The 115343-nt window shown below is 38.7% G+C and carries 104 protein-coding genes, 2 tRNA genes, 3 rRNA genes and 1 riboswitch (1 of these 110 only partly in view); of the genes, 74 read left to right on the top strand and 35 right to left on the bottom strand.

Annotation, left to right across the window (positions count from 1 at the left end):
* Positions 1-183: 183 nt before the first annotated feature.
* The 3 genes from CQZ96_RS16475 to CQZ96_RS16485 all read right to left on the bottom strand — a co-directional run bounded on the left by CQZ96_RS16475 (position 184) and on the right by CQZ96_RS16485 (position 3587).
* Positions 184-906, bottom strand: coding sequence for a glycerophosphodiester phosphodiesterase (locus CQZ96_RS16475; protein ID WP_056512347.1), 723 nt, complete (start codon positions 904-906; stop codon positions 184-186).
* A gap of 113 nt (positions 907-1019) precedes the next feature.
* On the bottom strand, positions 1020-1598 hold the full coding sequence (locus tag CQZ96_RS16480; protein WP_056512348.1) for a cob(I)yrinic acid a,c-diamide adenosyltransferase: 579 nt from the start codon (positions 1596-1598) through the stop codon (positions 1020-1022).
* Positions 1599-1706: 108 nt separating this feature from the next.
* Positions 1707-3587 (bottom strand): TonB-dependent receptor plug domain-containing protein, encoded by a 1881-nt coding sequence (locus CQZ96_RS16485; RefSeq protein WP_056512349.1) that lies wholly within the window; start codon positions 3585-3587, stop codon positions 1707-1709.
* Positions 3588-3622: 35 nt separating this feature from the next.
* A riboswitch (cobalamin riboswitch) is annotated at positions 3623-3831 on the bottom strand.
* A 142-nt stretch (positions 3832-3973) separates the two neighbouring features.
* On the opposite strand from CQZ96_RS16485, the gene CQZ96_RS16490 reads away from it, so the two are divergent.
* The 8 genes from CQZ96_RS16490 (at position 3974) to ygiD (ending at position 11298) form a co-directional block, all read left to right on the top strand.
* Positions 3974-4624 carry a phosphoribosylanthranilate isomerase gene (locus tag CQZ96_RS16490; RefSeq protein ID WP_004725962.1) on the top strand — a complete coding sequence of 217 codons (651 nt, stop codon included), beginning with the start codon at positions 3974-3976 and terminating at the stop codon, positions 4622-4624.
* Entirely contained in the window at positions 4608-5849 is a 1242-nt protein-coding gene (gene trpB / locus CQZ96_RS16495; RefSeq protein WP_004725964.1) for a tryptophan synthase subunit beta, read from the top strand. Before CQZ96_RS16490 ends, trpB begins: the two co-directional genes overlap by 17 nt.
* Positions 5850-6001: 152 nt before the next feature.
* Positions 6002-6721: a CPBP family intramembrane glutamic endopeptidase gene (locus CQZ96_RS16500; protein ID WP_105714382.1), complete on the top strand. Its 720-nt coding sequence runs from the start codon at positions 6002-6004 to the stop codon at positions 6719-6721.
* 18 nt (positions 6722-6739) lie between these two features.
* Complete coding sequence (locus CQZ96_RS16505; RefSeq protein ID WP_105714381.1) at positions 6740-7273, top strand: DUF1543 domain-containing protein; 534 nt, start codon at positions 6740-6742, stop codon at positions 7271-7273.
* 200 nt (positions 7274-7473) lie between these two features.
* Positions 7474-7662 (top strand): hypothetical protein, encoded by a 189-nt coding sequence (locus CQZ96_RS16510; protein ID WP_004725970.1) that lies wholly within the window; start codon positions 7474-7476, stop codon positions 7660-7662.
* Positions 7663-8004: 342 nt separating this feature from the next.
* Positions 8005-9648 (top strand): nitrite/sulfite reductase, encoded by a 1644-nt coding sequence (locus tag CQZ96_RS16515; RefSeq protein ID WP_105714380.1) that lies wholly within the window; start codon positions 8005-8007, stop codon positions 9646-9648.
* On the top strand, positions 9641-10126 hold the full coding sequence (locus CQZ96_RS16520) for a DUF934 domain-containing protein (protein WP_105714379.1): 486 nt from the start codon (positions 9641-9643) through the stop codon (positions 10124-10126). The genes CQZ96_RS16515 and CQZ96_RS16520 overlap by 8 nt, the downstream gene beginning before the upstream one ends.
* 305 nt (positions 10127-10431) lie before the next feature.
* Positions 10432-11298, top strand: a complete 867-nt coding sequence (gene ygiD, locus CQZ96_RS16525) for a 4,5-DOPA dioxygenase extradiol (protein ID WP_105714378.1) — start codon at positions 10432-10434, stop codon at positions 11296-11298.
* Positions 11299-11481: 183 nt separating this feature from the next.
* Here the strand turns inward: ygiD and CQZ96_RS16530 are convergent, their stop codons facing one another.
* The 4 genes from CQZ96_RS16530 to CQZ96_RS16545 all read right to left on the bottom strand — a co-directional run bounded on the left by CQZ96_RS16530 (position 11482) and on the right by CQZ96_RS16545 (position 14541).
* Complete coding sequence (locus CQZ96_RS16530) at positions 11482-12102, bottom strand: rhomboid family intramembrane serine protease (RefSeq protein ID WP_004725978.1); 621 nt, start codon at positions 12100-12102, stop codon at positions 11482-11484.
* Between the two features lie 83 nt (positions 12103-12185).
* Positions 12186-12626 (bottom strand): VOC family protein, encoded by a 441-nt coding sequence (locus CQZ96_RS16535; RefSeq protein WP_056512360.1) that lies wholly within the window; start codon positions 12624-12626, stop codon positions 12186-12188.
* Between the two features lie 143 nt (positions 12627-12769).
* On the bottom strand, positions 12770-13705 hold the full coding sequence (locus CQZ96_RS16540) for a mechanosensitive ion channel family protein (RefSeq protein ID WP_004725982.1): 936 nt from the start codon (positions 13703-13705) through the stop codon (positions 12770-12772).
* 14 nt (positions 13706-13719) lie between these two features.
* On the bottom strand, positions 13720-14541 hold the full coding sequence (locus CQZ96_RS16545; protein ID WP_004725984.1) for a hypothetical protein: 822 nt from the start codon (positions 14539-14541) through the stop codon (positions 13720-13722).
* A gap of 111 nt (positions 14542-14652) precedes the next feature.
* Between CQZ96_RS16545 and gspE the strand changes: the two genes are divergently transcribed.
* Positions 14653-16140 (top strand): type II secretion system ATPase GspE, encoded by a 1488-nt coding sequence (gene gspE / locus CQZ96_RS16550; RefSeq protein ID WP_004725986.1) that lies wholly within the window; start codon positions 14653-14655, stop codon positions 16138-16140.
* Positions 16141-16303: 163 nt separating this feature from the next.
* Here gspE and CQZ96_RS16555 read toward each other — a convergent pair whose 3' ends face one another.
* The 7 genes from CQZ96_RS16555 to CQZ96_RS16585 all read right to left on the bottom strand — a co-directional run bounded on the left by CQZ96_RS16555 (position 16304) and on the right by CQZ96_RS16585 (position 21887).
* Positions 16304-17152 carry a hypothetical protein gene (locus CQZ96_RS16555; protein WP_105714377.1) on the bottom strand — a complete coding sequence of 283 codons (849 nt, stop codon included), beginning with the start codon at positions 17150-17152 and terminating at the stop codon, positions 16304-16306.
* Positions 17153-17306: 154 nt separating this feature from the next.
* The gene (locus tag CQZ96_RS16560; protein WP_004725989.1) at positions 17307-17732 is read right to left on the bottom strand and encodes an organic hydroperoxide resistance protein; all 426 of its coding nucleotides are present in this window, start codon (positions 17730-17732) and stop codon (positions 17307-17309) included.
* A gap of 89 nt (positions 17733-17821) precedes the next feature.
* A complete protein-coding gene (locus CQZ96_RS16565; RefSeq protein WP_105714376.1) occupies positions 17822-18259 on the bottom strand; it encodes a MarR family winged helix-turn-helix transcriptional regulator in 438 nt (145 codons plus the stop codon).
* 87 nt (positions 18260-18346) lie between these two features.
* On the bottom strand, positions 18347-19171 hold the full coding sequence (locus tag CQZ96_RS16570) for a carbon-nitrogen hydrolase family protein (protein ID WP_105714375.1): 825 nt from the start codon (positions 19169-19171) through the stop codon (positions 18347-18349).
* Positions 19172-19203: 32 nt separating this feature from the next.
* Positions 19204-19728, bottom strand: coding sequence for an anti-anti-sigma factor GigB (gigB, locus tag CQZ96_RS16575; RefSeq protein WP_016539397.1), 525 nt, complete (start codon positions 19726-19728; stop codon positions 19204-19206).
* Between the two features lie 113 nt (positions 19729-19841).
* Positions 19842-20810, bottom strand: coding sequence for an RsbU family protein phosphatase GigA (gigA, locus tag CQZ96_RS16580; protein ID WP_004725998.1), 969 nt, complete (start codon positions 20808-20810; stop codon positions 19842-19844).
* 123 nt (positions 20811-20933) lie between these two features.
* Positions 20934-21887 (bottom strand): VacJ family lipoprotein, encoded by a 954-nt coding sequence (locus tag CQZ96_RS16585; RefSeq protein ID WP_004726001.1) that lies wholly within the window; start codon positions 21885-21887, stop codon positions 20934-20936.
* A gap of 576 nt (positions 21888-22463) precedes the next feature.
* Here CQZ96_RS16585 and CQZ96_RS16590 point away from each other — a divergent pair.
* The 6 genes from CQZ96_RS16590 to CQZ96_RS16615 all read left to right on the top strand — a co-directional run bounded on the left by CQZ96_RS16590 (position 22464) and on the right by CQZ96_RS16615 (position 28447).
* Positions 22464-24002 (top strand): 16S ribosomal RNA (locus CQZ96_RS16590).
* A 59-nt stretch (positions 24003-24061) separates the two neighbouring features.
* Positions 24062-24138 (top strand) — tRNA-Ile (locus CQZ96_RS16595).
* A 44-nt stretch (positions 24139-24182) separates the two neighbouring features.
* Positions 24183-24258: transfer RNA gene (locus CQZ96_RS16600), tRNA-Ala, on the top strand.
* A gap of 337 nt (positions 24259-24595) precedes the next feature.
* Positions 24596-27486: ribosomal RNA gene (locus CQZ96_RS16605) — 23S ribosomal RNA — on the top strand.
* A 167-nt stretch (positions 27487-27653) separates the two neighbouring features.
* A 5S ribosomal RNA gene (gene rrf, locus CQZ96_RS16610) occupies positions 27654-27768 on the top strand.
* Together the 16S, 23S and 5S rRNA genes with 2 tRNA genes alongside form the textbook arrangement of a ribosomal RNA operon.
* Positions 27769-27943: 175 nt before the next feature.
* Complete coding sequence (locus CQZ96_RS16615) at positions 27944-28447, top strand: DUF2004 domain-containing protein (RefSeq protein ID WP_105714476.1); 504 nt, start codon at positions 27944-27946, stop codon at positions 28445-28447.
* Positions 28448-28601: 154 nt separating this feature from the next.
* On the opposite strand, the gene CQZ96_RS16620 is transcribed toward CQZ96_RS16615, so the two are convergent.
* The gene (locus tag CQZ96_RS16620) at positions 28602-31958 is read right to left on the bottom strand and encodes a DEAD/DEAH box helicase (protein ID WP_105714475.1); all 3357 of its coding nucleotides are present in this window, start codon (positions 31956-31958) and stop codon (positions 28602-28604) included.
* Between the two features lie 194 nt (positions 31959-32152).
* Between CQZ96_RS16620 and CQZ96_RS16625 the strand changes: the two genes are divergently transcribed.
* The 4 genes from CQZ96_RS16625 to vapC all read left to right on the top strand — a co-directional run bounded on the left by CQZ96_RS16625 (position 32153) and on the right by vapC (position 35284).
* The gene (locus CQZ96_RS16625) at positions 32153-33316 is read left to right on the top strand and encodes an acyl-CoA dehydrogenase family protein (protein ID WP_056515669.1); all 1164 of its coding nucleotides are present in this window, start codon (positions 32153-32155) and stop codon (positions 33314-33316) included.
* A gap of 72 nt (positions 33317-33388) precedes the next feature.
* Entirely contained in the window at positions 33389-34558 is a 1170-nt protein-coding gene (locus CQZ96_RS16630) for an acyl-CoA dehydrogenase family protein (protein ID WP_004817883.1), read from the top strand.
* 103 nt (positions 34559-34661) lie between these two features.
* Complete coding sequence (locus CQZ96_RS16635) at positions 34662-34892, top strand: antitoxin (RefSeq protein WP_105714474.1); 231 nt, start codon at positions 34662-34664, stop codon at positions 34890-34892.
* On the top strand, positions 34889-35284 hold the full coding sequence (vapC, locus tag CQZ96_RS16640; RefSeq protein WP_105714473.1) for a type II toxin-antitoxin system tRNA(fMet)-specific endonuclease VapC: 396 nt from the start codon (positions 34889-34891) through the stop codon (positions 35282-35284). Before CQZ96_RS16635 ends, vapC begins: the two co-directional genes overlap by 4 nt.
* 81 nt (positions 35285-35365) lie before the next feature.
* On the opposite strand, the gene CQZ96_RS16645 is transcribed toward vapC, so the two are convergent.
* On the bottom strand, positions 35366-35968 hold the full coding sequence (locus CQZ96_RS16645; protein WP_105714472.1) for a TetR/AcrR family transcriptional regulator: 603 nt from the start codon (positions 35966-35968) through the stop codon (positions 35366-35368).
* A 166-nt stretch (positions 35969-36134) separates the two neighbouring features.
* Between CQZ96_RS16645 and CQZ96_RS16650 the strand changes: the two genes are divergently transcribed.
* The 7 genes from CQZ96_RS16650 (at position 36135) to CQZ96_RS16680 (ending at position 45512) form a co-directional block, all read left to right on the top strand.
* Positions 36135-37925 (top strand): acyclic terpene utilization AtuA family protein, encoded by a 1791-nt coding sequence (locus CQZ96_RS16650; RefSeq protein WP_105714471.1) that lies wholly within the window; start codon positions 36135-36137, stop codon positions 37923-37925.
* 96 nt (positions 37926-38021) lie between these two features.
* Positions 38022-38933 (top strand): SDR family oxidoreductase, encoded by a 912-nt coding sequence (locus CQZ96_RS16655; RefSeq protein WP_004817877.1) that lies wholly within the window; start codon positions 38022-38024, stop codon positions 38931-38933.
* Entirely contained in the window at positions 38930-40543 is a 1614-nt protein-coding gene (locus CQZ96_RS16660) for an acyl-CoA carboxylase subunit beta (RefSeq protein ID WP_096735136.1), read from the top strand. Before CQZ96_RS16655 ends, CQZ96_RS16660 begins: the two co-directional genes overlap by 4 nt.
* Positions 40544-40648: 105 nt before the next feature.
* Positions 40649-41806, top strand: a complete 1158-nt coding sequence (locus tag CQZ96_RS16665; protein ID WP_004724108.1) for an acyl-CoA dehydrogenase family protein — start codon at positions 40649-40651, stop codon at positions 41804-41806.
* Positions 41807-41820: 14 nt separating this feature from the next.
* Positions 41821-42654, top strand: a complete 834-nt coding sequence (locus CQZ96_RS16670) for an enoyl-CoA hydratase/isomerase family protein (protein WP_004724107.1) — start codon at positions 41821-41823, stop codon at positions 42652-42654.
* Between the two features lie 94 nt (positions 42655-42748).
* Positions 42749-44689 (top strand): acetyl/propionyl/methylcrotonyl-CoA carboxylase subunit alpha, encoded by a 1941-nt coding sequence (locus tag CQZ96_RS16675; RefSeq protein ID WP_105714470.1) that lies wholly within the window; start codon positions 42749-42751, stop codon positions 44687-44689.
* A gap of 157 nt (positions 44690-44846) precedes the next feature.
* A complete protein-coding gene (locus tag CQZ96_RS16680) occupies positions 44847-45512 on the top strand; it encodes an RluA family pseudouridine synthase (RefSeq protein ID WP_004724105.1) in 666 nt (221 codons plus the stop codon).
* Positions 45513-45570: 58 nt separating this feature from the next.
* Here CQZ96_RS16680 and CQZ96_RS16685 read toward each other — a convergent pair whose 3' ends face one another.
* Complete coding sequence (locus CQZ96_RS16685) at positions 45571-46881, bottom strand: MFS transporter (protein ID WP_004724104.1); 1311 nt, start codon at positions 46879-46881, stop codon at positions 45571-45573.
* A 137-nt stretch (positions 46882-47018) separates the two neighbouring features.
* Entirely contained in the window at positions 47019-47663 is a 645-nt protein-coding gene (gene trhA, locus CQZ96_RS16690) for a PAQR family membrane homeostasis protein TrhA (protein WP_004724103.1), read from the bottom strand.
* A 101-nt stretch (positions 47664-47764) separates the two neighbouring features.
* Here trhA and CQZ96_RS16695 point away from each other — a divergent pair, with 101 nt between their 5' ends.
* Positions 47765-49015, top strand: a complete 1251-nt coding sequence (locus tag CQZ96_RS16695) for a class I SAM-dependent methyltransferase (RefSeq protein WP_105714469.1) — start codon at positions 47765-47767, stop codon at positions 49013-49015.
* Between the two features lie 65 nt (positions 49016-49080).
* On the opposite strand, the gene CQZ96_RS16700 is transcribed toward CQZ96_RS16695, so the two are convergent.
* Positions 49081-49767, bottom strand: coding sequence for a hypothetical protein (locus CQZ96_RS16700; protein WP_105714468.1), 687 nt, complete (start codon positions 49765-49767; stop codon positions 49081-49083).
* Between the two features lie 114 nt (positions 49768-49881).
* On the opposite strand from CQZ96_RS16700, the gene CQZ96_RS16705 reads away from it, so the two are divergent.
* From CQZ96_RS16705 to CQZ96_RS16725, 5 genes are all read left to right on the top strand, one after another.
* Positions 49882-50313 carry a GNAT family N-acetyltransferase gene (locus CQZ96_RS16705; RefSeq protein ID WP_105714467.1) on the top strand — a complete coding sequence of 144 codons (432 nt, stop codon included), beginning with the start codon at positions 49882-49884 and terminating at the stop codon, positions 50311-50313.
* A gap of 79 nt (positions 50314-50392) precedes the next feature.
* Positions 50393-51301 carry a pyridoxal-phosphate dependent enzyme gene (locus CQZ96_RS16710; RefSeq protein ID WP_105714466.1) on the top strand — a complete coding sequence of 303 codons (909 nt, stop codon included), beginning with the start codon at positions 50393-50395 and terminating at the stop codon, positions 51299-51301.
* A 76-nt stretch (positions 51302-51377) separates the two neighbouring features.
* Positions 51378-52037: an HAD family hydrolase gene (locus tag CQZ96_RS16715; protein WP_105714465.1), complete on the top strand. Its 660-nt coding sequence runs from the start codon at positions 51378-51380 to the stop codon at positions 52035-52037.
* On the top strand, positions 52034-52717 hold the full coding sequence (locus tag CQZ96_RS16720; protein ID WP_105714464.1) for a hypothetical protein: 684 nt from the start codon (positions 52034-52036) through the stop codon (positions 52715-52717). The genes CQZ96_RS16715 and CQZ96_RS16720 overlap by 4 nt, the downstream gene beginning before the upstream one ends.
* Positions 52718-53095 (top strand): hypothetical protein, encoded by a 378-nt coding sequence (locus CQZ96_RS16725; protein ID WP_105714463.1) that lies wholly within the window; start codon positions 52718-52720, stop codon positions 53093-53095.
* 19 nt (positions 53096-53114) lie between these two features.
* Here the strand turns inward: CQZ96_RS16725 and CQZ96_RS16730 are convergent, their stop codons facing one another.
* Both CQZ96_RS16730 and CQZ96_RS16735 read right to left on the bottom strand, forming a co-directional pair.
* Complete coding sequence (locus CQZ96_RS16730; protein WP_105714478.1) at positions 53115-53978, bottom strand: patatin-like phospholipase family protein; 864 nt, start codon at positions 53976-53978, stop codon at positions 53115-53117.
* Positions 53979-53985: 7 nt separating this feature from the next.
* The gene (locus CQZ96_RS16735; protein WP_004724087.1) at positions 53986-54252 is read right to left on the bottom strand and encodes a hypothetical protein; all 267 of its coding nucleotides are present in this window, start codon (positions 54250-54252) and stop codon (positions 53986-53988) included.
* A 425-nt stretch (positions 54253-54677) separates the two neighbouring features.
* Here CQZ96_RS16735 and CQZ96_RS16740 point away from each other — a divergent pair, with 425 nt between their 5' ends.
* The 10 genes from CQZ96_RS16740 (at position 54678) to CQZ96_RS16785 (ending at position 64016) form a co-directional block, all read left to right on the top strand.
* The gene (locus CQZ96_RS16740) at positions 54678-57314 is read left to right on the top strand and encodes a type VI secretion system Vgr family protein (RefSeq protein WP_105714462.1); all 2637 of its coding nucleotides are present in this window, start codon (positions 54678-54680) and stop codon (positions 57312-57314) included.
* A 1-nt stretch (position 57315) separates the two neighbouring features.
* The gene (locus CQZ96_RS16745) at positions 57316-57864 is read left to right on the top strand and encodes a DUF4123 domain-containing protein (protein ID WP_171287951.1); all 549 of its coding nucleotides are present in this window, start codon (positions 57316-57318) and stop codon (positions 57862-57864) included.
* Positions 57864-58469: a hypothetical protein gene (locus tag CQZ96_RS16750; RefSeq protein ID WP_105714460.1), complete on the top strand. Its 606-nt coding sequence runs from the start codon at positions 57864-57866 to the stop codon at positions 58467-58469. Before CQZ96_RS16745 ends, CQZ96_RS16750 begins: the two co-directional genes overlap by 1 nt.
* A 1-nt stretch (position 58470) precedes the next feature.
* Entirely contained in the window at positions 58471-59817 is a 1347-nt protein-coding gene (locus tag CQZ96_RS16755) for a M66 family metalloprotease (RefSeq protein ID WP_105714459.1), read from the top strand.
* Positions 59814-60422, top strand: a complete 609-nt coding sequence (locus CQZ96_RS16760; RefSeq protein WP_105714458.1) for a transporter — start codon at positions 59814-59816, stop codon at positions 60420-60422. Before CQZ96_RS16755 ends, CQZ96_RS16760 begins: the two co-directional genes overlap by 4 nt.
* A 31-nt stretch (positions 60423-60453) precedes the next feature.
* Positions 60454-61176, top strand: coding sequence for a hypothetical protein (locus tag CQZ96_RS16765; RefSeq protein ID WP_105714457.1), 723 nt, complete (start codon positions 60454-60456; stop codon positions 61174-61176).
* A gap of 60 nt (positions 61177-61236) precedes the next feature.
* Complete coding sequence (locus CQZ96_RS16770) at positions 61237-61914, top strand: hypothetical protein (RefSeq protein ID WP_105714456.1); 678 nt, start codon at positions 61237-61239, stop codon at positions 61912-61914.
* A gap of 66 nt (positions 61915-61980) precedes the next feature.
* Complete coding sequence (locus tag CQZ96_RS16775) at positions 61981-62688, top strand: hypothetical protein (RefSeq protein WP_105714455.1); 708 nt, start codon at positions 61981-61983, stop codon at positions 62686-62688.
* On the top strand, positions 62666-63373 hold the full coding sequence (locus CQZ96_RS16780) for a hypothetical protein (protein ID WP_105714454.1): 708 nt from the start codon (positions 62666-62668) through the stop codon (positions 63371-63373). Before CQZ96_RS16775 ends, CQZ96_RS16780 begins: the two co-directional genes overlap by 23 nt.
* Positions 63374-63656: 283 nt before the next feature.
* Entirely contained in the window at positions 63657-64016 is a 360-nt protein-coding gene (locus tag CQZ96_RS16785) for an SseB family protein (protein WP_105714453.1), read from the top strand.
* Here CQZ96_RS16785 and CQZ96_RS16790 read toward each other — a convergent pair.
* The 3 genes from CQZ96_RS16790 to CQZ96_RS16800 form a co-directional block, all read right to left on the bottom strand.
* A complete protein-coding gene (locus CQZ96_RS16790; RefSeq protein WP_178283385.1) occupies positions 64013-64948 on the bottom strand; it encodes a tRNA dihydrouridine synthase in 936 nt (311 codons plus the stop codon). The genes CQZ96_RS16785 and CQZ96_RS16790 overlap by 4 nt on opposite strands.
* Before the next feature lie 74 nt (positions 64949-65022).
* The gene (locus CQZ96_RS16795; RefSeq protein WP_105714452.1) at positions 65023-65541 is read right to left on the bottom strand and encodes a hypothetical protein; all 519 of its coding nucleotides are present in this window, start codon (positions 65539-65541) and stop codon (positions 65023-65025) included.
* A 21-nt stretch (positions 65542-65562) separates the two neighbouring features.
* Entirely contained in the window at positions 65563-66372 is an 810-nt protein-coding gene (locus CQZ96_RS16800; protein ID WP_004724062.1) for a cytochrome C assembly family protein, read from the bottom strand.
* Positions 66373-66516: 144 nt separating this feature from the next.
* Here CQZ96_RS16800 and ffh point away from each other — a divergent pair, with 144 nt between their 5' ends.
* Positions 66517-67923, top strand: a complete 1407-nt coding sequence (gene ffh / locus CQZ96_RS16805) for a signal recognition particle protein (protein ID WP_004817818.1) — start codon at positions 66517-66519, stop codon at positions 67921-67923.
* 136 nt (positions 67924-68059) lie between these two features.
* Complete coding sequence (locus tag CQZ96_RS16810; protein WP_105714451.1) at positions 68060-68665, top strand: RBBP9/YdeN family alpha/beta hydrolase; 606 nt, start codon at positions 68060-68062, stop codon at positions 68663-68665.
* Positions 68666-68672: 7 nt separating this feature from the next.
* Here CQZ96_RS16810 and CQZ96_RS16815 read toward each other — a convergent pair whose 3' ends face one another.
* The 3 genes from CQZ96_RS16815 to CQZ96_RS16825 all read right to left on the bottom strand — a co-directional run bounded on the left by CQZ96_RS16815 (position 68673) and on the right by CQZ96_RS16825 (position 71220).
* The gene (locus tag CQZ96_RS16815) at positions 68673-69344 is read right to left on the bottom strand and encodes a toxin-antitoxin system YwqK family antitoxin (RefSeq protein WP_105714450.1); all 672 of its coding nucleotides are present in this window, start codon (positions 69342-69344) and stop codon (positions 68673-68675) included.
* A gap of 86 nt (positions 69345-69430) precedes the next feature.
* The gene (locus CQZ96_RS16820; protein WP_004724053.1) at positions 69431-70162 is read right to left on the bottom strand and encodes a type III pantothenate kinase; all 732 of its coding nucleotides are present in this window, start codon (positions 70160-70162) and stop codon (positions 69431-69433) included.
* A gap of 302 nt (positions 70163-70464) precedes the next feature.
* Positions 70465-71220: a biotin--[acetyl-CoA-carboxylase] ligase gene (locus tag CQZ96_RS16825; RefSeq protein WP_004724052.1), complete on the bottom strand. Its 756-nt coding sequence runs from the start codon at positions 71218-71220 to the stop codon at positions 70465-70467.
* A gap of 30 nt (positions 71221-71250) precedes the next feature.
* Here CQZ96_RS16825 and CQZ96_RS16830 point away from each other — a divergent pair, with 30 nt between their 5' ends.
* The 6 genes from CQZ96_RS16830 to CQZ96_RS16855 all read left to right on the top strand — a co-directional run bounded on the left by CQZ96_RS16830 (position 71251) and on the right by CQZ96_RS16855 (position 82012).
* Positions 71251-72054, top strand: coding sequence for a sulfite exporter TauE/SafE family protein (locus CQZ96_RS16830; protein WP_004724050.1), 804 nt, complete (start codon positions 71251-71253; stop codon positions 72052-72054).
* A gap of 160 nt (positions 72055-72214) precedes the next feature.
* Positions 72215-72910, top strand: a complete 696-nt coding sequence (locus tag CQZ96_RS16835) for a GntR family transcriptional regulator (protein ID WP_105714449.1) — start codon at positions 72215-72217, stop codon at positions 72908-72910.
* A gap of 13 nt (positions 72911-72923) precedes the next feature.
* The gene (gene smc, locus CQZ96_RS16840) at positions 72924-76376 is read left to right on the top strand and encodes a chromosome segregation protein SMC (protein ID WP_105714448.1); all 3453 of its coding nucleotides are present in this window, start codon (positions 72924-72926) and stop codon (positions 76374-76376) included.
* Position 76377: 1 nt separating this feature from the next.
* Positions 76378-77388, top strand: a complete 1011-nt coding sequence (locus tag CQZ96_RS16845) for a cell division protein ZipA C-terminal FtsZ-binding domain-containing protein (protein ID WP_105714447.1) — start codon at positions 76378-76380, stop codon at positions 77386-77388.
* Between the two features lie 78 nt (positions 77389-77466).
* Entirely contained in the window at positions 77467-79497 is a 2031-nt protein-coding gene (ligA, locus tag CQZ96_RS16850; protein ID WP_105714446.1) for an NAD-dependent DNA ligase LigA, read from the top strand.
* A gap of 322 nt (positions 79498-79819) precedes the next feature.
* The gene (locus tag CQZ96_RS16855) at positions 79820-82012 is read left to right on the top strand and encodes a TonB-dependent receptor (RefSeq protein WP_105714445.1); all 2193 of its coding nucleotides are present in this window, start codon (positions 79820-79822) and stop codon (positions 82010-82012) included.
* Between the two features lie 89 nt (positions 82013-82101).
* On the opposite strand, the gene CQZ96_RS16860 is transcribed toward CQZ96_RS16855, so the two are convergent.
* A complete protein-coding gene (locus CQZ96_RS16860) occupies positions 82102-83166 on the bottom strand; it encodes an SDR family oxidoreductase (RefSeq protein WP_004724038.1) in 1065 nt (354 codons plus the stop codon).
* A 387-nt stretch (positions 83167-83553) separates the two neighbouring features.
* Between CQZ96_RS16860 and ftn the strand changes: the two genes are divergently transcribed.
* Positions 83554-84018: a heteropolymeric bacterioferritin subunit Ftn gene (ftn, locus tag CQZ96_RS16865; RefSeq protein WP_004724037.1), complete on the top strand. Its 465-nt coding sequence runs from the start codon at positions 83554-83556 to the stop codon at positions 84016-84018.
* A 92-nt stretch (positions 84019-84110) separates the two neighbouring features.
* Here ftn and CQZ96_RS16870 read toward each other — a convergent pair whose 3' ends face one another.
* Positions 84111-84683, bottom strand: a complete 573-nt coding sequence (locus tag CQZ96_RS16870; RefSeq protein ID WP_105714444.1) for a peroxiredoxin — start codon at positions 84681-84683, stop codon at positions 84111-84113.
* Between the two features lie 134 nt (positions 84684-84817).
* Between CQZ96_RS16870 and CQZ96_RS16875 the strand changes: the two genes are divergently transcribed.
* The 11 genes from CQZ96_RS16875 (at position 84818) to CQZ96_RS16925 (ending at position 94104) form a co-directional block, all read left to right on the top strand.
* Positions 84818-85141 carry a DUF6176 family protein gene (locus CQZ96_RS16875; protein ID WP_105714443.1) on the top strand — a complete coding sequence of 108 codons (324 nt, stop codon included), beginning with the start codon at positions 84818-84820 and terminating at the stop codon, positions 85139-85141.
* Between the two features lie 73 nt (positions 85142-85214).
* Positions 85215-85934 carry a YqiA/YcfP family alpha/beta fold hydrolase gene (locus CQZ96_RS16880; protein ID WP_105714442.1) on the top strand — a complete coding sequence of 240 codons (720 nt, stop codon included), beginning with the start codon at positions 85215-85217 and terminating at the stop codon, positions 85932-85934.
* A gap of 104 nt (positions 85935-86038) precedes the next feature.
* Positions 86039-87373 (top strand): adenosylmethionine--8-amino-7-oxononanoate transaminase, encoded by a 1335-nt coding sequence (bioA, locus tag CQZ96_RS16885; protein ID WP_105714441.1) that lies wholly within the window; start codon positions 86039-86041, stop codon positions 87371-87373.
* Positions 87370-88539, top strand: a complete 1170-nt coding sequence (locus CQZ96_RS16890; protein ID WP_105714440.1) for an 8-amino-7-oxononanoate synthase — start codon at positions 87370-87372, stop codon at positions 88537-88539. The genes bioA and CQZ96_RS16890 overlap by 4 nt, the downstream gene beginning before the upstream one ends.
* Positions 88540-88546: 7 nt before the next feature.
* Positions 88547-89323 carry a malonyl-ACP O-methyltransferase BioC gene (bioC, locus tag CQZ96_RS16895; RefSeq protein WP_105714439.1) on the top strand — a complete coding sequence of 259 codons (777 nt, stop codon included), beginning with the start codon at positions 88547-88549 and terminating at the stop codon, positions 89321-89323.
* Positions 89320-89964: a dethiobiotin synthase gene (bioD, locus tag CQZ96_RS16900; protein WP_004724021.1), complete on the top strand. Its 645-nt coding sequence runs from the start codon at positions 89320-89322 to the stop codon at positions 89962-89964. The genes bioC and bioD overlap by 4 nt, the downstream gene beginning before the upstream one ends.
* 121 nt (positions 89965-90085) lie before the next feature.
* The gene (locus CQZ96_RS16905) at positions 90086-90544 is read left to right on the top strand and encodes a hypothetical protein (protein ID WP_105714438.1); all 459 of its coding nucleotides are present in this window, start codon (positions 90086-90088) and stop codon (positions 90542-90544) included.
* Positions 90545-90800: 256 nt separating this feature from the next.
* On the top strand, positions 90801-91142 hold the full coding sequence (locus tag CQZ96_RS16910) for a YegP family protein (protein ID WP_004724017.1): 342 nt from the start codon (positions 90801-90803) through the stop codon (positions 91140-91142).
* 723 nt (positions 91143-91865) lie between these two features.
* A complete protein-coding gene (locus tag CQZ96_RS16915) occupies positions 91866-92330 on the top strand; it encodes a YybH family protein (RefSeq protein WP_004724016.1) in 465 nt (154 codons plus the stop codon).
* 177 nt (positions 92331-92507) lie between these two features.
* Complete coding sequence (locus tag CQZ96_RS16920; protein ID WP_004724015.1) at positions 92508-93677, top strand: low temperature requirement protein A; 1170 nt, start codon at positions 92508-92510, stop codon at positions 93675-93677.
* A gap of 22 nt (positions 93678-93699) precedes the next feature.
* On the top strand, positions 93700-94104 hold the full coding sequence (locus tag CQZ96_RS16925; RefSeq protein WP_004724014.1) for an NUDIX hydrolase: 405 nt from the start codon (positions 93700-93702) through the stop codon (positions 94102-94104).
* Between the two features lie 162 nt (positions 94105-94266).
* On the opposite strand, the gene CQZ96_RS16930 is transcribed toward CQZ96_RS16925, so the two are convergent.
* The 3 genes from CQZ96_RS16930 to CQZ96_RS16940 all read right to left on the bottom strand — a co-directional run bounded on the left by CQZ96_RS16930 (position 94267) and on the right by CQZ96_RS16940 (position 99557).
* A complete protein-coding gene (locus CQZ96_RS16930; RefSeq protein WP_105714437.1) occupies positions 94267-96654 on the bottom strand; it encodes a glucose/quinate/shikimate family membrane-bound PQQ-dependent dehydrogenase in 2388 nt (795 codons plus the stop codon).
* A gap of 152 nt (positions 96655-96806) precedes the next feature.
* Complete coding sequence (locus CQZ96_RS16935; RefSeq protein ID WP_004724012.1) at positions 96807-98060, bottom strand: carbohydrate porin; 1254 nt, start codon at positions 98058-98060, stop codon at positions 96807-96809.
* 378 nt (positions 98061-98438) lie between these two features.
* Positions 98439-99557, bottom strand: coding sequence for a CaiB/BaiF CoA transferase family protein (locus CQZ96_RS16940; protein WP_105714477.1), 1119 nt, complete (start codon positions 99555-99557; stop codon positions 98439-98441).
* Between the two features lie 211 nt (positions 99558-99768).
* Between CQZ96_RS16940 and CQZ96_RS16945 the strand changes: the two genes are divergently transcribed.
* From CQZ96_RS16945 to CQZ96_RS16980, 8 genes are all read left to right on the top strand, one after another.
* Positions 99769-100779, top strand: a complete 1011-nt coding sequence (locus tag CQZ96_RS16945; protein ID WP_004724010.1) for an AraC family transcriptional regulator — start codon at positions 99769-99771, stop codon at positions 100777-100779.
* A 148-nt stretch (positions 100780-100927) separates the two neighbouring features.
* Positions 100928-101389: a GNAT family N-acetyltransferase gene (locus tag CQZ96_RS16950; RefSeq protein ID WP_004817773.1), complete on the top strand. Its 462-nt coding sequence runs from the start codon at positions 100928-100930 to the stop codon at positions 101387-101389.
* A 123-nt stretch (positions 101390-101512) separates the two neighbouring features.
* Positions 101513-102031 carry a GNAT family N-acetyltransferase gene (locus CQZ96_RS16955; protein WP_105714436.1) on the top strand — a complete coding sequence of 173 codons (519 nt, stop codon included), beginning with the start codon at positions 101513-101515 and terminating at the stop codon, positions 102029-102031.
* 94 nt (positions 102032-102125) lie between these two features.
* Entirely contained in the window at positions 102126-102629 is a 504-nt protein-coding gene (locus CQZ96_RS16960; RefSeq protein WP_105714435.1) for a hypothetical protein, read from the top strand.
* A gap of 196 nt (positions 102630-102825) precedes the next feature.
* Positions 102826-104031, top strand: coding sequence for an acetyl-CoA C-acetyltransferase (locus CQZ96_RS16965; protein ID WP_056513993.1), 1206 nt, complete (start codon positions 102826-102828; stop codon positions 104029-104031).
* Positions 104032-104042: 11 nt separating this feature from the next.
* Positions 104043-106175: a 3-hydroxyacyl-CoA dehydrogenase NAD-binding domain-containing protein gene (locus tag CQZ96_RS16970; RefSeq protein WP_105714434.1), complete on the top strand. Its 2133-nt coding sequence runs from the start codon at positions 104043-104045 to the stop codon at positions 106173-106175.
* Positions 106176-106394: 219 nt separating this feature from the next.
* Positions 106395-106772, top strand: a complete 378-nt coding sequence (locus CQZ96_RS16975) for a DUF805 domain-containing protein (RefSeq protein ID WP_105714433.1) — start codon at positions 106395-106397, stop codon at positions 106770-106772.
* Positions 106773-106985: 213 nt separating this feature from the next.
* On the top strand, positions 106986-107981 hold the full coding sequence (locus CQZ96_RS16980) for a DUF2804 domain-containing protein (RefSeq protein ID WP_105714432.1): 996 nt from the start codon (positions 106986-106988) through the stop codon (positions 107979-107981).
* Positions 107982-108010: 29 nt separating this feature from the next.
* On the opposite strand, the gene CQZ96_RS16985 is transcribed toward CQZ96_RS16980, so the two are convergent.
* Entirely contained in the window at positions 108011-108886 is an 876-nt protein-coding gene (locus CQZ96_RS16985; RefSeq protein WP_056514002.1) for a metal-dependent hydrolase, read from the bottom strand.
* A gap of 71 nt (positions 108887-108957) precedes the next feature.
* On the bottom strand, positions 108958-109833 hold the full coding sequence (locus CQZ96_RS16990; RefSeq protein ID WP_056514003.1) for a metal-dependent hydrolase: 876 nt from the start codon (positions 109831-109833) through the stop codon (positions 108958-108960).
* A 154-nt stretch (positions 109834-109987) separates the two neighbouring features.
* Between CQZ96_RS16990 and CQZ96_RS16995 the strand changes: the two genes are divergently transcribed.
* Positions 109988-111022, top strand: a complete 1035-nt coding sequence (locus CQZ96_RS16995) for an AraC family transcriptional regulator (RefSeq protein ID WP_105714431.1) — start codon at positions 109988-109990, stop codon at positions 111020-111022.
* A gap of 158 nt (positions 111023-111180) precedes the next feature.
* Here CQZ96_RS16995 and CQZ96_RS17000 read toward each other — a convergent pair whose 3' ends face one another.
* Complete coding sequence (locus tag CQZ96_RS17000) at positions 111181-112512, bottom strand: Na+/H+ antiporter NhaC family protein (RefSeq protein ID WP_105714430.1); 1332 nt, start codon at positions 112510-112512, stop codon at positions 111181-111183.
* 421 nt (positions 112513-112933) lie between these two features.
* On the opposite strand from CQZ96_RS17000, the gene trpA reads away from it, so the two are divergent.
* The 3 genes in view from trpA to folC are tightly spaced (each overlapping or abutting the next) and all read left to right on the top strand, a layout consistent with a single transcriptional unit that may run on beyond the window.
* On the top strand, positions 112934-113737 hold the full coding sequence (gene trpA, locus CQZ96_RS17005) for a tryptophan synthase subunit alpha (RefSeq protein WP_004723986.1): 804 nt from the start codon (positions 112934-112936) through the stop codon (positions 113735-113737).
* Entirely contained in the window at positions 113734-114630 is an 897-nt protein-coding gene (gene accD / locus CQZ96_RS17010) for an acetyl-CoA carboxylase, carboxyltransferase subunit beta (RefSeq protein ID WP_004723984.1), read from the top strand. The genes trpA and accD overlap by 4 nt, the downstream gene beginning before the upstream one ends.
* Positions 114627-115343 carry the 5' portion of a bifunctional tetrahydrofolate synthase/dihydrofolate synthase gene (folC, locus tag CQZ96_RS17015; protein WP_105714429.1) on the top strand. It continues 573 nt past the right edge of the window, so 717 of the gene's 1290 nt are visible here — the first part of the coding sequence; it begins with the start codon at positions 114627-114629; its stop codon lies beyond the right edge, outside the window. Before accD ends, folC begins: the two co-directional genes overlap by 4 nt.

Here is a 115343-nt window from a genome sequence, read left to right on the forward strand (position 1 = left end):
TCGAAAAAAATGAATGGTTAAAACGTCGTATTTAAATGTCACAATAGTGTAAGAATTTTTCTGTCTTATCCAATTTGATTTTTAGGGGGTTAGATAATTGATTCTCAAGTTAAATTTTAATTTTGGAACCCTCAAAAGTTCAAAATAAAATTCTACTTTATTGTGTTATTAAATGGATTTGAGTTATTGAATTTGCGCTAAGGCAAGCTGCATCATTTTTGGGAAATCAGTAATTAATCCATTGATCCCCAAATCTCTTAAATGCTTAGCGCGCTCAATATCATTGACGGTCCAAACACTGATGCCCAAACCTGCACGCTGAGTTGCTTGAATGAGCTCATCTGTTGCCAATTGATTCATCCATCCAATCTGGCAGCATCCCAGTTGTAATGCTTGTTCGATCGCACGTTGTTGGATGTCATCTTCAATCAGTAGACCACGTTTAAAACTTGAGTTTTGCTGTTGTAAGGCTTGATGTATTTTTAAATCAAAACTGGTAATCACTGCGACATTTTCAAAACCTCGCAGTTGTTTTTGTAATTCGATGATGAGTTGTTCAGCGTGTTGCAATGTTTCTACAGCTTTCACTTCAACTTCAATATGCTCAAAGTCCTGCATAATCTTTAGGCTTTGGCTTAAGGTAGGGGTAATTTGTTTTTCCCAATCCATCCAGATATTGGCTTGGTTATAGGCCGCTAATTCAGTGCTGTTTAAATCATACAGTGCTTGATCTATTCCGGTCGTTCTTAAAAAATTATCATCATGCATGATAATGAGTTCATCATCTTTTAATTGTCGAACATCGAATTCAACTGCACGGATACCTAAATCGTGAATATATTGAAATCCCGCTAAGGTATTTTCAGGTGCTTCACCACGCGCGCCACGATGTCCGATAATTCTCATAATGAACTCACATTCTCATTTTCATCTGTCTAGTAATCGTTTAAGTCTTACTTTTAGCAATAACTTGACTTTATCATACTGTTAAAAATTTACTTCTAGACAGTGATTTATCGTTAAATCGTATCATTGATGTTCTTTTGCCAAAGCACTTCACTACCACCTTCTGCACGTTGTAAGGTGCGTGAAGCAACAAAAAACCAGTCGGATAATCTGTTAATTAATTGTAGAGCAGTTGCTTGAATATTTTGATCACGACTGTGTACGGTCATTAAGCTGCGTTCTGCACGACGACATACAGCACGTGCTTGATGCGCATAGCTACATGCTAATGTTCCTGAAGGTAGAATAAAGTCCTTAAGCATTGGTAAGTCTTCATTCATTTTGTCGATTTCCTTTTCAAGAAATTCAACACAAACAGGTTGAAGCAAGTTGTAGTTAGGAATACAGACTTCACCACCTAAATCAAATAGCCAGTGTTGAATTAAACTCAGTGATTTATCCCAATCGGCTTTATCGACGATGTTACTCATTGAAATTTGTGAACGTAATACACCAACAATAGAATTTAGTTCATCTACATCACCGAGAGCGGTAATACGTAAGTCATCTTTCGCTACGCGAGAACCATCTCCTAATCCAGTGGTGCCTGAATCGCCTGTACGGGTATAAATTTTACTTAAACGATGTCCCATAATTTTGTCCTAGAGAAAAATGAAAAGATAAAGAATAAAAAAGGATAATGTCGGTCAAAACATTATCCATAAACTGCGCTGTTTTAGATATTTTTTTGGGTGTCGCTTTTAGTAGCGGAAAGTTACCCCTGCAGATGCAAGTCGACCACCGTTGATGTAGTAGTAACCATTACTGTATGAAGTTGTTTTGTATTCAACATCACCAATGTTTTGGATGTTTGTAAATAGTTTTACATTTGGATTTACATTCCAAAAAGCATTAACATCGACAGTAGCATAACCAGAAACTGTACTATTTTTAGGTCTAGATTTTGCAGAAAGTGATGTACTAATGCCATAAACTTCGTTCTGTATACCTGCTGTCAATGTTAGACTTTGACGCGAACGACGATTCAAGTCTTGATCTATCTCTTTGTCTTTAGGTTGTACATATGCATAAGAAAGATTAGTAAATAATTCATCATTTGCCCAATCTAAATTAAACTCACCACCTGTAAAGGTTGCTTTTTTGACATTGTATAATCTGCTTTCATATGTGATTGGATCTGTCACATACGTGATCAAATCATCAACCTCATTACGATATGCAGATAATCCTAGGCTTAACTGATCAGTAATTTTTTGATCTAAACCAATTTCATAAGAAATACTTTCTTCAGGCTTCAAATTTGGATTTCCACCCCAATTTAGCGCATAAAGGTCATTGTTGGTTGGAGCTCGAAATGCTGTACCAATATTGGTATAAATACTTGTTGCAGGTGAAATTTGATAGCGTGCAGCTGCTTGGCCTACTGTATGCGTGCCAAAGGTTTCGTGATCTTCTACACGTAAACCCAATTGAGTATGTAGTTTATTTGATTGGTATTGATGTTGTACAAAATAACCTGTGCTATCTACATCTTTGTTGTAATCCACACCATAGGCACCACTACCTGAAAGCACATCAGATTTTATATTTTTAGTGGCTACACCAGCTAAAATATTCTGAGTTGGGGTAAATTGCCATTTACTATACAGTTCAGCTTCTTTTGTCGTGTTATAAATAGCATCATGTGAATCATTTTGTTCTAAGTCATCTTTAAATTGTGACAAACGTGTATTAACTGACAGATTATCATTAATGTTGACACGACCTTTAATATTGATCACTTCATTTTTAAAATCTTGCGATATATTTTTTAATCCAATTAGATTCCAATTGGTGTCATTTATACCATCAATATAAGTCGCAGTCCCTTGATTTTGTGAATAATCTATAGAAGCAGCATAATGTTCTTTTTCGATACCTACTTTTGCACTTAAGCCTTTTTGATCATATGAGCCCGCTTTGACATGAGCATCTTTAAAATCTGTAACTTGAGTACCATCGGATTCTAAACGTTGTCCTCGGATTTGTGCATAAAAACCATTTTCTGCGAGATCAGCACCTACAACAGATTTATAGGTATTGTGTTCACCAATTTCACCTGTGATGAACGCACCCGTTTTTTCAGGAGTTTTTGAAATGAGTTGTACAACGCCTCCAATTGCATCTGTTCCATATAAGACTGATGCAGGGCCTTTTAGTACTTCAATCTGTTTGATATCAGTAGTATCAATAAAAGCTAATGATGCAGAACCAGCAGAACCTGTATTTAAACGAACACCATCACGGAGTACCAAAGTGTGAGTTGAATTAGTTCCACGTGTAAAGATAGAGGCTGCTTGACCATAACCACCATATTGCATCATATCAATAGAGGCATCACTCATAAGCAAATGCGGTAGTTCAGCAATTGGTGATTGTTCTAATATGTGTGGTTCAATAATTGAAATCCGTGCTGGCACATTTTCAATTTTTTCTTCAGAGCGAGTAGCAGTGATTACAATTGTATCAAGTTTCGAATTTGCTTCTGAATTTGAAGAAGTATCTGCAAAAGCAGGAGAAGATAACCCCATCGCAATAGCGACAGCACCTACAAGTGCAGTAGGTTTAAAAATAACAGACATGATATGCTCCATACATTCACTCCCCGTGAATGATTGAGTTTAAGGGCACAACAAGCTGGTATCCGGACTTAAATATAGAACCTAAAGCGATTCAGATTATTCCACCTTCCCACAAAACATTGCAGTGGTGTAAGTCTTTTGACTTATTAAAGAATAATATTTTCATTTTACCGTTGCGGGGGCAGTGTTGGACTTCCACCAACTTCCCAAAGCCTTAAGCTAGACTTGTTGCATTTGTGTGCAGTATAAAGTTTGTTTAGTGTATAAACAATGTAAAACAGATAATCCTATAGAACTTTAACGCAAGTGAATAAATTTGCTTTACAATGATTTGCTTAAAATACTGAAAAAATCAGTTTGGTCTGAACAAATTCGAGTTCAAAGCTATGCGTACCCGTGCCAAAATTTGTGGGATTACACGACCACAGGATATTCAAGCTGCTGTACAAGCAGGTGTGGATGCGATTGGTTTTGTGTTTTATGAACCTAGTCCACGTTATGTCACGATTGAATTGGCTCAGCAATTGGCACAACTTATTCCACCGTATATCAACATTGTTGGATTATTTGTCAATGCCAGCGCACAAGACATTGCACAAGTATTAGAACAAGTGCCTTTGGATATTATTCAGTTTCATGGTGATGAAACTGCACAACAATGCCAGCAGATCGCACAGTATAATAAGCGCCGTTGGTACAAAGCGATTCAGATTAAACCTGATGCAAAAAATTCAGATATTATTACGACAATTCAGCAATACCAACAGGCTGGCGCGAGTGCTATGCTTTTAGACGCATGGCATCCTGAACTGAAAGGAGGGACTGGACACAGTTTTGACTGGTCTCAATTCCCTAAACTCGATATTGCTTTAATTTTGGCAGGTGGTTTAAAACCTGAAAATATTGAAGACGCTATACAAACGACTCAAGCGTATGCAGTCGATGTCAGCGGAGGCGTAGAATCCGCAAAAGGTATCAAAGACCAACAACTCGTAGAACGATTTATGCAAGGAGTCCAACGTGGATCAGCAAAGTAATCAACAAAATAGTGTGATTGACTATACCCAATTCCCAGATCAAAACGGGCATTTCGGTATCCATGGCGGACGTTTTGTGTCAGAAACTTTAATGGCAGCTTTAGAGGATTTAGAGAAACTCTATTTCCGTATGAAAGATGATGCGCAGTTTCTGGCAGAATTCGACCGTGATCTCGCTTATTATGTCGGACGTCCTAGTCCGCTTTACTATGCTGAGCGATGGTCGAAAGAGTTGGGTGGTGCGCAAATTTATCTTAAACGTGAAGACTTAAATCATACAGGCTCACATAAGGTCAATAACACCATTGGTCAGGCGCTACTTGCGAAGCTTTCTGGCAAAAAACGTATTATTGCGGAAACGGGTGCAGGTCAACATGGTGTGGCAACTGCAACAATTGCCGCGCGTTTAGGTCTTGAGTGTGTGGTATTCATGGGTGCTGAAGACGTAAAACGTCAGGCCATGAATGTCTACCGTATGCGCTTGCTTGGCGCAACAGTTGTGCCTGTAGAAAGTGGTTCTAAAACATTAAAAGATGCCATGAACGAGGCGATGCGTGACTGGGTAACCAATGTAGATTCGACTTACTACGTGATTGGTACGGTTGCAGGTCCACATCCATATCCGCAATTGGTACGTGATTTCCAGTCGATTATTGGACGTGAAGCACGTAAACAAATTCAAGAGCAAGCAGGTCGTTTACCAGATGCTTTGGTTGCATGTGTCGGCGGTGGTTCAAATGCAATGGGCTTGTTCTATCCATTCTTAAATGATCAAGATGTTAAAATGTACGGTGTTGAAGCCGCAGGTTTAGGCATTGAAACAGGGAAACATTCTGCGCCATTAAATGCAGGCCATGTTGGCGTTTTACATGGTAACCGTACTTATTTAATGTCAGATGAGCAAGGTCAGATTATTGAAACACATTCAATCTCTGCAGGTTTGGATTATCCTGGTGTAGGTCCTGAACATAGTTTCTTAAAAGACATGCATCGTGTGAATTATGTGCCAATTAATGATACAGAAGCACTTCAAGGCTTCCGTGATTTGACTCATATTGAAGGGATTATTCCTGCATTGGAAAGTTCACATGCAATGGCTTATGTGACTAAACTCGCGCCAACAATGTCGAAGGATCAAATTATTATTGCGACGGTATCGGGTCGTGGTGACAAAGACTTAATGACTGTTGCACGTATTGATGGTGTTGAAATGGTCGAGATGTAATTCATCTTACTCGATCAATTTAAAAGCCTCTTTTATAGAGGCTTTTTTATTTCTGGACTAGACAGGATCATGGGGAAACTCTACAAAAAGCACATGGAAATCATGAGCTAAATTACCCAAAATTTACTGAAAATAATCGGTTAATTTTTAATATGCCTTTTTTACAACGGGTTCGAGCTGAACCTTTTCCTGAAAAAATTGCCTGGGGATGGAAAGACACATTTGCGATTTGTATCATCCCTTTAATTATTTTAAATGGTTTTATTTTAGAAAAAATATTTGGAATCTCGATAGCTGTTAGTCTGGGCGATACCATTTTAAGAGGCGTGCTGTTTATTTTAGTGTGCTACTTATATAAGGAAATGTTGCTTACGCATTGGCAAAAATATAAACAGGCCTTTTGGCGCTCAAGTGTCTTAGTGGTGGTTGGTGCAATCGTGCTACAAGTGGTGATCTCACTGACACGTCAGCTTTTACCCCTCGGGCCGAGTACACAAGAAAAAGACCTGATTGATCCTGAACATATTCCTTTTCTCAGTCTGTTGATCATTAGCTTGGGTCCACTATTTACTGCGCTTTTAGAAGATATTGTGTTTCGCTATACTTTATTGCAAAAGTTATTTATCCAACCGTGGTTATGGCGCATTGTACTGATTATATTGAACTCTATATTATTTGGTCTGATCCATTATCATAATTTTGATGGAAATTTAATCGCGACAATCAGCTTTATGAGTGCAGGTTTATTTTTAAATCTGATCTATTTGTGGACACGCAATATTTGGCATGTATTACTCATTCATTTTTTGAACAATGCCGTATTATCTGTGGGTGGGATTTTATTATTAAAACTTGTTCAAACATTAACTTAGTGACTTTAGTGACTGAATATGTCTAGTTTATTTATCGTTATGTTGGGTGGCCGTCATGCACGTGCCAATGTTGAAGTTCATGATGTGGTTCTTGCCGTAGGCGATTCACTTGAAGAGGTTTATCCTCAATTAAAAAATGCGTGGTTTGGTGAGCAACAGGGCTTACACATCGACGCATGGCAAAAATTACAGGCTTTAGTGTTTGAAAATAAGAAATATCAAATACATTTTACTGATGCGCAACCGAATGCATCAGATCAGAAGCTTTGGCTAATTAATTTAGGCGGCTATGATGCAAATGAGTTTGGTGAGTTACACCGCTATATCCTGATTGTTGCTCAAGATGCGATTGAAGCGAAAGCCAAGGGTAAACAGCATTTTGCAGGGCATTGGCAAAAACCACATACCGATCGAGTTTTAGAGGTAGATGATTGTCTGGCGATAGATCAGGTATATGGCCGTTATGTGCAATTGGTTGAAGTAGATTTGAATGCTGATTCTCATGCAGAGCTTGACCAAAGTGTTTGGGAGAATACCTATTTGATCATCTGAGTTGTCATCGCTTGATCTGCTTAAAAAGGGCGCTGTATTGCAGCCTTAAAAGATTAAGCGGATCTTAATTTTAAAAAATTGACATCAATCATTGCATTGCTCTCTCATAATCTAGTCAGTGTAACAACAGAAACTTCGCAATGTTTTCAACAAGTTTACATAGACTAAAAACTCAAACAAAACACTGCGGAGTGTGATCAATGAGCGGTTTATTAGACGAGTTAGGTAAAATTGCAGGTGCAGTGATTGCTGAGCAAAGTGTCGATACGTTAGATCCTGATGCTGGCTTTCTAGAAAAAGCAGCTGGCGCATTTGCAGGTTATGAAGCCGCAAAAATTGCCGAAGACAAACTAGAAAATAGTGATGAGCAGCAGAAAGCAGAGGATTAACTCAAGATCGCTAAACTCAGCTTTGGGCATTGATCTTAATCAATCCTGTGTACATATCAATAAGCTACAGGGTTGAATAAGTTCAGTATCGGGATGACAGCTGTGATCAAAGAGAGGGCATATTCGATATGCTCTTTTTATTATCTAAAATAAAGATAAGCAATGAAGAAAATCATCCATAACGTAATAAAAGCATGCTTTGCCCGTAAAGCATTGCCAATTCGATCTTTGCACAATGCTTATCAATAAAACCGCTATAAAATATGGAAAAAAAGCATTTCTTTGATAGATCAATACTCGTTATATTGTGCATCGTTATAATGAAACTACTAGCTGTACGCCATGTATTTATATACTGATTTCGATCAGCAACTGATCAATGAACGTGTTGCACAATTCCGTGATCAAACGGAACGTTATTTAGCTGGAAAACTCACTGAAGATGAGTATCGTCCATTACGATTACAAAATGGTTTATACGTACAGCGTTATGCGCCAATGCTACGTATTGCTGTACCTTACGGTTTAATGAACTCTAAACAATTACGTAAAGTTTCAGAGCTTGCCAAAGAATATGACCGTGGTTATGCACACGTTTCGACACGTCAGAACATTCAGTTTAACTGGCCTGCGCTAGAAAATGTGCCTGATATGCTAGAAGGTTTAGCTTCAGTTCAGATGCATGCGATTCAAACTTCAGGAAACTGTATCCGTAATACCACAACAGACCAATACGCTGGTGTTGTTGCTGGGGAAATTGCAGATCCACGCCCGACGTGTGAATTGATTCGTCAGTGGTCTACATTCCATCCTGAGTTTGCATTTTTACCACGTAAGTTCAAAATTGCAGTTTCTGCACTTGAAGAAATTGATCGTGCAGCAACTTCATTCCATGACATTGGGGTGTATTTAACTCGTAATGAAGTGGGTGAGTTGGGTTATAAAATCAAAGTGGGTGGTGGTCTAGGCCGTACACCTATTATTGGTTCTATGATTCGTGAGTGGTTGCCACGTGAAGATTTAATTGCTTATTTAGAAGCGGTTCTGCGTGTTTATAACTTGCATGGTCGCCGTGACAATAAATATAAAGCTCGTATTAAAATTTTGGTTAAAGCATTAACACCACAAGTTTTTGCTGAAAAAGTTGAAGCTGAATTTGCTGAAACAATTAAAACCTTGAAAGTTCAACCTGAAATTTTGCAAAAATTAGACGAAGAGTTTATGCCGTTTGATTATCAAAATTATACAGATGAAGATTTCAATGGCTTATTTGCTGAATATCCAAAGTTTAAACAGTGGTTCAATATCAATACCAATGCACATAAAGTTGCAGGCTATCGTATTGTCACTATTTCACTAAAACGTGCGGGTATTGCACCAGGTGATATGACTGTTGAAGAAATGAATTTGATTGCAGATCTTGCAGACAAATATACATTTGGTGAATTACGGACCACACACGAACAAAATATTTCCTTGGTCGATGTACCACAGAAAGATTTGTTTGAATTGTGGCAAACGCTTGAAAAGAATAATCTTGCTCGTGCACATATTGGTTTTATTACCGATATCATTTGCTGCCCAGGTGGTGATTTCTGTTCATTGGCAAATGCGAAATCTATTCCAATTTCTGAAGCCATTACACGCCGTTTTGATGATTTAGATACAGTCTATAATTTGGGTCATATCGACTTGAACATTTCAGGTTGTATGAATGCTTGTGGTCATCACCATGTTGGAAACATCGGTATTTTGGGTGTGGACAAAAAAGGTGCTGAATTCTATCAAATTACCTTAGGTGGAAATGCAGACCATGATGCTTCAATTGGTGATATTTTAGGACCATCATTTGCAGCAGAATCTGTACCTGACATTATTGATGAAATTTTAAATACTTATCTTGATCTTCGTAACGAGGGTGAAGAATTTATTGAAACTTATCGTCGAGTGGGTATTCAACCATTTAAGGAGCGTGCATATGCTTAATACCGCACTTCAAGTCCTCTCTAAAGATGGCACTGTTGCAGACAATACCTATCAAATCATTGCTGAAGATGGTGTATTGCCACAAGGTGATGTGTTGTTGACTGTTGAGCAGTTGGACCAGCTTGCGAATGTGACGGGGAAAAAAGCACTATTTCTTACCGTAGATGCTTCACCTGAAACCAATGCGTTTCCATTAGATCAGTTAGATGCGATCTTTATTGATTTTGCAGGTTTTAATGATGGTCGTGGTTATTCATTTGCTGCGTTGTTACGTCGCCAAGGCTACGCAGGCGATCTTCGTGCAACAGGCGATGTGTTTAAAGATGTTTTGAACTATATGAAGCGTTCTGGTTTCGATACTTTTGTTGTGAAAGAAGGTAAAGATATCCATGAGGCAGCAGCAGGTTTAGGTGATTTTACGTACCCTTACCAAGCATCTACAGCTGTACCAAAAGCGCATTATCAAACAGGTGCTTGATTGTTCTAAGTACTGATTTTGAAATGAAAGCCGAACGAAAGTTCGGCTTTTTATTGTTCTCAAGTTAAAGCTGGTGTAGCCATTGCTTATTATGAATATGATATGAACGATATAAATTGGTATTCGGCTTTATTTGTATCGTGCCCAAATCAACATTGATTCAACATAACATCATTAGGTAGTAAACCTTTCTCTGATTAAAACTATTGATAAAAATTTCATCGTTGCATTTTTGCAATGTTGTAGGCTGGAAAAGTCTATATATCTACAACAATGAACAGCAGATAATTAAACAAAGATGATTCATGGTGGATGAAATGTTAAATCAAACAATGGGTGACTTATCGCTACTCAAAGGCTGGAACGCAACTTTACCCAATACTGAAGTCATGCCTGTACTATTTTTGGGACATGGTTCACCCATGAATGCAATTCAAACCAATGATTTTACTCGTTCATGGAATCGTATTGGCGCTGAAATGAGCACACAACCGACAGCAATTTTATGTATTTCTGCACATTGGCTTACCCAAGGTGGTACTGCCGTCACTGCAATGCAACAACCGAAAACCATTCATGATTTTGGTCGTTTTCCTCAAGCTTTGTTTGATGTGCAATATCCTGCTACTGGAAATAAAGCTTTGGTTGAGGCAACAACTGAAACAATTCACAGTATAGAAATTCATCATGATCATAGTTGGGGATTAGATCACGGAACATGGGGCGTGTTATGTCATGTATTCCCACAAGCCAATATTCCTGTTGTTCAATTGAGTGTCGACTATAGTCAAGGTGCCCAATATCATTATGACTTGGCTAAACAATTAGCGCAGTTACGTCGTAAAGGGGTATTGATTGTTGCCAGTGGTAATCTCGTACATAACCTAAGCAAAATTGCCTTTGATAAATTTGATGATCATTATGGTTATGATTGGGCTTTAGAAGCTGATGCAAAGATGAAAAATTTCTTAGCCACGCATAACCATCAAGCTTTAATTGACTGGCAAAAGCAAGGTGCTGAGTTTTTATTGTCGATTCCCACACCTGATCATTATTATCCGATGTTATATGCCTTAGGCTTACAGGAAGAGAAAGATGAGTTACATATTTTTAATGATCAAGCCGTCGCTGGTTCATTAACCATGACCTCATTTCGACTTGATCAACATTAATTTTAGTTGTTAAAAATATAAAAGTTGGGTCTAAGGATTCAACTTTTATATTATTGGTAAAATTGTGTTAGTCGTATTTATTCTCTCAAGATAGAACGCTTTTAAGATCATTGCGCAATTTTCAAATATTGAGGTCTTACTTCCTTACAGAGCAGTTTAGATATCACTGAATCCATATGAAATTTAGAATAATGGCGAATTAATAAATTTATAGAAAAATGCTGTAGCTAATGATGGTTCTAACAGTAAAGGAAATAAGAAACCATAGATTGCACCAGCAATATGCGCGCGGTGGTCGATTAATGGCGAATGTCCTGAACGGATTGCATACAGGCTATAGCATAAATAAATCGTGCCAAAAATAATCGCGGGCACAGGTAAAATATAGATATAAATCATGCCCCAAGGGTTAAATAGAATCGCACTAAATAATACTGCATTAACGGCACCCGAAGCCCCTAAACTTCGATAGGAATTTAGGGTTCGATTATGCAAATAGCTGGGAATCGCAGCAATGATGATAGCACTACAATAAAATAAGACAAAGCCCATACCACTTAAGTAATCACGGAAAAACCATTCAACATTTCGTCCAAAGAAGTACAAGGTAAACATATTGAAAAATAGATGCATACCATCTTTATGGATAAAACCATGGGTTAAAAAGCGATCATATTGACCATGCTTAATCGCTGAAACATTGAAAATCAAACGATTCATTACATTGCGTTGCTGCCAAGCAATAAAAGAAATCGCAAGTGTGATTAAAATAATCAGAAGGGTATGGGTAAGACCAGTGATCATATTGTTATAAATGACGTTGTTATCGTAATAGCAATATAACCTATATCATTGTCAATCAATAGGCTATCGCAATATTCTGTTCATTATCCTTCACTCAGTTGACAGTTCACCATCCAGCGAATACCAAACTGATCGGTGAAAGCACCATATAAAGCACCCCAAAATGTAGGTTCTAGTGCCATTTCAATATGACCATTGGTAGAGAGTGCTGTAAATAATCGCTGAGCTTCATCCGCTTCGTGAGCTTCTAAGTTGATCGAAATATAATGGTTGGTGCCTTTGCTGAATGGTGCACTATTAGGTGCACAGAACTGCTCGCTGGTGTCTGAACCCATCAGTACGGTAAACTCATTAATCGGTAAAGAAACATGTAAAATATAGTTTTTCTCTTGGTCTGGCACTTGGACATCGGGCAGTTCGGAATAACGTTTTAAAAATGAAAATTCACCGCCAAAAACAGATTTATAAAAATTAAAAGCAGCTTCGGTCTGACCTTCAAAGTTTAAATAGTGATTAAGTTGCATTGTGATTGTCCATTTTGTTGTTTTGAAGTGATTAATTTATCAGCTGATGGTTTAAAACTTGATGAATATTTTGTAATTGAAAACAAAAATCCCTCAATCATAAATGAGGGACTTTTGTTTTCTAGGTTATCGCTTTGGTCTGCTTAAAGCTGTTTATCTTGTTGTTGCTCTAATTTTAAATCCTGTTTATTGGCATAACCATCAATATCTTCATTTTGAAGAACTTCATTTGGATTTGGACGATCTACAAAGCCAATTTTAGGTACAGGGATTTCAATCTGATTTTCCACAAAACGATTGCGGATTAACTCATGAATTTCATCTTTGACTTGTAGATAGTTTGCTTGCATACACCACAGCGCAAATAAAATTTCAATGGAGGATTCTCCAAAGGCAGAAACAGTTACACGCGGTTTAGGATCTGCTAATACCAACGGGTAATCGTTGGCAACATCAATTAAAACTTCACGAACTTTATTGATGTTCTCATTAAAGTTAATTGCAACCGTAATCGACAATCGCCGTATCGGGAATTTTGATAGGTTATGTACGGGGGCGCGAATCAATTGCTCATTGGGGAGGCGCACATAGACATTGTCCATAGTCAAAAGTTTCACTGAAAGTAAGTCAATCGAAATCACTTCACCTTCAATAGTATGTCCACGAATCAGGGTGATTTGAATCGTATCGCCAACTTCAAATGAACCTTCGCCAATTAAAAATAAGCCACTGATTAAATTTGATGCAGAAGTTTGTGAGGCAAAACCCAATGCAACAGTTAAAATCCCTGCTGCGCCTAAAAATACGCTGAGTTTAAAGCCTGCTTCTTTTAAGCTGGCAATCACAAACAGTAAGAAAATAAAATAAAAAATACCTCTACGCCAAACCAAACGTTGATGCGCATTAAAGCGCGCGCCTATGGTACGGATAAAGGTATTGGAAATGACACGTGCCAGTACAAAACCCACAAAGCAGAGGATCAGAGCAACAGCAATTTCACTTAAGCGGTCGACATTTACATTGGTAAAGATGCCTTTTAGGCTATTGGCAATGTCTTTGGGAATATTGGATTCAGCCATTTTTACCTCATCCCTTAGAAAAATGAATCAAACATATTGAACAAAGCGCCACCTGGTGAGCGTGGCGGATGTACATAAATCACTTCGCCGGCCAAAGGTGGTGTACGATTTTCAATTCTTACACGGGCAGGGCGGTCATTGCCTTCATACACGACCTTGATTTGTGATGTCCATAAACGTCCTGTACTTTCACTATAAAATAAAGGTAGCGCAGGAACAGGCACATTCATACGGTCAAATCGAAGCTGATGACTACTGACATTGTGGAAATCAATCGGTGTTACTGCACGAAAGGCACGTGGACGTAATAAATTTAATTCGGTACGACCATCGACTGAGGTGGCATAACACATTTCGCCTGTGCGGTGATCAGGGCCAAACCATGTATCCTTAGGTAAAATTACAGGAATATCAAATAAGGGTTCTTTTTGGGCTTGCACAAAACCTGAAATCCACAGTGGTGTACTGATATAGAGTGTGCCGCGTTGGCCTGCCGGAATATAAATTGGATCGACAGGACGAATCACCACAGAGCGATCGGCTAAACGGGGCATAAGTTGAAATGCTTTATGGGTCTCGCGAAACATATAGCGTTCAACATGTACAGGTTCAGGAAAACCAAAGTTTACATCATGGATTTTATGCCATTGCTGCTCATAGTCATATTGGAATTTTGGACGATAATATTCCAAGCGCCATTCTTGTAAACCACGAGTAATGCGCATCATCATAGAACCAAATTGCCATGCTTTGGATTGGTTCAATTCAAACAGTTGTTCTCCCCACCACTTTAAATCAGGGAGTTCTGGTTCCAGATGTTCTTTCTTCTTAGACAAATGTGTTTATCCCATTCATAAAATCATCATCAAATCTTTAACAAACAGACTTCACGCTGTCATGAGCATAGAGTACACTCAAAGCAATTTAAATCATTAATATAAGTTGTAATGCAAGTTCTCAAACAATTACAAATACCATATAGTTTTGCAAAACGGCATGGAGTGCTGTTGCGTTATGAAGGTGATCAAGTTTTTATTGTTCGCCGTCAGGATACCGCACAAATTGCGATTCAGGAAGCCCGCCGCTATCTCGGTCGTACAGCACAACATCAATTATGTAATGAAACTGAGTTTAATCACATGCTCAGTTCAAGCTATGCTGGTGAAACGGGCGAATCGCAACAGGTTGCAGCTGGTCTTGAAGATCACCCTGATCTATTGAGTCTGGCCGATCAGATTCCTGAAACTGAAGATTTGATGGATCAGGAAGATGATGCTCCAATCGTGCGACTCATCAATGCTTTATTGTCTGAAGCGATTCGAGTCGGGGCTTCTGATATTCATATTGAAGCTTTTGAAAAGAAATTATCTGTTCGCTTACGGGTAGATGGGCAATTGCGTGAAATCGTACAGCCTCGTCGTGAACTTGCGCCATTGTTGGTATCGCGTATTAAAGTCATGGCAAAACTCGATATTGCAGAAAAACGTATTCCACAAGATGGTCGTATTTCTTTACGTCTTGCAGGACGTGAGGTGGATGTCCGTGTTTCGACCTTGCCATCGTCGCATGGTGAACGTGTCGTTATGCGTTTGTTGGATAAACAAGCGGGTCGACTCAACATGACTCATTTGGGTTTAATGAAGCCTGACTATGAGCGTTTAACGCAATTGGTTCATCGTCCACATGGCATTATTCTAGTCACTGGCCCTACAGGTTCGGGTAAAACGACGACTTTGTATGCCGCGCTTTCTGATTTGAATGATGGTTCTAAAAATATCCTCACTGCTGAAGATCCAATTGAGTATCAACTTGAAGGGATTGGGCAGACTCAAGTGAATACCAAAGTAGATATGACTTTTGCCCGTGCGTTAAAAGCCATGCTGCGTCAAGATCCAGATGTGGTGATGGTGGGTGAGATTCGTGATTTGGAAACGGCTGAAATCGCAGTTCAAGCGTCTTTAACAGGTCACTTGGTTTTATCTACGCTGCATACCAATACGGCAATTGGTGCTGTGACCCGTTTAAAAGATATGGGGATTGAACCCTTCTTATTATCCAGTTCATTGATTGGGGTAATTGCCCAGCGTTTAGTTCGGACATTGTGTTCTCATTGTCATACATGGCGTGAAGCAGATGACTTTGAAAAAGATGTGTTTAAACCTGTGAGTTTAGAATCGAATTTAAAACTGCCTGTGCCGAATGGTTGTGATTTTTGTTCCCATACGGGCTTTACAGGACGTACTGCGATTTATGAAATTGTACCGATTGATGAGCAGATGCGCCGTTTGATTCATGGTAATGCAGCAGAATATGAGCTTGAAGAATATGCACGTAAAGATGCAGGCTCAATTCGAGATGATGGTTTACGTAAAGTATTGGCGGGTAAAACCACAATGGAAGAGGTTTTACGTGTCACCAATGAAGCGGCTGAGTAAGCCTGATTCTTTAATAGTTTATATGTTATTTCCTAGCCCTTAATAATCGTTTATCAAAATAGATATTTAGCTAAAGCAGCTTTTTTTGATAAGTATTTATTTAGGGTATGGAAATTTATGTTTGGATTTTCGTCATCTCTAAATGAAAATCATCCTTGTTATGTTAACTTTTTTGTTCTTCAAATCTAAAATAATATGGAAATAGATCAGAATCATCTTTTGTACATTTCATAAAATGCCTAAAAACAGTTAATTCCACTGCCTCATTTAGTTCTAAGTCCTGTTGATTTAACTCTTCCATGAGTTCTATTGTTGGAGAGTTTAGGTTAAATTTCCCTGTTACGTTATAGATGTAAGAGTTTTCTGTTTCAATATCTAATCTTAAATCGGTTCTCCATTGTGAATTACTTCCCCATCCTTGAGATAAGTCAAAGTATTTTCTATTTTTACGTCTGAATGCCCAATAAATTGAAGCCTTGTTTATTAAGTTTAAATTGAATTTATCTGGATTGAGTAAAATTTTCACACCAGCTTTTTTTATCATTAAATTATTTAGTTTTACAGCAGGAAAGTTACACTCAATAATTTCGAAATCATTCATTCCTATTTGTGCTTCTATTATTTCACAATTAAAAGGTTTGAATGAAAAGGGTGTAGTTATTTCAAGACCAAGAAGGTTATTAAATTCAATGTATTCTGCTACTGTAATTCTTGGTCCTTTCCAATCAGAATCATCAGCATCATTGTCAGTTTGAAAAGGAAGTGTCAGTAGGTCTAATACACGAGATAATGCATAAAGCTCCCAAATATCTTCTTGCAATAATTCATTTTTTCTACCACTTATTTTGTTGGATATATTCGAAATATAATTCTTATAGTCATTTTCAACAATCCATTTTTTAATTACAGATTCAAAAAAATCTTCAGCTTTAAAGTCTAATATTGTTTCAAAGTATAAAATTTTTTCAAAGTCTAATATTTTAAAATATAAATCTTTAATACTAAGTGCCATTGTTTACCCTAAGATTTAGATACATAAAATTATACAGAACATTTTTTTAGCGAATAAATATACTTGGGTGAAAATTCAAACTGATTTAAATAGCTTTGTAAATTACCCCTACCTAAAAATAAATTTATACTTCTAGGTAGGTTTTATCATAACATTAAACAATTACATTTAATGTCACATCAATATTGCCACGAGTCGCATTTGAATATGGACAAACGATATGTGCAGCATCTACTAATTTCTGTGCTTCTTCTTGCTCTAAACCTTCTAAATGAATATTTAAAGTCACTTGAATACCAAAACCAGTAGCGATTGGACCAATACCAACATCACCTTCGATAAAAACATCAGGGGTAATTTTTAAATGATCACGATTCGCAACAAACTTCATCGCACCAAGGAAGCAAGCAGAATAACCTGCTGCAAAAAGTTGTTCAGGATTGGTACCACCACCAGCACCACCCATTTCTTTAGGCACTGCTAATTTAACATCTAAAATTCCGTCTGATGATGTTGCACGACCATCACGACCGCCAGTTGCTTTTGCATGTGCTGTATAAACCACTTTTTCTAAAGACATCGGAAATCATCCATTTTTGATTGTGTTCAATTATATCGTATACGATATAAATATTTAAACAAGTAGCGTTTGTGTAAAATTTGATAACTTTATTTTGAAATGTTTTCGCGTAAATTTGAAAGAAGATCTTTCAATTGAGTAATGCTGTCTAAGTCACAGGCACTGGCTTGAGCAACTTGTAACGGAATATCCACGGCTTTTAATTTTAGCGCATGGCCCTGAGCAGTGAGGCTAATAATTACTTGACGTTCATCTTTCGTAGAACGTTCGCGGTTAACAATACCATTACTTTGTAATTTTTTGAGTAAGGGGGTAAGTGTAGATGATTCTAAAAAGAGTTTTTCACCGATTTCAGATACAGTTAGACCATCTTTTTCCCAAAGCACTAACATAACTAAATACTGTGGATAGGTCAGTCCTAGTGGTGTGAGTAATTTACGATAAAGTTGATTTAATGCTAAGTTTGTAGAGTAAACAAGAAAGCAGAGTTGATGATCAAGATTTAAGTTTGAATAGTCTTGTTGCATGCTTGTCTCGTGAAGATATTACGCCTCACAAGTATAACGTTGTTTTGTCTCGTTCAGGAAATAAAAGTCATTAATGGCAATACAGGCTTAGAATGACATCAATTTGCGATGTTGCATTAAAGGCATTGATTCACGAATTGAGCGCTGCTCATTCAAATCAAAAGGTACCGTCATCAATTGCGCACCTTCTGCATCTGTAATGGCTAAAATCTGCCCACGACTATTGGTTGAGCCAGCATGTCCCCAGGTTTGACGTTTTTCACCATGCCAACCTTGTTGTGCTGCACCTAAAACATGACATTGGCTGTCCATCGCACGTGCTTGAAGTAATAACTGCCAATGTATTTGACCTGTGGTATAGGTAAATGCAGCTGGTGCAGTCAAAATATTTGCACCTTGCGCTCTCAAGGTGAGTGCAAGTTCTGGAAAGCGTAAGTCGTAGCAAACCATCAAACCGATTTGTCCAAAAGGTGTTTTCGCGACAACAACATCACTGCCTGGTTCAAAAAACTGAGATTCTTGATACCCACCAACAGCATCACCCACTTGTACATCAAATAAGTGAATTTTGTCATAACGAGCTTCAGTACCTTCTGGACTGATACATAGGCTGACAGTACGAACTCGACCGTCAGCAATAATTGAACCATCTGGACGGAAAGGGCAAGGTAAAGTCCCTGCAACAATCCATATTTGATAATGGTGTGCTAAGTTTTCTAAACGCTTTTGAATTTCTTCAAAACGTGCAGCAGTTTCCCGTTGTTTACCTGCGGCAAAGCAGACAAAATTTTCAGGAAACACAATCAAAGAAGCTCCATCAGCTTTACTTTGTTGTATCAACGACTCAATCACACTGAAGTTTGCTTCAATGTCATTTTGAGAGTTCATTTGAACAACGGAAAGTAAAGTCATGGGCTATCCCTGATAAAGCAATTTTGAAATTATTAAGCGTTTTGCTGGTTTGAAGATACACATTCCATTGTATCTTGCTGCTTTTCAAGTTGTTTAACTAATGGCTCGAACATATTTTGGTTGTTTTCATTGAGCTTCATTAATGTTTTGTGTGCATCGAGAACGGTACACAGCATTGTGCTGTGATTAACGTTATCGTCAATCAAAGCATTGGTGCACACTTGAGGGTCACCACAGTAATTTAAAATGACAAAAACCTGCCCTAAGCCCATGCTATTGGCTAGAGTGGTAATATCTGGATTTGTGGACAGCATCACCGCTTGGATGTGGTGTACTTGTTTCAACTTTAAGCCAAGCTTGGCAAGTATTCCAAGAACTGTACTATCAATAAATGTGGTTTGGGTTAAATCAACAATTGCGCCAATGACGTTTTTCTGTTGTTCAATCCTTGCCAAAAGTTTGTCTAAACTAATACAAGATTGGGCTCGCACTTCACCAATAAGTTTGAAAATATGCGTTCCATTCAAGCTTGCATATTCAACATGACCTGTTGACATATAAATGCCATTTGCAGAGAAGGATAGGAAAATTATCACATAGCGCAAGTCTATACTCAAGCGTTTGCGTATAGGTTATTAGTCTAATTTATTATATGTATTTGATTATGTTGTTAATTCATTCTGCGGAGACTGAGGATTGCAATGTCATCTGCTACATGTTCTGGTGCGCGGAATGATTGATTTTGCAAATGATAGACCAATTGTGAGAACTGTTCATTCAAACCACCTGAGAATGGTTCAAGGGCACCATCAGAACAAATAATGAACCGCGCATGCTTGGTTAAGGTACATTGGAATTCTTCAACCTCTAAATCTTCTGTGAGTCCTAAAGGAAAACTGCTGGTATTTAAGACACGAGGGGCTTGGTTGGGCTCAAAAATGATGGGGGGAGGGTAATGCCCCGCACTTGACCATTTTAAAGCATGTGTTTCTAGATTTAGAATTCCAGCTAACATCGTGATATGTTTTTCAATATTTTCTTGAACCAGCATACCATTGAGTTTTTTAATCAACTCCCTTGGTGTTTTCGAGCGACCATGAAAGGCAGCCATCCAAGATGTCAGTAACGAGCTGGTTACACCATGTCCTGACACATCAGCCAAATAGAACATGATCTCTTTATCACTGATTTTCCAGTAGTCATACCAATCACCAGACAAATATGCTGAAGGCTGGAAAAGCGTCTCAACTTTATAGTTTTGTAGTTCAATTGGATTTGGAAGAAGTTTCTTTTGTAGTTCTGCGGCAGATGGTAAATCACGGCTATCTTGATTACGTTTATATTGCGCATCAATTTTTAATAAAGAATCTTCAAGATTGGCTGGAAGCTTGGTCCAGATCCAACCAGCAAGAGCGCCAAGTTCCCATGCTTGAGAAAGTTCGCTTCCTTCATTTTCTTGTGCAATGACAATGGTAGGCAAAGCCCATTGGTATTGTAAAAAATCGTGGACGTCTGCAATTGCAATAATTGTTGGATCATAACGATGAATGTCTTCAATGGTAATCATCTGCAAGCTAGGAAGCGTATCTAATACTTGTTCTAAGCTTGAAATTTGGCGACTGGGTTGAATGAAATACATAGAAGAAATGAATGATCCTTAATCGGTATAAAAGCATTATCCAGTAGATTTACTATAGATGACACCACAATGCTAGTAAAACCATATGAATTACTAGCAAATAAGTTTAACAAAATATTGTGGTTATTTGTCTGCGTTTGTATCAGCAGGACTATTGCTATCATCCTCGTCATCATCTACAAACGCGACAGCTTCCTGTCCACGGCCTTTTTTCTCAGCGATTTGGAATGCTAAACGTTGTAAATAGATATCGCGAATTGCTGAGTAACGATCACCTTGCAATACACTTTCAACATCTAGAAGTTTAGAACGAGTATTAATCCCACCTAAAGTACGATTACCCCAGATTAAACCTGTTTGATGGTTATTATCCATTGGGTAAGTAAGCGGATTGGCATAACCTTCAGCAACATAATCAGCTGAGTGACGAAGGGTACTTGGTCCTAAAATAGGCAGCATCACATAAGGACCACTTGGAATACCGTAGTAACCTAATGTTGTACCCAAGCTTTCTTCTTCAGTTGCTAAACCTAAGCGAGTTGCAGGATCGGCTAAACCTAGAGAGGTGACTGTGTTAATAGTAAAACGACCTAAGGACTTTGCTGCACGGCTAAAGCGTCCTTGAGCAAGTTGGTTGACCGCATTCCATGGTTCACTTAAGTTTTTACGAAATAAACTATATGAGGAACGTACATCACCTGGCACTTTCTCTTTGTACTGAACTGCGATAGGTCGAGCTACATTACGGTCGATCATGTCATTAAACGCATAAATTTCACGGTTCAATGGTTGAAGTGGATCTTTTACAGCATCTGGTTGAGCTGCATTGGCATTCACTTTTAAGTCATTTTTTGTGATGTTTTTAAGCTCTTTAAGCGCTTCGATTCTTGGATGTTTTGACGTTGCTTCGTTTTCTAGTGTCGAAGAATTCTCTTGAGACGACTTATCATCTGAAACAGAGTCTGTAGAAACCGCATTGTCAGAATTCTCTTGAGTAGATAATTCGTCTTGAGCAAATACATGGCTAGTCAGACCAATGCTAAGTAAACAAGCCCAGAGTACATGATAAGGACGCATAGAATTCCTTGAAATATTCTTAAAGTAAAAGTAGTCAATAACGATATAGCTATATTAAAGACTTCATAATCGTATTCTAACAGCAGTTATTACATATGTATTAAAGCAAATTTGATTAAAAAGTGTGAATAAATATGATAAACGAACAATATTTGTTCGAACAATTAAAATAATTAAAAAAAGGGGTTGTGTTGGGTAAGGAATGCTGTAGAATGCACATCCATCGGCGGCGATGTTAAATAAAACTTCTGATAAATCAGGCACTTGATTGAGTTGTTAAGATTTCGAATTGAGATTTTAAGATGAGATTAGAGTTGGGTTTGTTAGAAAAAATAATTAACATTATTGATTGACTTTTTGGAGATAGAGAGTAGTATAGCCGACCTAGCTTGATGCTGACGAAGCATTGAGAAGATCATTAAGAGAATATGAAGAACAACTTGTGTGGATTTTTACTGATTGATTGATCGAAATATTATCATTGATTGATTGGTTTAAATTACTCGAAGTTTATTTGAGAGAATTTGTCAGTACATTGATGAGCCAGAATTGTGACCTTAAGTCACTAATGATTTTTAACTGAAGAGTTTGATCATGGCTCAGATTGAACGCTGGCGGCAGGCTTAACACATGCAAGTCGAGCGGGGGAGATTGCTTCGGTAATTGACCTAGCGGCGGACGGGTGAGTAATACTTAGGAATCTGCCTATTAATGGGGGACAACATCTCGAAAGGGATGCTAATACCGCATACGCCCTACGGGGGAAAGCAGGGGATCACTTGTGACCTTGCGTTAATAGATGAGCCTAAGTCGGATTAGCTAGTTGGTGGGGTAAAGGCCTACCAAGGCGACGATCTGTAGCGGGTCTGAGAGGATGATCCGCCACACTGGGACTGAGACACGGCCCAGACTCCTACGGGAGGCAGCAGTGGGGAATATTGGACAATGGGGGGAACCCTGATCCAGCCATGCCGCGTGTGTGAAGAAGGCCTTATGGTTGTAAAGCACTTTAAGCGAGGAGGAGGCTCTCTTGGTTAATACCCAAGATGAGTGGAGGTTACTCGCAGAATAAGCACCGGCTAACTCTGTGCCAGCAGCCGCGGTAATACAGAGGGTGCGAGCGTTAATCGGATTTACTGGGCGTAAAGCGTGCGTAGGCGGCTTTTTAAGTCGGATGTGAAATCCCCGAGCTTAACTTGGGAATTGCATTCGATACTGGGAAGCTAGAGTATGGGAGAGGATGGTAGAATTCCAGGTGTAGCGGTGAAATGCGTAGAGATCTGGAGGAATACCGATGGCGAAGGCAGCCATCTGGCCTAATACTGACGCTGAGGTACGAAAGCATGGGGAGCAAACAGGATTAGATACCCTGGTAGTCCATGCCGTAAACGATGTCTACTAGCCGTTGGGGCCTTTGAGGCTTTAGTGGCGCAGCTAACGCGATAAGTAGACCGCCTGGGGAGTACGGTCGCAAGACTAAAACTCAAATGAATTGACGGGGGCCCGCACAAGCGGTGGAGCATGTGGTTTAATTCGATGCAACGCGAAGAACCTTACCTGGTCTTGACATAGTAAGAACTTTCCAGAGATGGATTGGTGCCTTCGGGAACTTACATACAGGTGCTGCATGGCTGTCGTCAGCTCGTGTCGTGAGATGTTGGGTTAAGTCCCGCAACGAGCGCAACCCTTTTCCTTATTTGCCAGCACTTCGGGTGGGAACTTTAAGGATACTGCCAGTGACAAACTGGAGGAAGGCGGGGACGACGTCAAGTCATCATGGCCCTTACGACCAGGGCTACACACGTGCTACAATGGTCGGTACAAAGGGTTGCTACCTAGCGATAGGATGCTAATCTCAAAAAGCCGATCGTAGTCCGGATTGGAGTCTGCAACTCGACTCCATGAAGTCGGAATCGCTAGTAATCGCGGATCAGAATGCCGCGGTGAATACGTTCCCGGGCCTTGTACACACCGCCCGTCACACCATGGGAGTTTGTTGCACCAGAAGTAGGTAGTCTAACCGTAAGGAGGACGCTTACCACGGTGTGGCCGATGACTGGGGTGAAGTCGTAACAAGGTAGCCGTAGGGGAACCTGCGGCTGGATCACCTCCTTAACGAAAGATTGACGATTGGTAAGAATCCACAACAAGTTGTTCTTCATTGATGTATCTGAGGGTCTGTAGCTCAGTTGGTTAGAGCACACGCTTGATAAGCGTGGGGTCACAAGTTCAAGTCTTGTCAGACCCACCAAGTCTACTGAACACAGAAGAGCAGATATATTAAGATCTTAAGCTGGGGACTTAGCTTAGTTGGTAGAGCGCCTGCTTTGCACGCAGGAGGTCAACGGTTCGACTCCGTTAGTCTCCACCACTAATTAAAGACTAAGTGATTACAGAACTTAGTAAGCTGATAGCTTATTAAGTTCTGTGATTTATCACAGTTAACTACTCGCTGACGAGGCGGTAGTGAATCATTAACAGAATATATTTGAGTTGAAATAATTGTTTAAACTCGTTTTAGTTGATGTTAGCAAGCAATTGTTAATGTTGAGTGAAATGAGCACTAGCGATAAAACTGAATCAAGCGTTTTGGTATATGAATTAAATTGAAGCTGTATAGTGATTAAATTCACAGGCAACAAATAGAAGTGATTAAGTTCACATTGTTGATCCTCCTTGTAGGGATTAACGACTGTTTGGGGTTGTATAGTCAAGTAATTAAGTGCATGTGGTGGATGCCTTGGCAGTCAGAGGCGATGAAAGACGTAATAGCCTGCGATAAGCTTCGGGGAGGCGGCAAATATCCTGTGATCCGGAGATTTCTGAATGGGGAAACCCACTTACCATAAGGTAGGTATCGCATGATGAATACATAGTCATGCGAGGCGAACGAGGGGAAGTGAAACATCTCAGTACCCTTAGGAAAAGAAATCAATTGAGATTCCCTCAGTAGCGGCGAGCGAACGGGGATCAGCCCATTAAGTTATATGTGTTTTAGCGGAAAGCTCTGGGAAGTGCTACCGTAGAGGGTGATAGTCCCGTACACGAAAGGGCACATATAATGATGACGAGTAGGGCGAGGCACGTGAAACCTTGTCTGAATATGGGGGGACCATCCTCCAAGGCTAAATACTCCTGACTGACCGATAGTGAACCAGTACCGTGAGGGAAAGGCGAAAAGAACCCCTGTGAGGGGAGTGAAATAGATCCTGAAACCGCATGCATACAAGCAGTGGGAGCCGACTTGTTCGGTGACTGCGTACCTTTTGTATAATGGGTCAGCGACTTATATTCAGTAGCAAGGTTAACCGCATAGGGGAGCCGTAGAGAAATCGAGTCTTAATAGGGCGTTTAGTTGCTGGGTATAGACCCGAAACCGGGTGATCTATCCATGAGCAGGTTGAAGGTTGGGTAACACTAACTGGAGGACCGAACCCACTGTCGTTGAAAAGCCAGGGGATGACTTGTGGATAGGGGTGAAAGGCTAATCAAACTCGGTGATAGCTGGTTCTCCCCGAAAGCTATTTAGGTAGCGCCTCGGACGAATACCATAGGGGGTAGAGCACTGTTTCGGCTAGGGGGTCATCCCGACTTACCAAACCGATGCAAACTCCGAATACCTATGAGTACTATCCGGGAGACAGACTGCGGGTGCTAACGTCCGTAGTCAAGAGGAAAACAATCCAGACCGCCAGCTAAGGCCCCCAAATTATAGTTAAGTGGGAAACGATGTGGGAAGGCATAGACAGCTAGGAGGTTGGCTTAGAAGCAGCCACCCTTTAAAGAAAGCGTAATAGCTCACTAGTCGAGTCGGCCTGCGCGGAAGATGTAACGGGGCTAAAACTATATGCCGAAGCTGCGGATGTATACTATGTATACGTGGTAGGGGAGCGTTCTGTAAGCCGATGAAGGTGTATTGAGAAGTATGCTGGAGGTATCAGAAGTGCGAATGCTGACGTGAGTAACGACAAAACGGGTGAAAAACCCGTTCGCTGAAAGACCAAGGGTTCCAGTCCAACGTTAATCGGGGCTGGGTGAGTCGACCCCTAAGGCGAGGCCGAGAGGCGTAGTCGATGGGAAATTGGTTAATATTCCAATACTTCTGTGTAATGCGATGAGAGGACGGAGAAAGTTAAGTCAGCCTGGCGTTGGTTGTCCAGGTGAAAGGCAGTAGGCATGCATCTTAGGCAAATCCGGGGTGCTCTATGCTGAGAGCTGATAGCAAGCTAGTTTACTAGCGAAGTGGCTGATACTATGCTTCCAGGAAAAGTCTCTAAGCTTCAGTTACACAGGAATCGTACCCTAAACCGACACAGGTGGTCAGGTCGAGTAGACCAAAGCGCTTGAGAGAACTCTGCTGAAGGAACTAGGCAAAATGGTACCGTAACTTCGGGAGAAGGTACGCTGCTGACGGTGATAGGACTTGCTCCTTGAGCTATTGGCAGCCACAGAAACCAGGCCCCTGCAACTGTTTATTAAAAACATAGCACTCTGCAAACACGAAAGTGGACGTATAGGGTGTGATGCCTGCCCGGTGCTGGAAGGTTAATTGATGGGGTTAGCGTAAGCGAAGCTCTTGATCGAAGCCCCAGTAAACGGCGGCCGTAACTATAACGGTCCTAAGGTAGCGAAATTCCTTGTCGGGTAAGTTCCGACCTGCACGAATGGCATAATGATGGGGGCGCTGTCTCCAGCAGAGGCTCAGTGAAATCGAAATCGCCGTGAAGATGCGGTGTACCCGCGGCTAGACGGAAAGACCCCGTGAACCTTTACTGCAGCTTGACATTGAACTTTGATCTTACTTGTGTAGGATAGGTGGGAGGCTTTGAAGTAGTGACGCCAGTTGCTATGGAGCCATCCTTGAAATACCACCCTGGTAATATTGAGGTTCTAACTCTGTCCCGTTATCCGGGACGAGGACCATGTCTGGTGGGTAGTTTGACTGGGGCGGTCTCCTCCTAAAGAGTAACGGAGGAGTACGAAGGTGCGCTCAGCGTGGTCGGAAATCACGCGTAGAGTATAAAGGCAAAAGCGCGCTTAACTGCGAGACCCACAAGTCGAGCAGGTACGAAAGTAGGTCTTAGTGATCCGGTGGTTCTGTATGGAAGGGCCATCGCTCAACGGATAAAAGGTACTCTGGGGATAACAGGCTGATACCGCCCAAGAGTTCATATCGACGGCGGTGTTTGGCACCTCGATGTCCGCTTATCTGATCCTGGGGCTGAAGCAGGTCCCAAGGGTATGGCTGTTCGCCATTTAAAGAGGTACGCGAGCTGGGTTTAGAACGTCGTGAGACAGTTCGGTCCCTATCTACCGTGGGCGTTGGAAATTTGAGAGGATCTGCTCCTAGTACGAGAGGACCAGAGTGGACGAACCTCTGGTGTACCGGTTGTGACGCCAGTCGCATCGCCGGGTAGCTATGTTCGGAAGGGATAACCGCTGAAAGCATCTAAGCGGGAAGCCTACCTCAAGATAAGATTTCCCTAGGACTTTATGTCCTCTAAAGAGCCGTTGAAGACTACGACGTTGATAGGTTGGATGTGGAAGTGCGGTGACGCATGAAGCTGACCAATACTAATTGCTCGTGAGGCTTGACTATACAACACCCAAGCAGTTGTATATGAAGCATCATTTGATTCATAAAAGATCAAACATACTTGATTTAGTTGAAAAGCTAGTTACAATACCCAACTCAAATGTTCTGTTAAACTCATTTGGTACGAAGTAAGGCATTTAAATAAGACCCGAACAAGTCCATAACAGTTTGCTGGCGACAATAGCAAGAGTGAACCACCTGATCCCTTCCCGAACTCAGAAGTGAAACCTCTTAGCGCTGATGGTAGTGTGGGGTTACCCATGTGAGAGTAAGTCATCGCCAGCTTTTAAATCTAAAACACCCCGATCTCTAGAGAGCGGGGTGTTTTTTTATGCGTATTATTTTAAGTGTTTTATTATTTTTAAAGACATAAATATAAAATCTAGACCAAGAATTTCTTATTATTAAATGATAAATTAATTGTTTTATCTAATATGTAAAAAATATAGGAATATAAAAAATGCCAGAATACACCTTGCCGCATTTTGGAACACTGCAATTAGAATCACTAGAAGAATATTACCAAGTTGATCTTGAGCTTAATGGCAAAGCCGTTCAAGTTGATTTAAATTTTGAAGCGAATACTTTAGATGTAGAAACTTTTGAACGAGTTAAGTCTTTTATTGAAAATATAGAAAAATTTGATCAAAAAAACCAAGATTATATTCAACAAGATTTTGAAAATGAAAAGGAAGGGACTGTTAAAGAATATGTGGATTTTCATATTGAAGAATTAGGCGATGATTTCTTAGAAAAAATTGGGATTTCTAATCCAATAGACAAAGCACAGCAGTTTTTAACCAAATTATATTTAACAAGAGTTGGGCTTTATCCAGATGGAAAGTATGATACATCGTATTTTGCTGTCTTTGATTACACTACAAATAGAGACTTAACTGATCAGTTAATCGTCGTTAAAACAGATGATCACGGTAATTTGGATCATTTAAGTTGGGAAAGCTAACGATGCAGTAAAGTGAAGCAGCCGTATTTAGAAGTCTATAGATTCTAAAACAATGTAGGTATAAAAAACAAAACCCCATCATGGTGACGGGGTTTCTTCGTATTGATGCGTTAGATCTAACTTTTGTTAAATTCCACACCTTATCTTTAAAGTTTCAATCCAATAAACTCATGACATCATCTTCAGATAATTTCACTTCATTTTCATGATCAATACTTAGAATAGATTTGGCAAGATCAGCTTTATTTTTCTGTAAGGCTAAAATCTTTTCTTCAATACTCTGGTTGGTAATCAACTTATAAACAAATACAGGTTTATCTTGACCAATACGCCATGCACGATCAGACGCTTGATCTTCAGCGGCTGGATTCCACCAAGGGTCATAATGAATCACTGTATCAGCAGCAGTGAGATTAAGCCCGACACCGCCTGCTTTTAAACTGATGAGGAAAACAGGAATATCGCCTGCTTGGAATGCCGTGATCACTTCATCACGTTTCTTGGTTTGTCCAGTAAGTTTTACATTTCGAATATTTAAGGCTTTTAAATGCTCTTCAATAAGTTGTAGCATCGTGGTGAATTGAGAGAAGATTAAAATCTTACGCCCTTCCTCAACCATATCTTGAACCATTTCCAATAAATGATCTAATTTTGCTGATTCAACATTTTGATTTTTGACTTGATCAAGCTGTAAAAGGCTTGGATGGCAGCAAACTTGTCGAAGCTTAAGTAATGCACTTAAAATTTGAATCTGACTACGATGGAAGCCTTTAGCTGCAATCAACTCACGAATATTCTTTTGCATTGTTGCACGAACAGCTTCGTAGAGCTTGGATTGCTGTTCATTCATATCAATATTGACTTCAATCGTGGTTTTTTCAGGAAGCTCTTTCGCCACCTCTGTTTTTAAACGACGCAACATAAACGGTTTAATACGAGAAATGAGTTTGGTTTTAACCTGAAGATCTGCATGTTTCTCGATAGGATTACGATATTTTTTATTAAACAATTCCTGACTATATAAAAAACCAGGCATCAAGAAATGGAACAATGACCATAATTCGCCCAAATGGTTTTCCATCGGTGTGCCAGTTAAGCATAGACGATGTTTTGCTTTGATTTGTCGTACAATTTGAGAGGCTTTGGCCCGAGGGTTTTTAATGTTTTGCGCTTCATCTAAAATCAATAAATGATATTGATAGGGCAGTAAAAATTCTTCATCACGGCCCAAAAGCGGGTAGGTGCTGAGCACAATATCTACATTTTTAATCTCTTGAAAATGCTCAACTCGGTCATGTCCTTGTAAGACCAAAACTTTTAATTCAGGGGTGAATTTCTCCGCTTCTTTACGCCAGTTATGCATTAAAGATGTTGGTGCAATAATCAAGGCTGGGCGTTGATTTAATCGGCCTGCCTGCTTTTCTAATAGAATATGTGCAAGTGTTTGTGCAGTTTTACCGAGTCCCATATCATCGGCAAGGATACCGCCATGTTCAGTTTCGCGTAAAAACTGTAGCCATGCTAAACCTTGTTGTTGATATGGGCGTAGTTCGCCTTGGAAACCTTGTGGTGTACAGATTTGATCTTGATAACTATTTTGAAGCTTTTCAGCAAATATTTTCAGACGCTCATTGGTACGCCAAGGCATGCCTAAATGATGCTGTAAATCTAAGAATTGAGCGGCATCGTATTGATCTAATGTTGCAGATTCAGGATGTCGTAAAATTTCTTTTAAATAGATCAGAATGGGCTTAATTTCTTGATTTCTAAGTGCCAGTTGAGTTTGAGCTTCTTTTAAATGAACAATTAAGAAGCTGTCACTATCCATTTTTTCAATATAGTCATCTTCTAAAAGATGTGGATTATGCTGTATTGCATAGCCAAGAAGATCAATCAGGTTATAGGTGTTGCCATTCATATCCTGAATCGTCGCACCGACATTAAACCAGTCTTGTTTTTTTTCAGATTCGTTCAATGAGAGTTGCAGGTTTTGTGTTGCACTTAAATTGAACTGACTATCTAGGGTATGTTCAACTTTCCAGCCGAGACCTTCGATTTTATTTTCAGGAACCAGTTGCTCAACCCAAGCCATTGGATCGGCATAAACAATTGAGTTTTCACTGATGTCATCAAAAGCAGGGCGTTTGCTTTTTGGTAGCTTGGTAATCCGTTGCATGGATTTAACTGAATGAATTAATTCATCAATATGTTTCTTTTCAGCAACTAAATCGCGTTGTTGTCGAACCGCTTTTTCATCAATATTGATAATGAAACTGTCATCAGGGAAACCCGCTTTAATTCGTCCAGCTGAGTATTCAAATTCAATTTCAGCAATTGCATAATGATGCATATGACCAAGACGATCATATTGCGGATGTGTTCCAAAACGTAAAATAGGTGTGGGTTTACCTTTTAATATTTCTATACTTTGTGCAAATGGTGCTTGAGGTAAATCTTCAAAAAATGCATAGGGTTGAATCACTTGTTCAAATTCAGCCATTAATTCCACAGGCATTTGTGGCATATTCAGCAATTCTTCGATCATTTCACTAGAATACGAAGACTCAAGTATACCGACTTGGTTTTTAAGGGTATCGAGATAACTTAATGGATGAGAATGAATAATATAAATTTGTTCAGCATGGTCCGGTGAAATTTCTAGATGATTTTCATCAAAAAATTGTGCCTTGAGTTTTTCTGTTTGCTGTTCTGTACGCGTTTGCCAGTTGAATTCAATTTTATAAACTTGGTCAGACCATGTTAAAGGTAATCTTTGTACATCTAGTGCGTAACAAGCGCTACTTTGAATAGCCGTTCTTAGATGTTCTTGATAGATTCCTGAAATATCCCATGACGCTGGATAAAAATGAACATCGCTAAAATTTAGCTTAGCGAAAAAGTACAAATGACTAAAGATTTTCTTTTCTTCTTTACTCACTTTAAGACGTTCATTTAATACATTGTCATAGCTGGTGTAGAGTGCAGTATCTCTAATTTTTCCATCTTTGTTACGACGAACTTTAAAAACACTAAGTTGTAATTTGGCGGTGTTATTTTTTGGTTGGAAAATATAAATAAGTTGGTGCTGTACTGGCGTTTCAGTGCGTTGAACTTGTGCCAATTGTTGTTTAAATTGAGCGAGCCAAGCTTTTGCCGTGGTGTGGGTAGAACTATTTGTTGTGGTTTGAGCTTGGTCTAATGGGTTTAGTTTTTGACGTGCGGCTGGGTTGGAAAGTTGTTGATCATAAAAATAACGTGCAAGTGCAGCCGAATGCTTACAATCGTAACCAACAGGGCAACTACAGTCGGTATCCACAATTTTATTTGTTAAAGGATTATAGATAACAGCCGTTTCATAATAATCCGTTCCCTGAATTTGTGCTTCGATGACTAAATTATCCCGATCAGGGTAGACCTCTAAGGATTTTAGATCAATTTTTTTGACATAACTCAAGCTTCTTTGAATGGTTGCAGGGTTAAAACGTGATAAAAATTGATTCAATGTCGCCATTATTTATAGAGCTAAAAATTAAAAGGAAATTACTAACAGTGTAACGGATTTTTGATCATGAATCTGAAATTAATATATGAGTTTTGATCAAAAATGACATGTTTTTAAATACAAATTGATCGTTTCTGCAACTTTAAATTAAATAAAATCTGTCAGTATAAGTTTTTCAAAATAATGCTGGGAAGCAAATCAAGATGAAGCATAATCCAATTTACTATACAGATCAGCATTTTGCATTTGCAGATTCCATTCGAAAGTTTGTTCAAAAAGAATTAATGCCACATATCAATCAATGGGAAGAGGCAGAAACCTTTCCAAAAGAACTTTATAAAAAAGCCGCAGATATCGGCTTATTGGGGATAGGTTTTGACGAAAACTATGGGGGAATTCCAGAAACCGATGCTTTTCATGTGTTGTTGTCTTCGATTGAGTTAGCCAAAACAGGTTCAGGTGGTTTATGTGCCTCCTTATTGTCACACTCGATTGGCGCACCTCCAATCAATCATTTTGCTTCAGATGAGATTAAACAAACTGTACTGACTCAAATCTTGGCAGGCGAAAAAATTTCAGCGTTGGCGATTACTGAACCCACGGGTGGGTCTGATGTAGCAGCACTTAAAACCAAAGCTGTACGGGATGGTCAAGACTATATTGTCAGTGGCGAAAAAACCTTTATTACATCGGGCATTCGTGCGGATTATTATACCGTTGCAGTACGTACAGATCCTGATGCCAAAGGCCCGAATGGTATCTCGATGTTATTGATGGATGCCCATAGTGACGGCATAAGCAAATCAAAACTCGACAAAATGGGATGGTGGGCTTCGGATACAGCTCATCTCCATTTTGATCAAGTTCGTGTTCCTGCAAGCAATTTGTTGGGGGCAGAAAATATGGGTTTCCTTGTGATTATGAATAACTTCAATATGGAGCGGTTTTTTCTTGCTGCCAGTAGTTATGGTTTTGCATTAGCCTGTTATGAAGAAGCATTGGAATGGGCACAAGAACGAAAAACCTTTGGTAAACGTTTAGTTGATCATCAAGTGGTTCGGCATAAATTAGTCGATATGGCGACTCGCTTAACCACAACACTTGCTTTGTTGGAGGATACTGCTTATCGCTTAGGGAAGCCTGAAATGCAGGGCAATGAGTTGATTGCGCAAATCTGTATGCTTAAAAATGTGGCCACTCAAACTATGCAGTTTTGTGCCGATGCAGCTGTACAAACTTTAGGGGGCATGGGCTTTATGCGAGGCACTAAGTCTGAACGGATTTACCGTGATGTTAAAGTCAATATGATTGGTGGTGGGGCGGAAGAAATTATGAAAGACCTCGCGAGTCGTCAATTGGGCTATTAGAAAATCGAGAATGGATTAAACTAGAACTGTACACAATAAATCGCAATAAAAATAAGCAGGGAACAACAAGATATGGATCATTTAAATAACCCGATTTACTACACCGCTGAGCATCGTGCATTTGCAGACAGTGTGAAGAAATTTGTTGAAAAAGAGATTTCTCCTTTTGTGAATGAATGGGATGAGGCTGAAACTTTTCCTCGTGCGCTTTATCAAAAGGCTGCTGCAATTGGTCTATTGGGTTTAGGCTTTGATGATGAGCATGGGGGAATCTCAGATGCAGATGCATTTCATGTGTTCTTAGCCGCAGTTGAAACAGCCAAAGCTGGCTCTGGTGGCGTACATATTTCTTTGATGATTCATACCATTGGTACACCACCAATTCATCATTTTGCCCAGCCGCATATTCGTGACAAGGTGATGCCACAAATTATTTCAGGCGAAAAAATTTCTGCACTTGCGATTACTGAACCAAGCGGCGGTTCTGATGTTGCTGCATTACAAACCAAAGCAATCCGTGAAGGTGATTTTTATCTGGTGAGTGGTGAAAAAACCTTTATTACTTCAGGTATGCGCGCAGATTATTATACGGTAGCGGTGAGAACCGATCCTGAAAATAAAGGTGCGAGTGGTATTTCGATGTTATTGGTCGATGCACACAGTGATGGCATCACTAAATCACCTTTAAAGAAAATGGGTTGGTGGGCATCAGATACTGCTCATTTGCATTTTGACCAAGTGAAAGTTCCTGTAGAAAATCTTCTTGGTGAAGAAAATGCAGGCTTTAAGGTCATTATGAAGAACTTCAATATGGAGCGCTTTTGGTTAGCCTCTATGGCCTATGGTTATGCCTTGGTCTGTTATCAAGAGGCTTTAGAGTGGTCTAAAGCGCGGAAGACTTTTGGAAAACGCTTAGTTGATCATCAAGTGGTACGTCATAAGTTGGTTGATATGGCGACGCGTTTAACCACAACTCGGGCATTATTGGAGGATACTGCTTATCGTATGGGGCAGGCTGAACTACAGGGCAGTGATTTAATTGCACAAATTTGTATGTCAAAAAATATCGCAACCCAAACCATGCAGTTCTGTGCAGATGCAGCAGTGCAAACCTTGGGTGGTATGGGCTTTATGCGAGGGACTAAATCCGAGCGTATTTATCGTGAAGTCAAAGTAAATATGATCGGTGGCGGTGCTGAAGAAATCATGAAAGATTTGATTAGTAAGCAGTTGGGGTTTTAATGACGCATTTTTGAATGATAAAAACTTACAATGTTGATTTTTGCTGAAAAAATAACCATGGTATGATATATACCAATGGTTATTATCAATTTAAGGAGTCCTTATGGAAGTAGCAAAGATTTTTCAATCAGGACGTAGCCAAGCTATTCGTTTACCTAAAGCATTTCGTTTTGAGGGTAAAGAAGTTGTGGTTAAACACTTTGGTAATGGTGTTTTACTCTTACCTTTAAATAATCCTTGGGAAATTATGCAAGAGGCTGTGTTTGAGTTTGAAGATGGTTTTTTGCTTGAGCGGGAAGATCAAGGCATTCAAAGTCGAGAAGAATTATTGTGATTTACTTACTTGATACCAATATCTGTATTTATATTATTAACAACAAACCAGCACATGTATTTGAAAAATTTAAACAATATCAATTAGGCCAGCTGTCAATTTCAAGTATTAGTGCTTCGGAGTTGGCTTTTGGGGTAGAAAAGTCAGGGTCTCTGCGAAATAAAAATGCTTTGGATAAATTTTTAGTTCCTTTAGATGTTCTTCCCTATGATGAAAATGCAATTTGGCATTATGCAAAATTAAGACAATCATTACAGTCTAAAGGACAAATGATTGGTAGCTTAGATATGTTAATCGCAGCACATGCGTTAGCATTAGATACTGTTTTGGTGACAAATAATATGAAAGAATTTGAACGAATTGATGGATTAAAATTAGAAAATTGGGTTTGAACGTTAATTTTTGAAAGAATTATCTACTTATTAAGTAAGTTGAATCATCTGTCCACCTGAAATTCTTATATTAGGTTTGTATTACTTATGAATTGCCATTTCCAAAACGATTTCAGTCAGTTCATCTAAGCTCATTTTACCATTGGGATTATACCAAGTGACGGTCCAAGCAATCGCACCGCCCAACAAACGGCGCCAAATAAAAGCATCATGCTGAATTTTGCCGAGGTCGCGTAATTTCTCAATCACATCGAACCAGATATCCTCATAATCATTTCGCAGTTTAAGAAGTTCATCTTGTCGTTGTTTTGACAATGCAAACCATTCATAAACTAAAACAGCCATGGCTGAACCGGTATCTCCAGTAATCGAAATTAACTCAGCTTTGATCAAGTGTTTTAACTGTTGTTCAGCATCATCCGATTTTTGGATTGCATCAAGCATACGGGCATGATTGTAAATAATGGTTTCATGCATGACATTGGCAAGAATATCATCCTTGCTTTTAAAATGATGAAACAAGCTACCCGATTGAATTCCAATGAAATTTGCTAACTCACGAACTGTAGTTTTGGCATAACCTTGCTTATGAAATAAATAAGCAGCACCAAGTAATAAACGACCTTTAGGGCTGTCATCAAAACATGCGATTGGTTGGATATCATCGATTGAGTGAGCAATCATCGGATCATTTTTTCCATAAAGTTAAGCAAATTATTCATTGTTTAAAACGTGTTTTAGCACATTTGCCAATTCAGGATAACATTTTGCCCTTTACAAACCAAGCGCTTGCTTGGTAGATTGGCGTATAAATTTTATTCAGAACAATGAAAACAAGATAGGTGTGAAAATGGAAGATCAACGTATTGTGAAAATTGGATGTGCTTCAGGTTTCTGGGGGGACACCAATACCGCAGCATTTCAGTTGGTACATTTGTCTGACATCAATTATTTGGTTTTTGATTACCTTTCAGAAATCACCATGTCTATCATGGCAAAAGCGATGATGACCAATCCAGAACATGGTTATGCTTTGGATTTTGTCAGTCGGGTGATGACACCGCTGCTTAAAAAAATCAGTGATAAAAAAATAAAAGTGATTAGCAATGCTGGTGGTGTTAATCCATTGGCATGTCGTGATGCCTTGCAGAAAGTGCTTGAAGCACAAGGATTGGATTTAAAAATTGCAGTGGTATTGGGGGATGACCTAATGCCACAACAAGCCGAATTAAACACACAAAATATTAAAGAGATGTTTAGTGGCGAAGATTTGCCTAGCCAATTAGCCAGTTGTAACGCATATCTAGGAGCTGTTCCAATTCGAGACGCACTTGATCAAGGTGCAGATATTGTCATCACTGGGCGAGTGGTGGATTCAGCTGTGGTGCTTGCACCTTTGTTGCATGAATATCAATGGTCCTTAGAGGATTATGACAAGCTGTCCCAAGGTTCTTTAGCAGGGCATATCATTGAGTGTGGTGCACAATGTACAGGTGGCAATTTCACGGATTGGCGCTTAGTACAAGGCTTTGACAATATGGGGTTTCCAATTGTTGAAGTGAAAGCAGATGCATCATTTATCGTGACTAAACCAAAAGGAACTGGTGGACTGGTTTCGGTTGCAACTGTTGCTGAACAAGTTGTCTATGAAATTGGTAATCCACAAGCGTATTTATTGCCCGATGTTACTGCAGATTTTAGCAAAGTGAAATTAGAACAGGTGGGTGAAGATCGAGTTTTAGTGATTGGCGCAAAAGGTAGAGCACCGACACAACAATATAAAGTCAGTGCAACCTATCCTGATGGTTATCGTGTCTTGGTGAGTTTCCTGATTGCAGGACGCGAAGCCCCTGAAAAAGCCCAAGTAATTGCAGATGCAATATTAACTAAGTGTGAGCGTGTTTTAGCATTACGTTCAGTTCCACCATTCTTAGAAAAATCAGTTGAAATATTGGGTATTGAAAGTACCTATGGTGCAAATGCGCAGCAGATCAATAGTCGAGAAGTGGTTGTCAAAATCGCTGTAAAGCACATGTTTAAAGAAGCATGTATGTTCTTTGCTTCTGAAATTGCCCAAGCATCTACCGGAATGGCACCTGCATTGGCTGGAATTGTTGGGGGGCGTCCCAAAGCTTCTCCTGTGATTAAGTTGTTCTCGTTTTTAGTGGATAAATCAAAACTAAGTGTTGCGATCGACATCAATGGTCAGCGTCAAAATATACAGATTCCATCAGGTTGCTCAGATCAATCTTTTGATGTTGTTGCAGTGGGTGAGGTTGCTCAATTTACGGGTCAGGAGATTGAAGTTCCTTTAGTTGAAATTGCCCATGCTCGGAGTGGCGATAAAGGCAATCATAGCAATATTGGAGTGATCGCACGTCAGCCTGAATATCTACCCTGGATTCGCGCCAATTTGACTGAGGAAAAGGTCAAAGAATATATGCAGCATGTTTTAGACCCTGAAAAGTCTAAAGTGATTCGTTATGAAATCACAGGGTTTAATGCCTTAAATTTTATGCTGGAAAATGCCTTAGGTGGTGGAGGAATTGCCAGTTTACGTATTGATCCACAAGGTAAAGCTTTTGCTCAGCAGCTTTTAGATATGCCAGTCAAAATCCCAGCGAGTTTAAAGTCCTTCTAATCCTTGTTTATGAACGTGGGGTGAATTCCTCGCTTTTTAAAAGGGAGCTTGGAGCGGGATTTAAGCAAGTTAAAAGACAACAATTTGGATATAAAAATGCATTATCACTCAATATTTAGATCGGATGCTTTTCAGGACCAAGTCATCATTGTGACCGGTGGTGGTTCGGGTATAGGACGCTGTACTGCTCATGAACTGGCTGCTTTAGGGGCTCAAGTGGTGATTACAGGGCGAAAAATTGAAAAGCTGGAAAATGTCAGCAAAGAAATCATCGAAGATGGTGGCAAAGTTCATTTTATCGTTTGTGATAATCGCGAAGAACACAACGTGAAAGAGATGATTGCTGAAGTGATTGAAAAATTTGGCAGACTTGATGGGCTTGTTAATAACGCTGGCGGTCAGTTTCCCTCAAATTTAGAAGGCATTTCTGCCAACGGTTTTGATGCTGTGGTACGCAACAATCTGCATTCAACTTTCTACTTAATGAAAGAAGCCTATAACCAGTGGATGGCAAAACATGGTGGCAGTATTGTCAATATGGCAGCCGATATGTGGGGTGGCATGCCGGGGATGGGACACTCTGGTGCAGCCCGTGCTGGGGTAGATAATTTAACCAAAACAGCAGCGGTGGAATGGGGACGTTCTGGGGTACGTGTTAACTGTGTTGCACCTGGTTGGGTTGTTTCTTCAGGAATGGACAATTACACCGGTGATTTTGCCAAATTTATTATTCCAAGTTTGGCGGGGAATGTACCCCTGAAACGAATGGGGACCGAATCTGAAATTTCTTCTGCTATTTGTTATTTACTTTCAGAAGCAGCAGGTTTTATTTCTGGCATGACGATTCGTATTGATGGCGCTGCATCCTTAGGCACTCGAATGTATCCATTGGCAGATGCTTCGAATAGCGAGTCGTTTAATGGCTTCCATCGTGCCTTTATTCCAGATGTATTAAAACAACAATTGAGTGATCAAACCAATAACCAACAGACAGGAGAAAATTCATGACTGTTCTCCAATCCGAAATTGCAGTTGGTAGTGAGCAATTTGAACAGAACAAGCAGGCATTACTTGCTCAAATTGCCGAAGTGCGTGCAGTACAAAATAAGAATATTGAAAAATCTTATGCAGCCAAACCCAAATTTGACAAGAAAGGCAAAATTTTACCGCATGAACGTGTCCGTTTAGCTCTTGATGCTGATTCACCATTTGTTGAACTGTGTGGCTTGGTGGGTTATGGCATGCATGATGATAAAGATGGTTCAGATGCAGGTGGTGGGATTATTTCAGGGATCGGTTTTGTCAGCGGTGTTCGTTGTCTGATTTCAGCAAGTAACAGTGCAATCAAAGGCGGAACAATGTCACCGATGGGGGTACAAAAAACCTTACGTCTTCAAGCAATCGCTTTTGAACAGAAATTACCGATGTTGACTCTCACTGAAAGTGGGGGTGCCAACTTAAATTACGCTGCTGAAGTATTTACTTATGGTGGAATGACCTTTGCCAATCAGGCACGACTGTCTGCTGCAGGCTTACCCCAAGTCTCCGTGGTACATGGCAATGCAACTGCGGGTGGAGCGTATCAACCGGGTCTATCTGATTATGTGATTGCAGTTCGTAAGCAAACTGAGATGTTACTCGCAGGGCCACCTTTACTTTTGGCGGCAACCGGAGAAGTGGCAACTGCAGAGGAACTCGGTGGTGCAGAAATGCATGCACAGGTTGCTGGAACAGCAGAATTTTTAGCCGAGAATGATGCCGATGGAATTCGTATTGCTCGTGAGGTTTTTGAGCATCTTAACTGGAAAGAGCAAACTCAAAAGTTAAACTTAAGCTATAAAGAGCCACGTTATCCTGCCGAGGAGCTCTTAGGGATCATTCCTGCAAGTCCGAAGCAGCCTTTTGACATGAAAGATGTGATTGCACGAATTGTTGATGACTCTGAATTCTTTGAAGTAAAACAAGAATATGATGCATTGACCGTGTGTGGCTGGGCAAAAATTGGTGGATTACATATCGGAATTATCACCAACAATGGACCGATTACCCCACAAGGCGCCACCAAAGCTGCACAGTTCATTCACCTCTGTGAACAGACCAAACGTCCATTACTGTTTTTACATAACACCACAGGCTTTATGGTCGGAACTGATGCTGAACAGAACGGCATTATTAAGCATGGTTCGAAATTGATTCAGGCCGTTGCCAATACCACTGTACCGAAAATTTCTATTGTTGTGGCAGGTTCCTATGGCGCGGGCAATTACGCGATGTGTGGACGTCCATTATCACCGCAATTTATTTTTGCATGGCCAAACTCGCATGTAGCGGTGATGGGTTCAGCTCAGGCTGGCAAGGTATTACGTATCGTAGCGGAAGGAAAGCAAAAAGCTTCAGGGATGGAGCCTAACGAGCAGATGCTAGATTTCTTAGAGCAAAGTACAGCAGCAAAATTAGAACAGCAGTCAACCGCCTTATTTAATACGGCCATGTTGCATGATGATGGAATTATCGACCCGCGTGATACACGCAAAGTCCTGATCTTCTTATTAGAAACAATTTATGAAGCAGAACATCGCAAACTAAATCCAATACGATTTGGTGTATCGAGGCTTTAAAAATCCTCGCCCTTTGCAAAGCTCATCATTCCTCATCTTTTAAAAGTGGGGTGTTCTCCGCTTTATTAAAGCGAGTTAAAGAAGATTAAATTTAAGGAAAAAACAATGAAATTTACAACAGAGCATGAAGCACTACGCCGTACTACACGTCAGTTTGTTGAGACTGAACTCAATCCTTATATTCCGACATGGGAAGCTGAAGGGCGATTTCCTATTCATGATGTGTTTAAAAAACTGTCGGATTTAGGTTTGCTGGGGATTTGTAAGCCTGAAGAAAATGGCGGATTAGGTTTAGATTATTCTTATAACCTTGTGGTTGCAGAAGAATTAGGGCGAGCCGCCTGTGGTGGCGTACCTTTGGCGATTGGTGTGCAAACGGATATGGCAACGCCTGCTTTGGCTCGCTTTGGTAGTCAAGAATTACGGGATGAATTTTTAACACCTGCAATTGCGGGTGAATATGTCGCTTCGATTGCTGTATCGGAAGTACATGCAGGTTCAGACGTCGCAGCCATCAAAACCACCGCAAAAAAACAGGGTGATGATTATGTGATTAATGGCAGCAAAATGTGGATTACCAACTCCCTACAAGCTGACTTTTTTTGCTTATTGGCCAATACCTCTGATGATAAACCGCATGTCAATAAGTCCATGATTATTGTTCCTGCAAAATCCACAGGTATCTCCTTCTCTGAACCGCTTAATAAACTGGGAATGCGTTCAACCACAACAGCAGAAGTCTATTTTGACAATGTTCGTGTACCACAACGCTACTTGGTGGGTGCAGAAGGTATGGGCTTTATGATGCAAATGATGCAGTTCCAAGAAGAACGAATGTGGGCGGCTGCCAATGCAATTGGTGGTTTGGAAAATGTGATTCAACAAACCATTCAATATACCAAAGAACGAAGCACCTTTGGACAACCGCTGATTAACAACCAATATGTACATTTTCGTTTTGCGGAGTTGATGACTGAAGTAGAAGCTTTACGTGCCTTAACCTATCGTGCCTGTGAAATCCACATTGACGGTGGGAATGCAACAGAAATTGCCTCTATGGCAAAACTTAAAGCAGGTCGTTTGACGCGAGAAGTTGCAGACAGTTGCTTACAGTTCTGGGGTGGAAATGGTTTTATGTGGGATAACCCCGCTTCTCAGCTGTATCGTGATGGCCGTTTAGGTTCGATTGGTGGCGGTGCAGATGAAATTATGCTTGGAATTATTTGTAAGTTGATGGACATCCTTCCATCTAAACGTAAATAACAAGGAGAATAAATATGGCACTTTCGCAATCTCTAACAACACAACAGTTTGATCGCAGTATTGAGCTTGAGCAAGAAGGTAGCATTTTAACCCTATGGCTTAATCGACCTGAGAGTCGCAATGCCATGAGTTTGAATATGGTCAAAGCGATTCAACAGGTGTTTAAAACGATTCAAGATGATATCTCCATTCGTGCAGTCATTTTACGTGGCAAAGATGGACATTTTTGTGCAGGCGGTGACATTAAAGATATGGCCCAACTGCGTGGTGAGGCCACCAGTGTTGGTTCTAATCAGCCTTATGTTGATTTCAATCGTCAATTTGGACATATGCTGGAGCAAGTGGATCAAGCGCCACAAACCGTTGTTGCAGTTTTAGAAGGTGCAGTATTGGGTGGCGGTTTTGGTTTGGCCTGTGTTTCAGATATTGCAATCAGTCTTGCCGATGCCAAATTTGGTTTACCTGAAACAGGATTAGGGGTTATTCCCGCCCAGATTGCCCCATTTGTGGTAAAGCGAATTGGCTTAACTCAAGCGCGTCGTTTGGCTTTACTTGGTGCACGTTTTGAGGGGCATACCGCATTGAAGGTTGGTGTTGTACATGAAGTGGTTGAGAATGAAAAAGCACTGGAAGTTTTATTGATCGAAACCATTCAGCAGATTAAACGTACCGCTCCGCAAGCGTCTCGTGTGACTAAAGCTTTATTGCATCGTACTTTAAATGAAGCTTTGACGCCTTTATTGGATGATGCTGCGCAGCAATTTGCCAATGCTGTGGGTGGTGAAGAAGGTATAGAAGGGACAATGGCCTTTATCCAAAAGCGTCATCCAAATTGGTTTGATGCATAAGTCTGACAATGCGGATCACTGATCTTGATTGAGATCGGTGTGATTCAACCAAGATAATCAAGTGAATATAAAACCAAAAATAGGGAAAACGAGAATGGCATTTTCAAAAATATTGGTGGCGAATCGTGGTGAAATTGCTGTTCGCGTGATGAAAACAGCAAAAGCAATGGGCTATCAGACCGTGGCTGTCTATTCAGATGCAGATCGTCATGCGCGCCATGTACAGCTTGCAGATGAGGCTGTATATATTGGTGCTTCAAAAGTTTCAGCATCCTATTTATCTATTCAAAATATTATCGACGCATGTAAAAAAACGGGGGCTGATGCTGTTCATCCCGGTTATGGTTTCCTTTCTGAAAATACCGATTTTGCAGCAGCCTGTGAGAAAAATGGAATTACCTTTATTGGCCCACCTGCACCTGCAATTGAATTGATGGGCAGTAAACGTCTGTCAAAAATTGCCATGATTCAGGCGGGTGTACCATGTGTGCCGGGCTATGAAGGTGATCAGCAAGATATAGAGTATTTAGAACAACAAGCCAATAAAATTGGTTATCCACTGATGGTCAAAGCTTCAGCAGGTGGTGGTGGGCGCGGTATGCGTCTGGTACAACAATCTGCTGATATTGTTGAAGCCTTAAAAACAGCGCGTTCTGAAGCAGAAAATGCCTTTGGTTCAGGTGAGCTGATTCTTGAAAAAGCTGTGATTGCTCCACGCCATGTTGAGATACAGGTATTTGGCGATACCCACGGCAATTATGTGTATTTATTTGAGCGTGATTGTTCGATACAGCGCCGTCATCAAAAAGTGGTTGAGGAAGCTCCATGTCCAGTGATGACCGAAAGCTTACGCCAACAAATGGGTGAGGCTGCTGTTGCAGCAGCGAAATCATGTGATTATGTCGGTGCAGGAACGGTTGAGTTTCTATTGGATCAATCAGGTGAGTTTTATTTCCTCGAAATGAATACACGTTTGCAAGTCGAGCATCCAGTAACAGAGCTGATCACGGGTTTAGATCTGGTGGAATGGCAACTGCGTGTGGCCAATGGTGAAACCTTGCCCTTACAACAATCTGAATTGACCTTATCAGGGCATGCGATAGAAGTTCGCTTATATGCAGAAGACCCACGCCAAGACTTCTTGCCACAGACTGGTCAAATACAGCGCTGGCAAGCTGCTGATTTACCCAATGTTCGAATTGATCATGGTTTGTTGCAACAGGATGAAATTAGTCCGTTTTACGACCCAATGGTGGCAAAAGTCATTGCATATGGTCAAACCCGTCAGGATGCCATTCGGCTCTTGGCGCGTGCTGTAGATGATTGCGTATTGTTGGGGGTGAATAGTAATAAGCAGTTTTTAGTGAATTTGCTTAGACACCCTATTATTGTCAAAGGCGACACCAATACCGCTTTTATTCAGGAACATTTCCAAACAGATGCCAGCTTACATAAACAAGCTTTGGGCTTAGAACACCTAGCTGTTGCTGCGGCACTGTTGACCAATGCTTCTAGTCAAAGCAGTTGGAATACCGGAATTGCGTTATCTTTACCTTTAAAACTCAAGCATGATGATCAGTTATTACAGCTTTTGGTGAAACGTGATCAAAACCAAGTGAGCGTTGAAATTTGTGGGCAGACACTTGGGATCAGCATTATTGGACAGCAAGCAGAAAAATTGATTTATGAGGTGGATGGTGTACGCCGTTCGATTGACTATGTCTTAGATGGAAATCAGCTGTATTTAGATGCGATAAATGGCAATATCAGCATTGAAAATACCACCTATGCAGCACCTGAAACTTCCGATGTCGCAGGCGATGGTCACATTCGCGCACCAATGGATGGTGCGATTATCAATATCTTGGTAAATGCGGGTGATACGGTGACTAAAGGTCAAACTTTGTTGATTTTAGAAGCGATGAAGATTCAGCAACAGATTAAGTCTGATGTGGACGGTGTCGTGAATGAGATTGTTGGGCAAGTTGGACAACAGGTAAAGAAACGTCAGTTGGTATTGAATATTCAGGCTTGATTGATCGGATTAAACGTATTGTATAGAGACTTAAAAACTTCAATATTCTCGTGTATTGGAGTTTTTTTGATTGCTGAAAATAATAAAGCATGTACATGCTTGACAGCTTTTTAGTCTATTGTTATTTTTCGGCAATTCTTCTCAATATGCGATCCACATGCCGATTGATGATGGCTTTGTTTATCAGCCTCCTTTAGATCCACTTGACATTATTTTTGAAGATAATGACTTTGTTGCCATCAATAAACCCGCAGGGTTACTTTCAGTTCCGGGGCGTTTGCCTGAACATCACGACAGCGCTTATTTTCGAGTATTAGCAATATATCCAAATGCCAAGATTACCCATCGTTTGGATATGGCAACCTCGGGCATTCTATTGTTCGCCAAACATCGTGATGCAGAAGTTGCAGCAAGTAAAATGTTTCAAGCGAGAACTGTTAAAAAAAATTATATTGCTTTGGTGCAAGGGCAAATCAATAGCAATGGTCGTGTGGATGTGCCTTTGATTACCGATTGGGAAAATCGTCCACGCCAGATCGTGCATTTTGAGTTAGGCAAACCCGCACAAACTTTATTTGAATCTGTAAGCTATGATGCTGAAAAGGATGTAAGTCGGGTGCTACTTACACCGATTACAGGACGTTCTCATCAATTACGGGTGCATATGCAATATATTGGGCATCCGATTATGCGAGATAAGCTTTATCATCCTACGCCGTTTAACACCGATTTAGCGCGTATGGCATTGCATGCAAGCTATTTGTCTTTTATGCAGCCTTTTAATAATCTACTGGTTGAGATTGTATCTGAGCCTGAATTTTAGCATTTGGCTAAATCAAAAAAGCCTGCAAAATTGCAGGCTTTGATCATTGAGAGGGGGATTAAACTTGGTTGTTAACATCATCATGTTTTGTTTCACGAATGGCCAAGAATGCCAACAGTGAAAGAATGGATGCTGCTGTCAAGTAGTAACCCACCGCTTGTAAGCCATATTTGGTTGCAAGTTCAGTTGCGATCAGAGGTGCAAAAGATGCGCCCAAAATACCTGCCAAGTTAAAGGTTAATGCTGAGCCTGTATAACGTACAGAAATCGGGAAAATTTCAGACAAGACCGTACCAATTGGACCATATGTCATTCCCATCAATGCTAAACCTACACATAAGAACAAGAACACAATTACGGTACTGCCAGACTCAAGCATACTGGCAAATACTAAACCAAAAAGTGCAGAGGCAATACATACCCCAATAGAGGTTGCTTTACGCCCAAACTTCTCAGCAAATACAGCAGAAAGCGGAATAAAAGCAGCAAAACACAGTGTTGCGACCAGTTGCATCTCTAAGAATTCTGCACGTGAGTAACCCAGTTGTTTGGTTCCCCAGTTGAGTGCAAATACTGTTGTGAGATAGAACACCACGAATGTACACACCGCAGCAATTGTGCCGAGGAAGAGCATTTTATAATGTTTGGTCACAACTTCTTTAAATGGAACATTAACTTCTTTTTGTTTGTCTAATACTTTTTGGAACGCTGGGGTTTCATGCAATTTTAAGCGAATATATAAACCCACAATCACCAATGCAGCACTTGCAAGGAATGGAATACGCCAGCCCCATTGCATAAAGTCTGCTTCAGACATCAATGCGCCAAGACCAAGGAATGAACCCGTTGCCAAGATAAAACCGATCGGTGCGCCCAGTTGTGGGAACATCCCATACCAAGCACGTTTGCCTTCAGGTGCATTTTCGGTTGCAAGCAGGACTGCGCCAGACCATTCACCACCAAGACCTAAGCCTTGACCTAAACGACAAAGTGCAAGTAATAGTGGTGCAACGATACCAATCTGTGCATAGGTTGGAAGTAGACCAATACACACTGTTGAAACACCCATGGTCAATAAAGCCGCGACGAGGGTTGCTTTACGACCAATACGATCACCTAAGTGACCAAAGATTGCTGCGCCAATAGGGCGGGCAATAAATGCGATGGCAAATGTTGCGAGTGATTGAATTGTTGCCGTCATCGGATCTGTACTTGCTGGGAAGAACAGATGCGGAAAAATGAGGACTGCAGCAGTTGCATAGATATAAAAATCGAAGAATTCGATTGTTGTACCTACAAGACTTGCGAAAAGAACACGAGCCTTTGAATTTGTTTGAATTTCTGGAGTAGCAGTAGATAATGACGCCATGGTGAACCTTACACTTTTAAAAGTAAAACGAGTCTTTAAAGCGTAATCTTTTTAAAAAAGGCGTAATTTCTTAAAAAAACAACGAGATCAACCCAAATTCACTCCATCAGGGTCACTGAATTTTGAGTGTCTATGAATTAAATGACGTAAAGATAGATTGCAAGGAAATGTGATCCTGCACCGACCAAAACAAATATATGCCAAATAGCATGAGTGTATCTTACTCTTTTTAAGGCATAAAACAATGCGCCTATTGTATATGCTAAACCACCAATGACCAATAATTTTAATGCTTCTGGTTTTAAATACTGTTGCATATCATCCATTACAAGCACGGCAAGCCAACCCATGACCAAATAAGCAATCAGTGAAATTTTTTCAAAACGATGAATGAATATTAACTTGAATAGTGTTCCAATGGCTGCGATGACCCAAAGTGCAATCAATAAATAATGTGCTTTTGCTGTTGGGATGGCAATTGCCAAAAAGGGCGTATAGGTTCCCGCAATTAAATAATAAATCGCGGTATGATCCAGCTTTTTATACCATTGGCGTTTTTTTTCATCGACAGAAAAATGATAAATTGCTGAACTGGAAAACAGTAAAATCATGCTTAGACCATAGACAAGCAATCCAAAAAATTGCCATCCATGAAGATAGTTGCCTTTAATCAGCATCAAAACAGTCGCTAGAGCAGCCAAAATTGCACCGAATGCATGACTCAACGCATTAATACGTTCTTCTTGTGGTGCATAGATGTGAATCAATTTATCTGTCGACATTGGATCTTATTATCCTAAAAATACAACTGTATAGTAATGGAGTTTTACCTTTAAAGTAAGACGTCTTAAAATAGGTAACTTAATTAATACGAGTTTTGATTATGTCCAATGTGGCAAGCTTATCTGTTCAGGAACAACAATTTTTTGATAGCGTACAGCAAGCTATTGATAATCAAAGCTTAGATCGTTTGATTTTAAGTCAGTATAAAGGAGAATTGGTTGATTTAGAGAAAATGACCTTTCGCGTCATTCAGCTACAGAATGAAACGGTTCTAAGCTGTCTATATCGTTACAAAACCAATGATATTACTAAAAACTATCCACTTATCCATGCATTAACCACGATTCAGGGGCTGGCAGAGGATTGTAAACAAGCCAATTTATTTACCCATGAGGCTGAAACGCAGCTGAAGAAAAATAAAAAGAAAGCCTTGCTGACCGTCAGTAAAAATAAGCTGGATAAAACCGCTAAAAACCAACAACAAGGGCATGATCGTACAAAACATCGTTTTGTCGATCAAGAAAGTTATTTCCTCCAACCGCTCGGTATTACCGATGCCAATGCACAGATTATTCCAAGCATGGCACGTAAGTGGAAGCAGATTAACAAATTTGTTGAAATCTTTTCAGGTGCTTTAGTGCATATTCAACAGCCAGAGATTTTAGCGCACGATGGAAAAACCAAAGATCAGGCTTTAAAAATTGTCGATTTTGGTTCAGGAAAAGGCTATTTAACGTTTGCTTTATATGATTATTTGGCAAAACAACATCAAACCCCATTTGTAACAGGTGTTGAGCTGAATGACAAAATGGTGAAATTTTGCCAAGAGGTTGCGCAAAAGTCCGATTTTAATCAATTGGATTTTTTCCAAGGTGATGTGAGAACGTATCATCCATCCCATTTGGATATTATGATCGCCTTACATGCGTGTGATGTTGCAACAGATTTTGCGATACATACAGGTATCCGTTTAAACGCTCAAATGATTATGTGTGCACCTTGTTGCCATAAAGAATTACGCCCACAATTGAATAGTCCACAAGTGTTACAACCGATGTTGCAATTCGGTATTCATGCAGGACAACAAGCTGAAATGCTGACAGATACCATTCGAGCTCTGTTGCTGAAAGCGTATGGTTATGAAACCAAAGTCTTTGAATTTGTGGCATTGGAACATACCAGTAAAAACAAAATGATTTTGGCAACCAAGCGTAAAGATTTCACTGCACCTGATCAAACAGTCTTAGATCAAATTCGTGCTTTAAAAGAGATGTATGGGATTCAAAAGCAATCCTTAGAATTATTATTGAATGATCAGTGGGACCAGCAAGACATTGGCGCTAAGTGCTAGCGCGTTGTGAGGAGAGAAAGCAGGTTTAACTGCTTTCTCTCTTGGTACTATTTAGATAAATTATTTTATTGCTGATTCATTTCATCAAGCTCAGCTTCGCTTGTGCCCGTGGTTTTTCGAGAAATGGTATCTGGAAAATATTGCGGATCATCCATTTCTGGAATCAATTGCTCACCCATTTTATGAATCAAGATACTGGTTTTTAATGTTTCTGTTGGGGCTTTAATCAGTAGTTCTGTTAGAAAGTCTGTTGCTTTAGCTGCAAATTGCGCATCACTTTCTTTGCTACCACGTTCAGGCATTTGAACATTGTCTAAATTAAGCACAGGGACTTTACAGGTTAACGGTACTTGAAAACTTTGACTATTTTCAATAATTTTACCATCTTGTTTACAGCTCTGATATGCAGCACTTTGAGCTTTCATTTGACGCTCAAATGCTGGCGCAACAATTTTAAAATCGCTGGCATTAAATTGTTCTTTGAGTATTTCCACCATTTTTTCAGATGCAGTGGCTTGTTTTTCGCCACTTTCATCGCGGTTTTTTTTAGCTTCAGCCTCTGAGATACCTGTAATTGCGGCACTCATTTTTAAATTAAGCTGATCTTGATTTGGGTCTTGAGAAAATAATCCAATCATGCTTTTTGAGATAATGTTCACACGATCTAGCTCGGATGTTTTTGCATAAATACTTTGAGTCGTCAGTAAAATTGCGCTATAAATAAATACTTTAAATTTATGATTTAGAAACATAATTATTCTACAAGTTTAGTTAAGTTGGTGAAAGTGAACGCATTGTCACTGTGCATTACATTAGCATAATTGCAAGAATGAAGGATCAATTTCTCAACCATTAGGATTTAAATAATGAGCCAATTTGTCATTCAATCTGGGCCGTGGAGTCAGCTTCAACACGATGCAAAACTGATTCGAAGCATGGTTTTTATCGAAGAACAAAACATCAGTGAAGCAGATGAATGGGATGAGCAGGATGCCATTTCATTACATTTTGTTGTATATGCACAAGATCAAGCCATTGCGACAGCGCGGTTATTGGAAAATAACAGTATTGGTCGAGTTGCTGTGTTGCAACAATATCGAGGTGAGGGGATTGGTAAACTGCTTATGCAACATATTATTCAAGTAGCAAAACAGCAAAATAGAGCATTTCTTCAATTATCCGCTCAAGTCTATGCAACGCGCTTCTATGAAAACTTAGGCTTTCAGGTACAAGGTGAAGAATATTTAGATTGTGAGATTCCACATATCGATATGGGGTTAAGTTTAAAAAATGACTGAATTGAAATAAACCCACATTGAAATAAGCCAAGATTGAAATAAACCAAGATTGAAATAAACCAAGAGAATCGATTTGCCCATGCTCAGTATAAAAACCCCGTTAATTCAATCTTTAGTTTTAAGCCAACTGAATCAATGTCAGGTGTGGTTAAAAATGGAAGCCTTACAACCGTCGGCATCATTTAAACAACGAGGCATTAGCCATGCCTGTCAAAAATATTTTGAGCAGGGTGCTCAGCGTTTTATCAGTTCATCAGGTGGCAATGCAGGATTAGCTGTTGCTTATACAGGTCGACAACTGGGTGTTCCTGTGACCGTCGTTGTTCCTGAAACCACAGCACAACGTGCGAGAGAATTAATTGCCCAGCAAGGTGCAGAAGTCATCGTACATGGCGCTTCATGGACTGAAGCCAATGCTTTAGCGCAGTCCTTATTAACACAGCATGATGTATTTATTCATCCTTTTGATCATCCACTGTTATGGGAAGGCATTATCCCGATGATTGATGAAGTCATTGCAGAAGGTGTTACTCCAGATGCGGTGGTCTTATCTGTGGGGGGAGGAAGTTTACTTTCAGGTGTTGCAGCAGGATTAAAAAAACATGGTTTAGCCCATATTCCAATTTATGCGGTTGAAACCCAAGGTACAGCATCCTTACATGCTTCGATTGTCGCTCAACAACATGTTGAATTGGATCAAGTGAGTGGTATAGCAACAACACTTGCAGCAAAAAAAGTCTGTCAAAATGCATTTGAAGTGAGCCAAGCACTTGAGGTTCGTAGTTTGGTGGTTTCAGATCAAGACACTGTAGATGCCTGTTTAAAATTTGTAGATGATCATCGTATTTTGGTTGAGCCAGCATGTGGTGCAACATTATCAGTGCTTTATGATCAGGCGATTCAATTTAAACCCGCTGATCAGGTCTTGGTGATTGTATGTGGTGGCGCAGGGATTACCCTAGAAACACTACAAGCATTCAATGGATAGATCGGATTGAATAGACAATCAATGATCATAATCTATTGATCCTTTAGCAAGTCTTTTCGATTTAGAGGATGGAGAGATGATTCAAGTTGTACTTTTTGATTTAGATCAAACCTTACTTGATCGCACCTCCTCCCTAAAGGCTTTTTTAAATTGGCAGGTAAATTTCTTCGAGCTGGTTGTGATTCAACAGAAACCACAATTTATTCAGCGTTTTATTGAGTTGGATAACAATGGTTCTGTATGGAAAGATCAGGTATATGCTCAACTTATTCAAGAGTTTCAAATATCCAGCTATTCGACACAAGCGCTATTAAAGAATTATATTCAAGACTTTAATAAATTTTGTCGAAGCTTTAGCGATGTTGATCTGGTTATTTATAGCTTGTTTAAGGCAAATTTTTCTCTTGGATTAATCTCTAATGGAAAGACGCCTTTTCAGGAAGATAATTTTAAAGCCTTAGGTTTAAGTGAGTATTTTTCGAGTGTGATTGTTTCAGAAGCTGTTGGACTGCGAAAGCCTCATCCAGAAATTTTCCAATTGGCATGTCAGCAGCTCGGTGTTATTCCTCAGCACTGCGTTTTTGTTGGCGACCATGAGATAGCAGACATTCGCGGTGCAAAAGCGTTGGGCATGAAAACGATCTTATTTGACCCTCAACAAAAAGTAACATCGACACAGGCCGATCATCGTGTAAAGTATTTTCAAGACATACTTAATATTTTAAAAATAAAATGAAAAGATTATATAAGCACGGTAGGGTAAAGTTTCAGGTTTTATTTTTATTTGGAGTTGTATCTCAATTCAGTGTATTTGCACAAGCCGAAACAGATAAACAACAACCGTTAGCCTATGAGTTGCAGGTAGAAACAAAGCCAAAAACTTATGATCCAGCGACACAGTCACGGATTCGGGTCTATCGAAAGGGTGCGACAAAAACTTTAATTCAACATTCATTTGATTGTGCAGGAAGAAAAGCTGGGATACGGGATTACTTAAGTGGAAATGGTGCATTATCTGCGCTAAAAGCGTATGCCAGAATCACCTTTAATATCGAAGAAGGGATGCCTCGTAGTGCGATTCAGAAAGAAGCTGAAAGCAATGCTATGCGAACTTACCAACTGATTTCTTATAAAGAGTTTATTTTAAATGCCGACCAACCTGTGAATTTATATGGTTTTGTATTTGGAGCGACTGATTCATCTCGGACAAATGCACAAGTTTTTGATCAATGTGTGGATGCTGTTGCTTCGTTCAGACCACAGGCTGGACACGATTATGAAATTTTAGGTAAATATCAAAATAACCAATGCCAATTTCAAGTATTTGATCTAAAAACCAATCAAGAAGTGACTGTGTCTGACAAGCTTTATGCATGCCCTGAAAAGTCATGGAAATTTTGGAAAAGGGATCAGTAAATGAAAAGTGCAATACTTGGTATTTTTTTGATGATGGGTCTTATTGTATCCAATTTGACTTGGGCATCTTATCTCAATAAATGTCTCTTAACGGTTAAAGTCTTAGAAGAAACTTCAACCATGACGATGGCAATCAATGGGCCACAAGGTGAGTTTGAAAAAAGTAAATTGACGATGTATATCAAAATATTAAAAGCTGAAAAGAATGGAAGAGCTGACAGTGGATGCCAATCACTGGTCAATCAACGCATGCGAATTACGATTGAACAGCCACCTTTGATCAGTTTAGTCAAAGGGCAAGTTGTACAAGTAGAAAGCATCACTAAGGATGCTTTTCCACAAGAAGGATATGTCACGCAATACAAGCTAAAAAACTAGTCTGTTGGGAATTTCGCTTTTAGCCTTTGTGTGCGTTACTCCAGTCTTCTATGGCTTTTTGTCCGCTTTCTAAGCCAACTTCATAGGTATATTGCAATTTGCGTTTATCTTTACATAAACGGCCTGCTAACTTTTTATTGTCAGGTGGGCAGATTTCAAAAATGCTTTGTTGAGTATTTTGGCGGATAAAATCGACAGTTTGGTTATAACGAGTACAGCGGTTTTTCAGACTATCTGCAAAGCCAGTATGTTGATTAAGCAAATATTTTGCCAAGAATTGATCTGCTTTACTGCTGGCTTTAAAGTAATTTTGTGTACGCGTACGAATCACCAAGAGATTTTGAATATTTGCTTGTTGCGCTGCCCATTGAACAGGGAGGGCATCTGCGACACCGCCATCAAAATAAGGCTCTCCAAAAATTTCTACAGCCTGTCGTGTCAGATAGGGAATAGAACTAGAAGCACGTAATCCATCGATAATATTGTCTTTCCCAGCACGTAAATATTCAGGATAACCTGTACGAGCATGAGTCAACACCATATAAAAGTCAGGATTTTGACTAAATAAAGCTTGTTGATCTAGAGGATTCTCTTTCTCGACAATATTCCACATCCATTGCATATCCAGTAAATCCCCACCTTTAAAAAAGCGAGCATAACGAATAAATTCAGGTCGAAGTGAGTGGTCTAAATAGAGTTCGATATTACGACCTTGTTGTCGAGCAAGGTAATTGGCGAGGTTTGTTGAACCAGAAGACACTCCCACAAAAAGATCAAAAGGGTTAAAATTTTGTTGTAGGAAAGCGTCAAGTACACCGCAGGTAAAAGCCCCACGCATACCGCCACCTTCTACGACAAGCGCATTACGTGAATCATTGATCATAGATTGTTTAGTTTGCATGTTCTGGCTGAGCTGAGTTGTGTGGCATGTTTTTCATTTCATCATTCGACATTTGCTGCGTGTCATGTGGAGGTGCTGTATCGGTATTCTCCGTCTGAGGCGTCGCTATCTGCTTATTTTGCTGACTCGGCATATAATCTGGTTCATTGGTTACAGCCATATAGAAGAATACAAGGAATAAACAGCTAAAGATTGTTGCGAAAATTACTGCTTTAGATTTCCACAACGGTTTCTTGGGAGAGTTAACATCGTTCATAGGAAAATTCCTAAAAGAATGAAATGTGTAGCTATTTTATAACATAAAGCAGTAGTAAAGTTGGCATTGCTATAAAAGACATAAATTAAATGAGGCTTATGTATATAAACACAACATGGATTGATCAGTATTGAATACATATCAGACATAACAAACAGGCTGAGATTAAAATTGAAATCAAGCATACAAACAAGATTATTTTGAGCTTGATTTTAGGTGTTTATGGAAATGAATAATGTTGATTTATTAGAAATATATGAATATTTAAACTACATTTTTAGTGAGATTATTTATTTAATTTTTCAATAATTAATCAAAAAATCTATTTGAATTTAAGTGTTTTTAGTAATGAAATTGTTTTTTTAAATAGAAAAATTTTAGAATTAATTTATAATAGAGACAATTAAAACGAATAAATTATTAAAATGAACAGCTTAGTAAATAGCATTTATAAAATATTGGATCAGCTTGGACTAAACGCACAAAAACGAGCCTTGCATATCCAATTTAGCAATACAGACTTAAACAACCAAGTCTTCTTACAACGTATCGATGGGCAACATGGTCTAAACCAAGGTGTGTCTGTTGAATTGATTTGCCTTGCCACTTCAGCAACGATTCCGCTTAAACAATTCATTGGTAGCCAAGTGGCCATTGATCAAGTCACAGATCATGGACAACTGTTTCGTAGCACAGGAGTGATTACTGAAGCGGCACAAGGGCAGAGTGATGGCGCACTAACGTTATATAAACTCAAACTCGAAGATGCCACTTCACTGTGGCATAAACGCCGTAACAGCCGAGTGTTTATGAATAAGTCGGTTGTGCAAGTCATAGAAACGCTGTTTAAAGAATGGCAAGACAAAAGCCCACTCTTTGCCTCCAGTCTAAGCTTGGATAAAAGTGGTCTTAAAAAAGATTACGATATTCGACCATTCATTATGCAGAGCAACGAAAGTGACTATGCATTTTTAAGCCGCTTGATGCGCAGTGAAGGGATTAACTGGTTAATTGATGAAGCGCAATTGATTGTACCAAGCGCTGCGACTCAAATTCAGCCGCAAAAACTGCGTTTGGTGGATGATAATAATGAATACAAAGCACTAGAACGAAGAAAGATCCGTTTCCATCGCAGCAGTGCTACAGAACAACAAGACAGCATCACCAGCTTTATCGGACAACGCAGCTTACAACCCACTGCTGTCCATGTACAACGCTGGCAAGCAGATGTGTTAGAGCAAGAAGAGGGTGCAGGCAGTGTTCAAAGTAAACACCAGCACAGTCAAAACCAGAATAATGCCAGTCTCGGTTTAGAACAAGCTTGGCATATCAGCCCAGCATGGATTCAAGACCTAAATGGTGAAGATCAAGCAACCGCTTCAAATAACAATCAGATTGAAAACATCAACCAAAACCTCAGCCATTATTACGATGCTCAATCCAAACAATTCGTTGCCAACTCCACTGTACGTGATGCGCAAGTGGGGTATTGGTTTGAGTTAAACGAACACCCAGAAATAGACCAACACAGTGGCTCAGACAAAGAGTTTCTGATCACATCAAAGACATTTTATAACCAGAACAACTTACCCAAAGACCTGAGTGAGCAAATCAATCGCTTGCTCCAACAAAGCAATTGGGTCAATTCAAATGTAGACTCAAACAACCCAGAACGCCAAGCCAATCAATTGGTACTACAACGCCGTAATGTCACCACTGTTCCGGAATATCATCCACTACAACACCGTCCAAGTACCCATCCACAACGAGCTAAAGTGGTTGGGCCAAGTGGAGAAGAAATTCATGTCGATGAATGGGGACGTATTAAAGTTCGCTTCCTGTTTACCCGCAATGAAGATCACAGTCATGATGGTGGTGCAGGGAGCAATGACAACGACACCGATTCCGCTTGGGTGGATGTACTGACCCCGTGGGCAGGTGAAGGCTATGGTGCGCGGTTCTTACCGAGGATTGGTGAGATTGTGGTGATAGATTTCTTTGATGGCAATATCGATCGACCATTTGTGGTGGGACGTATCCATGAAGCGCAACGAAGTCCAACTAAATTTGATGACAAAGGCCAATTGCCTGATACCAAAAAACTGGCAGGGATCAAAAGTCGAGAAGTTAAAGGCAGTGGCTATGGCCAACTGAGATTTGACGATACCACAGACCAAATCAGCAGCCAGCTACAAAGTAGTCACGGTGCGAGTCAACTCAATCTCGGTAACCTGAGCCATCCTAAAGAAACCGAGACCAGTGAAGGACGAGGCCAAGGCTTTGAATTAAGAACAGACCAATGGGGAGCGTTACGAGCTGGGCAAGGCCTATTGCTGAGTACCTATGCTCAAGACTCAGCCGCGGGTAACCATCTCGATGCAACCGCTGCGAAAAGTCAGTTAGAAAGCAGCCTAAATAATTCCAAAGCCTTAAGTGAAGTTGCTAAGAATCAGCAAACTGATCCACTGGATGTATTGGAAAATCTCAAGCAATTTCTTGATCAAATCGAAAAAGGTGAAAAAGACAAAGCTGATGCATTTAAACAAGCTTTGATGATTTTGGCTGCACCGAATTCAATCGCATTGGCAAGCAATGAAGACTTACATCTTTCTGCGGATAAACAAATCAGTTATACCGCAGGTGATAGTATCAACCTGAGTACGCAAAAGAATTTAGTCGCGCATGCACAATCAAAGATCAGCCTTTTTGCGGCACAAGAAGGTGCACGGTTATTTGCTGGGAAAGGTAAAGTTGAAATCCAAGCACAAGGCGATGGTGCAGATTTGATTGCACGCAAAGGGATTCAAATCATTTCGACTGAAGAGATGATTGAGCTCAAGAGTCTCAAAGAAATTATTATCACCTCTGGTGGCTCTCAATTAAAAATTAATGGTTCAGGTGTATTTGTGACCACGGCTGCTAAGTTCGAAGTGAAGGCAGGGCAACATAGTTTTATTGGTGGAGCAAAAGTCGATTATTCACTTCCATCATTCTATGAAAATATCTGTAAGCCTTGTTTGTTGGATGCAGCAAAGTTTGGAATGGCATTTGTTGATAAATAAAATGAAAAGAAAAATTGTTCCATTTAAAAATATAAAAAGCTGTATCGAAGATGATCAACATGATTTGAACATGTATTTAATCTTGGATGCAGCGCAAGTTTCAGATCAAACTTTGCACTTTATCAATACATGGCGAAATGACGCAAGGCTAGAGTTTTATTCATTATTTTCAGGTACAGCGGAGGGCAATGCACCTTTTGAAGTTGCCCCTGTACTTGTTTTAATCAATGATTTAGAGATGCTCGAAGAAGAAGGGTTTAGCTTTATTCATCAAACATGGAAAGATGAACAGGCTTTAAATCTGGTATGCAGTTCATTGGATTTGACTCAGTTTGTTAAAAAGATGAAACGCTATCTCACAGTAGAATTTCCTGATGGTACACAAAAATTATTTAGATGGTTTGATCCAAGAATTGTTAAAAAAATTCATAAAATACTGACAGATCAACAAGAAGATGAGTTTTTTGAGGGTATTACAAAATGGGTCATTTCAATTCGAAATTATCAGGATGTAGATTCTAATCAATTAATGGTATTGGAGAATGCATAATGCTCATACTCAGCCAGGAAAAATTATATGAATTAGATGTTGAGCAAAATAAAGAATTTTTATATGACCTTGTCTATGAAATTATAAAAGAAAACCCTGCCCTTAAACTGAATGGGCAATTTGATCAGCTATTAGAACCTGTCCAAAGCCTGATCAATCTATATATTGAAAAAGGCATCAATCAAATTTATACACTCAAATATATGGTGAAGAGCCATGTTTATTTGGGAATAGATTATGCAAATGATCCGCAATATTTTTGGCTCAAAAATGAAATGCAGCATTACAATATTGCGGAGCAAGTGTCCTATGTAGATGCTTTTTATACACTTTTGGAAAGCTATAAAAGTGTGGTTTTAGGGCATAATTTTAAATTTGTTTTTAAAGCAATTGAGCAGTTAAATCAGAGTTTTAGTCATTCCAATCTTCAAGAAAATCTTTCAATTATTTATCCAGAAAAAATAGAGTTTTTAAAACAAAAAGATTTATTGGGTTCACTTCAAGAAAATTATTCCAATGATATCCAATCATATAAAGAGTATGTATTGGGAAAAGAATTTCATCATAACGTTTTTATAAAAAATTTGATTAATTTGGAGGTTTAAGATGGGTGTTGGTGGTGCAAGTCCTGCAGCGGGCGCTTCATGTGCAACGTGTTTAAGGAAGTTTACGGTTCATTTTAGGCATAATGAGAAAGATTTCGATGGTGGTTATGGATTTGACTGGTTAAGAAATGAGTATGTTAATAATCTCAAAAAAGTAGACGGCATAAGTTATAAAAATACATTCAGAGGAAATATTTCAGATTTGCTTGCTATTTATTCGGAGGGTCAAAAGACATTAATACGGCCATATGGCTATAATTATATACCTGCATGGTTAGCAATTTTTCCAAAGACAACAAGTAAACAAAGTGCATCTGGTTCACAGGAAATTAATAAAAATGGTGTGGATTTAGATTTAGAAATTGTTCAATTAAGTAGTGATGAAAAAGATCCTCTTACTAGTGATGGAACTTCAATAGAATTATTAGCTACAAGTGATTTTATAAAGTTAACTCCATCTAAATTTGATATTAAACAGTTAATTAATAATAGGAAAAGTAGAGAAATTGATAAAACAAATAATAAAAATGAATTTTTTTATGAAAATAAAAAGATAATAAATATAAAATGTGAAGGTGGAGCTTTAAATCAGCATGAAGAGATAAATGTATTTGCGATAAAGAAAGGTGTGAGAGAAAAAGTAGGGAAATTAATGTTATATAAAAATAATGATATTCCAAAATTAGAACTTAATTTTATTGATGTAATTAGTGATAATAACTCACTAGTTAAACCAAGTAGTTATGAATATTATTTGAAGTTTAAGTCTTACAATCAGGCTCTAATCAGAGCTGAGAAAAGATTAGAAACAAAATTTGATTTATTAGACCTAGCAAAGACAAATGAAGATGTTGCAGATTTTTTGGCAGAAGTAGCATCAAATAAACAATTAGATATTGATTATTTAGCAAATAGATTTGTAAATTTATTCGATAAATATGGTGGAAAATATAGACCAATAGAAGATAAAAAGTATTTAAATATAAATGATGATGGGCATACGAGAACTTATATATTTTATACAAATATATCTGCTGGGAATGTAAATGGATACGCCCCATCAAGAATGGAAGGTAGGCGAATGAAATGGGGAAATGCTATAGTCGTGTTTAAACAAGCACATACTAGATTGGATGTGCTAGTACATGAGATTGGGCATAGCTTAGGTCTGCCACATGTTTTTGAAAAAAATAACAATAAATTTGTATTTTATCAGGGGCAATCGGGGAATTTAATGGACTATACTTGGTTTTATGCAAAATCTAAACAGGTCGATAGTAAAATTACTAGAAAGTATTTTAGTAAGTTTCAGTGGGATATTTTGAGAAGTGATAGGAGTTTAAAGTGAAAAAATTATTTTTAACAATTTTTTTTGTTTTTTTTGTATCTTGTTCTTCTGAAAATAGAGGTGATGCTCAATTAGGGAGTATGAACACAAGTGAAAATAATATAAATGACCCATGCGCTAATGCGGATTGTACACCAGATAAATTTAATTCACCCTACTATAAAATTCCATATGAAAAATTAAGAGATTTAGAATTTTTAAATTATGAAGATTTTGGTGTCGTGTTGTTAAATAACGGTATTTTAAATGCTGAGATTTTAAAAGAGTATAATTTTAAAGATAAAGATAATTCAAATTATATAGATTTTGAAAATGAAGCCATGTTAACAATTAATCCGAATCCATCAAATGGTAAGGTGAAATCAATAGATTATGATTTTTCTATGTGTTCATCAATCAGCTCAATAGATATAGATAGAGTAAGGAAAATATTAAAAATATTTCAAAATAATAATTTAGAAAATAGTTTTTTTAAATTTGATTTTACTAAAAAAAATAATGAAAATTCTTTAACCAATACATCGTATGGAGAAAATGGAATTATTTATGAAATTTCATGTAATATTAAATCTAAAAAAGGTCAATTTCATATTTACAAGAAGTAGTAAATTTTTAATTTAAATGGGAGCTTAAATAATGATATTTATAAAAAGTAATTATAAAAAATATCATTTGGCTTTAATTTTATTTTTTATCGTTGGCTGTGATGAAAATCTAATTTATTCACGTAGTAAAAGTGATGAGGTAATAAATAAATTTTGCCTTAATCCTGAGCCCAATATTAGTTTTGATATAAATAAATATTTACCATTTGAAAGTTCAATGGAGAGTCCTATAGAAGAAAACTTAGGAATAAAGGTTAATGATTTTTATAATAAAATTCAAAAATCTATTTCCTTGAATAATATGAATGTATATGAAAATCAAGGTTATATTGATATTATTGATGATAACTACGATGTAGTAGGTAAAATTCTAATTATTTCAGCAGGCACTTATGTTAAATATATTAATTTTGAAGTTAGATCTGATCCCCAAATTTTTAAAGGAAAACTTATAAAAAGTGCTCTTATAGATGTGATTTCTGCAGTAAGTAATACCGATTCTAAATTAATCTATGATAAAGCCTTAAGTAATTTAATTAACAATATTAAAGATGGTAAATTTAATCCTCGAACTGGTATATATTCAGGTTCTTTTGATGAGAATGAAGTTGTATATGAAATATCTACAATTAATAAAAAATTTATTGCAGCTAAAGTTGCTAGCGGGGAAATTAGAGATATCGATTGCAAAGCTAAAAAATATAATGAATATAAAGAGTTGGAGTTATCACTTTTTTCAATATTCAAACACTAATCTTAATGATTTTAGACATCAGTTATAATTATTTATTAGGTTGTTAGAGATGGTGGTGTTATGAAATCTTTCATTTTGGTGATAGCTTTAATAAATCTATCAGCTTGCTCATTTGACTCAAATAAGGATAACTGTAGTTTAAAAAATAGTGAAAATTCAGATGTTGGAAATAGTTATGATATTAAAGTTGGAAAAAATATTTCTAGTTTTGTAGATGAAAATAGAATTTTTTTAAATTATGATCAAAAAGAAATAATTAACAGATATAAAAAATTAAATAGCAATTACATGGTTTTAAAGGTTTTAGATAAACTTCCTGCTGAAATAGGGTTTACAGATGGTACTGTCGGTAATAATGTTGAAGAAAATAAGCATTATATGTCTAATCTAGATACACATATAAACTTTAAGACAAATTACATATTTTTTAAAAGTACCAATTATGTACCTTACGATGATAAAATTCTTAATACTATTGCTAAAATGTTGGGTGATCAAATTTATGTGATCAATGGAAATAAAGTAGATGATAAAGATTTAGATAAAAATATTAATATTTTTATTAAAAGGCTCGAGTGCAGCACTTCGTCACAAGAGGAAGTGCTAGAGTGGAATGTAAATGATATTCATATTATTTTAGAAGCATCAGGAAATAAAAATGAAAAACTAACCAGTCTTTTTTTTACAGCTTATTTTACAAAGAAAACGGATAAAAAATATGAAACATCAATATATTAGTTTTCTATATCTATGGTACTGAAAATTATCTAGAAATTTTATACCTTTGATAAGGCTTAATGAGTTATGAGGAAAATTTTAACTATTTTTATATACTCTTTTTTTCTATTTGCATGTGTTCCTAATGAGCCATTAGATCATCTATGTCAGATAAATAACAAAACTAAAAAAAGCGATACTCGAAGTGACGTAAAGGAAATATCGAGAGATATTAATTTATTTGTTGTTAATCATGATTTATATTTGGACTATAATTTTAAAAAAATATATAGCAAATATAAGGAAATGAATTCAAATTATTTGAAGTTAAAAGTTATAGATCGATTATCTGCTACTCAAGGTTTTGATAATGGAATAGTTCACAATGAAAATTTTGAAGATAATTATCATCATATGTCTACATTAGAAGTACGAACTACAGGACAAGGTCCAAATACAAATTATTATGCTAGTGATAATTTCGTTCCATTTGATGAAAATATCCATAAAAATATCTATCAATCAATTTATGATCAAATTTTTTTAATAAATTCAGCAGCTTTAGATAAAAGTAGTCTTGATAACTTCATAGAAAATTTTTTAACTAAAGGGCGATGTCAAGGTGGGGATCAGTACGGAAAGGTTATTACTGAAAAGAATTTTAATGGTGTACATATTATCTTGGAATCTGAACCTGAATGGTTTGTAGGGAAAGGCCAAGTCAATAGTTTTGCTTATACTGTATACTATACAAAAATGACAGATAAAAATTATGAAAAATCATTATATTATTAAACTTAAAAGCTTATTTCTGATATTTTTTTCTATGACATCCTATAGTTTTGGAGCGAATGTAGAAAATCGAATTTTTAATTATGAAGATAAAGAAATATCAGCGTTATCTTCTGAAATAAATTACTCAAGATTTGCACCAGTAAACCAGCTTAATTTAAAAGCAATGCCTGTAGATTTAGATGAAATAATAAAGAACCTTGCAAAAATAGGTTATATCAATAGTGGTACAGTCTCGAATAGTAAACGCTATGAAGTGTTAGCATATGGATTGACGACCAAGAAAATTTATTTTTTTAATAATAACAGTCAAACACCTGATTTCTTTTCTGAGATTTATGCAACGAACTCTAAATTTAATCAACTCAAAAGTATTCGTCTAGGGTTAAGTGTTGAATACAATGGGAAAAGATTTAAAAAAATGAATACAGATCCGATTGTTCCCACAAGTTTTATTTCTGCTTTGAATGTGATTGATGAGAGGAAAGCAAAAGAGGTGTATGTTTCACTCATGAAGCAACATATTTTAAATATAAAAAATAATGTGAATGAGTATTGTGAATTTTTAGTGACGACGAGAGTAAATGTTAAGGATTATTGGTTAGAATTAAATACTGAACTCACAAAGAATAATACTTATTTCAATATTTACCAAAGTAAAGGAATTCCTCAAAAATGCAATTTGTGAAATTCTTTGTTTGGATTTTTTGCTTAGTCCCTTTTCCGGCATCCTGTGGTGATTATAGAAAAACTAATAGTGATGGTGATTTCGTATCCCCTCAGCAGTAGATGCTTTATGAATATAGTTTCCTAAACGAGATTAAAGCTTTTATAATAATTTAAATTCAATAACTTAAATCTTGATAATTTGAAATTCAAAGCTTTAGGATATCCAATTGAGCACTCAGATCAATTCCATATCTACCGTGAATAAGCTATATTAATGGCACCAAAAATAGACAATCAACAACATGCAAAATTTACAACAACTCTTTATCAACACCCAAGAAAACTACGAATTGATCCCTGATTTTATCGATCTGCTTTTAGCATCGGATATTTATTGTTTGGGAACACAAGATCAGCATAAAAAAATTCAATTCCGTATTCTAGAAACACCAGAAGGTGATCAAGCAATACCATTCTTCATAGAGCTAGAAACTATTCAAAATGATATTGGAGTCGATGCCGAATATATCATGTTAAATACACGGCAGTTTTTTGAAATGACTCAGGGGGCAACATTGGTATTGAATCCAACTTCTGAATTAACAAAAGAATTTCAACCTGAAGAAATTAAAGCAATTTTAGAGATTGATGAAGCAATTTAAAAATGTGCAGGATTCAATTTCTCCAGCACTTCATCAATTTTTTTCAACCGTTTGATTTCATCCCATAAGGCTTTGGCTTCGGGATAATGCTTAGACATCATCCCAATCCATTGTTTATAACGGCCGACCATGTTCAGCTCTTTTTTATATGGACCATTTAAAAAACGAATTTGTAAATTTAATAGTTCAGACCAAGTGATAAGTGGTTCATCCGTATTTTTACGAATACACTGGGTGAGATCTGGTGTAGTCACAGCACCACGACCAATCATCAAATCTTGGCAACCTGATTCAAGTTGGCATTGTTTCGCATCAGCATTGGTCCAGATTTCACCATTGGCAATCACATTGATCTTGAGTGCTTCACGAATCGGCTGTAGCTGATCCCAAAATGCTGGTGGGGTGTACCCATCAGCTTTGGTCCGAGCATGGACAGTGACCCACGCTGCGCCAGCATCTTCAATGGCATGCGCATTTTCAAGGGTAAAATTTCGATCCATATAACCTAAACGCATTTTTGCAGATACAGGGATGTGTTTGGGTACTGCATCACGTACAGCCTTGACCAACTCATGTACAACTTCAGGCTCATCGAGAAGTACTGAACCACCTCTATGACGGTTTACTGTTTTAGCAGGACAACCAAAATTCATATCGATTGCAGGAGCACCTAATTCAGCAGCGCGTACCGCATTGGCTGCGAGCATTTCAGGATTATTTCCTAAAAACTGAACGTGTACTGGTGTGCCAGCGGCTGTTTTGCCTTGATTGTTTAATTCTGGACAATAGCTATGATAAACATGGTCAGGTAAGACCGAATCCGTTACACGGATAAACTCAGTCACGCACCAGTCAAAGCTACCGACATGTGTGAGAACGTCACGCATGATAGGGTCGGTTAAGCCTTCCATTGGGGCGAGTATAAGTTTCACAATTGTTACCTGATGAGATGAAAACAGCGTTATACGCATTTTTGTAGGAGATGTCTACCGATGCAAAATATATTCTAGGTCAGTGCTGAAGGGGGTGTTATTGAAAAGTTGATCCATAAATTTTCATTATCAAAACTTTCTACATAAAGTCGAATTTTTTGTTGTGGATACATGTTCTTTAAACCTAAATGCGATTCACAATCCTTGTAACTGGCTAAACCATAAAACCTTTCGCCATATTGAACAATCACCCCTTGAGGGTAGAAACACACAATCTCGGTTTCAATGTTTTGTCCAATTTTAAATTTGTTCTTTAATTCATTCCAATCACTTAAATATTTAGAGATTGATTGATTCCAAAAATTTAAAAACTCATCTTTTTCAATGGGAATAATTTCATCTAAAATGTCAGAAAAACTTCCTTCAGGTAAGAAAAAATGCGCTTGTTCTATGTTTAAATTTGTATTGATGCTGAGTGAAGCTGTCACCAGAATTGATCTGAGGCAGTAATATTCCAGATCTAATTCATATAAAATAATTTCTTCTGCTTCTGTATCAATATATTTATAGTAAGAATACAAAATACTGCCCATTTTTGCTCAGCGCTGCGTTTATCAACGATGCAAAATCATTTCCAAAACAAATTTAGAACCAATAAAGCCAACCGCCAATAAAAAGAATCCAATCATGGTAAAGCGAATGGCTTTTTGACCACGCCAGCCAAACTTATAGTGACCAATTAACAACGCACCGTAAACAAACCAAGACACAATGCTAAACACGGTCTTATGTGCTAGGTGCTGTGCAAAGAAGTCATCAATGGTAAAGAAACCAAAACATAGGGCGACAGTTAATAAAACAAAACCAGTAATGAGCATATCAAAAAGTAAGGATTCCATGGCTTGATATGACGGTAAGAAGTTGACCCAAATACGTTTTTTTTGTTTCTTTTTGAGTTCACGGTTTTGAAACCAAATCAAAACGGCTTGTATGGTTGCCATGAGTAAAACGGCATAAGCAGATAAAGACAGAATGATATGGATGTCTAAACCGATAGAATGCTGTTCAATAAATTGATCTGGTTTACTAAAACAAAAACCGAGAATCAAACCAAAGGCGGCAACAGGAATTCCAATCAAATTTAGTGAAAGAACAGGACGATAGGTACTATAAAGCATACTTAGAACCAACATTAACGCAGAGGTAAAAGACATCAAGTTAAAGACGTCGTAATTAATCCCTAGTGGTGTAAGTATGTCGTTATGCAGTACACTTGCATGTAATATCAGCCCTAAACCTGACATGATGCCAATAAACCAAGGGTTTGCGGAACGTTTAGCCATTAAGTGCATGAACAAATACCAAAATGAAGAGGTATAGGCAATTAATGCTAAAATCGTATAAACCAAGGGTAGGCTAATCATGTCAAACCTTTTTCAGGATGATGAATATTCATGTTATAAGATATAAATTCCATGTGAACTACAGTATCCTATAGCATCTTGAGCATAAATTTTCTATTTTAAGAAAGATTTTTTTGCTACTAGCTATTTTAAGCGGATTTTGCAATGTTTGATACCTTAACAGAACGACTCACGCAGAGTCTCAGAAATGTTACTGGCTCTGGGCAGCTAACCGAAGATAATATTAAAGATACCTTACGTGAAGTGCGTATGGCACTTCTTGAAGCCGATGTTGCTTTGCCTGTAACTCGTGAGTTTATTGCGAAAGTTAAGGAAGAAGCATTGGGTCAAGAAGTCATGACTCAGCTTTCACCAGGTCAAGCTTTCGTTAAAATTGTGTATGACGAACTCACCAAAATGATGGGTGAGGCAAACGAAAGCCTAGACTTAGCTGCAAAACCACCTGTTGTGATTCTTCTCGCAGGTTTACAAGGTGCTGGTAAAACCACGACAGCGGCAAAACTTGGACGTTTCTTAAAAGAGCGTCAAAAGAAAAAAGTGGCGATGGTTTCTGCCGATGTTTACCGTCCAGCTGCGATTAAGCAACTGCAAACAGTTGCTGCTGAAGTGGGTGTTGATTTTATTGAATCGGACGCTTCTGAAGATCCGATTAAAATTGCACAACGTGCAATTGGTCAAGCCAAAATTAACTTTAACGATGTTTTGATTGTCGATACGGCAGGGCGTTTGCATGTCGATGATGACATGATGGACGAAATTAAAGCATTACACGCTGCAATTGGCCCAACTGAAACCTTATTTGTCGTTGATGCAATGACAGGTCAGGATGCGGCAAATACCGCCAAAGCCTTTAATGATGCATTACCATTAACGGGTGTTATCCTCACCAAAACTGATGGTGATGCACGTGGTGGTGCGGCGCTTTCGGTACGAGCGATTACCGGTAAGCCAATTAAATTCTTAGGTATGGGTGAAAAACTCGATGCCTTAGAGCCATTCCATCCTGAGCGTGTTGCACAACGTATCTTGGGTATGGGTGACGTACTTTCTTTAGTCGAAGAAGTTGAACGTAAAATCGACAAAGAAAAAGCCGAAAAAATGGCGAAAAAATTGCAAAAGGGCGGGAGCTTCAACTTTGAAGACATGCTGATGCAATTTGAACAGATGAACAAAATGGGCGGTATGATGGGCTTCTTGGATAAGTTGCCTGGCATGAGCAATTCAGGCATTCAAGATGCGATTGCACAAGCAAATCCTGAAAAGCAAGTGAAAAAGATGGAAGCGATTATTCAATCGATGACCATTAAAGAACGTCGTAACCCAGACTTAATGAATCCGAGCCGTAAAAAGCGTATTGCAGCAGGCTGTGGTATGGATGTGGTTGAAGTCAATAAACTGATCAAACAACATGCACAAATGGCGAAAATGATGAAGAAATTTGCCAATCCATCGGGTATGGCAAAAATGATGCGCTCATTGGGTGGAATGCAAAAACAGTTTGGCGGTGGCGGCGGTATGGGGCCATTGTTTGGTAATAACGATAAAAAATAAGTCTCATTTTTTTTATAAAAAGCGCCTTAGGGCGCTTTTTTGTTAAATAAAAATAACATACTTTTGTTGGCTGTTTAGATATTCTGAGCCCATTATTTGAATATGATTTAAACAATAATTGATAAGAAGTTGATTTATGAAAAAAGTATTTATCGTACACGGTTATAAAGACTCCCCTGAACATCATTGGTATCCATGGCTAAAGCAACAAGTATTGGCGACAGGACATGCATGTGAAGTGATTGATCTAGCACATCCAGAGCAGCCCCAATATGAGCTGTGGAAGCATAATATTACGCAGCAAATTAAGTCACTCAATGACGATACCATCATTGTGGCACATGGCTTAGGAGGTATTGCCAGTCTAGATTTTCTTTCGAGTGAATTATTGGGGCGAAAATTAGGTGCTTTGTTTTTGGTTGCGGGATTCAGTAAAAACTTAGCCGTTTTACCTGAACTTAACTTATTTTTACAACACGCTCGGGTCGATGATGCGCTGCTCAGAATGAATATTCTGAATCGCTTTATCTTTTTCTCCAACAATGATCCTTTTGTGCCAGCGCCTGTCAGTATTCAATTGGGTTATTCGCTGAATTCACAAATGATTGAGGTGAAAGGTGCAGGGCATTTTATGGCAACAGAGGGCTATACCAGCTTAACTGTACTTTGGGAAAAGTTAGCAGTTCTATTACAACCTGAATCCCAAGCTGGTACTCAGGCTGCATATTCGATTTTATCGTGATGTGGTTTTATTGATTGAGCTTTTGATAAAGCTCGTCAAGTATCTCCTGAGCGCGTTGCTCATCTTGAATCAAATTGCCTTGTTGATCCCAAACTTTACTGTCTAGAATCGAATAATCTACACTTGGGCTTAATTTTAGTTCAGCTGCAGGTTTGCCATCTTCATACCATACCTTTTGAACGATGGGCTGATCATCTGAATATTCTTCCTGTAGCCCAAGTTGACCATTTGAATAGTACGTTTCAGTTTTTCCAACTAATTTCTGGTCTTGGCTGGTCGATTTAAAGCTGATTTTTCCATTTTCAAAATAGCCCACAACTTCACCGTCGACATATTTACTATCAAAGCTATTTAAGCCTTGAGGGGCTTTAATCCAAAATGGATCAGATTGTTTTTTACGGCTATTTTGATAGAAGTCCTGAACTAAGAAACGGCCATCTTTATCACGACCTAATAATTTTCTGAAATATCCATTTTCTACAGGTGTGAGTGAATAACCCTGATCCATGATTAAACCGCACTCACAGGCTTCTTCACCTGCATCTGGAGCAAAGTAAGCAATAACAGGTTCAGTTGTTGCCATGGTTGTTGAAGATGAGTGCGTGGTTTGTAAACTGGTACAACCCACCAGTGTAAAGCTCATTAAACAGGCACTAAGCAGTAAGGGGATCGTTTTCATAATGATTGCTCTTTTATCGTGTTTATGGTTGTGTTTATTTATTAAAAATGGAAGATTGCTGATCTTCTATTAAATTGTATTTAGGTTTAAGCGGTTTGTCGATCTATATAGAACTGTAAGCCTTTGAGTAATAAATCTGATTCAATTCTTGGTTGATATTTCTCTAGAAATTGTGCAAATAGATTGGCATCACCACCCGTTAAAATAAGCTTTCGTGGTTGTTGCTCAAGCACTTTTTCAATGGTGCTTAACAGACCCAAGAAAATGCCATGATGTACTGCATCTATGGTATTCCGACCAGGACTTAGCTCTGAAAAAGCCGCATCTGGAATTTTAATACCTTTGGTTTTTTGAATTAAAGAATCACGTTGTAAATAGAGGTTAGGCAGAATATAACCGCCTAAATGTTGTAAGCCTTGGGTTAAATCAATTGTTAAAGCTGTACCGCAGCTAATCACACACAAGTCATCATCAGCTTTCGCCACAGCCAAAACTTGTAACCAACGATCGATCCCAAGTTGTTCTATATGGTCATAGCCACAACGTAATCCTGCATATTCAGCATGCACTTTGGCAAAAGTCACCGGAATATCGAGTAATTTTAAAATCTGGACAATGCGTTCGTTGTTCTTTTTATCTTGGACTGAGGAGATTCCAATTTTGTCTAAGCCTAAACCACGGAAATGTTGAATTAAACCCAGTAGCAGATCCGCAGGGGATTGGAGATGTAATTCTGCTGCCTGTTGGATAATTTGATTATTTTCAGTAATCCAATATTTTAGACGGGTATTTCCAATATCTAACCAAAGTGCTTTCATGATTTTGCCTAATTGAAACTGAACACAATCTGCATAATTATTTTATTTGAAAATATTGAACGACTTAGAGAGCATCTCAATCTGATCAATCAAATAGGGCAAATAACCTGCGGTTCATTTTGCTGAACGTTGTTCCGTACTGTTAGTAACTGTTTGCTATGATCTTTGGATCAATACGATTACTGCGCAATATATAGCGAAATGTATAGCGAAAAAAGCCCTGTTTTAAATAATTGCTGATCACTTTTTCACGATACATCTGATCAATCCATCTCATTTTAGACAACGGATCACCTCGTTATTTATGCTTCAGCTAAGCGTAAACGCCCTTGATAGACATTGACTAAGCCTTGAGCTGTCAATAAATTCAGTGCGCCATCATCAGAAATTCCTTTGAAAATACCCTCAATTGAATTTTGAATTTGTTCAAAATAAACCTGTTGATCCATAAAGGCAGCATAGTGATTAAATCGTGCTGCAAGGTTATAGCAACCATGATCAAACCATTGTCCAGCTTGTTGAATTGCCAAATACATTTCTGCAATGATTTGGATTCGATTTGGAAATTGTAGGCCTAATTGCATTATCGAGGTGGCTTGTTGGGTGACATTTTCTTTGGGGATCGGAAATAAGTTGATCCCGATTCCAACAATGGCTTGATGTGGTGAAATGGGCTCAACCAGAATTCCCCCCCACTTTCCTTGAGAGCTATATAGGTCATTGGGCCATTTAATTTGTAATGCTGGTAAATTCTTAAGTGTTGGCATTTGTAAGATATTTAAAGCAATTTCCAATGCTAAACGCCCATCTAAGGGTGTTCGAGTTTCAAGCAATGTGCTTAAATAAATGTTACCAATTGGCGAAACCCATTCCCGTTGGTGCTGACCTCGTCCTTGAGTCTGAGTTTCACTACAGACCAAAACTGTCTTGACGCCGCTGAGCGCAATTTCACGCACATCATCATTGGTCGATGCTGTCGTCTGCTTTAAAAGCAGCACTTCAGGGAGTTCATTTGCTTGTGTAAGAAGTTGTCTAAGATGACGAGTCTCTAAATCCATGTTGAATCTGAGAAGAGTGAAGGAACATTTATGGAGTTAATCATATATTTAGGTATTGGTGCAATCGCAGGATTTGCTGCTGGGCTATTTGGTGTTGGTGGTGGCTTAATTATTGTACCAATTCTCTATGTGGTCTTTACTAAAATGGGCTATGATCCTTCGGTCATTATGCACATGGCATTGGGAACTTCACTTGCAACAATTATTGTAACTTCAATTAGTTCCGTAACAGCGCATCATAAAAAAGGTGCAGTACTTTGGAATGTTTTTAAAAACTTAGCCCCAGGTTTGGTGATTGGCTCATTTATTGGTGCTGGCATTGCAGATATTTTATCAGGTCAGCATTTACAGCTGATTATTGGTGCATTTGCGATTTGGGTGGCATTTAAAATGTTTAAGGGGGCCAATGTCAAAGTCGATGAATCTAAACAATTACCGACCGCACCTATGCAAATGCTGGCTGGTGGGGGAATTGGAGTTGCATCGGCAATTTTTGGTATTGGTGGCGGAAGTCTGACCGTTCCCTATCTCAACAAAAATGGTGTGGTGATGCAAAAAGCCGTTGCAACATCAGCAGCTTGTGGTTTACCAATCGCGATTGCGGGTGCGCTCGGCTTTATGTTCTTTGGTGCACAAGAACCAACCGAAATTAAAAATTCAATTGGTTATGTGCATATCTATGCCTTTATTGGGATCAGTGTAATGAGTTTTATCACTGCCAAATTTGGCGCAAAGGTGGCGCATGCACTTTCTCCAGCGATGTTGAAAAAATGCTTTGCATGCTTACTTACAGTGGTCGGTCTTTATTTTATTTATCAAGGTATTACTAAGTAGATTCCGATCAATGGTACTTTTTCTAAACACTGAGTTGACTTAAAATACATTAAAATTGTCGGACAATGTCATGGTTTCAATTGAATTAAATCAGGTACAACTAAAATAATGACAATTGACATTGTCCAAGTAAAGAATAATAAACCAAGATAGGAATTATATGCATTCGGAAGAAGTGGATAGCCTTTCAGAACAGATTGCCAAACATATTAGTGAACAAATTATTAGTGGCGAGTTGGTTGAAGGGGAAAGAATACAAGAACTACGTATTGCCAAAGAACTGGATGTCAGTCGTGGCTCGGTACGTGAAGCCTTTTTGCTTTTAGAAAGAACCCATCTGATTGAAATTTATCCTCGTCGTGGTGCAATTGTCTCAGAAATGTCAGCACAACAAGTCCGTGCATTGTTCGATACCAGCGCATTGTTATTAGGTCAAATCGTGCAACGTATGAGTGAAACATGGCGCAATCATGAAGCTGAAGCGATTCAGCAGATGATGAATCATTTGGTTGAGCAGGTGAAGCAAGGCAATACTGAAAAGTTTTATGATGGCATATTTCAATTTTTATCAGGGCAACAGGACATGGTTGGGAATCCCTACCTGATGAAATTTTATAAAGAGTTGTTACCATCCCTACGAAGAAGTTATTTTTTAACCTTAAATACTTCAAGACGCGAGCTTCAAGAAGCTTTAGAATTGCTTAAGTTGGTGATTGACGCAATTTTAATCCGAAAATCACAACAAGCTACTTTATTTATGGAAGATTTTTGTCGACACTTACGTAATCTGGTGTTGGAATCTCTGACACGGATGAAACAAATCGAACTCGCTTGGGCGCGGAGATCGCGTCGGTAATTACTAGGACATTATGCGTTTAAGCAGCTTAAAACTTTCAGGCTTCAAATCTTTTGCCGATAGTACAACACTACAATTCAAAGATAACCGTACAGCGGTGGTAGGTCCTAATGGTTGTGGTAAATCCAATGTGATTGACGCGATCCGTTGGGTGATGGGGGAATCCAGTGCACGCCAGCTCCGTGGTGGCAGTATGCAGGATGTTATTTTTACAGGAACGGCAAAACGTAAACCTGTAGGTATGGCAAGTGTAGAACTGCGCTTTGAAAACACCTATGGCAAATTAGGTGGGGCTTATAACGCCTATACTGAACTTGCTGTTCGCCGTCAGGTGAATCGTGATGGAAAATCTGAATACTTTCTCAATGGGACGAAGTGCCGACGTCGTGATATTACCGACATTTTCTTGGGTACAGGTTTAGGTCCTCGCTCCTACGCAATCATCGAACAGGGAATGATTAACCGCTTGGTTGATGCAAAACCTGAAGAAATGCGTATTTTTCTTGAAGAGGCTGCTGGAGTTTCTCGTTATCAGGCTCGTCGTCGTGAAACACTACAACACTTAGAACATACCACGCAGAACTTAGACCGTCTCGAAGATATTGCTTCAGAACTCAAATCACAGCTTAAAACCTTAAAACGCCAATCTGAAACTGCGGTTCAATATAAGACTTTAGAAACTGAAATTCGTACGTTAAAGATTGAAATTCTATCTTTCCAGTGTGATCGTAGTTCTCGTTTACAAGAACAATATACGGTTGAAATGAACGAATTGGGAGAGCACTTTAAACTGGTGCGCTCTGACATGAGTACTTTGGAACATGATCTGACTTCAACCAATGAGTTGTTCCAACGTTTGATTCAACAGTCCACGCCTTTGCAAAATGAGTGGCAACAAGCTGAGAAAAAACTCTCTGAGTTGAAAATGACTTTGGAACAGAAACAAAGTTTATTTCAACAGAACTCAGAAGCTTTGGGAAATTTTGAACAGCAAAAAGCTCAAACCAAAGAAAAGATTCAGTTGATGGAATTGCAATTGGAAACCTTGCACAGTCAATTGGAGCAGCAGACTGAACATTTACAACATGCTGAGTCTGAAACACAACAACGTAGCCAAGCCTTTACCGATTTAAAAGCGCAGCAATTGCAAGCACAACAACAGTATGAACAGGTCAAAGTTCAAGTTGAAAAGCAACAGCAGCAAAAAGCACAAATGCAGGCGCAAATTGAACAACTTGCAAAAAATGTTGCGCGTATTGAGCAGCAGAAAGATACCTTAAAAAACCAAGCTGTTCAGGTTCAAAGTCAATTTCAAACTGAAGATGTTCAACAACTTGAGCAAGATAAAATAGCAATCCAAGCTGCGATTGTTGAATTAGAACAAAAAATTAATCAAGCAAAGCAGCAGTTTGAACAACTACAGGAAAGCATTAATCAGCAAAAAACTCAGATTTCAGCTCTAAAATCTGATGTACAAGTGTTGCAATCTGAACAGAAAAACCTCACCCAATTAATGGCGAAAAGTGCTGTAAATAGCAAGGCTGATACTGTGCAATTGATGCAGGTATTAACGCTGAATGCACAAGGCAAAACACATGCACAGCTGGTTGAAAAGTTTTTAGCCAAATGGTTGTCAGCCCAAATTGTTGATCAAGATGCTGATTTTGCTGAAAGTGTGGCACGCCAGCTTAAAGCAACAAGCTCGCAAGATAAAATTCAATTGAATGGATTGGCATGTTTAGCAGATTGGATTGAATCTCCACAGTATTCATTGTGGAATCAAGTCGCTGTAATTGAAAACCTCGCTCAAGCTTTAGCGGTACAAGCACAGTTAAAAGCAGGACAAAGCATATTGACGCTGGATGGTTATCATGTTGGTCAAGATTGGGTGATTGGTCTGTTCTTTGATGAGTCGAGCCAAGCCGCACAGGGTGCACTCAGTCATCGTATTCGCCTTGAAGAAATTGAAACACAACTTGCGCAGCTACAACCACAGTTGATTGAAGCTGAAACTGTATTGCCAAATTTAAATCAGCAATTGCTGGACCTGCAAAAACAGATCCAAACAGAGCAAGACACGCTAAAACATCAGCAAAAACAGCTACAACAGTTTGATGTGCAAATTGCTAAGCAGCAAAGTGCTTCACAAGCATTTGAGTTGCAGAAAGTTCAGCTGAATAGTCAATTGCAACAGTTAGATGAGCAACTTGAAGAAGATGCAATGCAGAAAGATGATCTTGAAATCGATATGCACTCGGTCATCCTCAAGCTTGAACAAAATCTTCCTGAGTTTAAAACCTTGCAATTCAAGTTGGATGAGCTCAATGAGCAGGTTGAAGAACAGCAACAGCAATTACAGCTTAAGCAGCAAGATTCTGAAACTACACGTCGTCTAGCTGAACAAAATAAACAGCAAATTGAATTATTAGACAAAGACCTATCCTTCTCTAAAACGCAATATCAACAAATTATTGCGCAAATGGAGCAAGCCAAGAAGTTTGTAGATCCAATTCAATTGGAATTGCCGAGTCTAGAATCGCAATATGCTGAGCAGGCACAACAAACTGAAAAACTGCAAAAAACTTGGAGTGAGTGGCAAGTTGAATTGAATAATATTCAATCCAAACAGCAACAACTTACAGAAATGCGCCATTTGCATCAGCAAAATGATGAGCAATTGCGTACAAAACTGGAAGAGCGACGTTTGGCTTGGCAATCGGCAAAATTAGATTTACAGCATTATTCCGATCAACTTAAAGAGATGAATGCTGAAGTTAAGCAAGGCGTATTGATTGATTTACCTGTACATCAAGAAAAATTTGAGAAAGCACAGCGTCAGTTTGAAAAATTAGGCGCGGTCAATTTAGCCGCTTCAGCAGAATATGAAGAAGTTTCTAAGCGCTTTGAAGATCTAACCCATCAAATGCAAGACTTAGAAAATACGGTTGGGCAATTGAAAGATGCCATGAAGACCATTGACCAAGAAACCAAAAAATTATTTATGGGTACTTTTGATCAGGTTAATGCTGAATTAAAAGTATTATTTCCAAAAGTCTTTAATGGTGGTGAAGCTAGTTTAAGTCTTGAAGATGACTGGCAGTCTGGCGTGAAGTTGATGGCACGTCCACCCGGCAAGAAAAATAGTTCATTGGCTTTGTTATCTGGTGGTGAAAAAGCATTAACGGCATTGGCTTTGGTATTTGCTATTTTCCGTTTGAATCCTGCACCTTTCTGTGTTTTGGATGAAGTTGATGCACCTTTAGACGATGCTAACGTTGGTCGTTTTTGTAATTTAGTAAAAGAGCTTTCTGATCAAGTCCAATTCATTTACATTACACATAATAAAGTTGCAATGACGATGGCAACCGATTTGCTGGGTGTGACGATGCCTGAACCAGGCACATCAAAGCTCGTCACTGTGAATTTGGAAGAGGCAAGAGAATACGGTTTAGCCGCGGAGTCGTAGTATGGAAGTCACCACAATTATTGGAATTGTTGTTGCAGTAATCATCATTCTGGTGGGTTTAAGGATGGTGCTACGAAAGCCCAATGATGCCGCACCTTCTTTAGAGTCTGAATTGCATATCAATGAAGACTGTAAACAACCGGTAATTCCTCGTCATGTACGAGATCAATTACGAACAGATCGTGAGTCTCAGGAGCAAGTGCGTGTTGAACCGAATTTAACTGCTTTAGACTCGGTCGAAGTTATAGATGAAAAACAGCAAAAGATTGAGGATGTAACAGCGGAGTCGAATACTGTTCAGTCAACTGAGCATGTAGCGATTACACAACAAATTGAAAAGACGGAAACAGTGGCAAGCACTGAATCCGCAACAGAATCTGTAAAAGCACTTGATGTGCAGACAGAGCCGACGACTCAAACGACTGATTCTGCCAAAGCCGTAGTCAGTCAGGATAAAGAGGAAGCGTTTCAGTTTAATTCGAATGTTGAAACAACTGAAATCAAAGAGTTTGATGAGGAAAGCAGTATTTTAGATGTTCATTTAAATGAGCAACAAAAATATGATGATGAAAGTGTATTGTCTACAGCGGAAACTATTATTGCGCTGAATGTTTATCCGAATCCACGTAAAGCATTGTCTGGGGATAAAACCTTAAAAATGTTGCTCAAATATGGTTTACGTTTTGGTGAACTCTCTTGCTTCCATCGTTATGAGAATCCAGAGGAAGAAAGCCATTTACTGTTTTCTGTATTACGTGTCACCGACAATGGTCCAGATGGTTTTGATTTAGAAACCTTATCGACTGAACAAGTTCAAGGTTTGGCTTTTTTCTTGGCACTTCCTCATTCAGATGTGCAAAAAGGCTTTGATACCATGGTCAGTATTGCTGGCTTAATTGCCCGTGAAATAGACGGTACGGTCTATGATGAAAACAATCTTGAATTTACCCCACAACTGAAAGAGCATTGGCGCCATAAAGCGATCGATTATCGTTCAGGACATGATGCTTAGCATAACGTCATATTTACTTTATAATTGGTATTCAGAATTTTAGGCGGAGTATTCCGCCTTTTTATGGTGAAAAAATTTATGGAAAATAATCCTGTCGTGACGCAAATGCGTCAATTGATTCAACTCATTGCAAAACATAATCACGCTTATTATGTGATGGATCAGCCGAGTATTGAAGACAGTGAATATGATCAGTTATTTCACCAACTCAAAGCCTTAGAGCAACAACACCCAGAATTGGTTCAGGCAGATAGCCCAATCAATAAAGTGGGTGGAAAACCGCTGTCTAAATTTGAAACCATTACCCATACTGTACCAATGCTGTCCTTGGGCAATGTATTTAATCAGGACGAGTTATTTGCTTTTGCCCGCCGTATCGAAGAACGATTGCCCAATCAAAAGATTCAATATGATGTCGAGCTAAAATTTGACGGATTGGCAATTTCGCTCTGGTATGAAAATGGTGTATTGACACGTGGCGTAACCCGTGGCGATGGTGAAACAGGCGAAGTGATTACGCAAAATGTAAAAACTATTCGTAATTTACCGAAAGTCTTGTCTTCGGATAAAGTGACAGTACCACGCTTGTTGGAAGTTCGTGGTGAAGTATTGATGCCAAAAGCCGGCTTTGAACGACTCAATGCTGAAAATGAAGCGAAAGGTGAAAAGACCTTTGCCAATCCTCGAAATGCTGCGGCTGGTAGTCTACGTCAGCTTGATCCAAGTATTGCAGCATCTCGCCCTTTGGCTTTCTATGCTTATGGTATTGCACAATGTGAGCCGCATCATGGCATTGAGTCAATGTCAGCGAGTCTTGAATGGTTGACTAACTTTGGTTTTGCTGTGGGTGAACGTCATTTTATTTGTGAAAGTATTCAAGAGGTACAAGAAAAATATCAGCAAATCAACCAAGAGCGCCCGAATTTAGCGGTTGAAATTGATGGCATGGTCATCAAAGTTGATGATCTTCAACAGCAACAAAAGCTGGGGTTTTTAAGTCGTGAACCGCGTTGGGCAACAGCGTATAAGTTTCCCGCAGTTGCAGCCTTAACAACGGTTGAAAATATTGATTGGCAAGTCGGACGTACCGGGACTTTAACCCCTGTAGCACGCTTAAATCCTGTGGCTGTGGGCGGTGTAACGGTTTCTAATGTGACTTTGCACAATATTGGTGAAATTCACCGTCTGGACGTTCGTATTGGCGATACGGTCAGTGTCTATCGTAGTGGTGATGTGATTCCCAAAGTTGAAAAAGTATTGTTAGAGTTTCGTCCAAATGACGTGACAGAAGTACATTTACCTGAAAATTGTCCAGTATGTTCTTCTCCTGTCGTAATGCCGGAAGGGGAGGCTTTGGCACGTTGTTCGGGTGGTTTATATTGTTCTGCACAACGTATTGAGGCCATTCGTCACTTTGTTTCACGTAAAGCAATGGATATCGAGGGTCTCGGTGATCGCTGGGTAGAGTCACTATTACATCTTGATTTGTTAAAGGATGTCGCCGACATTTACCATTTACATGAGCATCGTGAACAGTTACTAACCATTGAAAAAATGGGTGAAAAATCTGTCCAAAACTTATTGGATGCGATTGAGAACAGTAAGAAAACTACACTTGCTGCATTTATTTATGCCTTGGGTATTCGTGGTGTAGGTGAAACCACGGCACGTATGCTTGCCAACACTTTCCAGACGCTGGATGCGATTCGTCATGCTGATCTTGAAGCATTAAAGAAAACTCCAGATGTTGGTGATATTACGGCTGAGTGGATTGTTGATTTTTTCCAAGCTCCACATAATCTTGAAGTGATTGATCGTTTGCTTGCAGCAGGGATCCATTGGGATGCACCAGTTGCACCCACCCGTCAGCCTTTAAATGGTGAGAGTTGGGTGATCACAGGCACATTGGCAACCATGGGGCGTGATGATGCGACTCAAATGCTACAAGCACTTGGTGCGCGTGTCAGTGGCAGTGTATCGAGCAAAACCAAATGTGTGGTTGCGGGTGAAAAAGCCGGTTCTAAGCTTGAAAAAGCAGAGAAACTGGGTGTCGCTGTACTGAATGAGCAGGAGTTTTTAGCATTAATGGCTGAGTATGGACAGGCATAGATTCGTTTAAATTAACTCTAAAATTACTGCAAAGATACAGTTGTTGTATCTTTGCAGTTTTCAAAAATTAAAATCATCAATTCGAGATTGATGCGATAGCAAATCAACAAGTCATCATTTTTCAATAGAATTTTGAGCACTGTATTTTAGCGATTGTATTTCGCAAGGCTGCTTGATCTATCATTAGTACGCTATATGATAATAATTCTTATTTATTAGAATTTTCCATTAAACTTAACTTTAGATGAGAAATTACAATTCTTAACAATAGTGAAAGTATATATAATAATCATTATCATTTGAAAAGTGTCTTATTATTTATATGAAAAATTTTTCTCGAACATTTCTGGTCAATTCTATTTCAATCGTGCTTTTTGGTGGGGGAATTACACAAACAATTTGGGCAAATGATGAAATTACTGCTTTGCCTACGATTAAGGTCGCTGCTGAAAAAGAACAAGAAAAACCAACATTTGCCAATGGTGCTTTGCAAAAAAATACAGATTTGGGGCCATTGGGAAATAAGAAAATTATAGATACGCCGTTTAGTATCACGTCTTATTCGGAACAATTGATTGAAAATCAACAAGCTAAAACTGTGGCTGAAGTGTTGAAAAATGATCCTGCGATTCGGATTACAACCAATCAAGGGCATTTAAACGAGAACTTTAAAATTCGCGGTTTTGATGTCAATCATGAAGATATGAACTATAACGGATTTTTTGGTGTTGCACCTTATGGACGTATTCCAACAGAGTTTTTAGAATCGGTAACCGTACTTAAAGGTCCTAATGCTTTGGTAACTGGTGTTGCACCTACAGGCAGTGTAGGAGCTGTGGTGATTGCCAATTCTAAACGAGCAGATCAAGAACTCACCCAAGTTTCTGCATCGTTTCAAGATGAAGGATATTATCAATCAGGCTTTGATGTATCTCGTCGTTTTGGTGAGAACAAAGAGTTTGGTGTGCGTGTGAATGGTGTGTATGGTCAAGGCGAGCATATTGTTGATGGAATGGATGATCGTCATATTTCAGGAGCGATTGCTGCTGATTACACCACAGATAAACTAAAGATTAATTTTGATTCTTATGCAATTCGTGACAATCGCAAAGGTGGTTCTCCTGCCATGATTGCAATGGGAGTAAAAGACTCAAAAGGGAATGGAATTAGCCAAGTGCTCGCAGCACCTAAAGGGGATTTAAATTATTTTCCGCATTTAGAAGGAAATACTAAAAGCAATTTTGTTGGATTATCGGGAGAATATAAATTTACTCCTGATATCAAAGCATTTGCTGGAATAGGTTATGTTGAGAAAGAGTACGCGGGACATTTATTTGGTACTCGTATGATTGTGACGAATTTAAATGGAAATGCAACCTCACAATATTACCGAGTGGGTTCACAGGAGCATAACACTGCTGCCAATGCAGGCTTTGAAGCAAAATTTGATACAGGTATGATCAAGCATACTTTAGGTTTACGTGCAGATTATCTGAAACGTAAATACAATCAGCATACTGGACAAGGTGCGACGCCTGTACCTTTCGAGACCAATATTTACAATCCATCCGATAATGGAAATATGCCTTTAGCGAATCCTACGATTCTACCTTTGGGTGATAATAAATATGTCAGTTATACCTTAACAGATCAGCTTTCAATGTTAGATGATAAATTACAGTTAATCGTTGGTGCACGTTACCAAGATATAGACACTAAAAATCTTCAGAAAAAGACAGCTTATAGTGATGATAAAGTTTCACCAAGTTTAGGTGTTGTATTGAAACCGTTTGGTGAAAATCTTTCTCTTTATGCAAGTTATGTGGAAGGTTTAGTTGAAGGTTCAACTGTAGATTCAACGTTAAAAGATGTGAATGCAGGAAAGACCTTTGCACCCTTTCAAACCAAACAATATGAAGTTGGAGCGAAGTATCAGGCAGGATCTTGGTTAAATACATTTGCACTTTATCAAATTGAAAAACCAAGCACCATGGTGACTACTTTTAATCAAGCTGATGCAAATAAAAATACGCAGATTACCACAGATGATGCAGAAACGCGTTCTCGCGGTGTGGAATGGTCATTTTCAGGTGAAATCATGGATGGCTTAAATCTGCTTGGAAATATTGCCTATACAGATGCAGAGTTAACTAAAGCTGCAGTAACCAAAGGTGTATCAAATGAAGGAAATACGGTTTTTGGTGTACCTGAGTGGACAGCATCATTAGGGCTAGATTATGCAATTCCGATGCTTGAAGGGTTCAATGTCAATGCTCGTGCAAATTATGTTGGTAATCAATATATGAATGATGCCAATACACTTGAATTACCTGATTATACTATTGTTGATCTAGGCGCTCGTTATAAAACAAAATTAGGTGGGGTAAATACTACATTCTTATTCAATGTGGATAATGTCGCCAATAAAAAATATTGGGAAGGGATGTTTAACCAAAACTATGCAGTGGTGGGGGGAGCCCGTACTTATAAAGCTGGTGTAACTTTTGATTTCTAAGCCTTAGCTGATATTGAACGCTATAAGCCAAAAAGCCTTTTTCATGATTGAAAAAGGCTTTTTTGATTTAAGAATTAGTTGAGCTGTTATTAAATATATTTCTTCACCACACCGTCATCAAGAAGCTGCTGGAAATGCTCGACTAAACTGGTTTCAATATTACGATAACTCATCCCCAGTTCCTGTTTGCTTTTATCAGCATTAAAAAAGATAGGGTAGCCCATATTCTTTTCAATAAAATCACGCGAATAGCCAAATGCAGGTCCAATAAATTTAAATGCTTTTTTCGGAACTTGGTTGCGTGGAAAAGGAAATTTTTGTCCAAAATTTTGACGTAAAATTTTACCCATTTCCAAAAGGCTGAGTGAGCCACCACTAATAATGTAACGCCCAGCTGCATTTTCCTTGAATGCTGCCAAAATATGCGCATCAGCAACATCACGAACATCCACAATACCATTCCACATCGGTGGGACACCGAGTAAGGTCATGCCGTTGGCAAATTGCTCTAAGACTTCTACACTCCCTGACTGTGTATTTGCGGTCAGTGATGGGCCAAGTACCAATGCAGGGTTAACACAGATCAGCGTCCAACGATTTTGTGCTTCTGCCATTTCCCATGCTTTACGCTCTGCCATAACTTTTGAATAAGGGTACGGTTGGTGCGTGGTTGAACTGGTGGTATTCCAATGAGATTCATCAAACTGATTATGCTGCGTTTTTAAAATATCAATTGCATCGCCATAAGTAGACGCGATACTTGAAGTCACAATGACTCGTTTGACAGAATCTGTTTTATTGACACTATTTAAGACATTTTCCGTGCCTAAAATTGCAGGTTCAATAATATCTTTAACGGCATCTTTATAATTGGTCACAACAAATGGTGAAGCCATATGCAACACAACTTCACAGCCTTGCATGGCTTCATCAAAAGAACCATTTTCTAAAAGGTTGGCTTTAAATAGTTTTAGTGTGCCAGAGCTAGCTTGTGCGATTTTCTCTAAATGTACAAAGCTTTGTTTCTTATTGAGATCACGTACAGTGGCATGAACGGTATAACCTTGCTCAAGTAATTTTTGAATAACCCAACTGGCAATATAGCCTGTTGCACCTGTAACTAGAATAGGTGCTGATGTGTTTCCCTGAGACATTATTTTTTTCCTGCTAATTGTTAATATTCAATATCATAAATATTAAAGTTAAAATTGTCTTGAAATATTAGCATTAAAAAAAGCCAATAAGATAAAGTGATGGTTCTGTCATTGAAAATGAACAGAAAATGGAATAATGAGGGTGAATAAGAAGCATTTTTAATGGTTACAAAATAAATCATTTTGAAATTTGATGAAAAATCACCAATAAACCATCAATGAAATATTGTAAGCGGTTATTTTTTATATGAAAAAATACTTATTCAAATTGCAAATGCGTATGTTTATCATTTTAATTTTATAAAAATCATAAACTTACACATTTTGTCTTTTGCAAAACTTGCAAAATTTGTCCATACTATTGCAAAAGAATGTGGAGTAATTGAAATGCGTGGCAATCCAGAAGTCATAGACTATCTAAATATGTTGATCGGTGGCGAACTGGCTGCTCGTGATCAATATCTTATTCATTCACGTATGTATGAAGATTGGGGCTTAAGCAAAATTTATGAACGTATTGATCATGAAATGCAAGAAGAAGCTTCACATGCAGACGCTTTAATTCGCCGTGTACTTTTCCTTGAAGGTACGCCGAACATGAAGCGTGACGATATTGTCACAGGTGAAGATGTTGTAACCTGTTTAAAAGCCGATTTGGCATTGGAATATCATGTACGTGAAAAATTGGCGCAAGGCGTAAAGCTATGTGAAGAAAAAGGCGATTACGTGACCCGTGATATGCTGCGTCAACAAATGAACGATACTGAAGAAGATCATACTTACTGGCTTGAAAAACAATTAGGTTTGATCGAGTTAATTGGTTTACAGAATTATATTCAATCTCAAATGTAAGACACACTAAGCGCCTTGCTTAAGGTGATACGTTTTAGATTAAAAAAAGCCTTTAGATATTCATCTAAAGGCTTTTTTTAATACTTCAGTCGTTATTTCTTTGAAAACTTCTGAATATCCGCTAAAACTTGATCGGCATGTGTTTGGGTATTTACACTGCTATAGTGATAGACAATTGTTCCTTGTGGATCAATCAAAAAAGTTTCTCGTTTTGCTATTTTGGCAATGCCCAAGTTTCGGATGATTCCAAATTGGTCTGCGAGTTGATGATTGCTATCGGCAAGAATTGGAAAATTTAGTCCCAGCTTTTCGGAGAACTTTTGATGAGATTTCACATCATCCAAACTTACACCGAGCACCACCGCATTATTTTTTATAAATTGTGGGTAGAGTGATTTAAATTGATTGGCCTCTTGTGTACAGCCTGGTGAATCATCTTTTGGGTAAAAATATAATACAACCCATTTACCTTTATATTGACTCAGTTCATGCCATTTTGAATTTTGATCTTGTAGTTTAAAACTTGGTGCAGGCTTACCTACCCATTGCTTTTGGTTGGAATCAAGTTTGGAGAGAATAGAGCTTTCCGCATGGCTGGCCGTGTTCAATATGCATAAAGCTGAAACGGAAAGTAAGCTAATACTGAACAGTCGTGATAGTTTCATGACAAACACTTTCCTAAATTGATTCTGATTTGATCTTAGCAAATTTTAAGGTTTTGGCGGTATGTAAAATGTTTGCAATTGTTCACATGCCATTTATGATGAAAGACCATTTAAAATAAATAGAACCTAACGTTATGGATGTCGGTGCAGTATTGATTCAACTGAAAGTAGCGGTGATGGACGATGTTGTTGCATGGCAAAATCAATTGAATAGGCGTAAGCATGAGGCAATTGAAACACTTCAGGCTGAAGGTGTGCATGTTGAATCATGGTTCCATGTGGAACTGGATGGACTAGATTATTTGATTGCTTATACACGTGCAGATGATATTGCAAAAGCACATGAAATTTCGAGAAAAAGTCAGTTTGCAATCGATCAAGTACATCAGGAATTTAAACGCACTTGGCAAAAAGTGATTCCAGCCAGCTTATTGGTCGATTTACAAGATCAGAAATAGTTGTAAGTCCGATTGTCCTTCAATTTTAAGCATGCTCTAATAAAACATCGTTACTGTTTTATAGTGATTTAAATTGAATCGACGTATTTTGCTGATCACAGGTTGGGGCGGTGGAACCAAACTACTTCATGCTTTACAACAGGCTTTACAACAGCAAGGCCATGAAGTTGTATTAATCAATATCTTTAATGCATTGGATCAAAGTGTCTTACAACAGCGTGTAGAAATAGCCAAAGATTTTGATGTGATTTGTGGTTGGTCTTTAGGTGGACAATTGGCGACTTTGTTAGTCGAGCAAATTGAACAGCAATATCAACAGCAAAAAGTCTTGATTACACTGGCTTCAAATCCTTGTTTTGTCGCAAATGCTGAATGGCAAACGGCAATGAGCCAAACAACCTTTCATAACTTTAAACAGTCCTTTGAACATGATGCGATTGCGACATTAAAGAAATTTGGTTTTATGGTTTGTCAGGGCACCGCAACCACGCGAGAAGATTTTGTACATTTGCAAAGTTTGATTCAGCCACAAAATTTAGCGTTATTAAAACAGGGATTGGCGTGTCTTGAGCAATTAAATAATGTCACGATCTTAAATAACTATGCTGGCAAACAGTATCATATATTTGCTCAACAGGATTTCTTAGTTAGTCACAAAGTCTATGAGAATTTCAAAAAATTCACAGCAAAGTTTTTAGATGTCGAGCTGGTAAATGGTTCACATGGCGTTCCAGTTTTTGATTTTTTAAGTCTAAGTGACAAAATCTGCCAATATTTACAAAAAATAGAATAAATCTATGGATCAGTGGTGAATCTCGCAATTTATTTTTATTGCGCGCAGGTTTAACATCGCTAAACTGTTTTTTGCTGTAATTGTAATGCACATGGAGTAAACGGATGACCGATTTAAATAATGGGTTTGATGATGTCGATCTTGAACAATCAAAGTTAGATGATCTGGACTTTGATCGGCAACATATTTGGCATCCATATACTTCTATGACCAATCCCTTACCGACCTTTAAGGTTAAAAAAGCCTATGGTGCAACCATTGAACTTGAAGATGGGCGCCAATTGATAGATGGGATGTCTTCGTGGTGGTGTGCGATTCATGGTTATAATCATCCTGAGTTGAATCAAGCGGTGACAGATCAGTTAAAGGATATGTCACATATCATGTTTGGTGGATTTACCCATGATCCAGCGATCCAGCTTGGAAAATTACTGGTTCAACTTAGCCCACCTAATTTAGATAAGGTGTTCTTTGCCGATTCTGGTTCTGTCGCTGTAGAAGTGGCATTGAAGATGGCTGTACAGTTTTGGTCTTCACAGGGCTATACAGAGAAAACTAATTTTGTTACCCCACGATCTGGCTATCATGGCGATACTTGGAATGCGATGTCTGTTTGTGACCCTGTAACGGGCATGCATCAAATTTTTGGTTCAAGTTTGCCCAATCGCTTATTTGTTCCAGCCCCTCAAGTCGGATTTTATGAGCAATGGGATCAAAGTGACATTGCTGAACTTGAGAAAACTTTGGCTGAACAGCATGCAACGATTGCAGGTTTAATTCTTGAGCCAATTGTACAAGGTGCGGGAGGGATGCGTTTTTACCATCCTGAATATTTGCGTCAAGCCAAATTGCTTTGCGAAAAATACAATGTTTTGCTGATTTTTGATGAAATCGCTACGGGTTTTGGGCGTACAGGAAAACTATTTGCATGGGAGCATGCACAAGTTGAACCTGACATTATGTGTATCGGTAAAGGTTTAACGGGTGGCTATATGACGCTTTCTGCGACATTAACCACCAAGCATATTGCTGAAACGATAAGTCAGGGCGAAGCGGGTGTGTTTATGCACGGCCCAACCTTTATGGCAAATCCCTTGGCATGTGCAGTTGCTGTCAAAAGTACACAATTATTAATTTCTCAAGATTGGCAGAGCAATATTCAACGAATTGAAGCTCAGCTTAGAGATGCCTTACAGCCCTTACAGTCCCTTAATCATGTTGATGATGTGCGAGTTCTTGGTGCGATTGGTGTGGTTGAATTGACTATGAATGTCGATATGAAAACCTTACAACAGGAATTTGTACGTCGTGGTATCTGGATACGACCATTTGGTAAATTGGTCTATGTCATGCCTCCATATGTCATCACAGCACAAGAATTAAAAACTTTGCTGGAACAATTGGTCGAGGTGGTCAAAGGTATGGAGCAAAGCACATGAGCTTGATCAATACGCACCTTGAGCATTTTTCACAGCAGCTTGATGTGCTTAAACAGCAAGGCAATTTACGCCAATTTCGTTCGAATGTTCAGCAAGGTCGTTATATTCGCCTTGATCAGCATCAAATGCTCAATTTGGCTTCAAATGATTATCTAGGATTGGCATCTGATCTCACATTACGTGAACAGTTTTTTGATGAAACACCAAATGATCAACGACGAATGAGTTCTTCGTCTTCACGTTTGTTGACTGGACATTTTCCAGAATATGAACTGCTTGAAAATAGTTTAACTCAGGCTTTTCATGGTCGGGCGGCATTGTTATTTAACAGCGGCTATCATATGAATATTGGTATTTTACCTGCACTTGCAGACAGTAAAACGCTGATTCTGGCAGATAAATTGATTCATGCCAGTATGATTGATGGGATTCGTTTATCTTCTGCCAAATATGTGCGTTATCGTCATAATGATTTAAATCATTTGACTCAGCTTTTACAAAAATATCATGCGGATGAGGCTTTCGAGCGCATTATTGTCGTGACTGAGTCGATTTTTAGTATGGATGGTGATGAAACTGACTTAGCTGCATTGGTGAGTATTAAGCAACAGTTTTGCAAAGTCATGCTCTATGTAGATGAGGCACATGCAATTGGAGTACGTGGTGAGCAGGGCTTAGGTTGTGCTGAACAATATGCGGTGATTGATGATATTGATCTACTCGTGGGGACTTTTGGAAAGGCAATAGCTTCAGTTGGCGGTTATTTAATTTGTCATGCTGTGATTCGAGATTATTTGATTAATGCTATGCGCTCTTTGATTTTCAGTACAGCACAACCGCCAATATGTATGGCATGGACAAACTTTATTTTTCAGAAAGTTTTAGGCTTAAATCAGCGCCGTCAATATTTGCAGTCTACAAGTCAGTATCTACAACAGGCTGTTCAAAGCAAAGGTTTTGAGTGCCCATCAACATCGCATATTGTTCCGGTCATTGTAGGTGACTCGATTAAAACGGTTGAAAAGGCCAAAGCATTACAAGATGTGGGATTTTATATTATGCCTGTACGTCCCCCGACTGTGCCGCAACACAGCTCACGGTTACGTATCTGTTTAACTGCTCAAATCACCCATGCTGATCTAGATCAGCTAACTCCGTTGTTGTGAGTTGAATGTGAAACATCCAGAAATTGATAAATCACAGGTTGCCTTGCGTTTTGCTCAGGCAGGGCAGAGCTATACTGAACATGCGGTCGTACAAAAAAATATTGCACAACAACTGTTTAATTTAATAAGTGAATATTGCCCAGCACACTATGAAAATGTGTTTGAAATCGGTTGTGGTTCTGGAAACTTAACTGAGCTTTTACTGCAAAATTTGCAAATTAAACATTTGATTTTAAATGATCTATACCCCGAAGTTCAGCAGCATTTCCCTGCGGATAAACCGATTGAATATCGGATTGGCGATATAGAACAGCTTGAATTTCCAAAACATTTAGACTTAATTAGCTCAAGTTCCGTTTTACAATGGATGAGTGATTTAAATGGTGTTTTTCAACAGGCCTTTCATCATTTAAATCCTAATGCGTATTTTTGTTTTTCAACTTTTGGACAGCATAATTTACAGGAAATTAAAAGCTTAACAGGGCAAGGTCTGAATTACCTATCCCTTGACGATCTGCAACAACAATTAAAGCGAAATGGTTTTGAAATTCTACATATTTCAGAGCAAATTGAGCATCTCAATTTTTCTCATCCCAAATATATTTTGCAGCATTTAAAAGCCACAGGAGTGACTGCGACAGCATCTGGCTTTAGATGGACAAAGCAGAGTCTCGCCGATTTTTATCATCACTATCAACAGTTTTCACAGGCTGATCAGTCAGGAAATATACGCTACTCACTGACTTATCATCCTATTTATTGTATTTTGCGGAGAATGTCATGACTGGATCAGTTTACTTTATCAGTGGAATAGATACTGGAATTGGCAAAACCTATACCACCGGATATTTAGCCAAATTATGGAATGAGCAGGGTCAAAAAACCATTACGCAGAAATTAATCCAAACGGGTAATACCGATATTTCAGAAGATATCGAACAACATCGTGAGATTATGGGAATGGGCTGGTTTCCAGAGGATGAAACCAAGCTCACCATGCCTGAAATCTTTAGCTATCCTGCATCGCCTCATTTAGCCAGCAAAATTGATGGGCGTGAGATTGATTTTGAAAAAATTGCAGATGCTACTCAACGACTTTCTGAAACGTATGATGTTGTTTTGTTAGAGGGTGCAGGTGGATTGATGGTACCCCTAACCACCAGCTTACTTTCAATTGATTATGTGGCCCAGAAAAAGCTTCCTGTGATTTTAGTCAGCTCAGGCCGATTGGGCAGTATTAATCATACGATTTTAAGTTTAGAGGCTTTAAAAAGTCGTGGGCTTGAGCTTTATGCACTTGCTTATAATTTAAATGATGAATCTCAGGATGAACTGATTTCAAAAGATACCGCAGAATTTTTAAAGCATTATTTGGTGAAACATTTTCCGAACAGTGCATGGATTGATATTCCAGTAATCTGTTAGTTTGTTCATCGAATTGAGTGCTGAAACAGCTGATTCATAGTGTTCCGAGCCTGCTGTTTTCTTGTCGCTTTTCAAAAATCTGAATGCTTTAAATAAGCGACGTGTATAAAAGGTAATCCTGATGAGTTTTAAAATTCGAATTGAGTTATTTAAAGAGCTTGAAATAACTTCTCTTGATTTTGAAAGTAATGCAGCAACGCAAATTTTAAGTCGTTTTGATCAGATTGATTGGATGCAACAAGTCGTCTGGGGATACATGGAGGAGCACCACGGTGATTTTCCTTTTTTTCAAATTGAGCATATCCAAACTGGGCGTAAGTTCGGCGGACTATTTGTGGTTTATAGTCGCAATCAATATAACTTTAATGCACATGCTGAACTCTATCAAAAACAACAAAAATCGCATTTTTTTGGTTTGTTTAAATCTGAAGAGATGTCCAGTTTTGATAACGATGACCTTCCTTTTGCGGTATTTCGGGATTGTTTGGAAAATTTTTTACGTGGCAATGATTCGGAAATCGAGCGTTTAATGAAAACAGTCTATCCAGGTTATACCAGCACAGGTTTTTTTGATCATTGATCGTTAGTGGCTAAATGCAGAATCTAAATTTAAAGTCATTTTTTTTAAATGGCTTTAAATTTTATTGTGACTTAATAATAAAAGCATTCTTCTGATTTGAACTATGTAACTCTGCATCGTTACATAAACAATAAAGTTATAACAAATTAATCTTTTTTTAACATGAAAAGTCATTTATATTTCATATCAGTAGCGTAATTTATGTCCAATAAGCGCTGTGAAATAAAATAAACCGAAAATAATGAAGAGGTGAACCATGTCAGGATGGTATGAAATTAGTCAAGCTAAAGATGGTCAATATCGCTTTGTATTAAAAGCAGGAAATGGGGAAATTATTCTCACCAGTGAGCTCTATAAAGCAAAAGCTTCTGCACAAAATGGTATTGCATCTGTGCAAAAAAATAGCCCAGATGATGCACGTTATGATCGCCTAGAAGCGAAAAATGGTAAACCTTATTTCAACTTAAAAGCAGCAAATCATCAAATTATCGGAACAAGTCAATTCTATTCAGGCGATGCTGCTCGAGATAATGGAATTGAGTCGGTGAAGAAAAATGGCCCTTCAGAGAAAATAAAAGATTTAACAGAACCAACCTAAATCCGCAATAAATGATCCACATCAATCAGTAAAAGCATGTCATTGCAATGACATGCTTTTTTTGAATCTAAAAAACAAATGATAAAAAATAAGTGTCTATTTATGGTAATAAAATTCTAATATTTGAATGGTTGCAATGGGTTTTAAAACATAGAAATTAAACCATAAAAATATATATTATTAAGTTGTATAGAATAATCATTCCAAGCGTAATATATAAACTTGAGTTGGATATCAGTTTAGATCATCTATTTATATTTTTAGTTTTGAGTTTCTTCTTATATTGGAGGGGTAGTATGATTTTTTCTCATAGTCATTTATGATTTTTTTAAAGATTTTTTAAAGTTTAAATATGTTAGGCTAACTTCAATATTAAATAAAAGGAGAATGATTATTTAATAACAGCTTCAACATTAATTAAAAAGATTATTAAATTTAGTTAATAAATTATTGAAGAATTATTAACTAAATTAGAAATAAGCTTTTTATGATGAAGTGCGAATTTTTTATATCTATTTGTATTATTGAGTGATTTATTTTTGTGAAAGGTTTTGGTTAATATCTAAGCATAATACGGTTGGTTTTATAAACTGCTTAAATCAGATTAATGAACAGTGATTATTTTGATTTAAATTGATTAGATATGAAAAAATAAACAAAACACTTCACATAATACTTATTAAGTGTTAAATTCATCACAAATAAGAATAATGAGGTTTTATGATGAAAATAGCAATCGATGGTAATGTGAAAATTGCCGACGAGATAATATCTCAAATTGAATTATGGGATGCTGCTGTTCTTGGTAATAAAATTGATCATCTATTAGATCAATGTGCGGATGATATCAATATGTTTGATGTGAGTATACAATTAGACGGTATCGATGCGTACAAAAAAGAATGGGAGAAATTCAGTCCATATTTTAGTGAAAATGTGCAAATTGTACGTCGCAATATGAAGATCTATGCGTCAAATGATTTGGCTGTATTGCATTGCCATTCAAAAGTGGAAAATTCTGTGCTTAAAGATAAGTTGCAGATGCCATGGTGTCGAACAACATTGTGTCTGAAAAAGAAAGGTGATCAATGGTTAGTCGTACATCAACATATTTCGATGCCGATTGATATGAGCACTGGTAAAGCGATCGTGATCAAAGACATTGCTAAATTGAAATTAGTGGTTTAGCAAGCTAGATTTGTTTGTTATTAAGCCCTTTGATTGGGCTTTTTATTTATGAATTTTTAAATTTAAGAGATAGATGTTAGATCATTAACAAAATTGTCAAAAGAACTCAGTTTTTTACTTGAATGAAAGCTAGAGTTTTGGAAAAATCATGATAATAATCTCAATAATGTGAAAATAATGCCAAATTCATTATTTGTAAAATATGGGTGGTTAAAGCCACTTGCACCACGAAATCCACACGAACCACATCGCGCTGCAACCTCATTAGAATTGTTATTTGACTTAATTTTTGTGGTCGCCATTGCTACAGCAGGGCAACAATTACACCATAGCATTATCGAAAATCATTTATCACATGGCTTAACACTTTATTTTATGGTGTTCTTTGCGTTGTGGTGGGCATGGATGAACTTTAGCTGGTTTGCATCTGCCTACGACAATGATGATGTATTTTATCGAATCATGACCTTTGTGCAGATTATTGGTTCACTTGTGATTGCAGCAGGGATACCTAGCGCATTTCAGCAACAAGATTTTGATGTGATCATTATTGGTTATGTCATCATGCGTTTGGGCCTCGTTACACAATGGTTTCGTGTTGCCAAAAATGATCCTGAGCGTAAACAAACAGCGTTGAGATATGCGGCTGGTATTATCATCGTACAGATTGGCTGGTTACTTTTTCATTTTACACCGATAAATTTTACCATTTATTTGTTTCTACTTTTGGTCATTGCTGAACTGAGTGTGCCCATCTTTGCTGAAGTAAATAACATGACACCGTGGCATCCACATCATATTTCTGAGCGTTATGCCTTACTCACCATCATTGTCCTTGGTGAATCGATCATTGGAAGTTTCGCAGCAATTTCTGATGCATTAAATAATCAGTTGTTAAGCCAAGAATTAATCTTTTTGACCATTGGTGGCTTATTGATTATGTTTACCATGTGGTGGGCATATTTCGATCATGATGTGGCTGAACGACTCAATAGTCGTAAACGTGCATTTTCATGGGGCTATGGTCACTTTTTTATTTTCGTGAGTATTGCAGCCCTTGGTGCGGGTTTAGCTGCTGCGGTGGATGTGGTGACGCATAAGGCTGAGATCTCGGCTGACATCGTCAGTTATTTTGTTGCTATCTCTTTGATTGTCTATACTGCGAGCCTTTGGTTGTTACAGGAAATTCACCATCTTTCAGGAATCAAGAAATGGTTTTATCCAATTACAGCCGCCATCGTACTCTGTATTCCGATGATCTTTACCCAAGTGGGTTATGCTGTTTTTGCTATGGCAATTGTTTATGCGCTACGTTTAATTTTTTCAAAATGTTATTTGGCAAGATAATCAATTAAGTGGGTTTTGAGCAATGGGATTTCATGATTTTTATCGTTTGAGTTCGCACGCTGTGATTTTTAATGAAAATCGACAAGTCTTGTTATTGAAAGCAACCTATGCAGATTGTGCATGGGGCTTACCTGGTGGCGGGCTGGATCAGGGAGAAACAGTGCATGATGCGCTGATTCGTGAGTGCCAAGAAGAATTAGGCTGTGATGTTTCGATCGAATATTTATCAGGGGTTTATTATCATGCTGCAGTAAATTCCCATGCATTTATGTTTAGGTGTACATTGCAGAACGATCAGTCAATCAATTTAAGCGATGAGCATTCTGAGTATCGATGGTTTGACTTTGACCAGCTTTCAACTGTGCAAAAAATTCGTATTGAAGATTGTTTTCATTTTGATGGTCAGGTAAAGAGTAGGGCATTTTAAAGATTGGCTATCGCATGGTGATATGGATATCGCGATCAAACGGGGGATAGAATATCTATCTTATCCAAAAAGCAGATTCACTTTTATACAAGTGTATGGATTTAGATAAAGCAATAAAAAACAGGCCATCAAGACCTGTTTTTTATTTACCTCAATTTAAGATTATTTATCTGGTAATGCATAAGCAACGATAGAGTCACCCATTTTGGTACCAAATGAACCATGACCACCCGCCATGATCACAACGTATTGTTTACCATTGCTTTCATAGGTCATCGGTGTTGCTTGCCCACCTGCTGGTAGGCGACCTTTCCATAGCTCATCACCATTGCTGACATTGATTGCTCGGATGTAATCATCTTGTGTTGCTCCAATGAACATCACATTACCCGCTGTTGAGATCGAACCACCTAACATTGGCACACCCATTTTAAATGGTGGCAATGGAATACCTGGCATACTGTCACGAATTGTACCAATACGACGTTTCCAAGCAACATCATGTGTTTTCAAATCTACACCAGCAACATAACCCCATGCAGGTTGTTTACATGGTAGGCCAAATGGTGAAAGGAATGCACTGATTTCAACGCCGTAAGGGACGCCATACATGGGTTGAACACCCGCTTCTGTACCTGCACCTTTGGCTGTTTGTTTACGGTTAGGATCAGCAGGAATCAATCGACTGACAAAAGGTAGGCCAATTGGATTCATGACTGCGATTTGACGGTCAGGGTTAAGTGATAAGCCACCCCATTCAAATACACCCAAGTTACCAGGGAAAACTAAAGTTCCGTTTTCTGAAGGTGGAGTATAAATACCGTCATAATTTAACTTGTGGAATGACACACGACAAATTAACTGGTCAAACATGGTTGCGCCCCACATTTGTTTATCCGTTAATTTTTCTTGAGGTGCTAAGTTAAAGTCTGAGAACGGTTGCGTTGGAGAATAGAATTCACCCTTAGTTTGCGGACCACGTTTTACACTTTGTGGTACTGGACGTTCGTTAATCGGTACAATTGCTTTACCGTTACGGCGGTCTAAAACAAAGGCATTGCCTGTTTTAGTCAATACATAGATTGCTGGAACAGTTTGTCCAGTTTTGTCTTTGATATCAGCTAAGGTTGGCTGTGATGGTACATCCATATCCCACAAATCATGGTGAGTTGTTTGGAAGTTCCAGATCAATTTACCTGTTGTTGCATTGATTGCTAACATTGAGTTTGCATAGCGTTCATGCAGCTTGGTACGGTTACCACCCCAAATATCTGGCGTACCTACACCTGTTGGTACATAAACGATATCGAGTTTTGCATCATATGCAAGCGGAGCCCATGCATTCGGTGAGTTTTGGACATATTTCTGACCAGGACCCGGAATCTGATTCGGATTTTCAGCACCTGTATCAAATACCCAAAGTAATGCACCAGTATTTACATCATAACCACGGATAACACCAGAAGGCTCTTGAGTCGAATAGTTATCTGTCGTTGAACCACCAATGATAATTGTGGTGCCTGTGACAACAGGTGGTGATGTTGGAATATAACCACCCGGATAAGGGAATGGCATATCCTTTTGTAAATCAACTTCACCGTTATGACCAAAGTCAGAACATGCTTTACCTGTTTCAGCATTTACCGCAACGATACGACCATCATTGACTGGTAAAATAACTTTACGCGGACATTCGGTAGATGAGGGTTTTTTTGCTTGTAAACTTGCAGCGAAACCAACGGTATTGTCTGCATCGTAATAAGAAACACCACGACAAGTTAAATGTTGGAAGGTATTATCCGCTTTGAGTTTTGGATCAAATACCCATTTCTCTTTACCTGTAGAAGGATCAAGAGAAACCAATTTTTGATGGGTTGTACACAGGTACATGTTATTCCCGATTTTAATCGGTGTGACCTGATTGGTTGTTTCGCCTGAATCATTTTCAGTTTTGAATTCACCTGTACGGTAGGTCCAAGCAACTTTAAGATCTTTAACATTCTCTGAGTTGATTTGATTCAACGGAGAATAGCGTAAACCAGATTGAGTCCGACCATAAGCTGGCCAGTCTGCATCTGCAATACCATCAATCGCTGCTGGCGTTGGTTGTTTACTGGTTAAAGTCCCACGAATTTCTTGTGGATCATTAAAGATAGAATAAGCCATAACCGCAATGGTGATCGCCAATGTACCTGAAAGTGCAATTTTAGCACCTTTGGCATCGAAACCACGTGTTACTGCTGGAATGAGTAGCCATAAGCCAAACACACCTAAAATATCTAAACGCGGTGCAAGCGCGAAGAAGTCTGAACCGACTTCCCAGAGTCCCCAGACAACTGTGCCGAGTACTAATGCTGCATAGACATATAAAGCAGAACTATTTAATTTGCGTAATAAGATTGCTGTTGCAATGAAAAGTATCCCGGCAATGATGTAGTACCAAGACCCACCCAGTGCTGCCAGCCATACTCCGCCGCCTAATAGAACTACACCGAAAACAATTGCAATCACAACTGTTAGGGTTCTGAGTCCTGAAGATGGAGTTTGCATATTGACCACCTATCTATTTGATTAATTTTTTATGCTTTACCTTTCCATTGAGGATTGATGAAGCACATTGTTTAAATTTTTAGATTTTAAATATTTCGATGCGAGGGGAGAGAAGAGTTAAAATTGCATCGAAATATTTATGATCTATAACACTAGAATGCAGTTTGGAATTTGATACCGCCAACCCATGCATTTTCGCCATCTTTATATGCCCCAACATGACGAATATATTGCACATTTGGACGGATCGTCAGCCAATTTGTTGCATGTACACCGTAGTAAATTTCAGTGTTGTACTCTTCATCTTGTTGACGAATTTGAGTATCGTTCACATCATTGTTGATGCTGATACGAGAAAAACCGATTGCGACATCATCTTGAGGGCGCGCATCGAAAGGACCTTTATAGACCAGTCCAATATTTTGCATATTGTCGACAGTGTTTGTGTCTGAGTCATGAATGGTTAAATTAATGAAACCAGTTAAGCCACGACGTGCATCACCGTGGTGTGCTGTAAATTGTTGCTTGGCAACCAGCCATCCACCTTGTTTATGATCTGTTTCATTTGGATTTTTAATGCGTTGTGCATCGACAGTACTATAGTAATAGCCCAAACGATATTCGCCTGGCAATTTTGCAGCACTGAGTTTTGGTTGCCAAACCACTTCCGCAGGAATAATTGCACCATGTGAACCGTCTGTACTTAAGTTAAACCCCTTGCCACGTTCTAAGTTTTCAGGATTGTATTCATAAGCACCGACTTGAGCATATAAGTCAGGTTGGATGTTATATTTAACTCGCGCAGCCCATTGGCTAACAGGCCAGTTATACCATTGGTCGCCTACCCAGTTACCCACTTGAGAGCCACAAAGTGCAAGGTTTTGAAAATCACAGTCAAAGCTGTTAAAATCCTCGCCTTCGCCAAAACGACCCACTTTAATATCTAATTTTTGCTCAAAGAATTTTTTCTTGATCCAAAAATCAGTTAAGCGCCAAGTTTGACCGCGACCCCAAACTTCTTGGGTTGAGCTGAGTTGTCCTGCAAGGGCATCAGAAGTTTGCGACAATGAACGACCATTACGTTCAGTGATGGTGATTTGGGCTTCAGTGTCTTTCCATCCAAGCACTTTTTCCAAGTCTACATGACTACCAATCGCAAACTGATCTGCATACTCAGTACCATGGCTTGAATGGTTTTTTGAATCTAATAAGGTGGCTAATTCGCCGGTATAGCCGAAGCTGAAGTCATAACCTTTTTGTTGGAGCTCGGTTCTTTTTCCGTTCCAATCACCAAACATCCATGGGCTTTCTGCATTAAATGCTTCAGCTGCATGAGCACTTTGAAAAGAACTACATAAAGATAATAAGCTGATAGCCCAATAAAAGTGACCTTTAGATTTATTCATATTTGGTGACCTTGATAACACTTTGTAACTAATTATTTATAATACTCTCATATTTGTATAAAAATCTATTATTTTTGACTTTTAATTGTAATTAATGTGAGTATTTTATCTCATGGTGATAATTTTTTAATAAATGAATATTGGGTTTTTGGGTGTTTTTGGTCAATTTAATCTATTGTTTTTAAACTACTAAATTTTATTTAAAAATTAATTGAAAAACCATAGATTAAAATTGATCTGAAAAGATCAGCTTACCTGTGTAACGTATTTAGAATTAAGATTACACAGGATGCTGAGGTTACAAATTATACAAATTGTAAGTAAAATGACAGAATTGTAATTTTATTTAACTTGAATTGTGTTGTATTAAATGGGCAATTACCATTTCCCTTCACCCAGTTGTTGGCCAATATAGTGATATTGCATTTGTGATCTTGAAAACTTAATTGGACAGGCTAACTGTGGTTCAGTTTGATCAGAATTAGGCTTCAATGGCACATTGACCACCCAATTGCGTTGTTGAGAAATTTGGGACTGTAGTGCTTCATCTAAACTCAGTACGGGTTCTACGCAAACGTCCAGTTGTTCAAACAGTTGATTCCATTCAGCCAGATTTTTACTTTTAATTTTATCTCGAATCGCTTGCTTGACCATTTGACGATCTTCAGTATCGAAAGAAGCACCTTTTTGTAGAAGGATTGGCAATTCTAACGCGCTTGCCAGTCCAGCCATAAATTGTGGCTCTAAGCTACCAATAGATAAGTAACGAGCATCGGCCGTTTCATAATAATCATAAAAGGTGCCGCCATTAAGTTGTTCAGATTCACGTTGCTGCTGTTGACCACCCGCCAAACTGGCTGCGGCTGCCATATTATTGAGTCCAACCACACAATCGGTCATGGAAATATCAATATATTGTCCCAGACCACTATTTTGGCGTTCAACTACAGCAGCAAGAATACCGATGACAGCATGTAAGGAACCACCTGCTACATCTGCGATTTGAATCCCCATCGGCGGTGGTCCACTGTCTTGGCGACCACAGTGTCCTGCGATACCAGACAGGGCAATATAGTTAATATCATGTCCAGCTTTATCTTTATATGAGCCAGTTTGGCCATAACCCGTAATTGAACAGTAAATTAAACGTGGGTTAATTTCAGCCAAAGTTTGATAATCCAAACCCAAACGTTGCATCACTCCCGGACGAAATTGTTCAACGACAATATCAAACTCAGAAATCTTCTGTTTAACTTGCTCAATGCTGGCAGGATCTTTTAAATCTAAAGTGACGGATTGTTTATTTCGGTTGAGATAACTGTGTGAAGTCGCTTGTCCATTGGCATAAGGCGGGAACAAGCGCACCAGATCTGGACGCGTTGGCGATTCAATATGGATCACTTCTGCACCTAGGTCTGCAAGGTATAAAGTTGCAAATGGACCGGGTAATAAAGTGGAAAAATCGAGTACTTTCAATCCCTTTAAAGCTGTTGTCATAATTGTTTTTACCAATACTGTCTTGATTTTACACCCATAATAGAAATATAAAATTAACAAAACAATGTCATGTTCAGCCATTTACCTTGATCATTTCGGCAATTTATGATGTAAAAAGGTGATCTGCACTGTTGTAAATCGCCAATAAAACATTTTTTAGCGTCATTTAGGTCAATTGTTAGTGAACATCAAAGAGAGTGAAGGATTTACCATGAGTCGTGATACGATCAGTATCCATTTTGTGAATGCCGCCTTAACAGGTGTGAAGCGTCTAGGAATGGACGTTGACACCTTACTTTCACATGTTGGCATAGAAGCAGAATTACTTCGCCAACCTAAAGCACGTATTTCACCAGAGCAATATACACGTTTTGTGAAAATGCTGTGGATGGTGACCCAAGATGAACATGTTGGATTTGATATCCAACCTCGTCGTTTGGGATCTTTTGCCATCATGTGCCAATTGATTATCCACGCTAAAACTTTGGGTGATGCTTTAGAGTTATCATCACAATTTTATAAATTATTTGGTGATGAATGGTCGGTCGCGGTCGAACGTGATAAACATGAAGCGCGTTTAGTGCCATTGATTCCAAAAACTATGGATCCTGATCATTTTATTACTGAAAGTATGTTGATGATTTGGCATGGTTTAGCTTCATGGTTAATTGAACGTCGTATTCCTTTAGAACGGGTACATTTTGGTTACCCGCGTCCAAATCATGCAGATGAGTATGATGCGCTGTTCTTTGCACCTGTGATGCAATTTGATATGCCACGTACTGAAATTACTTTTGCCGCAGACTATTTGGATTTACCGATTCGTCAGGATGAAGCAAGTTTAGAAGAGTTTTTAAAAGCTGCGCCTGCTCAGCTTTTGGTGAAATTCAAAAATACCAATTCTTTAACTTCGCGTATTCGTGAAGTCTTAAAGAGTCAAATTGGTGAAGAAATGCCAACCTTAAATGATGTGGCTTCAATGTTGTATTTATCACCACAAACCTTGCGCCGTCGCTTGGCTGCAGAAGGTAAGAGTTACCAAGGTGTTAAGGATGCCTTGCGTCGAGATGCTGCAATTCATTTGTTGTTAAATCCTGATTTAACCTTGGAAGATGTAGCACAACAAGTGGGCTTTAGTGAAACCAGTACCTTCCATCGCGCATTTAAAAAATGGACAGGGGTTACCCCAGGGCTTTATCGTCAATTACATGGTTATCATTAATTCGACATAAGATGAATTCAAAAGTAATTTTGCTGATCCTAAGCCCAAGTGATACTTGGGCTTTTTTATGCCTGATCATTTCAGCTAAAATTTCTTGTAAGATATAAGCGATAAAGTGAAAGAATTTTCAAGAATAGGGTATTAAAAAATGATTAGACTTGCTGAGTTTGATGATGTGCAAGTACAAGATTTACTCAGAATTCATTTACATGGTATGCATGAAAACTCACCGATTGAGCATAGTTTTGCATTAGATCTAACTGCGTTACAACAACCCGAAATTAGCTTTTTTACCCTTTGGGAACAAAATGAACTTTTAGCTTGTGGTGCAATTCAAGAGTTGTCATCTACACATGCTGAATTAAAGTCTATGCGGACACATCCCAAACATTTACGTAAAGGTGCTGCAACAGAAATGCTGAAACATCTTTTATTGATTGCACAACAACGTGAATACCAAAAATTGAGTTTGGAAACGGGAACACACTCATCTTTTGAACCCGCAATTTGCTTGTATAAAAAATTTGGCTTTATCAAAGGTGCTTCTTTTTCAGAATATCAAGAGTCTGATTTCAATCAGTTCTATCATTTAGATTTATCCACTCAATAGCGCATTGAATAATCTTCGCTATGATTATGATGATTATGAAAAAAGAGAATATCGGACCTGCTTATTTTAGGTTTGAGCTAATTAGTTAGATGATATTTAAATATTTTTATACTGGATATATAGATGACATGTTTGATTAGAAAAATTGACCCTTCGGATATAGCGCAACTGATCGAAATAGAAAAATCTGCTACTCAAGCATTTTCAAGTATTCCCGAGTTATCTTGGCTTGTCGAAAGCCCAGTGTTGTCAGCACAAGATCATTTGCAATTGATTTCTTCTGCTTATGCATTTGTTGCGATTAATCAAAAGAATCAAGCTACAGGTTTTTTATATGCAGAAAGACAAGCGCTTGATTTATATATTATCGAGTTAGATGTGAGTGCCGCATTTCAAAAACAAGGGATCGGTCGGCAATTGATTGAATATGTGATTGCTACTGCTCAGGGAGAGGGCTGTGATGCTGTGACCTTAACCACCTTTCATGATGTGATTTGGAATCGACCATTTTATGAAAAATTAGGCTTTGAAAAGATCAATGCGCTTGAGATGCCTCTATATCTTGAGCATAAACTTGAGCATGAAGTTGCATATGGTTTTTCTCGTAACAGCAGATGTGCAATGAGATTGGCGCTTAAATGATTGGTAGTGATTTTGCAGTTTGATCTGGAAGTATTACTCTCTTAAAATTTATTATGTAAAAAACCATTACGGATACAATATAAAAGAGAACAATATGTGGATGTTAATGAGAACAATTTCAGCCTATCGCTTTATCGATATTATTCTAGGAATTTTTACCACTTTAGAAGATGTTGAAAAAGCGAAAATGACCTATATACAACACCGTAAAGCAAATGATCCATGGCAAGATCAAGCCTATAAGGAAACATCTTTAGAAAGTGATATAAAGATAATTCAAGTGGATGGTGAATTTCAAAATGGTCAGGTCATTTTTGAAATTAGTGAGTATTTGGAGGGTTTCGGACAGATTGTAAGGGAATTAAAAACCATTAAATGTTTCGAAAGTGAAGCATCTAGATACATTGAGCAATTGGATGCTGTGGAACATGAGTTCCCTCAGTTTGCAGCAATAGATTATTTAATGGTTGGAGTATTACATTCTGATTTAAGCGAAGATCAGCCGATAAACTTTTCTGAATATGAAGCCCATTTAGTACACACAGGAAAAAGAAAGTTTACAGATATTCTGAATATGGATTTTTTGCAGAGACCATGATCATCATTTTTTTACATTATTCTGAATGTAAAACTGAGGATTCAATACCTGAATTAAGCCATTAAAAAATGACAACGTATTTGCTTCAATTGACAAAAAATATCAACTGACTATTTCGTTCTCGTCATTGAACTCTCAACTTTATAACGTACACTCAAAGCAGATAACAACCTAGAAGTCATAAGAAGGAACAGCTATGAGCGAGGCTTACATCATTGATGCCATTCGCACACCACGCGGAAAAGGAAAAAAAGATGGTTCACTGTATGAAGTGAAACCAATTACATTATTAACCACATTGCTCAATGAATTGAAAGATCGTCACCAGCTTGATACTTCAAAAGTAGACGATATCGTACTGGGTTGTGTAACACCAATTGCCGATCAAGGCGGTGATATTGCTAAAACTGCTGCAATTGCGGCAGGCTGGGACAATGATGTTGCCGGTGTGCAAATCAATCGTTTCTGTGCTTCAGGTCTTGAAGCTGTCAATATGGCTGCACAAAAAGTACGTTCAGGCTGGGAAGATATTGTTGTTGCTGGCGGCGTAGAGTCTATGTCACGTATTCCAATGGGTTCCGATGGTGGACCTTGGGCACTGGATCCTGAAACAAATTTAAAATCACATTTTGTTCCTCAAGGGATTGGCGCGGATTTAATTGCCACGCTCGATGGCTATAGCCGTACAGATGTGGATGAGTTTGCTGCCAACTCACAACGTAAAGCTGCTGCTGCACAGGCCGCGGGACGCTTTGATCAGTCCGTGGTTGCGGTTAAAGATAAAGCTGGTGTTACGATTCTTGACAAAGATGAATTCATTAAACCGACCACAACTGCTGAAGGCTTGGCAAAACTCAATCCAAGTTTTGAAATGATGGGTGGAATGGGCTTTGATGCGATTGCATTACAACAATATCCAGAAGCGCAAAAAATTAACCATGTACATCATGCTGGAAACTCATCGGGCATTGTAGATGGCGCAGCTGTGGTGCTGATTGCTTCTGAAAAAGCAGTCAAAGAGCAAGGCTTAAAACCTCGTGCAAAAGTGTTGGCAACGGCATTGGTTGGAACAGATCCAACCATCATGCTCACAGGTCCTGCACCTGCTGCGCGTAAGGCGCTGGCAAAAGCAGGTCTCACTATTGACGATATTGACCTCTTTGAAGTGAATGAAGCCTTTGCATCTGTGGTGATGCGTTTTATGACTGAACTTAAAGTTCCTGCTGAAAAGGTCAATGTAAATGGGGGTGCAATTGCAATGGGGCACCCATTGGGCGCAACAGGTGCAATGATTCTTGGTACGCTACTTGATGAATTAGAACGTCAGGGTAAAAAACGTGGTCTAGCAACATTGTGTGTAGGTGGTGGCATGGGTATTGCGACCATTATTGAGTTGGTATAAGGAGAATAATAATGAGTGCAATTCAATATGAAAAAAATGCGGATGGCATTGTTATTTTAACGATGGACTCTCCAAACCAGTCTGCAAATACCATGAACGCTGATTTTCGTGTGGCTTTAGAAAATGTTGTGTCTAAACTTAAATCTGAAACCGATTTAAAAGGTGTGATTTATCGCTCTGCGAAAAAAACTTTTTTTGCCGGCGGTGATTTGGATGAGCTGATTGAGGCAACGCCAGAACATGCCACTGAATTCTTTAATATGACTGCCAAGCTAAAAGGTGATCTTCGTGCGATTGATACATTAGGTGTTCCTGTGGTTGCGGCGATTAATGGTACAGCGCTAGGTGGTGGTTGGGAAATTGCTTTAAGTTGCCATTATCGTATTGCTTTAAATGATCCAAAAACCAAATTAGGTTTGCCAGAAGTAACACTGGGCTTACTTCCTGGTGGCGGTGGTGTGGTGCGTATGGTGCGCCTGCTGGGTTTACAGAATGCATTCCCATTCCTTATGGAAGGTAAGCAATTCGGGGTAGATAAAGCCAAGTCTTTAGGTTTGGTCAATGAGCTTGCGGATAGCGAGCAAGACATGCTGGACAAAGCGATTGCTTGGATCAAAGCCAATCCAAAATCTCAACAGCCTTATGATATGAAAGGTTATAAAATTCCGGGTGGCGATCCTAAAACACCTGCGGTTGCTCAGATTCTGGCAATTGCACCGGCAATGCTACGTGATAAAACCAAGGGCTGTTATCCAGCGCCTGAAGCGATTATGGCTGCCGCAGTAGAAGGCGCCCAAGTTGATGTAGATACCGCTTTCCGTATAGAAGGGCGTTACTTTACTTATCTTGCAACAGGGCAAGTTGCCAAGAATATGATTGGCACGTTCTGGCATGGTTTGAATGCAATTAAAGCAGGTGCAAGTCGTCCTAAAAACATTGCTAAGTGGCAAGCGACCAAAGTGGGTGTACTTGGTGCAGGCATGATGGGGGCGGGTATTGCATATTCGACAGCAATCAAAGGCATTCAAGTTGTGCTAAAAGATGTCTCTGTGGAAAATGCTGAAAAGGGTAAAGCTTATAGTCAAAAACTATTGGATAAACGTGTTTCGCAAGGTCGTATGAGCGCGGAAAAGCGTGATCAAGTTTTAAGTTTGATTACCGCAACAGCATCTGCAGAAGACTTAAAAGACTGTGATTTGATTATCGAAGCTGTATTTGAAAATCAAGAATTAAAAGCCAAAGTGACTCAAGAAGCGGAACAATTTCTTGCCAATAATGGTGTCATGGCCTCAAATACATCAACATTACCGATCACAGGTTTAGCCAAAGCCTCTAAAGATGATACGCATTTTATTGGTCTACATTTCTTTAGTCCTGTCGATAAAATGCAATTGGTTGAAATCATCAAAGGTAAAAACACCTCTGCCGAAACCTTAGCAAAAGCCTATGACTATGTGCAACAAATTGGCAAAACGCCAATTGTGGTCAATGATAGCCGTGGTTTCTTCACCAGCCGTGTGTTTGGAACGTTTGTGCAAGAAGGTCTACGTTTACTGCATGAAGGCGTACATCCTGCACGTATTGAGATGGCAGCACTGAAAGCAGGTATGCCTGTTGGCCCATTGGCGATTCAAGATGAAGTGGCATTAACACTTTCTGAGCATGTGGCCAAAGAAACCCGTAAAGCACTTCAGGCTGAAGGTAAGGATTTACCGCTTTCAGGTGCTGATGATGTTATTGAAACTATGATTCACACCTTTGAACGTAAAGGCAAGGCTGCAGGTGCTGGTTTTTATGAGTATCCAGAAGGTGGTAAAAAGCATCTTTGGGATGGTTTAAGCCATTGGACGAAAAATGTTGATATTTCTGAGCAGGAAATGATCGACCGTTTCCTATTTGTTCAAGCTTTAGATACCTTACGTTGCTATGAAGAGCATGTGTTGGAATCTGTGATTGATGCCAATATTGGTTCGATTTTTGGTATTGGCTTTGCGCCGTGGACGGGTGGTGCGATTCAATTCTTAAATCAGTATGGTTTAGAAAAAGCTCTAGTTCGAGCGAACTCGCTTGAAGCAAAATATGGCGAACGTTTTAAAGCACCGCAAAAGTTAATTGATCAAATTCCACATGGAAAGATTATCTGATTTTTATATATTGCTTTAAAAATTGTAGATGAATGTCTCAAGCATAGATTAGACAATGATTTGCACAGAAAGAGGTCAAGTACCTCTTTCTTTTTTCGAATAGATTTTACTTTTTATAGAATAAAAGTGTATGAAAAACATGCAAAACCAGTTAGTATCTGGCTACAGCTTTAGTACAAAAAATGTCAGTAACACTTATAAAATAAAGAGAGAAAAGCAATGTCACAAAATAAAACCGAAGATCAATATAATGCGATTGATTGGTTTAAAAAATGTCTAAGTAATTATGCCAACTTTTCTGGGCGTGCTCGCCGTAAAGAATATTGGTACTTTGTATTGATACAGTTTGTTGTACTGATCATTGCAGTGATTTTAGACTCAATCATTTTTAAAAAACCGTTTGTGTTGTATTTGATCACTGTATTAGCACTGATCGTGCCTTCAATTTCAGTTGCAGCTCGCCGTTTACATGATATAGGAAAGACAGGTTGGTGGTATCTGCTTATCTTTGTTCCTTTTGGTGCCTTTGTTTTAATTTACTGGTTTGCTTCAGATACCAAGCCTGAAACAAATCAATGGGGTGGTCCTGCAAAGTAATTTTTGCAGATTAAAAAATAGGGCATTTGCCCTATTTTTTATGAATTAAATCAAAGCTAAATTTTATCTATCAAGCGAATATTTTATAGGTTAAATCGTGATAAAAGTGGATTGATTTGGTGTGTGATGGTGTTGCTAAATTTGAAAAAATAGCAATAATCGAAGGACCGACTAAAGTCTGATACTTCCCTTATAAAAGGATTGGGAATTCACATGGATTTAATACAAAGCAATGGTCAACCCCGTTATGGGCGTTTTAAAGATGTGCCGAGTAAGATTAATGTTAATCAATATATCTACAAAACCCCGTATGGCAAAGTATTAACAGGTTGGCGTAAGTATTTAAAATATAAAAAGTTTAAATTTTGTGGTATCCAGCATGAACACTATTCTATCGGTATTGCAATTGCAGATATTGGTTGGGCAGGGCATGGCTTTATTTATGTCTATGACCATTCAACGAATGAAGTTTTAGAATGGAATGCCAATACGATTTTAGGGCGAGGGACAAGCTTAGATGAGCAACCTTTGTATAGCCAAAGTCACTTTAGTAAATCACCTTTTGAATTTGAAATGCAACATGCCAATGGTGTGCGTTATATACGGGCAACTCGAAATGGTGAAGAGCAGTTAAAAGCCCGCATTTTTTGTGCAGGAACAGAGCCTTTAAGCTTGTGTAGTCCCAATGGTATTAATGGTTGGACCTATACGCAAAAGAAAACCACCTTGGCTGTAGAAGGCTTCTTTATCAATAAAGATAAAGCGCGTATAGATTTTAATGAAAAAACATTGGCATCTCTCGATGACACCTGTGGATTTCTAAGACCCGAAACAGCGTGGTTTTGGTTATCGTGTAACTTTTGGGATACGCAAGGAAACCGTATAGGCTTAAACCTCGCTTCGGGTGTAAATGAGAGTTTTGGCAATGAAAATTGTCTGTGGGTCAATGGTGTTCTATATGCAGTTGCCGATGTACTGTTTGAAAAGATAGATGCGAACCTGTGGTCAATTCGTTCTTTAGACCAGAAATTAAATCTGACAGTTGAAACCGGCTGGCGGAGATTTGAAAACTTAAATTTACGTTTGGTGGGTAGTCAGTTTAGCCAATGGCAATCACGCATTAGTGGTACGGTCGAATCTGAAGTTGGTGAGTGTATTCAATTAGACCAAGCCTATGGCTTGTTGGAACAGCATTACGCGAAATGGTAAGGCTGTTCTAATTTAAAGCTTTTTTAACCTTATAACGCGGCTTTCCAAAATGCTTCACCTGCTTGAATCGGATCATTGGTTTCGGCCAAAACATCGACCCAAACCTGATATTGTCGAATCACAGGGTGCTGGCTCGGATGAAAATCAGGTTTAAACCAATCTAGGTATTGTTCACGCATTGCTGATAATTTACCGTGTTTGCCAAAAAACCATGGAATACCTTTGAGTGCAAATTGAGCACGTTGCAAACGACTGAATCCATCGTATTTAAGCATGACATTGGCACGGTAAAAGGTAAATCCAAACATTTGTAAAGTGACAAAGGCAAGCGCAAATTTACGTAAGTTTTCAGGAACTTCTCCAACCTCTTTCATGACATCAAAAGCGACATCTCGATGTTCCATTTCTTCGATTGAATGCCAAGCAAATAGAGCACGAACAAAAGGATGGACCTCCGCTAAAGTCTCTTGTTTACTATAAAAAGTTTCTGCCATTAATGCGGTAAGATGTTCTGCTGCGGCAGTCATGGCAATGTTGTACTGTTTGGAACGATGTTTCAGTATATGCTCGAAATGTGCACCCATAAATTTTACAAACTGATCAACAGGCATGCCTTGGTGCAGCATTTCTTCATTCATTTTGTCATGTGCAATACCGTGCTGTGCTTCCTGTCGAATAAAATCCGTGACACGTTGCTGTAAATCTGGATCGGTGATTTTGTCACGCAGTGCACGAACACTTTGAATGAAATATCTTTCCCCTACAGGAAAGGTCAAACTCAGTGCATCAAACATACGGGTACGAAAAGGGTCATTATCAAACCAAAAGCGTGGAACTTCATTCAATCTAAAATCTAAATTGCTGCGAACCACAGGATCAACTTGGTGTTTTACATATGCATTCATTGTTTTATTTCTCGCATTATTCAGTTCAAATCCCTATTCAGGATAGAACTGATCGGTTTATATCAAGACAGCTATAGTCCAGCCTGCCAAAATGCTTCACCTGCTTGAATAGGATCATTGGTTTCAGCCATCGTATCGACCCAAACTTGATATTGTTGAATTACAGGGTGTTGGCTCGGATGAAAATCTTTTTTAAACCAGTCTAAATATTCATTTTTCATTGCAGATAAAATCCCTTTTTTACCGAAGAACCAAGGCAGTCCTTGCGTTGCCATTTTTAAACGTTCTATACGGCTGAATCCATCATGTTTAAGCATGATATTGGCACGGTAGAGGGTAAAGTTGAACATCATTATGGTGGTAAAGGCTAAAGCAAATCGACGTAAGTTGTCGGGGACCTCACCGACTTGTTGCATCACATCAAAGGCCACATCTCGATGTTCCATTTCTTCAATAGAATGCCACGCCAGTAAGGCTCGGACATAAGGATGTGCTTCAGATAAGGTTGCTTTATGGCGATAAAATGTTTCTGCCATCAAAGCGGTGAGATGTTCAGCGGCAGCTGTCATCGCAATATTGTATTGAGGCGAGCGTTGGCTCAATTCAAATTTAAAAATCTTACTTAAAAGTTGGATAAATTGATCGACAGGCATGCCTTGATCTTTCATGACCTGATTCATTTTGTCATGTGCAATACCATGTTGCGCTTCTTGACGAATAAAATCAGCAACACGTTGTTGTAAATCTGGATCAGTGATTTTGTCACGGAAGAGTCGGACACTTTCTATGAAATAGCGCTCACCATCAGGGAAGGTCAGACTGAGTGCGTCAAATAGTCGCGTGCGAAATGGATCTCCACCAAACCAGAAGCGAGGGACTTCCTCAAGTTTAAAGTTGAGCTTGGTTCGAACCACTGGATCGACCTGATATGTAACTAATGCATTCATTTTATTTTACTTGCATCACTGTTGATGATTTCAGTATGTCGGGATTTTGCAAGTTTGTTTTGACAGATATTGCCATTTTTTATACATTTTACGACAAAATGAAAATTTGTAATGTCAATTTTCTAAGTTAAAGGATTAAAAAGAGTGCAAGACGATGCAGGAATTACAGATCCCAAATGGTTATTTTCATCTCTGGCAGATGTATCTGTCTGAACGAGGGATTGATCTTGCGACGCTTGATTTCTTACAAGCGGATGAAAAAAAACATTTAATTGGAATTTTGTCACAGCCGATTGATACACAATCTTCCTATTTCTTCTTTCATCAACTGATTGAAAAAACCAAACAAGCGCTAGATTGCCCTCAGATCGTTTTTGAAATGGCAGAATATGTGCGACCTGAGCATTTTGGTGTTTTGGGCTATATGGCATCACGAAGTACAACCGTGGCAGAAGCTTTACAAAATATTATGCGCTTTAGTCGTTTGGTGATTGATGGTGACGAAGTTATTCCAATGCAAATGCAGCTCAAGGGAGAATATGTACATTTAATTTGGCCCTTTCATCATGAAAAATACATTCTTATTAATGAATTTACCAATGCGTTAATGATGCATCTCGCGCGTAAAATTGTACCGCCAAACCAATTTCCATTACATGCGGTGCATTTTGCTCATGCACCACAAATGGCGATGTATCATTATCTAAAGTTCTACGGCTGTGAAGTCTCTTTCCATCAACCGCAATACAGTTTTGTCTTAGCCTCAGCAGGTTTAAATTTAAAAATCCAGCAGGCAGATCCGTCCTTAATGCAGCTTTTGGTCAAGCAGGCAGAGGAAGCTATTGCATCTAAACCTCGCTATGAAACCATTGCTCAGCGTTTACATTTGATTGTGGCAGAATATTTAAAGTTAAAACAACAAGCCCCAAAAATTGAAGAACTTACTCAAGAACTTCATATATCCACCCGGACTTTACAACGACAGTTAAGTGACTTACAGACGTCGTTTAAAAAAATTGTAGAGATTGAACGGATGAAGCGTTGTGATTTTTTATTGGAAAGCCACATGCCGTTCAGTGAAATTGCGATGCAGTTAGGTTATTCAGATCAGTCAGCTTTAACCAGAGCATATAAGGCTTTTAGTGGGCAGACCCTGCTCGAGAAAAAACAACAGTTGAAGTCATTGTGAAAAAACAGTTCAAATAAATTATGCTTTTAAAAAAAGCATTTAGATAGTATTGCTACTATCTAAGTGCTTAGTATGATTGTAATTTTTTAATTTATGCACAAAACACAGGTTGATCTGATTGTTGAATTGGTTTTTTAAAACCATGATTCAGCATGATTTCAAGTTATCTTTAATTTAGGAAATCTAAATACGATTGCCAAGATTGCAAATATCGCCAATACCCAACAATAATAAATCGAACCAATCAGCTCAACAGGCGACAGTTTGGCAATTGAGCATGCAAGTAATAGTTGTGCACCGTATGGAATCAAGCCCTGAACCACACAAGAGAAAATATCCATAAATGCAGCTGCACGTTTGGGATCAACAGCATATTCTTTGGCAACTTCTCGTGCCATGTCTCCAGATAAGATGATGGCAACCGTATTATTTGCGACAAACACATTTGAGAAAACCACAAGGAAGCTAATTCCAATTTCTCCCGCACGTTGCTGACCGATTTTAAATCGGCGAGTTAAGGCATAAATACGTTGAATTAACCATTCTAAACCGCCTTCTTTTTGCATAATCGCAGATAAACCACCTAAGAACATAGAAAGTAAGGCAACTTCAAACATACCCACAAAACCATCATAAATAGCGGCATTGTACTTAAGCAGGGTAAATTCAGGATTTTCAATGATGCCAAGACAACCCGAAAGTGCTATTCCGATGGTCAGCACTGCAAGTACATGTAAACGTGTAAATGCTAAAAAGAACACGATTACATAAGGCAAAATAAGCCATAAGTTATAGTTTTTATATTCAATGGTTTGTGCATGATGACTGGTCAAAATATAAATCAATATAGTGATGATCGCAGCAGGCAGTGCAATCCAGATATTCACTCGAAATTTATCACGCAGTTCTACATTTAGGCTTCGAGTCGCTGCAATGGTGGTATCTGAAATCATGGATAAGTTATCACCAAACATTGCCCCGCTGACCACAGCACCAATTGCATAAATGGGCTGAATATCCGTTGCTTGAGAAAAACCAAAAGCAATCGGCGCACATGCAGCAATGGTTCCCATCGATGTTCCCATTGCTGTGGCAATAAAGGCCGAAATGATGAAAAGCATCGGAAGGACAAATTCAGATGGAATAATCGATAAACCAAATTGAACAGTGGAGTCCACACTACCGATTGCACTGGTTACGCTGGCAAAGGCACCTGCAAGCATAAAGACCATAAACATCAAAATTAAATTGGGATGGCTTGCACCATGCAAAAATGTTTCTATAGCGGCATTGATTTTCCCTCTATACAGCAGGATGGCCAAAATAATTGCAGGAAGAGCAGCAATAGGGGCTTTCACTTGATAAAAAGCAAACTCAGTACCAATGATCGTGTGATAAATACCACTGCCTAAAAAAATGGCTAAAAAAACAATAAGCGGCAAGAGCGCAAGCACGCTGGCTTGCACTTTAGCCTGAGAATGTGTGGTCATAAGAGGAGATAAAAAATCAGAATCCTGACTAGTATAAACAGCTTTTGCAATTTCTGAAAAATAATTAAGTGATGTGGGTGATAGGGTGTTTGGCTGTAGGGTAATGATTTAACTTTATTTTTTACTCATAATGATATTTTTTTGTAAGCTTGAAAATAGGTAGCTTTGATCATTGTCCTCAACTTGAAAATAGCGCTAAATGTATCCATGGGTTGTTTTATTATTGGTGATATAAAACAAGATACGCGAGAGCGACTATGTGACTCTATCCTTTGAGTAAAAAATAGCGTTACAATGCAGTGTCTTGTATTTATACATTTGGATGATTAAACCGTAAATAAATCCATTTTGAATTTATTTACTGGTGTTTAATGATCTAAAAACTCCTCAAGTTTGAACAATTCAAGGAATGTACAATCCTATGTCACGTTTAGCCACTCGTTTTGCACAACTTAAATCTCAACAGCGTAAGGCTTTGGTTTCTTATGTTATGGCGGGTGATCCTCAACCACATGTAACCGTACCATTGTTACATCAAATGGTTGCAGCAGGCGTAGACGTAGTTGAACTTGGATTGCCATTTTCCGATCCTATGGCAGATGGTCCAGTGATTGCACTTGCAGCAGAGCGCGCTTTAGCTGCGGGTACCAATACCTTTGATGCCTTGAATATGGTTAAAGAATTTCGCCAAAAAGATACAACAACGCCAGTTGTTTTAATGGGGTATTTAAACCCTGTAGAAGTGATTGGTTATGAAAAGTTTGTAGCTTATGCGAATGACTGTGGTGTTGATGGTGTACTTCTTGTGGATTTACCACCTGAAGAAGCACAAGATTTAGATGAAGTATTGCAAAAGTACAATATGGATCAAATCTTCTTGCTTGCACCAACCTCTACCGATGAACGTATTCAGCATGTAGTGAAACAAGCAAGTGGCTTTATTTACTATGTGTCTCTAAAAGGCGTAACGGGTGCAGCAACATTGGATACAACGGAAGTTGCAGCACGTATTGAAAAAATCAAAACCTTTACCGATATTCCAGTTGGGGTAGGTTTTGGGATTAGTGATGCCGCTTCTGCAAAAGCCGTAGGTCAAGTTGCTGATGCAGTGATTGTCGGAAGTGCTTTTGTCAAACCATTTGCAAATCTTGCACCAGAACAAGCTGTTGAAGCAGCAGTGAATAAAGTCAAGGAGCTTCGAGCCGCGCTCGATGAGTTAGTATGAATCAAGAAGTGAAATCAGGGAAAATCCTCAGCGCAACAACGCCGTGGACAGATCGTACAGTTCCAGGCATCCATATGCCTGACCAACAACAAACACTCAAAGCGACGTTTACAGAACCAACCATTGAGTGCCCTGAATGTCATGCACTCGTGACTCGTACTGCAATGTCTTTCAATGCCTATGTTTGTCCATCATGCGATGAACATTTGAAAATGAAAGCACGTGATCGTTTAAATTGGTTTTTTGATAATGTGACCACTGAACTTGGTCAAGAATTTGCAGCAAAAGATCCTTTACATTTTGTAGACAGCAAGCCTTATCCAGAGCGTATTAAAGAAGCGCAGGAAAAAACAGGTGAAACTGAAGCCCTTGTGGTGATGCAAGGTCAAGTTAAAAATATTGCAATGGTTGCATGCGCATTTGAATTCGACTTTATGGCTGGATCAATGGGTACTGTGGTCGGTGACCGTTTTGTACAAGCTGCTGAAAAAGCGATTAAAGATAAGCAACCACTGATTTGTTTTGCTGCTTCAGGCGGTGCTCGTATGCAGGAAGGCATGTTGTCTTTGATGCAAATGGCGCGTACCTCTGCGGCGATTCAAAAAATCAAAGATGCACATCTTCCGTATATCGTGGTATTAACCCATCCAGTGTATGGTGGTGTAACAGCATCATTGGCAATGTTAGGTGATGTACATATTGCTGAACCTAAAGCGATGATCGGTTTCGCGGGTAAACGTGTGATTGAACAAACAGTACGTGAGAAGCTGGAAGAACCGTTCCAACGTGCGGAATTTTTGCTTGATCATGGTGTAATCGATCAAATTGTTCATCGTCACGCATTACGTGATACTGTATATCGTATTGTAGCGAAACTGATGAATTTGCCTTGAACAACCAAACAGCACCTTTAAATACTGATGATTTACAAACATGGCTCGATTATTGGAGCCATGTTCACGTTACAGGGATTGATTTAGGCTTAGAGCGCGTGATTCCTGTGGCAGAACAACTCGGGGTGATTAACCCTAAAGCCAAAGTGATTACCGTTGCTGGAACAAATGGCAAAGGTTCAACCACAACAACACTCGCTGCGATTCTGAATGCGCAAGGGCTGAATGTTGGTTTATACCAGTCTCCACATATTTATCGTTTTAATGAACGGGTTAAACTGGCTGGACAAGAAGTTGATGATCAAACTTTGATTGATGCTTTTGTTGCGGTTGATCAAGCCCGCCGTATTTGTGATTTATCTTTATCTTTTTTTGAAGCCACGACTTTGGCTGCATTTGTTATTTTTAAACAAAAACAATGTGATGTTTGGGTACTTGAAGTCGGTCTTGGTGGTCGTTTGGATGTGGTCAATGTGATTGATCCAGATGTGGCTGTGATTACCAATATTGGTTTAGATCATACCGATTGGCTGGGCGATACGATTGAAAAAATTGCTTATGAAAAAGCCGGTATTATTCGAGCAAATATCCCTGTCATTTTTGCCGGTACACAAGACATACCACAAGCGATACAACATAAAGTACAAGAAACCAATGCCACGCTGTATGCGCTAAACCATGATTATTTTTATGATAATTCAGAAGATGGTCAA

Origin of the sequence: Acinetobacter sp. MYb10 (genome assembly GCF_002980175.2) — a bacterium.
GTDB lineage: Bacteria > Pseudomonadota > Gammaproteobacteria > Pseudomonadales > Moraxellaceae > Acinetobacter > Acinetobacter guillouiae.

What these genes read in the sequence shown, in the direction of transcription:
- CQZ96_RS16510 (WP_004725970.1), top strand. Translation starts at nt 7,474, where the DNA reads ATGAGCGGTTTATTAGACGAGTTAGGTAAAATTGCAGGTGCAGTGATT.
- bioA (WP_105714441.1), top strand. Translation starts at nt 86,039, where the DNA reads ATGACCGATTTAAATAATGGGTTTGATGATGTCGATCTTGAACAATCA.
- CQZ96_RS16710 (WP_105714466.1), top strand. Translation starts at nt 50,393, where the DNA reads ATGCTCAGTATAAAAACCCCGTTAATTCAATCTTTAGTTTTAAGCCAA.
- CQZ96_RS16785 (WP_105714453.1), top strand. Translation starts at nt 63,657, where the DNA reads ATGCAAAATTTACAACAACTCTTTATCAACACCCAAGAAAACTACGAA.
- bioD (WP_004724021.1), top strand. Translation starts at nt 89,320, where the DNA reads ATGACTGGATCAGTTTACTTTATCAGTGGAATAGATACTGGAATTGGC.
- CQZ96_RS16515 (WP_105714380.1), top strand. Translation starts at nt 8,005, where the DNA reads ATGTATTTATATACTGATTTCGATCAGCAACTGATCAATGAACGTGTT.
- CQZ96_RS16820 (WP_004724053.1), bottom strand. Translation starts at nt 70,162, where the DNA reads ATGAAAGCACTTTGGTTAGATATTGGAAATACCCGTCTAAAATATTGG.
- CQZ96_RS16745 (WP_171287951.1), top strand. Translation starts at nt 57,316, where the DNA reads ATGAAAAGAAAAATTGTTCCATTTAAAAATATAAAAAGCTGTATCGAA.
- CQZ96_RS16875 (WP_105714443.1), top strand. Translation starts at nt 84,818, where the DNA reads ATGGATGTCGGTGCAGTATTGATTCAACTGAAAGTAGCGGTGATGGAC.
- CQZ96_RS16700 (WP_105714468.1), bottom strand. Translation starts at nt 49,767, where the DNA reads ATGTTTCTAAATCATAAATTTAAAGTATTTATTTATAGCGCAATTTTA.
- CQZ96_RS16755 (WP_105714459.1), top strand. Translation starts at nt 58,471, where the DNA reads ATGGGTGTTGGTGGTGCAAGTCCTGCAGCGGGCGCTTCATGTGCAACG.
- CQZ96_RS16655 (WP_004817877.1), top strand. Translation starts at nt 38,022, where the DNA reads ATGCATTATCACTCAATATTTAGATCGGATGCTTTTCAGGACCAAGTC.
- CQZ96_RS16740 (WP_105714462.1), top strand. Translation starts at nt 54,678, where the DNA reads ATGAACAGCTTAGTAAATAGCATTTATAAAATATTGGATCAGCTTGGA.
- CQZ96_RS16695 (WP_105714469.1), top strand. Translation starts at nt 47,765, where the DNA reads ATGTCCAATGTGGCAAGCTTATCTGTTCAGGAACAACAATTTTTTGAT.
- CQZ96_RS16835 (WP_105714449.1), top strand. Translation starts at nt 72,215, where the DNA reads ATGCATTCGGAAGAAGTGGATAGCCTTTCAGAACAGATTGCCAAACAT.
- CQZ96_RS16930 (WP_105714437.1), bottom strand. Translation starts at nt 96,654, where the DNA reads ATGCAAACTCCATCTTCAGGACTCAGAACCCTAACAGTTGTGATTGCA.
- CQZ96_RS16480 (WP_056512348.1), bottom strand. Translation starts at nt 1,598, where the DNA reads ATGGGACATCGTTTAAGTAAAATTTATACCCGTACAGGCGATTCAGGC.
- CQZ96_RS16800 (WP_004724062.1), bottom strand. Translation starts at nt 66,372, where the DNA reads ATGATTAGCCTACCCTTGGTTTATACGATTTTAGCATTAATTGCCTAT.
- CQZ96_RS16645 (WP_105714472.1), bottom strand. Translation starts at nt 35,968, where the DNA reads ATGATTGCTCACTCAATCGATGATATCCAACCAATCGCATGTTTTGAT.
- CQZ96_RS16720 (WP_105714464.1), top strand. Translation starts at nt 52,034, where the DNA reads ATGAAAAGATTATATAAGCACGGTAGGGTAAAGTTTCAGGTTTTATTT.
- CQZ96_RS16505 (WP_105714381.1), top strand. Translation starts at nt 6,740, where the DNA reads ATGTCTAGTTTATTTATCGTTATGTTGGGTGGCCGTCATGCACGTGCC.
- accD (WP_004723984.1), top strand. Translation starts at nt 113,734, where the DNA reads ATGAATCAAGAAGTGAAATCAGGGAAAATCCTCAGCGCAACAACGCCG.
- CQZ96_RS16920 (WP_004724015.1), top strand. Translation starts at nt 92,508, where the DNA reads ATGCCAAATTCATTATTTGTAAAATATGGGTGGTTAAAGCCACTTGCA.
- CQZ96_RS16935 (WP_004724012.1), bottom strand. Translation starts at nt 98,060, where the DNA reads ATGAATAAATCTAAAGGTCACTTTTATTGGGCTATCAGCTTATTATCT.
- CQZ96_RS16630 (WP_004817883.1), top strand. Translation starts at nt 33,389, where the DNA reads ATGGATCATTTAAATAACCCGATTTACTACACCGCTGAGCATCGTGCA.
- ftn (WP_004724037.1), top strand. Translation starts at nt 83,554, where the DNA reads ATGCGTGGCAATCCAGAAGTCATAGACTATCTAAATATGTTGATCGGT.
- gigB (WP_016539397.1), bottom strand. Translation starts at nt 19,728, where the DNA reads ATGTCAACAGGTCATGTTGAATATGCAAGCTTGAATGGAACGCATATT.
- CQZ96_RS16845 (WP_105714447.1), top strand. Translation starts at nt 76,378, where the DNA reads ATGGAAGTCACCACAATTATTGGAATTGTTGTTGCAGTAATCATCATT.
- CQZ96_RS16775 (WP_105714455.1), top strand. Translation starts at nt 61,981, where the DNA reads ATGAGGAAAATTTTAACTATTTTTATATACTCTTTTTTTCTATTTGCA.
- ygiD (WP_105714378.1), top strand. Translation starts at nt 10,432, where the DNA reads ATGGTGGATGAAATGTTAAATCAAACAATGGGTGACTTATCGCTACTC.
- CQZ96_RS16680 (WP_004724105.1), top strand. Translation starts at nt 44,847, where the DNA reads ATGCCGATTGATGATGGCTTTGTTTATCAGCCTCCTTTAGATCCACTT.
- CQZ96_RS16625 (WP_056515669.1), top strand. Translation starts at nt 32,153, where the DNA reads ATGAAGCATAATCCAATTTACTATACAGATCAGCATTTTGCATTTGCA.
- CQZ96_RS16795 (WP_105714452.1), bottom strand. Translation starts at nt 65,541, where the DNA reads ATGGGCAGTATTTTGTATTCTTACTATAAATATATTGATACAGAAGCA.
- CQZ96_RS16905 (WP_105714438.1), top strand. Translation starts at nt 90,086, where the DNA reads ATGAGTTTTAAAATTCGAATTGAGTTATTTAAAGAGCTTGAAATAACT.
- CQZ96_RS16500 (WP_105714382.1), top strand. Translation starts at nt 6,002, where the DNA reads ATGCCTTTTTTACAACGGGTTCGAGCTGAACCTTTTCCTGAAAAAATT.
- CQZ96_RS16735 (WP_004724087.1), bottom strand. Translation starts at nt 54,252, where the DNA reads ATGAACGATGTTAACTCTCCCAAGAAACCGTTGTGGAAATCTAAAGCA.
- ffh (WP_004817818.1), top strand. Translation starts at nt 66,517, where the DNA reads ATGTTTGATACCTTAACAGAACGACTCACGCAGAGTCTCAGAAATGTT.
- CQZ96_RS16815 (WP_105714450.1), bottom strand. Translation starts at nt 69,344, where the DNA reads ATGAAAACGATCCCCTTACTGCTTAGTGCCTGTTTAATGAGCTTTACA.
- CQZ96_RS16825 (WP_004724052.1), bottom strand. Translation starts at nt 71,220, where the DNA reads ATGGATTTAGAGACTCGTCATCTTAGACAACTTCTTACACAAGCAAAT.
- CQZ96_RS16685 (WP_004724104.1), bottom strand. Translation starts at nt 46,881, where the DNA reads ATGGCGTCATTATCTACTGCTACTCCAGAAATTCAAACAAATTCAAAG.
- CQZ96_RS16730 (WP_105714478.1), bottom strand. Translation starts at nt 53,978, where the DNA reads ATGATCAATGATTCACGTAATGCGCTTGTCGTAGAAGGTGGCGGTATG.
- CQZ96_RS16980 (WP_105714432.1), top strand. Translation starts at nt 106,986, where the DNA reads ATGGATTTAATACAAAGCAATGGTCAACCCCGTTATGGGCGTTTTAAA.
- CQZ96_RS16890 (WP_105714440.1), top strand. Translation starts at nt 87,370, where the DNA reads ATGAGCTTGATCAATACGCACCTTGAGCATTTTTCACAGCAGCTTGAT.
- CQZ96_RS16925 (WP_004724014.1), top strand. Translation starts at nt 93,700, where the DNA reads ATGGGATTTCATGATTTTTATCGTTTGAGTTCGCACGCTGTGATTTTT.
- CQZ96_RS16765 (WP_105714457.1), top strand. Translation starts at nt 60,454, where the DNA reads ATGATATTTATAAAAAGTAATTATAAAAAATATCATTTGGCTTTAATT.
- CQZ96_RS16530 (WP_004725978.1), bottom strand. Translation starts at nt 12,102, where the DNA reads ATGATCACTGGTCTTACCCATACCCTTCTGATTATTTTAATCACACTT.
- CQZ96_RS16830 (WP_004724050.1), top strand. Translation starts at nt 71,251, where the DNA reads ATGGAGTTAATCATATATTTAGGTATTGGTGCAATCGCAGGATTTGCT.
- CQZ96_RS16855 (WP_105714445.1), top strand. Translation starts at nt 79,820, where the DNA reads ATGAAAAATTTTTCTCGAACATTTCTGGTCAATTCTATTTCAATCGTG.
- trpA (WP_004723986.1), top strand. Translation starts at nt 112,934, where the DNA reads ATGTCACGTTTAGCCACTCGTTTTGCACAACTTAAATCTCAACAGCGT.
- CQZ96_RS16635 (WP_105714474.1), top strand. Translation starts at nt 34,662, where the DNA reads ATGGAAGTAGCAAAGATTTTTCAATCAGGACGTAGCCAAGCTATTCGT.
- CQZ96_RS16540 (WP_004725982.1), bottom strand. Translation starts at nt 13,705, where the DNA reads ATGGCTGAATCCAATATTCCCAAAGACATTGCCAATAGCCTAAAAGGC.
- CQZ96_RS16910 (WP_004724017.1), top strand. Translation starts at nt 90,801, where the DNA reads ATGTCAGGATGGTATGAAATTAGTCAAGCTAAAGATGGTCAATATCGC.
- CQZ96_RS16915 (WP_004724016.1), top strand. Translation starts at nt 91,866, where the DNA reads ATGAAAATAGCAATCGATGGTAATGTGAAAATTGCCGACGAGATAATA.
- CQZ96_RS16565 (WP_105714376.1), bottom strand. Translation starts at nt 18,259, where the DNA reads ATGCAACAAGACTATTCAAACTTAAATCTTGATCATCAACTCTGCTTT.
- smc (WP_105714448.1), top strand. Translation starts at nt 72,924, where the DNA reads ATGCGTTTAAGCAGCTTAAAACTTTCAGGCTTCAAATCTTTTGCCGAT.
- CQZ96_RS16975 (WP_105714433.1), top strand. Translation starts at nt 106,395, where the DNA reads ATGTCACAAAATAAAACCGAAGATCAATATAATGCGATTGATTGGTTT.
- CQZ96_RS16650 (WP_105714471.1), top strand. Translation starts at nt 36,135, where the DNA reads ATGGAAGATCAACGTATTGTGAAAATTGGATGTGCTTCAGGTTTCTGG.
- CQZ96_RS16555 (WP_105714377.1), bottom strand. Translation starts at nt 17,152, where the DNA reads ATGGCACTTAGTATTAAAGATTTATATTTTAAAATATTAGACTTTGAA.
- gigA (WP_004725998.1), bottom strand. Translation starts at nt 20,810, where the DNA reads ATGTATTTCATTCAACCCAGTCGCCAAATTTCAAGCTTAGAACAAGTA.
- CQZ96_RS16985 (WP_056514002.1), bottom strand. Translation starts at nt 108,886, where the DNA reads ATGAATGCATATGTAAAACACCAAGTTGATCCTGTGGTTCGCAGCAAT.
- CQZ96_RS16560 (WP_004725989.1), bottom strand. Translation starts at nt 17,732, where the DNA reads ATGTCTTTAGAAAAAGTGGTTTATACAGCACATGCAAAAGCAACTGGC.
- CQZ96_RS16570 (WP_105714375.1), bottom strand. Translation starts at nt 19,171, where the DNA reads ATGACTTTACTTTCCGTTGTTCAAATGAACTCTCAAAATGACATTGAA.
- trhA (WP_004724103.1), bottom strand. Translation starts at nt 47,663, where the DNA reads ATGTCGACAGATAAATTGATTCACATCTATGCACCACAAGAAGAACGT.
- CQZ96_RS16520 (WP_105714379.1), top strand. Translation starts at nt 9,641, where the DNA reads ATGCTTAATACCGCACTTCAAGTCCTCTCTAAAGATGGCACTGTTGCA.
- CQZ96_RS16705 (WP_105714467.1), top strand. Translation starts at nt 49,882, where the DNA reads ATGAGCCAATTTGTCATTCAATCTGGGCCGTGGAGTCAGCTTCAACAC.
- CQZ96_RS16675 (WP_105714470.1), top strand. Translation starts at nt 42,749, where the DNA reads ATGGCATTTTCAAAAATATTGGTGGCGAATCGTGGTGAAATTGCTGTT.
- CQZ96_RS16750 (WP_105714460.1), top strand. Translation starts at nt 57,864, where the DNA reads ATGCTCATACTCAGCCAGGAAAAATTATATGAATTAGATGTTGAGCAA.
- CQZ96_RS16585 (WP_004726001.1), bottom strand. Translation starts at nt 21,887, where the DNA reads ATGCGTCCTTATCATGTACTCTGGGCTTGTTTACTTAGCATTGGTCTG.
- CQZ96_RS16475 (WP_056512347.1), bottom strand. Translation starts at nt 906, where the DNA reads ATGAGAATTATCGGACATCGTGGCGCGCGTGGTGAAGCACCTGAAAAT.
- ligA (WP_105714446.1), top strand. Translation starts at nt 77,467, where the DNA reads ATGGAAAATAATCCTGTCGTGACGCAAATGCGTCAATTGATTCAACTC.
- CQZ96_RS16950 (WP_004817773.1), top strand. Translation starts at nt 100,928, where the DNA reads ATGATTAGACTTGCTGAGTTTGATGATGTGCAAGTACAAGATTTACTC.
- CQZ96_RS16490 (WP_004725962.1), top strand. Translation starts at nt 3,974, where the DNA reads ATGCGTACCCGTGCCAAAATTTGTGGGATTACACGACCACAGGATATT.
- CQZ96_RS16715 (WP_105714465.1), top strand. Translation starts at nt 51,378, where the DNA reads ATGATTCAAGTTGTACTTTTTGATTTAGATCAAACCTTACTTGATCGC.
- CQZ96_RS16990 (WP_056514003.1), bottom strand. Translation starts at nt 109,833, where the DNA reads ATGAATGCATTAGTTACATATCAGGTCGATCCAGTGGTTCGAACCAAG.
- CQZ96_RS16860 (WP_004724038.1), bottom strand. Translation starts at nt 83,166, where the DNA reads ATGTCTCAGGGAAACACATCAGCACCTATTCTAGTTACAGGTGCAACA.
- CQZ96_RS16945 (WP_004724010.1), top strand. Translation starts at nt 99,769, where the DNA reads ATGAGTCGTGATACGATCAGTATCCATTTTGTGAATGCCGCCTTAACA.
- CQZ96_RS16535 (WP_056512360.1), bottom strand. Translation starts at nt 12,626, where the DNA reads ATGCAACTTAATCACTATTTAAACTTTGAAGGTCAGACCGAAGCTGCT.
- CQZ96_RS16940 (WP_105714477.1), bottom strand. Translation starts at nt 99,557, where the DNA reads ATGACAACAGCTTTAAAGGGATTGAAAGTACTCGATTTTTCCACTTTA.
- CQZ96_RS16965 (WP_056513993.1), top strand. Translation starts at nt 102,826, where the DNA reads ATGAGCGAGGCTTACATCATTGATGCCATTCGCACACCACGCGGAAAA.
- CQZ96_RS16810 (WP_105714451.1), top strand. Translation starts at nt 68,060, where the DNA reads ATGAAAAAAGTATTTATCGTACACGGTTATAAAGACTCCCCTGAACAT.
- CQZ96_RS16970 (WP_105714434.1), top strand. Translation starts at nt 104,043, where the DNA reads ATGAGTGCAATTCAATATGAAAAAAATGCGGATGGCATTGTTATTTTA.
- CQZ96_RS16670 (WP_004724107.1), top strand. Translation starts at nt 41,821, where the DNA reads ATGGCACTTTCGCAATCTCTAACAACACAACAGTTTGATCGCAGTATT.
- CQZ96_RS16725 (WP_105714463.1), top strand. Translation starts at nt 52,718, where the DNA reads ATGAAAAGTGCAATACTTGGTATTTTTTTGATGATGGGTCTTATTGTA.
- CQZ96_RS16870 (WP_105714444.1), bottom strand. Translation starts at nt 84,683, where the DNA reads ATGAAACTATCACGACTGTTCAGTATTAGCTTACTTTCCGTTTCAGCT.
- CQZ96_RS16620 (WP_105714475.1), bottom strand. Translation starts at nt 31,958, where the DNA reads ATGGCGACATTGAATCAATTTTTATCACGTTTTAACCCTGCAACCATT.
- CQZ96_RS16955 (WP_105714436.1), top strand. Translation starts at nt 101,513, where the DNA reads ATGACATGTTTGATTAGAAAAATTGACCCTTCGGATATAGCGCAACTG.
- gspE (WP_004725986.1), top strand. Translation starts at nt 14,653, where the DNA reads ATGCAAGTTCTCAAACAATTACAAATACCATATAGTTTTGCAAAACGG.
- CQZ96_RS16770 (WP_105714456.1), top strand. Translation starts at nt 61,237, where the DNA reads ATGAAATCTTTCATTTTGGTGATAGCTTTAATAAATCTATCAGCTTGC.
- CQZ96_RS16960 (WP_105714435.1), top strand. Translation starts at nt 102,126, where the DNA reads ATGTGGATGTTAATGAGAACAATTTCAGCCTATCGCTTTATCGATATT.
- CQZ96_RS16665 (WP_004724108.1), top strand. Translation starts at nt 40,649, where the DNA reads ATGAAATTTACAACAGAGCATGAAGCACTACGCCGTACTACACGTCAG.
- CQZ96_RS16995 (WP_105714431.1), top strand. Translation starts at nt 109,988, where the DNA reads ATGCAGGAATTACAGATCCCAAATGGTTATTTTCATCTCTGGCAGATG.
- CQZ96_RS16615 (WP_105714476.1), top strand. Translation starts at nt 27,944, where the DNA reads ATGCCAGAATACACCTTGCCGCATTTTGGAACACTGCAATTAGAATCA.
- CQZ96_RS16660 (WP_096735136.1), top strand. Translation starts at nt 38,930, where the DNA reads ATGACTGTTCTCCAATCCGAAATTGCAGTTGGTAGTGAGCAATTTGAA.
- CQZ96_RS17000 (WP_105714430.1), bottom strand. Translation starts at nt 112,512, where the DNA reads ATGACCACACATTCTCAGGCTAAAGTGCAAGCCAGCGTGCTTGCGCTC.
- CQZ96_RS16780 (WP_105714454.1), top strand. Translation starts at nt 62,666, where the DNA reads ATGAAAAATCATTATATTATTAAACTTAAAAGCTTATTTCTGATATTT.
- CQZ96_RS16485 (WP_056512349.1), bottom strand. Translation starts at nt 3,587, where the DNA reads ATGTCTGTTATTTTTAAACCTACTGCACTTGTAGGTGCTGTCGCTATT.